Origin of the sequence: Halobellus sp. Atlit-38R (assembly GCF_003665925.1) — an archaeon.
GTDB lineage: Archaea > Halobacteriota > Halobacteria > Halobacteriales > Haloferacaceae > Haloquadratum > Haloquadratum inordinatus.
On record NZ_QXIJ01000001.1, the window covers coordinates 333,158 to 443,543 of the forward strand.

Here is a 110,386-nt window from a genome sequence, read left to right on the forward strand (position 1 = left end):
CGCCGAGCGGAAGCCGCTCGCTGCGGGCGCGTGCTCGTCGCCCCGAGATTCGGTGATCGGCAGCGCGTCGATGTCGACGCGGAGCGCGATCGTCGGTCCGTCACCGCGCTCGGCGACTGCCAGCGCACCCGTGTTGCCGCCGGCGAGCCGGTCGAGGATGTCGTCGCGAGCGCCCGCCTCGCGCGCACGCTCAAGCCACGCGTCGAGTTCGTCGCTGTCCGGGACGCCGACGCGGTCATCCGCGAGGACCTCCGGTCCGACGTAGATCGCGTCCAGACCGCGCGTCTCGAGCTCGTCGACGATCCGCGCGGTCGTGTAGAACTCCCGCCAGGCGGGTTCTGGATGGCGATGCAGGTCGCGCCGGAGTTCCACGAGATCGGCAGCAGTCATACCCGTCTCTGCGTCGTCGGGTGGTAAAGTCGCGTCGGAGACGAGCACCTGCTGTCTCTCTGGTACCGTCGGGATCGGTTCGTTTATCGGGGACGGCTGCAACCGGTCTGTCGATGAGTGATAGTAGCGACGCATCCAGAACGTTGAGTTTCTACGGCGGCCGGGCCGCAAGCGCGATCCCGATCGCGTTTTTCATCGTCTGGGCCGTCTTCCAGAGCGGACTGCTCGGAATCGGCGACACGACCGGCCTCATCATCGGAATCCTCGTGGGGCTCGTCGTCGGAATGTTCTTCGTCAAGGGTCCGTGGAAGACCTACGCCGACGTCCTCTTCGACGGAATGACGCAACGGGTCGCCGCCACAGCGATCGTCGCGTGGCTGTGGGCCGGAATGTTCGCCGAGACCATCCAGGTCGGCGGGTTCGTCGACGGCCTCGTCTGGGCGGCTGACGCCGTCCAGGTCGGTTCGGGCCTGTTCCCGGCGCTGACGTTCCTCCTCGCCGCGCTGTTGGCGACGGGGATCGGCACCGGCTACGGGACGGCGATCGCGTTCACGGCGCTGGTCTTCCCGGCGGGCGTCGCGGTCGGCGCCGACCCGGTGCTGCTGTTCGGCGCGATCCTCTCGGGCGCCGTCTTCGGCGACAATCTCGCGCCCGTGAGCGACACCACGATCGTCTCGGCCGTGACGCAGAACGCCGACATCGGCGGCGTCGTCGCCTCGCGGCTGAAGTACGCCATCGTCGCTGCGGTGTTCGCGTTCGCGGCGTACCTCGCGGCGGGCCAGACGATGCAGGGGACGCCCGTCGACGTCGCTGGCGCGGGTGGCGCCGGGACCGCGCTCGGCCTCGTCCACCTCGCGTCGATCGGCGTCGTGATCGTGACGGCGATCCGCGGCCGTCACATCGTCGAGGCCATCTCGTGGGGTATCGTCCTCTCGGTGTTTCTCAACCTCGCGTTCGGCCTCGCTGAGGTGTCTGCGATGCTCGCCTTCGAGGCCTCTCAAGAATCCGCGCTGGTGCAGTCGATCGACGCGCTCCCCCTCATCGGGGCGTTCGTCGTCCCTGTGGCTCCCGGCGACGCGGCCGTCGCGGGCAGCCTCTACACGGGCGCAGCGGGCTTTTTCCCGCTCATCGTGCTCGTCCTCTTGATCGTCGCGGCCGCGCAGGTGATGCAGCGCGGCGGCGGCTTCGAGGCGATCCAGGAGTTCCTCCTCGAACAGGTCGCGACGACGGTCCGCCGCGCGGAGACGACGATGGTGCTCGGCACGGCGCTTGTCAACGCGATGATCACGATCAACACCGCCGCCGAGATCGCGATCGCGCCGTACATCAAAACGCTCGGGCGTCGCTTCAACATCAACGGCTACCGCCGCGCGAACATCCTCGACGCCAACACCTCGGCGCTCGGCTACATCTTCCCGTGGGGTGGCGGTCTGCTCGCGGGCTACTCGGCGATGCAGCGACTCCCCGAGCAGTACGAGTGGTTCACGCAGGCGATGGTGGTCAACCCCGCCTCGGTCTGGCCGTTCGTCTTCCACGGCTGGTTCCTCGTCGCCGTCTTCCTGCTCGCGGCGTGGACCGGCTACGGTCGTGAGTACATTTCCGACCGCGCGAGCGAGGAGGTGAGCCGCGTATGAGCCGCTTCGAGAAAGTGCTCGCTGGCCTCACCTTCCGTACTGCCACGCCGTCCTTCGAGGTCGGCGACGAAGTCCCGGCGTTCGTCACCGGCCAAAGCGAGTCGGGACTGCTCGTCCGCGTCGGCGACACCGTCTTGGAACTGCCCGACGCGGACCCCGCGCTCTTGGACGCGAAAGTCACGATCAAAATCGAATCGTTCGACGAGGGGCAACACCGCGGGACCGCCCGCGTCGTCGACGTGCTCCAAGACGGCGAGTAACGTCGCGAGAGAGAGATTCAGTCCCGCAGGTGTCCGAGCGGCTTCTTCTGTTCGACTTCGATCTCGACGTGGAGGCTCTCGGGGAAGTCCATGTGGCCGACCTCGCGGGCGATGTGATCGTTCCCGTGGATCTCGAGCTTTCGGGAGTAGACGGTGTAGCTCCACGAGGAGAACTCGTCGCCCGGTTGGAGCGACCGATACTGCGGGACGGCGACGGTCTCCGGCGGATCCGCGTGTGGGCCTTTACACTCCGCGCCTTTGCGTTCGAGCATCGATTTGAGTTCTGAGACTTCCGATTCCAGTTCGTATCGGTTCCCCGACTGGAAGTGTAGTTTTGTGACGAAGGTCATAGCTGGGGTCTCGCTGGGATAGAAGATACGTCGTCACCGAGCCCTAAAAACACATCCATAGGACGGCAGTAACGCCAACGAGCCTTCGCCGCGACTCGAAAACCCCGACAGAGTCGACCCTCTGAGAGCGCGGACCCGTCCAAACGTCCGATAGCCTCTTAACTCCCTACCCGGTTTATCCATCTAATGACTGTGGAAGCGGTTAGCGCTGGAGCGATCCTCTTCCGCGACACCCGCGGCGAACGGGAGTATTTGCTCCTGAAGAGCCGTCCGGGGGACTGGGAGTTCCCCAAAGGCGGGGTCGAAGGTGAAGAGGAGCTCCAGCAGACAGCCATCAGAGAAGTGAAAGAAGAGGCCGGAATCGAAGATTTCCGTCTTATCGACGGATTCCGCGAGGAGTACGACTACGTCTTCGAGGCGAACGGGAAGACGATCCACAAGACCGTCCACCTGTTCATCGCCCGCTCGTTCGAGGCGAGCGCGGAGCTCTCGAACGAACACCGCGACCTGCAGTGGCGCGACTACGAGCAGGCGACCAACACGATCACACAGGACGGCCCCCGCGAGATCTTCGAGCAGGCACACGAGTACCTCGACCAACTCGCCGCCGAAAGCGGCGAGACCGGCGAAGGCAAGTACCTCGCGTAGGCGATCGGAGCCTGACGCGTGTACCCCGGCACCGCCGAGTTCGGCTTCGAGTTGCTCGTCTGCCGCTGGGCAGAGACCGCCTGGCCGCCCGAGGAGCGACGCGAGGACGCTGTCGTCGTCGCCCGACAGCTCGGCACGCGGGAGCGCCGCTGGGACACGGTCGTCTTAGAGTGCGATCCGGACGGGTTGGCCGCCCGCGCGCAGTTCGGCGAGCGCGAACTCGACTCGGATCTCCTGCACGTCGTCCGCAACGCCCCGGCCGAGTGGACGTGGTATCGCGACGCCCTGCCGGACCCGGGCTACCCCTGGCGCTACGTCCGCGCAGCGGTGCACCGCGCAGCCGACCGCGGCGTCGTCGAGACGCGCCGCCGGAGCAACCGCATCGAGATCCGACGGATCGCGCCGTACCCCGATTGGCTCCGCCGGATCGTCGCCGTCGAGAACAAACCCGATCTCGACGCCTCGGCGGCCCGCGCGCTCTCTGCACAACTCGAACACGACGTCGAAACCGCGCTCGCCGACGAAGTCTGGGTCGCGACCGAGGCGACAGACAGCCGCATCGAACCGGCGCTGCTCGAAGACCTGCCGGTCGACGTGGGGATTTTGGCGGTCTCGTTCGTCGGCGACGACAGCGAAGCCGCGAGACAGTCCGCAGGCGCCAGTCGGCGCACCGCTGCGAACGTCGAGTGGTATCCGAGCGAGGTGACTCCCGACGCCGCCGACGGCGACGACGAGCGACAGCGACGGCGGCTCGAACTCGCCGAGCGCGCGTACGGCCGCGGCTGGCGGTCGTATCACGAGACGATGCGCCCCGACTGCCGCCACTTCGAGCTCCGTCGTTTCGGCCGCGCGCTCGTGCCGCACTGCGCCGCGAAAGGGCGCTCACAGACCGCCGCGGAGTGTGCGGGGTCGTGCCCGGAGTTCGAGCCCGAACCGCCGACGTGGCGCACTCGCGGGTGGCCCATCGAGGGCGGTCCCGGAAAGGGGACCAAACGGCTCCTCGACGACCGGCGCGCGTGGATCCGCGCACGAGGACACGACCGCGAATGAGAAAACCGCCGGAGTGCGCCTCCGTCAGAAACGAGAACCCCGGCGGAGTGAGCGCGCCCGAGACTCGGACTACGAATCGGCCACTTCGACGTCGATGTCGTCGCGGGGCGCAGCCAGCCTGAACGTCGGCACCGTCCGATAGATCACTTCGACGACGCCCTTCCGACGGAGGCTCTGGAGCGCCCGGCGGACGTCCTCGACCGGCGGGTCGACGTCGAAGTCGTCGCGGACTTTGTTCAACACGCTCACGACGCTCTCGGAGCGCTCGTCGGGACCGGCGACGACCTGGAACACCTGCGACTCGAGCGCCGGGACGCGAATCACGGAGGGGACGCCGCCCTCGTCGTCGCCGTCGCCCTCGACGCCGGGTTCGACGTCGACTAACTCCGCGGCCTCGGCCGTCGCGCGAATGAGGCTGTTGTCGTCCCGGTAGTAGTAGTCCTTCAGTTCGCTTTCGAGGTACTGGTGGACCTCGCTGCCGGATTCCATCCCCCACTGGTCTTGGAGTTCTTTGTTTTTCGTCGGCTGCAGGCGGACGACGTCGGCGAGCCGTTCTTTCGCCTGCTCGGAGAGGGCTCGATTATCTGTCACACACGGCCTTTCGCACTGTGGTATTAAGACGTTTCAACATCCGACACGCGGGCGCATCGATCCCGGCCGCTTAAGTCTCCGAAGCGTCTGAGTCGGGGTAAGATGGAGTTCTGCGACGAATGCGGCTCGATGATGAAGACCGAGGACGACGTCTGGGTCTGCGGAAACTGCGGGTACGAGAAACCCCGCGATACGGCCGACGAAGAGCACATGACCTCGACGGCCGCCCGCGAGGAGAGCGAAGTGGTCGATATGTCCGACGTCGACGACGCGGAGATCGGCCCGACGACGACGGTCATCTGCCCGGAGTGTGGGAACGACCGTGCGCGCTATGAGATGAAGCAGATCCGTTCGGCCGACGAATCCGAGACCCGGTTCTTCACCTGTACCGAGTGCGGCCACAAGTGGCGCGAAGACGACCACTGATCCTGTCGGGCAGCAGTTCGTGAATTATAGTAGCGTTTGCAACTGAGTACACAGTCAATCGCACGACCGCGTGCGATTCGGTGCGTGAAGGCTTGCAAACGCTACTATATGTTGGCACCCACGGGGTGCCGATACGTTTCACATCGTTCTGTCCGACAGTATGAGCCGTCGCTATCGCACCGTTCGCAGACTACGGCGGGTTTTCCGGTGACGCGTGCACCACCGAGTGGATATGCCGTCTCCGCTGTGATCCCTTGACCCCGCCCGTCGCTGCGAATTAAGTCAGTGGCGCCCGAACGAGTGTCCGTGACTGACGAGATCGCGCCGCCGAGCATCGACGTCCCCGATGGCTGGCGGCTGGTCTCCGAAGAAGTGACCGCGCCGTTCGACGTGCGCGTGGTCCGGATCGAGGCCCACACGCAGATCTACGAGGACGTCGGGTTGCGAGAGCGGCTGAAAGCGGCGACAGGTGTCGAGCGTGGGACGACGTGGCGATTCGTCTTTGCCAGTCGGCTCCGCATCTCGCCCGCCACCCCGCCGTCGAAGCCGCTCACGCGCCTCATCAGAGACCGTGCGACGTCGAAGTTCGTCGAGGTGCTCGAAGAACGTGGCTTCTCCGACGTCGAGCGCGCCGACACGCACCGGATCGACGTGGATCATACGGAAGTAGCGGCGACGCGGTTCCGCTCGCAGGTCCGCGTCGACGGGCGCGACCGCCCCGTGGAGGCGTACTTCGCCGCGTGGCCGGCCGGCGAGGAGTACCTCCTCGGCGGTGGCGCGTACCCGCTTACGGTTCCGGAGCCGGAGACGTTCGCTCCCGAGTCCGCTCGCGAAGAACTGTTCGGGATGTTGCGTTCGATCGAGTGAGCGCGCCGCCCGTGTCGGCCCTTCTCAGCGCTCGTTCCGCGCGAACGTCAGATAGCCGGTGTGGCCGACGCCCGCCGTCGAGGGTCGCGAGCCGCGCTCGCCGAAGTCCATCTCGCGTTGGATCGTCTCGAAGGTGTCGACGTCGCGGAGCCCCACTTCGCGGGCCGCCTGGACGGTCTCGCGACTGTTCTCGACGAACGGCGAGTAGACGGCGACGTGACCGCCGTCCGCGAGAAGGTCGGGCGCACGCTCGACGACCGCGGGCGCGTCGCCGGTATCGAGCGTGATCACGTCGAAGGGGCCGTCCTCGGCGACGGCGTCGAGGTGTTCCGTGAGGTCGCCCGTGCGGACGTCGACGCGGTCGTCGACGCCGGCGAGTCGCATATTCTCGCGCGCGACGTCGGCGAACTCGGCGTCGACCTCGTAGGTCACGACGTCGGCGTGCAGCCGGCCCAGATACGCCGAGAGCACGCCCGTTCCCGTCCCGGCGTCCAGCACGCGGTCGCCGGCCGCGACGCCCGTGTGACCGACCACGAGGCCGATGTCGCGCGGGAGCATCGGCGCGCCCGTGCGCTCGAAGTGATTGAACAGGTCCGGCCCGCGCAGTCGACGGACCACGAACTCCTCGCCGAGATGCGTCTCCAGGACGTCGCCGGGTTCGACGTCTTCGGGGACGTCGAGCACGCCGAGGTCCGTCTGGAGTTCGTCGCCCGGGGCGCGGAGGTACTCGCGGTCGTCGTGGACGAGGAGGTAACTCACTCCAGCTGGGCGATGGCGGCCGCGAGGTCGCCGTCGGTCGCTTCGAGCGTCTCACGCGCCGTGTCGGCGTCGACGCCGGCGCGCTCTGCGACGAGTGCGACGTCCTCGTCGGGGATGCCGCCGGACTCGGCGTCGCCGCCTTCGAGTTCTGCGGTCTCGCTCTCGTCGGCCCCGCGCTCGCGAGATTCGGGCTCGCCGACGATCTGGTAGGTCTGCTGGCCCTGCGCGTCCATCCGGGTGACCTGCGCGTCCGAGAAGACGAGTTCCTCGTCGGCCGTCTTGATGACGACCTCCTCGGCATCGAGTTCGGTGACGTCGATGCCCATCTGTTCCATCATCTGCTGCATCTTCCGTGGGTTCATACCGCCTCCGCCGAACATAGTTGATCGAAGCGTAGGCGGCCGGTAGCAAAAGCGTGGCGAACCGCGCCGTTCAGGTGGGTCTCCGTCGCCCTGTCGATTCGATCGGACGGCGAACGCTCACTCGCTCGCCGCGTCGGGTTCGCGCTTGAGCCCGGTCACTTCCTCGATCGGCATCTCGAAGCCGACGATGGAGAGCTGTCGGCGTCCGACGCCGGTCAAATCCGGTGACCAGGCGTTTTCGTCCATCAGTTCGCCGACCTCGGCCCACTCGTCGGTCCCGAGTTCCCGCAGCGGGCCGAACGCGAGCACGCTCCGCCAGTCGGTCTGTGCGTTGAAATCGTACACTGCCAGGCACGCGCGCTCTGTCGTCTCGGTGAACGCGAGCTTGGTACTGTCGGGACGGAACTGCCAGTAGGCGAACACGGCGCGCCCGGACTCGTAGCCGAAGGAGATGGGGACCGCGTAGGCTCGGTTCCCGTCGGCCAAAGAGAGGACGCCTGTCCCCTGTGTTTCGAGGTAGGCGTCGATCTCCGCGTCGGTCATCTGCCCGCCACGTACCCGGCCGGGGGTCACGTCGTCGGCAACGTCGTCGCTCATAGCACGCCGTTTGTCGGCGTCCGTAATGGCCTTGTTCCCTTTGGAGCGACAACCCCCACGCTCGACCGTCGGACAGTTTCAAGACCGGTCGGCACCCCACACTGGAGTATGTTCGACCCCGACGACCTCGCGACGATCCGGGAGGCAAAACGCGAGTGGGAGGCCGAGACGCTCTCACCGACGCTGGAACGCTTCGGGGAGCGACGGGAGACGTTCACCACCGATACCGGCGGGCAGACGGTCGAACGGCTCTACACTCCCGACGACGTGACTGACCTCGACCACGACGCCGACCTCGGATTCCCGGGCGAGGAACCCTACACGCGCGGGGTCTACCCGACGATGCACCGCGGCCGGCTCTGGACGATGCGACAGTACGCCGGGATGGGAACCGCCGCGGAGACCAACGAGCGTTTCCGCTACCTCATCGACCAGGGTTCCTCCGGGCTGTCGATGGCGTTCGACCTGCCGACGCAGAAGGGCTACGACTCCGACGCCGGGATGGCGGCGGGCGAAGTCGGCAAGGCGGGCGTCGCGATCGACAGCCTCCGGGATATGGAAGTCGTCTTCGACGACATCCCGCTGGACGAAGTCTCGACGTCGATGACGATCAACGCCCCCGCGGCGGTGTTGCTCGCGATGTACGTCGCGATCGGCGATCGACAGGGCGTCCCCCGCGATAAACTCCGTGGCACGATACAGAACGACATTCTCAAAGAGTACATCGCGCGCAATCTCTACATCTACCCGCCGGAGCCGTCGATGCGGCTCATCACCGACCTTTTCGAGTTCTGCGCGAGCGAGGTGCCGAACTTCAACACCATCTCGATCTCGGGCTACCACATCCGGGAGGCGGGGTCGACGGCGGCACAAGAGATCGCGTTCACGCTCGGCGACGGCATCGAGTACGTCGAAGCGGCCATCGACGCCGGACTCGACGTCGACGAGTTCGCCCCACAGCTCTCGTTCTTCTTCAACGCCCACAACAACGTCCTCGAAGAGGTGGCGAAGTTCCGGGCTGCCCGGCGAATGTGGGCGAAGATAATGGACGAGCGATTCGACGCGGACGACCCCAAATCGAAGCAGTTGAAGTTCCACGCTCAGACCGGCGGGTCGACCCTCACCGCCCAGCAGGTCGAGAACAACGTGGTCCGCGTCGCCTATCAGGCGATGGCGGCCGTCCTCGGCGGCGCCCAGAGCCTCCATACGAACGGGAAAGACGAGGCGCTGTCGCTGCCGACCGAGCAGTCCGTGCGGACGGCGCTTCGGACGCAGCAGATCCTCGCGCACGAGTCGGGCGTCGCGGACACGATCGATCCGCTCGGCGGGAGCTACGCGATCGAGTCGCTCACCGACGAGATCGAAGCCGAGGCGTTCGAGATCCTCGAGGAGGTCGACAGCCGCGGCGGGATGCTCGAGGCGGTGAAGTCCGGGTGGGTACAGCGACAGATCCAAGACGTCGCCTTCGAACGCCAGCAGGAGATCGAATCGGGCGAGCGGATCGTCGTCGGGGTCAACGAGTACCAGGTCGACGAAGAACCGCAGGTCGACGTCGAAGACGTCGACGAGGCGGACGAAACGCGGCAACGAGAACGGTTGGAGGCAGTGAAAGACGAGCGGGACGAGGAAGCCGTCGAGGCGGCGCTCGCGACTGTTCGGGAGGCCGCCGCGGGCGACGCAAACCTCGTGCCGCCCATCGTCGACGCCGTGAAAGCCTACGCGACGGTCGGCGAGATATCGAACGCGCTCCGCGAGGAGTTCGGCGAGTACCGTCCCGCGCGATAGCGGCAGCGGATTTTATCTCCGCGTCGCGCGACCGTCCCCCTATGCCGATGGCTTTCGACCACCTGGGCGTGGCGACGACCGACGGAGAAGAACTGGCAGCGACCTTCGAGACGCTCTTCGAGGCCTCGCTCGTCCACGAGGAGACGTTCGACGGGATGGTCGCCCGGTTTCTCGAACTCGACGGCGGCTACTTCGAGTTGCTCGAACCGCTCGAAGACGGCACGATCGCGCGCTACCTCGACAGCCACGGGCCGGGCATTCACCACGTCGCACTCCGGACCGACGACATCGGCGCGGCACTCGCTCGCGCTCGCAACGCCGGCGTCGACCTCGTCGACGAGGAGCCGCGTCCGGGCGCGTGGGGCCACGAGGTAGCGTTCCTGCACCCGAAGTCGACCGGGGGCGTCCTCGTTGAGTACGTCGAACACGGCGACGGGGCGTAGCGGTCGGGGGCGCCGAAGGAGCCGACAGTATTAGGCGGCCCGTCACGTCCACACGCGTAGGATGCGCGATTGGCTCTCTCACCGGGTTCGGATCGAACCGGAGGGCGACGCTCTCGTGACTGCAGCGACGGGCGACGTCTACACGTTCGCGAACCTCGATGCGCTCGTCGACGACCTCGCCGGCCGACTCGCCGCAGCGGGCGTCGAACGCGGCGCACACGTCGGCGTCGTGCTGGATCCTCGACTCGAATACGTCTGTCTCGTCCACGCCGCGATGCGACTCGGCGTCACGCTCGTTCCGATGGGTGACGAACTGACCGCCCGTGAACTCGCCGGGGAAATCGAAACGGCCGACGTGTCGACGATCGTCTGCGGCGACGCGACCGAAACGGCGGTCGTCCACGCTCTCTCGCGCGTGGCCGGCGAAGCGGCCGACGCTGACGAGGGGAATGGCGAAGCCACCAGTTCTGGCGAGGAAAGTGACTCCGACGACGAGACCGGTAGCGAGGACGAGGCTGGAAGCAGCGGCGAGACCGACTTCGACGACGTCCCCGGCGAGGACGGTGCCGGCTGTGACCGCACCGCCTCGGTCGTCACCGTCGACGAACCGAACACGGACGCCGTGACCTCCCTCTCGTCGGTGACGCCCGAGTCTGTGACCCCTGCGGAATGGTCGCTCGACGACACCCAACTCATTCTGTTCACCTCGGGTACTACTGGCGATCCGAAGGCCGTCCGGCTGACGACCGGGAACCTCCTAGCCAGCGCGGTCGCATCGGCGTTCCGTCTGGGATTCGACCCGGACGACCGGTGGCTCGTGACGCTCTCGTTGCACCATATGGGTGGGATCGCGCCGGTTCTCAGAATGCCGCTGTACGGGATGACGGTCGTCTTCCGAGCGGGCTTCGATGCCGGGGCGGCAGCAGACGATCTGGACCGATACGATGCGACCGCCGTCTCGCTGGTCCCGACGATGCTCCGCCGGATGCTGGACCGCCGGGGGACGCTCACGGAGTCGCTCCGCGTCGTACTCCTCGGTGGCGCACCCGCGTCGCCGGAACTGATCGAGCGTTGCCGCGACTACTCCGTCCCCGTGTATCCGACGTACGGAATGACCGAAACCGCCTCCCAGATCGCGACGGCCCGCCCGAACGCAGCGTACGAGAACCCCGAGAGCGTCGGTCGCCCGCTCTTTATGACCGACGTCACCGTCGTCGACGAGGCGGGATCGCCGCTCCCACCCGGAGAGCCCGGCGAACTCGTCGTCGACGGGCCGACGGTGACACCTGGTTACTACGGCGACAGCGACGCCACCGAGGCAGCGTTCGGGGAGTTCGGGTTCCACACCGGCGACGTCGGCGTCGCCGACGAGTATGGGACGCTCACCGTTCTGAACCGCGTCGACGACCGGATCGTCACCGGCGGCGAGAACGTCGATCCCGGCGAAGTCGTCGACGTTCTCCTCGCACACCCGAGCGTGCGTGAGGCGGCCGTCGTCGGCGTGCCGGACGCCGAGTGGGGCGAACGCGTCTCGGCGCTGGTCGTCCCCGAAGGCGACTCGATCGACCGGGACGAGTTGCTCGGGTTCGCTCGCGACCGACTGGCCGGTTTCAAGCTCCCGAAAGTGATCGTGGTCGCCGAAGCGATTCCGCGGACCGTCTCGGGGACGGTGGACCGAGAAGCCGTCCGGGAGCGGCTCTCCGGAAACCCTAGAGGCAGCGCAGCGCGGCCGAGTACGGACGACGGCGAGACGGACGGGCAAGCTCCCGACACCGACAGCGAGCAGGGCCCCTAGCCCGCTCGGACGGAGTCGTCTGCGTACAGCCGGCACGGTGAATTTCCAAAAATAACCGAGTAATAGCCACCGTACTGCTGTTTCACGTACATATCTCTGCAAGCAATTTATATATTGATAGACAGACGTACGACTCGTGCCGAATCTTGAGGAATACGAGGACAAAAGTGCGTACTACGTCCGCGCACACACCTCAGACGCAGGCGAGGTAACGTACCGGCTTCTCGAAGCGGGACGTTCGGTCCTTTGGACGTACGGGATCCGCGACAGCGACGCGATCTCGTGGGCGATCGTACGAGCACTCGACGTACTCGGCGTCATCGACGCTGGGGGTCCCACGACGCTCGCTCCCGATGAACTCGCTCCGAACATCGATTCTGGAGCCGGGGCGCTCTCCGACGACGACGCGCTGGAGTTTATCAAGATCGTCCAGACACAACTTGAGCCTTCCAGAGACGACATTGCAGCACTGCGCGACATCTTAGGCTTGTCCGGGCGGAAGGCGGAACTCGAAGTGATTGGCGTGGCGATCGACGAGCACATCGAGAGCCGATCCGAGGCGAACGCGTTCCCGACGCCGCTCGATATCGAGTCTACGGAAGAGACGGAAACGACGAGCAACACGAACATCGAGTGGTCGACTGTCGACGGTCACGAACGCGCGAAGTTCCAGATCAACCTCGTCACCGAATCCCCAAATCACACCCTCTATACGACACACTGTCTCCACATCTCGGAGAACGACGGCCTAGAGAAGTGGCACGCAAGTATCGACGCGGCTCCGTCTTGGGGGCGCAAGATCTTCGTTATCAAACAGAAGGCGGCGATCATTCCCACCCTCGTCTCGAAACTGGAAGCGTCGACGCTCGAACTCGGAGACCCGTCCGAACAGCTGAATCCCACAGTCGAGAACTGGTTCGACTAGCCGGGTCACTTTAGCAGAAGCCGGATGTGCGGTGTAGCAATGGAGAACTCGTTTGAAGTTTTTCAAAGTTCCGAGAGTTATTTGCTCGTGGCATTCGAGTGGCCCCTATGGACCTTCTCGACGAGTCGGTCGTGCCCGAGCACGCCCGCGAAGTAAAACAGGAGGCGCGCGAGTTCGCCGACGAGTACATCCGCCCGAACGCCGAGGAGTACTTCCGATCTGCGGAGTACCCCTGGGAGATCCTCGAAGCGGCGATGGACGCCGGCCTCGTCGCCCAGGACATCGGCGAGGAGTACGGCGGCCGCGGGCTCGACCTCGAACAGATTCTCGCGATCAACGAGGAGTTCTACGCGGCCGACGCCGGTATCGCGCTGACGCTGATGCTCGCGTCGTTCGGCTGTGAGATCGTCGAGAAGTACGGGTCCGAAGAACAGAAAGACGAGTACCTCAGACCGGTCGCAGCGAACGAGCAGATATCGGGACTCGCCGTCTCGGAACCCCAGACCGGGTCGGATATGGCCGGGATGACGACGACTGCGGAGCGAACCGACGACGGCTGGGTCCTGAACGGCGAGAAGTACTGGGTCGGGAACGCCGTGGAGGCCGACTGGCTGACCGTCTACGCGAAGACGGACGACAGCGACGACCGCTACTCGGACTACTCGATGTTCATCGTCGAGACCGACACCCCCGGCTACGAGGCCGAGCACATCCCCGAGAAGATGGGGATGCGCGCCTCCAAGCAGGGCCACATCGTCTTCGACGACTGCGAGATCCCCGAGGAGAACCTCGTCGGCACCGAAGGCGGCGGCTTCTACGTCCTCGCGGACTTCTTCAATCACGGCCGCGTCGTCGTCGGCGGCCACGGCATCGGTCTCGCAGCACGCGCCATCGAGGAGACGTGGAAGTTCGTCCACGACAGAGAGGCGTTCGGACGAAACATCTCCGAGTTCCAGTCCACCCAGCACATCATCGCCGATATGCGGATGGAGTTCGAGGCGGCGCGGACGCTCAACTGGCGCGCAGCGCACAAGGTCGAAACCAACGAGGACGCCGGCTTCTGGGCGGCAGCGACGAAGACCAAATCGACGGAGGTGGCGATGCAGTGTGCCGAGCGCGGGATGCAACTCCACGGCGGCCGCTCGGTGCTCGAAGAGTACCCGATCTCGCGGGTGTACCGCGACGTCCGCATCCCGGTCATCTACGAGGGTGCAAACGAGATCCAGCGCAACCTCATCTACCGACAGGGCAGCATCTGACGCGCTCGCGCAGGCGGCGGGGCGTATCCGAACCTCCAACTGGGGTGCCGCCTCAATCACTGTGGGGTCCCGTCGACGCTTTTTCGCTCACAGATCCCACCGCAGTCCACCGATCCGCCCCGACCCTAAGGGTGTAGGGTCGGGAGTCAATGTGGATTCGGCCATCTACTCTGGTACCGAACGACGATGTCCAAGAGCCAATCTTCCCACACCGAACTGACCGAGTACTGCGACGAATGCGGCGCGCGGACTCCCCACGAGGTTTCGATCGAACTCAAGACCGAGAGCAAGAAGCAGACGAACCGGGCGTTCTCCAGAGAGCCCTACCGAGTGACGAAGTGCCGTGCCTGCGGCGACGAACGCGCCCAGCGGATGAACGACGCCTGATCCGATCCACAGCCCCCTCGGGCATACACTCTCCGTAGATTTCTGCGCGCGCGGGCAGTTCCCGACCGCCTGCAGTTTCCGACGCCGACCCTCCCGTCGCTCTCAGGCCCAGTACGTCCGACCGTATCAGTCGTCGCCAGCCGCGTCGCCGGTGTCGTCGGCTCGGTTCCTCCTCCGGCGGTCGGTCGACGTCTCCGCGAAGAACGATTCGATGAGCTTTCGCTCGCCGGACCGGAGGTGCTCGTGGAACGTCGGCGCGGCGATGCCGAGCGAGGCTGCGACCTCCTCGGCGGTGCTGCCGCGCGGCCAGTCGAAGTAGCCCGAGGCCAGCGCCGTCTCCATCACGTCGCGCTGTCTGTCGGTCAGTTTCTCTTCGAGCTGTCGACGGAACGAAGACGTCGACTGCACTGCGTCTTCGACCTCTCGTTTCGCGAGCACCGACACGTCCGGGTACGACGATTGCACGGCGTTCGTGAGCGCTCTGAGGTCGGATCGGGCGGGCACTCTGACGACCAGTTCGCCCTCGCCGCCGGTCGCGCTGAACGACTCCACCGACGCGCCCAGTTCGACGAGCGTCACGACCACCGAGGCGTCGGCTAGCCGGAACTCGAACAGCGCTTCGCCGTCTTCGTCGGAGATGACCCGCCCGTTCGCAAGCGCATCGAGCGGTGCGACGGCCGAGAGTACCGTCGACGGATCCACGTCCTCGATCGAGACGTAACAGGAGACGATGCCCTCGTCCGCGAGTGAGGCGCCTTCGAGCGTCACGGTCGTGTCGAACTCCAAGGAGAGGTCGACGAGCACGTCTCGGGTGTCCGTGTGCTCGAACTCCAGTTCGACCGCGCTGTCGCCGTGAAGCAACTGCTTTGACTCCGCGGCGTTGATGCCGTGTCCGACCGTCTCGCCGACGCCGCCGAGCATCGACCGCTCCTCCTCGGAGATCGATCCGCGCACGTAGACGACGAGCGCGCCGTAGACCGTCTCCCGGTACGTGACCGGGATGGCGACGAGAGTTAGTTCTCCAGCGACGGCGTCGGCGTCTCGCAGGGCTGCCGCGGCGTGGGCCGGCGAGACGGCGTCGGTCACGACGGATCGCGTGTCGATCGCCTCGCGGACGAGCGCCGCCGGATCCGCCGAACTACCCTCGGCGAACGGGGACGCGACCGACTCGGCCGCCGCCGCGCACTCGACGGTGTCGACTGCTTCGTTGTACCGCGCGATCCACGCCCCGTCGTACGGCGAGGACTCGAAGGAGGCACACACCGTCTCCGCGATGCCCTCGCGGGTGCTCGCGTCGACGAGCGCCTGGTCCACGTCGCGGAGGAAGCCGTTGATCCGGCGCACGCGGTCCAGTTGGCGTTCGCGCTCGCGGATCTCCGATTCGCGCTCCTCGCGGAGTGCACGGACTCTGGCAGTTAGGTCGTCGAGGGCGGTCGGATCGCCGAGGTCGCGGAGATCGCGCTCTTCGAGGACTGCTTCCGTCGACTCCAGCGCGAAGTACTCGCGGACACGCTCGTCGAACTCCGAGCGGACGAGCAGTTCTTCGACGGTTCCGGTGACGCTATCCTCGTCGACCGGCTTGACGAGGTACTCGTCGAACGGCATCTCGACGATGTCGGTGTCGGGTTCGACGGCCGTCATCATCGCGACGCGACAGTCGTACCCCCGTTCGTCGATCTCCGCGAGCACCTCGTCGCCCGAGAGGTCCGGCATCCGGCGGTCGAGGAGGACGACGTCGACCTCGTCGTCCATCTGTTCGAGCGCGTCCTCTCCGCCGTAGGCGACGCGAACGTCGAAGTCCTCGCGGAGCCAGTACTCGCAGGTGTCGGCGAGGTCTCTGTCGTCGTCGACGACGAGCACGACCGGCTCGTCGTCTGACGCATCGGTCTCGGCTTGCGGTTCGTCTGTCGGCGTCGCAGGGTCCTCCACCGTCCCGTCGGGGGGCGAACCTGTCGCAGCCGACGTGTCGGCTGACCCCGGCTGAGAGCCGTTCGACGAACCGTCCGATGTCATCCTAATACCCGGACGAAACGAGTCCACGGATAAATAGCTGCCCCTCAGACCCCCAATTTCCGCTCGGGACCTAAGGACGTAGGGGTCCGTGTTAGGGTACTACACCCCCTCTCCCCAAGTGGATATGTTCGACCGATCCGTCGCAGAGGTGGCGTGCAATGCCTGAGTGTCAGAACTGTGGCTCATTCGTCTCGCGGGACTACGTCCGGGTCTTCGCCCCGGAAGGGTTCACAGACGCCCGCGTCTGTCCCAACTGTGAGGACGCAATCCGGGAGGGAGCAGAAGTCCGAGACGCCCGCGCCCGGCGCGTCTCGTCGTCCCCCTGACGCAGTCGGTGCTCCCGACACGACGCTCCACCACCCCCCGACCCCGACGCCGACCCCCCGTTCCGACAGCGTCCACCACTCCCCCAACCACGCTGTCGGGCGTCCCCTCCGGACCGCCTCGTACGGCGGTCCCTTCGTTTCCCCCATTCCTCCTGCCGTCACCTCCGTGACGGCGCTCCCACGCCCCGACCAGTCGAACCGCAAACCTACAAGATGCTCCCGTTGGAGGTGAGGCTATGCGACTGGAGGACTACTGGGGGGTCGGTCCGAAGACGAGCGAGAAACTCCGCGAGGCGATGGGCACAGAGCGCGCCGTCGCGGCCATCGAGAACGCCGACATCCGCGCGCTGGCGGACGCCGGGATCCCGCGGGGGCGTGCGGTCAGGATCCTCCGCAGAGCCAACGGTGCGGCGGGCATCGAAACGCTCGGGACGCGGGACGCCCGCGACGTCTACGACGAACTGCTGACGCTGGCGAGCGAACATGCCCTGACCGCGCACGCCGCCGACCGGATTCGCGTGCTGACGCCGCTTTCGGACGTCGACGAACGGGAGTCGCGACTCGACCGCGTGCTCGCCGCACGCGACGCCTGGGTCGAACTGAACGACGAGGATCGCGCGGCCGTCCGTTCGGCGTTCGACGCCTACGACGAGACCGGCGGCACCGACCGGATCGCGGTCGAGACGGCGCTCGCGCTCCGCGAGGCGGGCCTGCGCGGCGGGACCTTCGCCGCGTTGGACGACCTCGACGACGACGCGCTCGAAGCGGCCGCGGCCGCGCTCGGCACCGTCGACGAAGATGGATCGGTCGCACCCGGTACCGACGACGAACTCGATCGCCTGCGCGAGAAGCGGGACGCCGCCGCGCAACTGGAGTCGAGCGCGCTCGACGTGCTGGAGTCCGTGCGGGAGCGCGGCGTCCGAAGTTTCGAGGAGTTCCGCGCGGCGTTCGTCGAGTACGTCGCGAGCCAAACCGACGTTCGCCGCGGGCGCGTCGAGGCCGCGGTCGCCGAAGACGCCCACGACGAGGCGGACTTCGCGGGGACGTCGCTCCGGGCGCTCGTCGCCGAACTCGACGCCGACGTCGAGGAACGCGAGCGCACAGTGGCAGCCGACCTGCGAGAGTCGATCGAGACCGCGCGCGAGGACGTCGAGACCGCCGTCGGCGCCGTCTCCGAGATCGCGTTCGACCTCTCGCTCGGCCGCTTCGCCGCCGCGTACGATCTGACCCGGCCGCGACTCGTCGAGGACGGACTCGCCGTCGTCGGCGCGCGGAACCTCTCGCTGTCCGGTGCGATTCAGCCCGTCACGTACGCCGTCGGCTCACACGGCATAGGCTCGGTCGACGTCGGCGACGACGACGTGCCGGAGCCGCCATCCGGCGACCGTGTCGCCGTCCTCACCGGGGCGAACTCAGGCGGGAAGACGACGCTCTTAGAGACGCTCGCACAGGTCGTCCTGCTCGCCTCGATGGGGCTGCCCGTGCCCGCAGCGCGAGCCGAGGTCGGCCAGTTCGATACGGTGGTCTTCCACCGCCGACACGCCAGTTTCAACGCCGGCGTCCTGGAGTCGACGCTGAAATCGATCGTCCCACCGCTGTCGACCGGCGACCGCACGCTGATGCTCGTCGACGAGTTCGAGGCGATCACCGAACCCGGCCGGGCCGCCGACCTGCTGAACGGCCTGGTCGATCTGACGGTCGATCAGGACGCGCTCGGCGTCTACGTGACCCACCTCGCCGACGACCTCAGTCCCCTCCCCCCGGAGGCGCGCATCGACGGCATCTTCGCGGAGGGGCTGACAGACGACCTCGCGCTCCGCGTCGACTACCAGCCACGGTTCGGCACGGTCGGCAAGTCGACGCCGGAGTTCATCGTCTCCCGACTCGTCGCGAACGCCCGCGACCGCGCAGAGCGGCGCGGTTTCGAGGCGCTCGCGGCCGCGGTCGGCGAGGAGGCGGTCCAGCGCACACTCTCGGACGCGGCGTGGTCGGGTGACTGACGCTTGGTCCGGCCGAACGCTTTTGCGCTGTCCCGTGGTACCAATTCGCGATGGTCGATTTCCCGTGGGGACGGAGCGGTGACGCGGACGAGGACTCCGACGACGACGTCGACGAGCATCCGAACGCGCTCGTCGTCTGCACGTTCCAGGACGGCACGCTGGTCGTCTACGAGGACCGCGTCGAAATCTATCGCGTGGACCGCTCACGGTTCGACAACAAGACGATCCCGGCCGACGAGATAATCGGCGTCGACCTCGCGAAGGGTATCACCATCGGCTACCTCCAGATCGAACAGGTCGACGTCCCCGTCGACTCGGGGGGGCTCCTCAGCGACCCGGTCAACGCGAACACGCTCCACTTCGGCCGGGGTGGACGGGAGTGCGCTTCGGAGGCCCGCACAGAGATTCTGGCGCACGCTCGCGGGTGATCCCGGGACTCGTTGTCGTCTGCTCTTTCGAGGTGTTCGTCGTCGTCACATCTCCGCGCCCTGTTCGTCGATCGCGTCGGCCGCGATCGACCGCCCGCGGGCGTTGAGTTCCACCTCGTGCCGGATCCGGACCTCGTCTAAGACGTCGTGGTCGATGAGCCGTACAAAGAGTTCTTCGACCTCGTCGACGTCGATCCCGAGAAACGCGGGGATGTCGAACGGGGAGACGCCGGAGTACAGCGCCATCAACACCTGTTTGTCCTGTCTCGAGAGATCGAGCGCCGTCTCGGTCTGTTCCTCGCCGATCCGCAGAAGCGACTTCAGGATGCCGACGGCCCGTTCGGGTCCCGAGATGTACGTCTGCACGCTCGTCCCGTTGTCGTCGGAATGTTCGACCTCGATGACCTCTCGTCGCTCCTCGCGGACGGTTCGGCGCCCCATTTCGATGTCACCGATGTCGTCGAGTTGGATCCCGACGAAGGTTCCGGCGACGGTCGCGATGTTGACGGCTTCCGTTTCGACTTGCATCTTGGCGCGCTCCCACTCGGTGTTCTGCACGACGCCGCCCTCGACGGCCGGGTGTCGGACGAGGAACTTCGTCGAGGACAGCAGCGCGTCGTAGAGGTCCATCTCGAACTCCTCGAACTCCGCGGGCGCGACGAGGATCACGTCCTCGCCGTCGTCGAACTGCAACGCGATGTAGTCGGCGACGGTCGCGACGCGCTGGTTCACGTCGAATCGGCCGCCCACCTGCTCGATCTTCGAGAGCGGGAAGGTGCGCTTGCCGCTCGTCCCCGCGAGCACGATCCGTTTGTTCGAGAGCAGGATGCGGCCGTTCGTCCAGCCGGCGTCGCTCCGTTCGCGACCGTTACGGAGCGCTTGCAGGAACCGTCCGCGCGTGTCCGCGAGTTTCGTTTCACCTGGTTTCACACGCACCTACCTCCGTGTTCGAGACGTCTCCTCACCCGCCGTGTCGCGGTAGATCCTGAGTCGCTTTTCGACCGGGTCGAACCGGTCGCGACAGGACGCCGGGACGGTTTCGGTCATCCCGATCGTCAGGTACCCTCCGGGTTCGACGGCGGACCCGAGCGTCTCGAAGATGGCTTCTTTTGCTTCTCTGTTGATGTAAATGAACAGATTTCGGCAGATGACGAGGTCGAACGTCTTCGGCGGATCCTCCTGTACGAGGTCGTGTCGGCGGAAGGAGACGAGTTCCTGCACCTCGTCGCTGACGCGGTAGGTGTCTCCCTCACGCTCTATGTACCGGTCGCTGTTCTCCAGCGGTTCCAGTTGCTCTTCGAGATCGTTCGTCTCCGAGGCGTGATACTCGCCACCGCGTGCGGCCCGAAGAATCTCGGGTTTGATGTCGGTACCGAGGATCTCGACGCGATCGGCGTCGATTCGGTCGTCGTCGAGCGCGAGCATCGCCGCCGAGTACGCTTCGCGGCCGTCCGAGCAAGCGGCGCTCCAGATCCGGGTCCGGCCGTCGTCGCTTAACTCCGCGATAATCTCGCGTAACGCCTCCCAGACGTCGGGGTTGCGGAAGAAACTGGTCACGTTGACGCTGAGTGCGTTCAGGAGCGCTTCCTGTTCGTCCTCGTCGTCTTCGAGCAGCGCTTGATACTCGTCGTAGTCGTCGACGTGCCGGCGTCGCATCCGGGCGGAGACCCGTCGGTCGAGGTACGAGCGGTTGTACGAACTCGTCGCAAACGACAGCGACGACTCGACGTACTCGAGTAAGTCGTCGAACGCCCGCTCGTCTGCGTCCTCGGCGTCGTCGGATCCGGTGTCGATGTCGAGGCCCATCAGTCGGCCGCCCCCTCGGCTTCCGCGCTGTCGTCTTCCGGTGGGACCCACTGACGGCGCGCCTGCTTGCCCTCGTCGGGAATCGACAGTGAGTTCACGTCGAGGATCGGCACGACCTTCCCGTCGCCGACGACGGCCGTTCCGGATAGTCCCTCCGTGCCTTTGAGCGGCCCCTGAAGCGGCGTCACGACGACTTCCTCCTGGCGCGCGACGTCGTCACAGCGGAGCGCGACCTGCCGGTCGGCGGGCCGGATGCGAACGATCATCCCGCTATCGCGCCGTTCGTCGCTGAGAGCGAGCGCGCCGCGGAGTCGAATCAGCGGGAAGATACGATCCTCGTGGACGATTACCTCGGCCCCGTCGACGCTCTGGACGCGCGTCTGCCGCGAAATCTCGTCGATGTACTTGATCGGGACGCCGAACTCCCGGTCGCCGACCTGCACGAAGAGCACCTTGATGATCGCGACCGACACCGGCAGTCGGATCGAGATGGTGGTCCCCTCGCCGAGCGTGCTGTCGACGTTGACCGATCCGTCGAGCGACTCGACGGTGGTCTTGACGACGTCCATTCCGACCCCGCGGCCGCTGACGTCGGTGATCTCCTCGTTCGTCGAGAAGCCCGGGTGGAAGATGAGGTCGTAGACCTCCTCGTCGGGCATTTCGACCAACTCCTCGCGCGGTCGGATGCCCTTCTCGGCTGCCTTATCGCGGAGGACGTCGGCGTCGATGCCCGCCCCGTCATCTTCGACCGTGATGACGACGGTGTCGTGTTCGCGCTCGGCTCGCAACTCGACTGCGCCGGTCGCAGACTTCCCGGCGGCTTCCCGCTCTTCCGGCGGTTCGATGCCGTGATCCACCGCGTTCCGGAGCACGTGCATCAGCGGATCTGAAATCTCGTCGAGAATCGTCCGGTCGAGTTCGATGCCCTCGCCCTCGATGTTGAAGCTCACTCGCTTGTCCTCCTCGCGCGCGAGGTCACGCACGAGTCGGGGGAACTTGTCGAACACCTTCTTCAGCGGGATGAGCCGCATATCCATCACGGTGTCCTGGAGATTCGAGGAGATCTTGTCCAGTTCGTCGAGGTTGTCGCGGCCGGTCGAGTCGTCTTCGCCGAGCGCCTGGCGGAGCTTGATCCGGCTCGTGACTAATTGCTCGACGAGGCTGTGCAGCTCGTCGAGCTGGTCGACGTCGACCCGAACGGACTTCACCGCCGAAATCGAGCGTGACTCCTCGTCGTCTCCGTCTTTGTCCTCCTCGTCGTCGCCCCGGCCGCTGTCTCCACGCTTCCGCGCCGTCCCGCCACTGTCGTCGCTGTCCGCGTCGTTCTCGCCGGACTCCTCGGCATCGTCGCCGGAGTCAGCAGCGCCATCGGCCTCCGCGGCGCCCAGCGAGTTGCTGCCGTCGTCCGCGGCTGGCTCGGGTTCGTCGGTGTCTGCGGGCGCTGTATCTTCGGCCGCTGCGTCCGCGGCGTCGTGTTCGTCTGCTGCGTCGTCGCTTGCAGCAGCGTCACCAGCCTCGTCCGCCGCGTCGCCGTCGGCCGCTCCGTCCGAGGTGTACGCGTCGACGACAGCGTCGACCGCAGCGGCCGCAGACTCGGCGTCGACGTCCTCGTTCGGAGTCGACGTCGGTGCGCTCCCGTCGTCGCCCGCGGACCCGTTCGCCGCCGGCGTTCCGGGGGTCGCGTCGGACCCGCCTTCTGCAGTTTCCGCGTCGGAACCGTCTGCGTCCGCGCTGGCCGTCGCCCCGTCCGAGGAGGAGGTCGCCGCCGCTCCGGTCTCTCCGTCGAGCACTGGACTCACGTCGGTGAGCGTGACTGACTCGACCTTCCAGAGGTCCCAGAGGGTCGCTTCGAGTTCGTCGCGGTCCTCGTCGGCGACGAAGACGACGAAGTCGTCCCCGAAGTCGCCTTCCTCGATGCGATCGAGACCCGGGTCCGCACCGACCACCGCGAGGTCGTCCGGGAGCCCGCCGACGAACAAGCCGCCGTCGACGCTTTTCATATCTCCGACGTCGAGCGAAATCTCGGCGTGATACAGGCTGTCGGCGTCGGCGACGTCGGGGGCGTCCAGATCGAGCGCGTCCGCGGCTTCCGCGAGGGCTTCTCCCGACTCCGCTGCGCTGTCAGCGTCCGAGGGTTCCGGCTCCACCGCGCCTTCCGTGCCGTCTGTGTCGCCTGATTCGGTGCCTCCGGATGCGGGTTCGGCGTCCGCGGCGGCTTCCTCCCCGGCGTCCGCGTCGGACTCGGGCTCTGCCGCGGCACGGATCTCCTCGACGAGATCGCTCGGATCGCGCTGGGACTCGCCGTGCTTTTCGATCTCGTGGAGGATGTCGAGGATCTCGTCCATCCCGTCGAAGACCAGGTCCATCCGCTCGTGGGTGACCTCGATGCGGCCGTTCCGAACTTCGTCGAGTAAGTCTTCGACGGCGTGCGCCACAGTCGCGGCGTTGTCGAAGCCCATCGCCCCGAAGTTCCCCTTCAAGGTATGGGCCTGTCGGAAGATGTCGTCGATCGCTTCCTCGTCGTCGGGGTTCGATTCGAGATCCAAAAGCGAGTTGTTCAACTGCGTGATGCTCTCTTCGGACTCGGTGATGAATTCCTGGTAGAGTTCGTCGTCCATCGGTCACTCCTCCGCGAAGTACTGCAGTACGTTCTCGGCGATCTGTTCGGCCGGCGCGACCACGTCGACGCTCCCCGTCTCGATGGCGCGCCGCGGCATCCCGAAAATCGCGGACGTCTCCTCGTCCTGTGCGATCGTGTGCCCGCCGCTTTGGTGGATCCGCTGCATCCCGTCGACGCCGTCGCGGCCCATCCCGGTGAGGAGGGTCGCACACAGCGGTCCCTCCACACTCTCGACGGCCGAGGCCATCGTGATGTCGATGGCGGGTCGGACGCCGTGAATCGGTTCTGTCTCCGTCAGTTCGAGCTTGAGACGCCCGTTCCGATCGCTGGTGACGAGCAGGTGGTGGCCGCCGGGTGCGACCCGCGCCTCGCCCGCCTGAATCCGCTCGCCCGACTCCGCCTCGGTGACATCGTACCCCGACCGGCCGTCGAGTCGCGTCGCGAACCGCGAGGTGAAGCCTTCGGGCATATGCTGTACCACGAGGACTCTGAGGTTCGCCTCGCGCGGTAACGCTCCGAGGACGCGCTCGACGACGTTCGGCCCCCCGGTCGAGGCGCCGACGACGAGCGTTCCGGTCTCCGGGTACGTCGTGGCCGGCGCCGCTGCCGGCGAACTCCCTGCTGTCGATGCCGTCGACGACCCCGTGTCGGTGGCGTCCGTCTGCCCCGCGGCGGACCCCGTTCGGGCCGTCCGTTGCTGTCGGGACGCGTCTGCCCCCGTCGCCGTCCCGGACGCGGCCGCTCCATCGGCCGCGCTCGTGTCTGTCGACGCGGTAGAGCCGGCCGTCCGCGACGAGGACCGGCTCGTCCCAGTCGAACTGCCGCGGTCCTCCGAGGACAGGCGGGCGTTCGCCGAGAGGTCGACTCGGGCCGCGGACTCGACTTTCTCGACCAGTTCGCGCTTCACCCGCGGCATCGACGAGGTGACCTCGCCGCCGGGCTTGGTCACGAAGTCGACCGCGCCGCGATCGAGCGCCTCGAAAGTCACGTCGGCGTCCTCCTCGGCGTGTGCGGACAGCATCAACACCGGAGTCGGGTGGTCCGCCATAATGGCGTCGACGGCCTCGAGACCGTTCATCGAGGGCATCTCGATGTCCATTGTCACGACATCCGGGTCGTGTTCGGTCACCGCACCGAGCGCTTTCGAGCCGTCTTCGGCCTCGCCGACGACCTCGATGCCGCCCTCTTCGAGCAGGCTTCGAATGAGCGTCCGCATAAACCGTGAGTCGTCGACGATGACTGCCCGCGTCGGCTCGTCGCTGCCGCCCGGCTCGGAGGCGGTGCTCATCGCTCGTCTCCCCCGTGTCCGTCGTCTATGTCCGCCTGCGCCGTCCTCGAACGACGACGGGTCTCGGTTCGCAGCCGCGAGACGCACTCGTGTCTCGGGCCGTGACGCCGCCTCCGTCCCGTAGGCGCGTCCGGCCGGTCCACGCCGTGCTCGTACCCGCTCATCTCTACTGGAAAACTTCCCAACTGGGGGACTTAAGCGCTCGCCGGTGAAAATCAGCCGTGATAATAGCGTGCGTACATTTATTGCCGACGTGTGCACCAAAATCAGGTAACAACCGGCGGCTCTACAGCCGTCGGCGACACGGCTATGTCGCAGGAACAACGTGCGGCGGCGGGCGCTTCAGACCCCACCGCCACAGACGACCCCGACGCCACCGCCCGCCAGATGCAGGTCCTCGAGTTCGAGTTGGGGGGCGAGACCTACTGTGTCGACATCGACTACGTCTCCGAGATCGTCGACCGTGGCTCGCTCACCGCGGTCCCGAACGCGCCCGACTTCGTCGAGGGCGTGATGGACCTCCGCGGACGGACCACCTCGATCGTCAACCCGAAGACGCTCCTGAACGTCGAGAACACCGGTGAGGCGAGTCGTATCGTCATCTTCGACGCGACCAGTTTCGAGGACGACGCCGCGGTCGGCTGGCTCGTCGACGAGGTCGACCAGGTCGTCCGCGTCTCGATGGATGACGTCGAGGACCCGCCGATGGACCGCGGCGACTTCATCGAGGGGATCGTCCGACAGGAGGGGGACCTCGTCGTCTGGATCTCCCCCACGAAGACGGTCGACAAGTAGCCGTCGCTTTCGCTGCCGCTCTCAGCCCTGGACGGGTTCGTGTGCCGTCGTCTCCGCTCCACCAGCGACGAGGATGCCGACGACGACACACCCCCCTGCGACGCCGAACGCCGGGAGATAGCCGACGGCGTCGGCGATTGCACCGCCCAGCACGCTGCCGATGCCGCCGCCGAGGCTCCCGATAGCCGTGTAGATTCCGAGCGCCTCCGCGCGGATCGCCTCCGATGCGAGTTCGGAGACGAGGCCGGTCGCGGTCACGGCGATGACCGCCCAGGAGGCCCCGAGTGCGAGAAACAGCGCGCCGACGACGAGCAGACCGGTCGGGGGCGCGATCGCCGCCCCGGTGACGGCGACGATCGGGAACGCCCCAGCGCGAAAGAGCAGTGCCCCGACCTGCAGCCGGAACGGGTCGAACGTCGTAGCTGCGGTTCCGGCCCGGGCGTACGCCGCGGCCGACGCCGCCGAACTCAGGATGAACAGGACGAACACCTCGTCGGTGGCGTAGCCCGCGTCGACCAGATACGCGGGTAACGGTCCGAAGAACGCCGAGAACCCGGCGAAAAACACGGTCGCCGCGAGGAGGTACCGGAGCAACCGCGCCGAGAACCGCCCGCGGAGGCGCGTGAGGGAGCCCCGGCCGAGTCTGATCTCGCGGAGCGCCCAGTAGATCCGGGCAGGGCCGAACGGCACGGCGCGGGTGGCCCGCTCGGCGCCCCCGTTCCCCGCGCGGAAGCGACGTGAGAGCCGTCGGAAGCGCTGTTCGGACATCGTCGCCGCTTCCGGATAGCGGAGGAAGACGACGAAGACACCAGCTAGCGTGGCGGTCGCGCCGCCGACGAAGAAGAGCCGCTTGGCTGCGAGCGCCGGCAGGCCGACGTGGGACCCGGCGACCGCAGACCAGACGCCGCCGGCGACGAGGCCGGCCAGCCAGCCGTAGCCCTGGTAGTGGTTCAGCAGGCCGAATCGCTGCGTCCACAGCGACGGCTCGTAGCCCTCCACGACGACGACGTTCAGTACGGGCGCGGCGGCCGCGACGACGAACCACAGCGCGGCGTTGGCGGCGAGGACTGTCCACGGCGAGGCCAGAAACGGTAAGACGAGGAAGACGCCGGCGCTCGCGCCCAGTGCGACGAGGATGAACGGTCGGCGGCGTCGCGTCCGCGCCACTAACCGCCCCCAGAGGATCGCGCCCGGTACGCCGGCGAAGGCAGCCGTGGCGGCGATGAGGCTGACAAGGAACGCGCCCGCGCCGAGGTCGATGGCGTAGAGGGGAACGAGCAGCGAAGCCGCGCCCACGGCAGCGTAGCCGAGCGCCCAGCCGTACAGCCACGTGTCTGTCGTCTGCGTCTGATCGGCGTCGCTCACGTCTGTCGCGACGGCGGACTATCGTATAGTTGTTACCGGCCTGCCACGTTGCCCGCACCGGCACGGAGGCAGGATCATTGGCCCCCGGCGGTGCGAGCATCGCGGCGAACACAAACAATCAAGATTGCAGGCGCAACATCGTAGGACAATCCGGTCTACTATGCGTCAGTATCTCGACCTCGTCACCGACGTCCTCGAATCCGGGGGCCACAAGCCGAATCGAACGGGCGTAGACACCATCTCGGCGTTCAGCCGCCACTACGAAGTCGACCTCGCAGAGGGCTTTCCGCTACTCACGACGAAGGACCTCTCGGGCGCGCGGTGGAACTCCCTGATTCACGAGTTCGTCTGGTATCTCTCCGGCGAGGAGCACATCCGCACGCTCCGCGAGGAGACTGGCATCTGGGACGCCTGGGCCGACGACGACGGCCGCCTCGACACCGCGTATGGGCGCTTCTGGCGTCGATTTCCGGTCCCCGACGAGGGACTTCCGGGCGAGTCCTGGCCCGACGGCGGCCACCGCTGGATGAACGACGAGGGCACGTTCGACCAGATCCAGTACGTCCTCGATCAACTCAAAGAGAATCCGAACTCACGCCGCCTCGTCGTCAACGCCTGGCACCCGGCGAACGCGGCCGTCTCGACGCTGCCGCCGTGTCACTACACTTTCGTCTGCAACGTGCAGGGCGACCGCCTCAACGTCCACCTGACGCAGCGTTCAGGCGACGTCGCACTCGGCATCCCGTTCAACATCGCCGCGTACTCGCTGCTCGCGACGGCACTTGCCCAGCGGACCGGCTTCGAGCCCGGGAAATTCGCCCATTCCGTCGTCGACGCCCACGTGTACTGTGGCACGGGCGACCGCGGCGCGTGGTACGCCGACCACCTCGGAGAGTTGCAGTCGCGTCTCGCGGACGTCGAGGACCGAACCGAGTATCGCGACGTGCGCGAGTGGCTCGAAGCGACCGCACCCCCGGAGGCCGAGGGTGCGGAGCGGTACGACCACGTCCCCGGACTCCTCGAACAGTGCGCCCGGGAACCGAGAGCGCGGCCGACGATCGACGTCGCCGACGTGCCGCTCGACGACCTCACGTTCGAGGACGTCGAGCTGTCGGAGTACGATCCCGCGCCGGGAATCCGCTTCGCGGTGGCCGAATGATGGACGTCGAAATCGTCCTCGTCGCCGCCGTCGCGGAGAACGGTACCATCGGTCGCGACGGCGGGATGCCGTGGCACTTCAGCGAGGACCTGGCGCACTTCAAACAGACGACGACGGGACATCCGGTGATCGTCGGTCGCAAGACCTACGAGACGGTCGTCGACGCGCTCGGCGAACCGTTCCCTGGCCGGACGAGCGTCGTGCTCACCTCGCAGTCGCTCGACCTGCCGGCGGGTGCCGTCGGCGCCAACTCTGTCGAGGAGGCGATCGACCTAGCCTGCGCCGATGCCGAAGAGCGAGGGGTCGAGACGGCGTACGTCGCCGGCGGCGGCCGCGTCTACGAGCAGTTCCTCCCGCACGCGTCTCGGATGGTGCTCACCGAGATTCACGACGCCTACGAGGGCGACACGGCCTTCCCGGCATGGGACGACGGCGAGTGGGTCGAAGTCGACCGCGACGACCGCGACCAGTTCGATTTCGTGACGTACGAGCGGCGACGGGAGTGACGCCGCCGCCACGTCGCCACCACGTCGCCGTCTTGGCCCGGCGACGGGCCGACGCAGAGCTGCACCGGGATTTTTGCCACGAGCGGTTCAACACGGCGGTCGTATGACTGCCACCTTCGAGGTGTACGAGGATCAGGCCGGACAGTACCGCTGGCGGCTCGTTCACTCCAACGGGAACATCATCGCCGACAGCGGGGAGGGATACGCGACGAAGCAGAAGGCAAAGCAGGGCATCGAGAGCGTCAAGCAGAACGCTCCCGACGCCGACGTCGTCGAAGCCGAGTAGCGGCGACGCGCCGCCGCGGTGCTGGTAGCACGGCCCTTCTCGGACCGTCGGTTCCGGTAATATCGTGTGCCGGTGGTGGCTTTATCCGTCCCCGGGTCGGAGTAGGGGTAGATGAACCGAAACGACCAGCAGGCGTACGATCGGGGGACGTCGCTCTTCTCCCCGGACGGACGCATCTATCAGGTCGAGTACGCGCGCGAAGCGGTCAAACGCGGTGCGCCGAGCCTCGGCATCCGCACCACGGACGGGGTCGTCCTCGCTGCGCAGCGTCGGACCAGTTCGTCGCTGATGGAGGGCGAGAGCATCGAGAAACTGCACAAACTCGACGACTATCTCGGCGCGGCCTCGGCCGGCCACGTCGCCGACGCCCGCCGATTGATCGACGACGCGCGGACGGCCGCCCAGCGCAACCGACTGCGGTACGGCGAACCGCTCGGCGTGGAGACGCTCACGAAGACGCTGTCGGACGAGATTCAGGAGACCACCCAGTACGGTGGTACGCGCCCGTTCGGTGCCGCGCTCTTGGTCGCCGGGATGGACGGAGAGGGTCCGGATGCCCGCCCGCGACTCTTCCAGACCGATCCGTCGGGTGCACCCCAGGAGTGGCGCGCCGTCGCGATCGGCTCCGGGCGCGACGACATCCAGGAGTTCCTCGAAGAGCACTGGTCGGAGGAGCTCTCTCTCGACGACGGCGTCTCGATCGCTGTTCGCGCACTCTTAGAATCCGACGGCGAACTCGCCGCCGAGAGCGTGAGCGTCGCGACGATTACGCCCGATGGATACGAAGCAGTCGCAGAGAGCGACGTCGCAGAGATCATCGCCGAACACGCCCCCGAGAGCGACGACGACGAAGCCGGCGAGAGACAGTAACTCGGCCGCTGTTCGTCTGCAGTCGCCGTATTTGGGTACGAGACACCACGGCACGGCGCGGGCAAAACGGAACCGTTTTACACATCCCGGAGATACGGAAAAGTGCAGCAGCGCTCCGTTGGTGTAGTCCGGCCAATCATCTTGCCCTCTCACGGCAAGGACCAGGGTTCGAATCCCTGACGGAGCACTTCTCCGAATTCTCGACGTCCGTACTGAGTGGACTGTGCTGTCTGTCACTGCAGATGGCTTATCTGCGACGGATCCATCAGTTGCCGTATGGCAGTAGACGACGACACGGGCGACGCCGAGGCTCCCATCTCGGGCGAGCGCGTGCAACACGGGACGGGCGTCACCTCGAACCGAGCGTTCCCGACGAACACGTATCCGCAGCATCTCGATCCGTTCGTGCTCTTCGAGCGGTTCTACATCGAGCCCGACAAGGGGTTTCCGATGCACCCACACGAGGGGTTCGAGATCGTCTCGTACCTCCTCGATGGAGGAATGGACCACGAGGACTCGCTGGGCGTCGCAAACACCGCCACCGAAGGTGACGTGATGCGCGTCACCACCGGCAGCGGGATCCGACACTCCGAGTTCCCGGCGGACGGAGCCGCCTGTACCGGCCTCCAGCTCTGGGTGAACCTCCCCCGCGCTCGGAAGGACATCGATCCGGGATACGCCGACGCAGATGCCGAGGAACTCCCCACCGAGTCCCGACCGGGAGCGACCATCACGACGGTCGTCGGCGAGGGCTCGCCGATCGAGTTGCAGACGCCGATGGAGTACCTCGACGTGCGCGTGACGGGCCGCTGGACGTGGTCGGTCGCGGACGGCTGGTCGGGCTTTCTCTACGGTGTCGACGGCACCGGGCGCGTCGACGGGTGGTCGTTCGGCGACGGCGATGTCGTCCCACTCGTCGACGCCCGGGACGTCGAGGTCGCGACTGACTCCGGACTACGGGTCGTCGCCGTTGCCGGCCACCCTCACGACGAACCGATCCGACAGCGTGGTCCGTTCGTCTTCTGACAGCGGAACTGACACGATGAGAGAAAGCGATTTGTGTCGCTCTCGTGAACGCGGTGTATGAGCGGATCGGACGGGCGCGTCGCTGCCGACGATACCTGCGAGCAGATTATGGAGGCTACGTTCCGAGCAGTGAGCAAACACGGGTACAAAGACCTGCGCGTCCGCGACATCGGCGAGGAGATGGAGCTGTCGCGGCAGGTGATCCACTACCACTTCGACGGCAAGTACGATCTGTTGTCCGCGTTTCTGCAGTACGTCATCGACCAGTACGAGGGCAGCGTCGACGTGGATGGGGATGCGGCGCCGCGTGCCGAACTGGACGCTCGGATCGATCAGTGTCTGCTCGGTCCGCAGTTCGAGGAGTTCACACACTGGGACCGAATGAAGGTGTATCACGAACTGTTCGCGTACGCACAGCACGACGACGAACACCGGGATGTCTTCAACGATCACTACGAACATATTCGACAGAGCATCGTCGAGGTCATCGAAGCGGGCATCGAGCAGAACGTCTTCCGGAAAGTGGACGCAGAGTTGATGGGACAGCTCATCACTGACGTAATCCACGCGGCTCGTGAACGCCGACTCGCGCTCGGTCACGAGGACGCGCCGGCAGAGGCACGACGCGCCATCGACGCGTTCGTTCTCGATTCGTTGGAGCCGACGCAGTAGCTGCGGTAATCAGTTCGGAGTTGGATCGCGTGAGAATCCGGAGAAGCGAGAAAGACCGCGACCACGTCGGTCGCGGTGTGGTGGGTACGAGCGTTACAGTTCGGGGACGTCCGACGGCATATCGAAGTCGTGGTAGTACTCGCCTTTCTCCTTCGAGAGGATGTCGAGGACGGCGGCCGCGCCGTCGCCAGCCGCGATGACAGCCTGCCACTTCTCCGCGCGGCCCATCGCGCCGGTAGCGTACACGTTTTCGACCGACGTCTCCATATCGAGGTTCACGTCGACGACGTCCTCCTCGGTGACCGCACAGCCGAGGTCCTCGGCGAGGTTTCGGGCCCCACCCGTGGCGAGGACGACGTAGTCGGCGGTGTACTCGTCGTCGGCCGTGGAGAGGACGAATCCGTCGTCAGTCCGTTCGACGTCCGTGACCTCGGCGTCGTGTAGGTCAGCGCCGCGGTCGCGGGCCTGGCCGCGCGAAATCTTGAGGAACTCGTCGCCGCTGATGCTTCGCACTGCGGGGTAGTTGAACAGATGCGCCTTGTGCATCCACGACTCGTCGGTATCGAAGACGACCGTTTCGAGATCATTCTTTGCAGCGTACAGGGCTGCGCTCAGTCCAGCGGGACCGCCGCCAACGATTGCTACGTCTACCATCGTCGAAGACAGGGGACGCTCGAAAGAAGTATTTTACCATCTGGTAAAATCCGGAAAACGGTGCAGAGACGACGAATTTCTCCGACGGTCTGACTCTTCAAGACGTGTCGAGCGGCTAGACGTGTCGGCTGTCTCATTCCGCGCTCCCGTGGAGGGCATCTGTCGTGTCGGAGATGGCGCTTGAGCTGTCGCCTCTCGACCAAGACTTTTCAGCCGTGAACGACAATGCTAGAGTATGCCACACAATCAAGATACTGAGGACGACACCGGCGGAGTCATCTCGGAGTACGAATGCCTCCAGTGCGGCACCATCGTCCACTCGGAGACGCATCCCGGCGTCTGTTCGGAGTGTGGCGGCGAGTTCCAGAACCGAGCGAAGTCGCTCGAATGAGACGCCCGCGTCGTTCGTCGCCTCTCGTCACCGTGCCCCCCCGCGAGTTCTGAGCTGGCGGCCGCGACATACCGTTCGCGAGTCAACACACATATCCACGTCCCCCCGCCATACCGCAGTGATGACGAGAGAGATGGGACGCGCCGAGATCGACGATCTGCTGCAGGCGCGCGGTGCGGGCGTGTTGTCGCTGACAGACGGGACCGAAACCTACGGGATCCCCGAGTCGTTCGGCTACGATGGCGAACTGCTCTACTTTCAGTTGGTCTACGACGGCGACAGCGAGAAGATGCAGCTAATGGAGTCGACCGAGACCGCCTCCTTTACCGTCTTTACCGAAGAGCCCGCTGAGAGCGTGCTCGTCCGCGGCGCCCTCGAACGCGTCCCGGAGACCACACAGACGCGGGCTGCGACCGCAATCGCCGAGAACGCCAACATTCCGACGCTGAACGTGTTTCCGAACACTGGCCCCGACGACCTCTCGATGGCGTTCTTCCAGTTGGTTCCAGAAGACCTCTCGGGCCGAAAATTCAACGACCGCGTGCCGAAGTAACCGACTGCTGACCGTTCTCTCGATCCTCTCGCTCGTCACTACGACAGTACCTCAGTGGGCCAGACGAAGGCTCACGAACGCACCGTCGCGATCCGTCTTGCAGGTCCCCGCCTCAGGCTGCGACTCCCGGCCCGAGCGTCACCAGCGCCACCCCGACGGCCACCATAACGGCCCCGGCGACGACGCCGCGGGTGACTCGTTCGAGATCCCGCAGGAGGAAGTACGCGAAGACGGTCGTGAAAAGCGGTGCCGTCGACGCCAGCGATTCGACGATCGCGACGCGACCTGCTGGCAGTGCGAGCGCCCCGAACAGCGATAGCAGGGCGACAGCAGTGAGCGCGCCGCTGGCGGCGAAGTAGCCGTACGATCGGCGATCGGCGGAGTGGAAGCCACGCGTCCCGCGGACCGCAGCGTAGGTGAGGAAGACGACCAGCGCGCCTGCCTCGTTAAGTGCGACGGCTTGGAGGACGTCCGCCCCGCCCGTCCCGAGCCCGAACCGTCGGAGGACGTTCCCGAACGCGAACAGTGCCCCAGACGCCAGCGGGTAGAACAGATCACGCGACTCCCAGCCGGCGAGGTCGCCGCCTTTCGCGAGGCTGAGGACGACCAAGCCCGCGACCAGAACGACGATTCCGACCGCCGTACTGAGCGAGATCGGTTCTCCAAGCAGGCCGAAAGCGAAGACAGTCGCGAACAGCGGGCGCGCGCTCACGACCGCACTGTTGATGCTCGCGCCGACGCGGTCGACACCGACGAAGATGGCCAGGCGGCCGAGGGCCGTCCCCGTCGCGCCGGCGAACAGGAACAGCCCCGCCGTCGCCGGGTCGAGGCCGGCGAGAACGTCGCTCCCACGGAGCGCGAGTAGGGCCACGAGAAACAGCGAGAGATCGACGACGACCACGACCAGCGCCGCCTGCAGGGCGGTGCCGTCGAGCGACATCCCCCGCTTGTCGAGCACTGGTGTGAATCCCCAGATGACTGCCGGGAGGAGCGCAAGGAGGTACACCATCACGTCGGAACCGAGGACCATAGCCGGTCTCCGAGCGGCCCGGATATGAACGTGTTCTTTCGCTGTCCCGATCGTCGCGGCGGCACGTCTTCACGGCCCCTGATCGTACAGCAGCGTCCGATAGGGGGAGCAATCAGTCCCAACCGTCACTACAGCGAGGTGCCTGCTCGGCCGCCCGTGCCCGTCCGCAGAGTGGCGCGGCCGCGGTTCCGAGACGTGGCTATTTGAGTAGCGAGAGCGTAATTCCTCGGAAACTACCTGTTAACTATGTCTCTTCTCCGGATATCACCCTGTGATGGCGGATAAACTCACGAGGGTGAACCGATGGGCGACGAGGTTGGGGGTTCGACCCGTCGCTGCACGTCTTTACTGGCTGATGCGGAGGCTCTACGAGACGGCGTGGGGTGTACGATACAAACAGCATCGGCTCCGTAGCGGTACCTATCGAGTGACGGCACAGGAGGCACAGGCGGCGTTCGCTATCCCGACAAGACGTGAGTATCTGGATTTCGTCAAACTGCCCGAGCGGCCGATACTGGAAGAGTTGCTCTCGGATCTCCAGCCCGACGACGTGTTTTACGACCTCGGCGCGAACCTCGGGGTGTACTCGTGCTTCGCCGCCAGCGTCGTCGCCCCGACGGTCGTGGCGTTCGAACCCCACCCGGCAAACGCCGACAAACTGGCGCAGAACGTCGCTCTGAACGATGCCGACGTATCCATTCAGCGGGTCGCCCTCGCGTCGTCGTCGGGAACGGCCCGGATGCAACTCGCTCCCGGATTCGACGCCGACGTGGCCGGCTCTGCTGGACATACACTACTCACGGATTATTACGACGAGGCGTCCGAGACGATTCAGGTGGAAAAACGGCGTGGTGACGAGTTCGTCGCCAACGAGGACGTACAGCCTCCGACGGTGCTAAAAATCGACACCGAGGGATCCGAAATAGAGGTTCTAGAAGGGTTCGACTCGACGTTGGCACGCCCCGAGTGTCGACTCGTGTACTGTGAACTTCACGAGGACCGTCTCAATTCTCGGGGGCACTCGGTCGCGGACGTGTACGACCTCCTCGAATCGCACGGCTTCTCTGTCGAGGACCGTACGATCGAGGGGTATCAGACGTTCGTTCGCGGTGAAAAGTAGGGGAGAGAATCCGCAACGTCGTCCGAGCACCAGTGGACGTCCTCGGAGAACACATCGCGAACGAAATCGACGACAGGAGATCGCTCGCGAGCAGAACCGACTCCCACGGAGGAACAGGACACGCGTCTCCCGGATGCGGAAACGGTCGGCAACTGTCAGTTACTCGTGTGTGATTATAAACGGGACGGGCTTGATTATTCGATATGATCTGCCCGTACTGCGGTTATCGAGATCCCTCCGTTGAGATCCCCGAGAAAGCCAGTCAAGTGGACGACCACCTTGCAGACTGTCCTGAGTGCGCCGAACCGGTGTATGCTACGCACGATTTTTCCAAGGTCGTACGAGGGTCCCAAGCCAGGGCGGTGGATCGCGGTGAGTTGAGCGAGGAGGAGGTCGCAGACCTGTACATCGAGAACGAGATGTCGAGTGGATACAGTCACGAGCAAACGACTCGTGATGTTGATCTCAAGATCGTAGATGAGTTCGGAGATATCGATCACTTCCTCGAGATAAAAACCCGAAATGCCACCCTCAATGCGTACGCCGAGACCGTGTTTCGGGACTTGAAAATCGAGGAGGCGCGAAGGCTCGCCGAAGAATACGATGCACCCTCCTACATTCTTATCAAGTTCGAAGACTGCCTGACGATACATCACCTCGATCCTGATCGGGAGTACGATATCGGGCCGTTCAAACGATGGGACAGGGATGGACCAAAACCGCACGTCTTCCTTCCGGTGGAAGAGCTGCGTCTCCTCGAGTGGTGACACGTCCTCCAGCGAGTCATCGAAGTATCGGCATCCCTGAGCGGGATTTTTCAGTACAGGTCGGCGCGTGACCGACGCGGCACTGGATACTCACAAGACACTTACTGTGATGGTTGGACATCCCCGTGTGAACTCCCGCCGTGCTGCCGGACTTGCGTTCGGCTGTGGGCTTTTGTTGCTCGCCCTGCTCGCGGGGTGAATGCGCTCCGGATCGTGGTACAGATCCTTCTCGGATCGTCTCCAGACGCGGTCTCTGTGTTCTTCGTAATGGTGAATCTCGGGACAGCACTCCTCGTCGGGACCGGTGGGTACGTTGTCCTCCAGCGCGTCCGTCGTACCGGCGCTGGTTACGGCGTTGATCTCGGCTGGGGCCGCGTACTGGGACGGTAAGTTGATCCCGATATTCCTCGATCTGCGCGCGCTCCGAGAGTTGATCGAGCGCCCGGTGGAATCTGTTCGGACCAAGAGTTCGATGGCACCCGCAAGCAGCCATCGCGGCCACTGGGCGGATGCGGCGACGGCAGGCATCGGACTGTGTGGCGCTGTTCACGGTGTCTCACGGCACCGTGCGATGACAGCAGACCGATTGCGTCGCGGGTGTGTCCGACTCATCTACAGGCGGACGCCACGGGCCGCCGTGCCCGTGGCGTGCCTCTCGACCGGTTCAGGCGACCCCGGGTGGTCGGGCGCTGAAGTGTGTTCAGCTACCGGAGTGACGTGACGACGAGGTAGTCGTCTTTCGCCTCGATGTTGCCAGCAGGGACAACTATCTGGCCATCGTCGACTCGATCAAACCTTCCGGGCGTCTGATCGGTCGGGGCAAGACGGAGCTGGTCGAGTGTACCTGTCTTGGTGTTCATCGTGATACTCTCGACAGTTCCGATCTTGGTACCGTCAGTCGTCATCACGTCACAGCCGCGGAGGGAGGATGCGAGGACCGAACTCATAGAGGACAATCTCTCAGAGAACTTCTTAACGTTCGAGAAAGCTCAAAACACCGCTTCAGTTACGTCCCTGTCAGCGTAGTTATGAAACTGAACATTCGACACCTCGTCTCTTCAGAACGGCGCAACGAGAGTTGCCATCTCGTCGTGCGTTTCGAGGGTACCGATGCGAGGCCGCCAACGAAGGAACTGCTCCGAGATGTCGCTCGCGGTACGGAAGATACCGACCGGACAGACCTCACTCTACCGCACGGGATTGTCGAATCGTTCGACGTCGACCCCGGCGAAGCGTTACTCGTGAAGCCGGACGGTGACGAACTGCGGATTCGGAAAGCCGAGTCGGTCTGGAACGACTGATCGCGAACTGAGGAACCAGAATCACAGAAAGATCTGTATAGCTTCGCCGATCAGATCCGGCTGAGAAACGATGAGCCGGAGTATCGAGATAACTGGCAAATCGCTGGTCTACGCCTTTTATCTCGTTTCGCTGGCGGGGCTCGTTTCGATCTTGGCTTTCATCGTGTTCCCACTGGAGGACCCCGGTAGCGTCTGGTTGGCCGTTCTGCTCGTGTTTTTGACGCTCGCTGGCGTCGTTGGCTTCTGGCGACGGGTGACTGATCGGGACCCGGAGCACCTCGGGACGGTCGAAGATCTTGCATACGACCCGATCGCGTACCCCGGCCAAGCGGCAAAGCACAATTGGATCAAAGCGGTTCGCCGCCTCACTGGCTGGGAAGAGAGCAAAGACGAGAACGAAGAGTGACTGCTCGGCTGCTGGGTCTTATCTGACCTCACACAAGGCCCGGACCAACAGCTCTGCTGAGACCCTCAAGAGTTGATACAATCGGTTCGTTGAACAGTGGATGTTAAGGACAGCCTGAGACGCTGTATCGACGGGTTTCGTGACCTTGAGCTTCTGGACGCGGTAGCTTGTTCGCTGGCAGTAGTGGCGGCTTGCCGCCGAGCGTTCGTAGAATGTAGCGTCAATCGCACCGTGTTTCGAGGGGTCGTGCAACTGCGCCGACTGGCGCAGCAGCACTCGGCAGACACTCATACTGATCCGGTCGAACGCTTTACACAACGTGGATGGAGGAGGCAGATCGGCGTCGCTGTACACAAGGAAAACAACGATACGAGCAGCGAGTATGAACCCGTGGCGGAGAACAACAAATTAATTCGGAACTCGATCTCCAACTTCGAGACCGAACTCGAAGACGGAGGTACGAGTACAAAGGTGTCACCGTTCAAGCCCTGACTGTCAGCTTCCACGGGACAGCATTCTTTTTCGAACCTCGTCTCCCGGGATGCCTCGCAGAAAGAAGAATCGCCGATCGATCACGGGGGGTCAGAAGCCTCCGCTACTCGCCCCAGAAGGCACGCTGTCGGGCTTCGACCTCCGAGAGAACCGTCGAGAGCACGTCTCGCTAATCAGCTGGATGTGACGCGTCGTCACCGGGCGTCGGTGCATCAGGCCCCGGGTGAACGTGGTCACGGGAGTTGTGACTGGAATGGGTGCCTGTCCCATCTGTGATCGAACTCGCCACTCTAGTGTTCCTCGTGATAGTGAATCGAGAAGTCTCCGTTTTCGTACCAGACGACCTCCAAGCGAGCAGCACGAATTCGTTCCGGGTAGCACCGCTGGTCGTACACGCCGACCAGTCGTTCCGGCGCAAACGCTGGCTGGTCGTCGGTTCGCTCGAAGCGGTCACCAGCCGAGAAACGCTCTCGGATCGCGTCGAGTCGATCGAAATCGATCGGTGCACCGCTACGTGAATCTGACGCGTTCTCGTCGTCGCCGCTCATACCGCTGACTGCATATCGGCACCGTCACCGGACCGAGTCGTAAGTGCTCGTTCTAGCAGCGCCACCCGACGGCGGGCTGTCTGCCACGCAGAGAGGCGTTCCCAAACGTTCTCGATGGATTGGCCCGTCTCGCTCGCATAGCCTGTAATCGAGATCTCGTCCGGCGACTCGACGTCGAATTCGCTCTGCAACGTCTCTGCGCGCTCTGATTCCGTCTTCAGAAGGTCGAGAAGCTCGTCAGTCGCGTACTCCCGGCGGAGCTTCTGGACCCGTCGCCAGTTCAGGTACTCCTGGTTCCGTTCGTAGGTGGCTGGTGAGTCTGTGACCTGTGTCACGATCCCCATCCGCTCGAACCAGTCCAAGTACTCGCGTGCGGCATCGACACCGTGGCCCGCGAGCTCGGCGACTTCCTTCGCCGTCGCCGGACTGTCGAGAGCGAGGACAGCGTCGAAGAAGTCGTCCCGCGTTCGGTCGCCACGCACCAACTCCTCCGGAGAAGTCAGAGCCTCGAAGTCGGGTGCTTCGGCACGCTCGTCGGCGTCGGCCTTCAGCTCCTCGCGCGGTTCTTCCATACGCGGTGTACGAAGTGGGGCGGAATAAATCTTGTTGGCACGGAATAGTCCGCTATTTATCCCAGAGCTACTCGGTCGGTCAGTCAGCACCTCCGAGGTCGAGATCGGACACGAGGCAGCCCCGACAGCGGTAGGCGTTCCGGTACCCATCCTCGCCGACCACAATCGCCACGGATTGGTCCTCGCAGCCGTCGGCGTTACACGTCGCCATCAGCGATCGCCCCCGTCGAACAGTTCCGTGACGAACTCAATCTTCTCCGGCACATCGTCAAGCAGCCCGTCAACCCCGTCGCCGCCGATTCCGACTGACCCCTCGATGTCGCCGCATTCGACTGTTGCCAGCTGCTCAATCCCAAGCAAGTGACACTGTTGACTGGCTGTGAAATAGTCCCATTATACATCGATATAAATCGAGAAAATTGCGCTGAGAGAACCCGTGCCTGTGGCGAACGCTCTGTCTATCCCCTGTGTTGAGCGATCCTGTGTAGGTGTGCGAAGACTTCTATGACACCCTCCTCACTCAGTTACGAAGGCAACCACGCTCTCACCAGTTAATACTAGTAACGTGCCACTCGTATATTCAAAACCAACAATTGGGCCCCCAATCAATTCACTTGCCAACTTGGTGCCAGATTCCTTCTCGAAGCCATAAACACGTCCATCGCGGCTTCCAGCCCACACAGCCGTATCGGTAACGGCTGGCCCAACCCGGATTTCACCACCAGTCTCACCTGTCCAAATTGTAGTCTCGTCCTGCAAATCTACCGCATAGACCTCCGTATCTCGCGCTGTCGCATACACTCTCCCGTCCGCGATTACTGGCTCTGAAATGAAAGAGGGACCCTGGGGTGCAGTGCCTTCCACACTCCAAAGTGAATCCCCAGAAGCACGGTCCAGTATCTGGAGGAACGAGCCACCAGCCATCACGATAACGTCGTCAGCTACCGATATCGGCCCCGAAGCAGGGAAATTGTCCTGACTCCAGTTGATCGTTCCATCCTGGATATCGACGGACATCGTGGCTCGATTGAAGGCAACGTAAACCGTCCCGTCTACGATCGGCGAGAGTCCCTCGGGGCCGAGATAGCTGTATTCAGAGTGTTCTTCGACCGTTTCGTGTTCAATCTCCCAGTCAACACGCTGTTCTGGCTTATTTACAGCATAAGTGTATGTGTATCCCTCTTCTGAATTGATATCGAGCAGTGAGACAACGACTCTCTCAGGTCCGACCGAGATGTTTCCGGGCCACAGAGGCTCATCATCACCAGACTTACTGCTATAGGGAACCTCTAGCGCCCAATCCTGCGTTCCTGCAGCAGCGTCTAACACCCTGAGAGCCCCATTTGCATCCAACATATACAGTTGGCCATCGACATATTCCAGCTGGAAAATCACCTCAGCAGGCTTGTCATATTCCCACTCGGTCGTTCCATCCTGCACATCAACCGCGACAACGGAGCCATTGTTCTCGTACTCTGTGGAGTAGGTAGTGAAGTACAACAAACCCTCGCCAGTGGCTGTCGCAGCAACGTCGTTCCATAACCGTATGTTACTCTCGATGGTCCAGCTTTCAGTGAGGCCCATCTCGTCGTCGTCGCTGTCAGTTCCGGTCTCAGAACCCGCCTGAGACGGTGGTTGATCGGTTGGGTCTGTCGATGTTCCTTCCGATGGCTCAGTTAGCCGGAGACAGCCAGCACTGAGTGACGCCAGCGCGGAACTTGACAATATGAGATCCCGTCGCTTCATCGGTTTATCGCTCGACACTCAAGGAAGTGAATAGTGACGGCACAAGAATTGTGTAAACTAAAATACCTACCGGGATCCAATATCATATTGAGATGTGCCTACAGGGAGAGAAATAAAAGTACCCTGATGGATAGGGACCAGTGCTTTTCGTGACACTATAACATTATTTTCTACCCACTACTTATTATGATGTGGTACACGACACCAGTAGTAGATAGCACCCAACTCGCATACCCACGGTTCTGTTACTCACCACCTCCGAAGAGGTCTGCGACGAACTCGACCTTCTCCGGCACATCGTCGAGCAATTCCTCGAGCTCCTCGCCAGAGATGCCGGCCGGTCCCTCGACGACGATATCGAAACGTCGCCACGGTCGACCGTCGCCAGTACGCGATCGCCGACCACGTCGACGTCGATGACGGCCGGCGGCTTCGAGGTCGTCGCCGTGTCCTCACGTGTCGCCATCGTAGCCCTCCAGATATCGCCGGCAGTACGCACAGTCCTGTTCAGCGTACGGCAGTCGCCCGTTGACCGCCTCGCAGTAGTGCGAGACACTGTCGCGTTTCGAAGCGAAATCCAGCGGCGTCATTCCTGACACCTACCGTATGAGAGATCCGGGCACCGCTGGTTGACCTCAGTGATATACAGGCCACAGAATTCGCAGATTTTTGGTTCTGTGTTTACCTGAGGTTCAGAAAGTTTTATTTTTTTGGAATGGGGCCGGAGGGATTTGAACCCCCGATCGACTGATATCTCCGGTACGCGCCTCGGTACTCCAGAGGGTCGTCGTCGCGAACCGATGATCAGTCGGCCGCTCGGTATATCAGTCTGGAGTGTCGTCACCGGGCGCCAAGCCTCTGGAGTCAGTCGCCATGCCGGGCTTGGCCACGGCCCCTCTGCGTGCATCCGCTCGTATGCTGATTCTACATAAAGGGATTACGATCGGTCGGCGCTACGCCACCGCGATCCGTCGGCGATCAGCGATCCGTGTCCGACCACGAACAGTCCTGACACTTGTAGGCCGTCACGAACTCGGTCACACTCGGCATATAGCCTACGGAGATGACGTTGCCGCCGCATTCGGGGCAGTCCATCTCGGCGTCTTCGATCGGTTCGGCATCCATCGGGGCTTCGCCCTCGACGAGTTCTGCGAGTCGCTTTGGCGTGACCATTCGCCCTTCGACGACGCGGTTGCTCATACGTCGGCCACGAGGTGGAAGGTGGTAAATCCGTCGCGCGAGGATCGAACGCACAGCGACGGATCAAAAGCGGACCGCGACCTCAGAGCCACGGGGCCCGGGAGCCGTCGGTGTCGGGGTATCCGTACCCGACGTCACCGCCGCTGCTGCCGCGGTCGCGTTCCGATCGCGAGTCTTCGTCGCGCTCGGCGTCGTCCCAGTCGCCACCGTCGGCGACGGTCGATCCCGAGTGCGACGACGGAACGCTCGTGTCGTCGTCGACCTCGACCTCGATTTCGGGCTCGGATTCGTCGTCCGCGTCCGCGGTCTCGACGTCCTCCGCGTCCGATGCGGGATCGTAGGAGAACAACGCGGTGACGCCCAGCACGCCCAGCGCGACGGGCGCCTGCGTCGGCAGGAGCCCCAGGACGTCGATCGCGAGCATTCCGAGCGCGACCGAACTCCCGAAGCGGAAGAGGTCGATGTCGACCGCGCCGCGGAGCCGCGGGGCGAAGAGCGCCACCGCGAGCGCGAAGCCGACACCCGTGCCGGCTGCGGCGACGGCCCGCCCGACCGTCACGAGGTTCGGGTCGACCACCAGCGTCGCGTTGCTGAGGTCGAGGCTCGCGATCAGTCCGAGGCCGATGATGACGCTCGGGGACGGCAGGTACTCGCCGATCTTCGCGGATGCCGTCTTCGCGGCGACCGCGAGGATCACGAGGCCGGCGAAGCGGTGGAAGACCTCGAAGTTCAGGACCGTCTTCAGGGTCTCCGCGAAGAGCGCTTCGATCCCCGCGACCGGCAGCAAGAGCGCGCCGAGCACGAGCACGGAGGTGACCTGTTCGCGTCGGGTCCCGTCCATCTCCGCGAGGATGACTGCGACCGTCGCCGAACCGCCGAAGATCAGCAGCCCCGTCTCGATGATGCCGAGCGGAGTGCTGAGCGTCCCGGCGATGATGAGTGCCGGGAAGATTCCGTCGACGAGCGGGAGGGCCATCACCGTCGCGAGAAGCCTGGTCGCACCACCGACCTGCTGCTCGAGCCGGAGTGCAACAGGGTGCTGAGAGACGCTCATTCGGGACTAACGGCCGTCACCATCGGCCAAACGGCGATACGGGCGCAAGCCCGACGGCGAAGCGCCGTGGGCCTGGCCGAGCACTCCGAGAGAGTCGAGCGCGGGGAGCGTCTGATTCCCGCGTTTGAAGGACTGCATCGCTGTAAATGTAAAGTTCGCATCGAATTCGGTGGTCGGCTGACCTGCGATGCGCGATGCAGTGGGACACTCGGAGTCCATATCTGAAATATACGGGAATGGGATATTAAACGTTGTGTGGGACGTGTGCTCACGGTTCCGGGGCTCTTTCATCATCCAACCACGCTAATTTCCGATGTTCCACAATCCGATCAAATAACGCTACGAACTGTCGGAATCGAGGGTTGGATGCGGCCATAGTTGCGTTGCGTCCGGCAGCACAGCGCCCAGATATTGCGGCAATAAATAACGAATTAGAAAGCGATGCACGACTGTGCTAACGCGGCCTGGGACAGATGGCCTACTGTCAAATGTATACACAGATGTGTGTATCGCGAGCCGATACGTGCCAACGATCTTCACAGGCGTGGTGTCTCGCAACGCTTTTGTCGATTCACTGTGGACCGTTTATATGGCGAACGACGTTTCTGACAACGGCCCATTCTCCGAGAAACTTCGAGTACCGGAAGCGCTGACGTTCGACGACGTGCTCCTTCGACCGATGGAGAGCCGCGTCGAACCCGACGCGGCGGACGTCTCGACACACGTCTCGAAGAACGTCGAACTGAACATTCCCATCCTCTCGGCCGCGATGGACACGGTCACCGAAGCCGGGATGGCGATCGGGATGGCTCGTGAAGGCGGTCTCGGCGTCCTCCACCAGAATATGGACACAGAACGGATGGTCGCAGAGATCGAACACGTCAAGCGCGCTGACGAACTCGTGATCCGCCGGGAGGACGTGGTCACGGCGAGCCCGAGCCAGACGGTTCGCGAGGTCGACGCGATGATGGAGCGAGAAGGCGTCTCGGGCGCGCCGGTCGTCGACGACGACGACGTCGTGCTCGGGATCATCTCCGGCACCGACATCCGCCCGTACCTCGAAGTCGGCGACACCGACGAGGTTCGGGAGGCGATGACCGACGAGGTCGTCACGGCCCCGCGCGACGTCGAGGCCCGCGACGCGCTCGAACTGATGTACGACCACAAGATCGAGCGCGTTCCGATCGTCGACGACGACGACCGCCTCGTCGGTCTCGTCACGATGCAGGGCATCCTCCAGCGTCGCGAACACGAGAACGCCGCCCGCGACGAAGACGGACGCCTCCGCGTCGGCGTCGCTGTCGGTCCCTTCGACGCCGACCGCGCCCAGGCGGCCGACGAGGCCGACGCCGACGTGATTTTCATCGACTGCGCGCACGCACACAATCTCAACGTCCTCGACAGCGCACGCGAGATCAAGAGCGCCGTCGACGCCGACGTCGTCGTCGGCAACGTCGGCACTCAGGAAGCGGCCGAGGCCGCCGTCGACTTCGCCGACGGACTGAAGGTCGGCATCGGCCCCGGTTCGATCTGTACGACCCGGGTCGTCTCCGGTGCCGGGATGCCACAGATCACCGCGGTCGCGGAGGTCGCAGACGTCGCCGCACCCGAGGGCGTCCCCGTCATCGCGGACGGCGGCATCCGCTACTCCGGCGACGCGATCAAGGCGATCGCCGCGGGCGCAGACGCCGTGATGCTCGGCTCGTACTTCGCCGGCACCGAGGAAGCGCCCGGTCGCGTCATCACGATGAACGGGAAAAAGTACAAGCAATATCGCGGAATGGGCTCGGTCGGCGCGATGAAATCCGGCGGCAGCGAGCGCTACCTCAAAGATACCGAAGAAGACGAGGAGTTCGTCCCGGAAGGCGTCGAGGCCGCGACGCCGTACAAGGGCACGCTCGCCTCCGAACTGCACCAACTCGTCGGCGGGATGCGCTCGGGGATGGGCTACGTCGGCGCCGAGACGATCCCGGCGTTCAAAGAGCGCGCGGAGTTCGTCCGCGTCTCCAGTGCCGGCCAGACCGAGGGCCACCCCCACGACGTGATGATCACCGACGAAGCGCCGAACTACAGTCCCGACGGTAGCTAGAGCCGCGAACCGCGGATCCTCCTGACCACCTTCGTAAGCCGACTGTTCCCGTTGCGACGTCGGCGTCACGCCTGACGTCGGGTTTCACAAGGGGTATCTTGATATGCCCCCGGAAAACAATCCTTCATATCGGTGTCATCGGAACACCGCGAACTTACCAATGAGCGCTGACCTGCCGCTAGTGCTCGTCGTCGAAGACGAGCCAGATCTCGCTGACCTGTACGCAACGTGGCTGAGAGACGACTATCGCGTCCGCGTCGCCTACGGGGGACGTGAGGCCCTCGACGAACTCGACGACCAAGTCGACGTCGTCCTCCTCGACCGCCGGATGCCGGATCTCTCAGGTGACGAAGCACTAGAGGCGATCCGCGACCGAGGGGTCGAATGCCGGGTCGCGATGGTCACCGCCGTCGAACCCGACTTCGACATCGTCAAGATGGGATTCGACGACTACCTCGTCAAGCCCGTCTCGCGGGAGTCGCTCAAAGAGACGGTTGAGAACCTCCTGCTCCGCAACACCTACGACGACGGCATCCAGGAACTGTTCTCGCTGTCCTCGAAGAAAGCCATCCTGGAGTCCGAGAAAGACGCCGCGACGCTCGAAGAGCACGAGGAGTACCAGAAGCTCTCGGACCGCGTCGACGAACTCCGCTCACAGCTCGATCAGGCGCTCGTCGAATTCGACGACGAGCACGATATGACGGCGATGTACCGCGATCTCGGCGACGACTTCGACGTCGATTCCGCCGACGCCGACGTCGAACAGTCCGAGTAACGACAGGTCAGCCGCGTTCCGCTTCTTTTTCTACTTTTCTCTCGTTCGAGCGGTGCGACGTGTCCGAGAGGTTCTCTCGTCGCCGTCTGCCTTTTTGTATACCAAAATTCAACTAAAATAAGATAATATCATATCAGAAAGTGTCAGAAAATTTTATTTTAAACCGCGCTGATGGACTAATCGTCATGTCCGACAATGACACCAACGCTGTCGCACAGTACCTAGCTGACCACCCCCGCGCGATGGGCGTCCTGTTCACCGCCGTGCTCCTGCTCTCGCAGGCTGGCGCGGTCGCCGCAGGCGCAAACCACGGGGCAATTTCCGGTCCGTAATTAGAACGAATCAGTCGACAAGTTCTCGCTCCACCGCAACGACCCGTCGATTAGTGTCGGAATATTCTCGAGCGAAAGAAAGTCATCGAGTTCCATCTCTGTTAGCTCGAACGTATCCGCGGTTCCTGACGATAGATAGTAGGTCTCGTTATCAGGGATGTACGGAACCACCATACTGCCGAGTTCGTATTCCGCGGACGGGTACGTTCGATAATCGACGATAAAGCCCGAGTCTGAACGCGTTATCTTGCACATATTCGGGAGTGCTCCCTGAACTTGAGTTACAGAGAAACTCCCGTCTCCGACCACGATGTAGTCGCTACCGATGTAACTGTCCTTGCGGGCGATCTCCAAGGAGATCCGGATCGGGAAGCCGTAGTTCAACAGTCGCGCCAGGCTCCGACCGATGTCGACGGCGCCGCTGTTGACCACGTCGTTCAGCGTGACGATCCCGGCGATCGCCCCGCGTTCGATGAGTTCCATTCCCTGTTCGTACGATTGACACGCGTTGAGCAGGAACGAGTCGACGCCGAGCGAGTCGATCGTCGTGACGTCGAGCGCGCCGTCCGGACACTGGAATCCGTCTTCGTCGATGTGGCCGATGTAGTGTAAGAACTCGGCCTCTTCGGCGAGTACGGATCTGAGTTCGTCCACCGTGAGCTCGTAGTGCGTCCGCACCTCGAAGGGGAGCTCGTCGCGCGACCCGTAAACCGATTCGACCGCGTCTCGCTCTTCGGCCATCTTCGGGTCGTTGCAGACGACAGTGATTCCGATGTCGCCCTCGATTGGGTCGCGGGACAACCGATTGCGATACGCCTGCAGCGACGCTTTACTCGCGCCGATCGGAATCCCCGGCCCGAGCCACGCCTGTTCGAGCGAGTCCGTCTCCGGAGGTTGTACGTACGTTTGTTTGCTCTCGTCGGGGCCGACTTGCTGACTCCGCGTGCCCGCACTTCGCGTGAATTCGCCGGCTGCTGGTGCTGTGCTCGGCGACGGCGGCGTCGGGGTTCTGCGGAGGAAGTCGTCGACGGCGTTCGCCTGGACGGACGATCCGCTGGTCGGCTGGGTCGCCGGCGTCGTGACTACCGCCAGGTCGTTCGCGACGAACGGCAGGAGTTCGACGTTCGAAGCGTTCGGCGTGACGTGGGCGGTGAGTTTCCACTCCGGGAGGTGCGGCTCGATCGTCTCGTAGGGGACACGCAGGTACGCTTCGAGCTGCTCGCCGATCGAACGGTCGTACAGATCGGCGAAGTCCAGATCCAGGGTCGATTCGAGCGTCCGCCGCTCGTGGAGATCGACCTGGTAGTAACCCTCGGTACGCGTGAGACAGTCGAGGAAGAAGGTCTGTTTGAGGACCCGCTCGACGGACTTCTCGAACCCGTCGAGACCGTCGAGGTCGTACGCGAATCCGCCCTCGGTCACGATTCGCGGCGACGTCCCCGGCACTACCTCCGCGCCGAGGTAGTACGCCAGCGGCGCGGCGACGTAGACGTGACGGTGTGTCTCGGGGAGCTCCAGCCGAACGCCCGTCTCGGGCGGTTCGAGACCGTCCGGAGCCTCGAACTGGGAGCCGCGTTCGATGAGGGGCGGATGTCCGCGGAGCGTGGGATAGGATCGCTCCACGGTCGTCGTCTTCAGCGCCGACCCGAGAAGCGAGACCGCACGCATCGCGTCTCGGGGATGATCCGTCGTCCGAATCGTCGCTGCGGGACGCTTGTGATGTGACCGCGCGCCGACTAGCACGTCGGTCTCCGACTCGAATTCGAGCCGTGTCCGAGTTGCATCGGAGACGACCCGAAGCGGTGCATCGACTCGTAAATACAGCTTAATTGGCGCGAACAACTCGACGCTGTAGGTTCCCGCCGGGAACGTCTGTTCCGCGAAGTGTTCGATCTGTGCCAACATCTCGCCGGATCCGTCCCGGACACAGACCGAGACGACGGTCTCTAACTCGAGTCCGTCAGTCCGAACGGTTACTGCTTCGTCGGCGGGGAACTGAAACGCGTCGGGGTCGGCCGTCCGTAGTTGAACATCCCCCGGCGTCGAGAGCACGAACCGACTCCGTTCGATCGGGTCCGAGACGACGACGCCCGTCTGATCGGTCGGTGAATCGAACTCGATCTGGAGGTGGTCGTCCCCAACCGGAGCGACAGCGTCAGACTCCGGCCCCCTACGGCGGCCAAACCCTTCCATTGTGACAATACATCACGGACGAAGCAAAAAGCGTACTGGTGATCGACGGCCCGTGTGGATTCGATGTCCCGCCGGGTGGAGACGCCTACGACTGCGGACCGATCGGCAGCCACTCCGAGGAGACGTTGGCGTCTCGGAAGTGCCAGCGCTGCTGTGGGGTCGCGCCGTCGAGCCGCAACTCGACGACGGCGTCGAACAGAGGCGCAAGGAGTCGGGTCGTCTCGGATTCGAGAGGTTCCGGCAGCCGAACGTGTGCCATCCCGTCGACCGTCCGGACGTCGTTCGTGAGGACGTGCAGGAAACGGAACACCGTCTGTTCGCCGTACTCGGACAGCAGGGGAGCCACGCAGTCGAACGCGACGCGCAACTCGGCGGGGTCGAGACCGCCGGCGACCGAATCGAGCTGTTCGATCGCCTCGCCGATCGCGACTCCGAGTTCGGCGATCGATCCTTCGGTCCTCACGGAGGCGTCCGCGTACCCACGTTCGCCGACGTAGATACCGGGCGTCGAGTCGACGTCCGGCAGGTGGCCCATCGGCGCTGGTCCGTCGCGGGAATTCGAGGACGGACCGGCCCGCGCACCCGGATGCGTGGCTCTCTGTCCGTTGGCTGTCGTCGAGCGCCGCGCGGCGACGTCCCATCGGAGGATTCGCGTCCACTCCGGCGTCCAGCGCTCGACGTCTTCGAATCGGGCGTCCGGGCTCGTCCCCCGTTCGACGACGACGCGACGCCGGTCCGCCGCGTCCTCGTCGCCGAGCATACACCCGGACAGACGAGCGTAGACCTCATCGGGCACGGATCCGACGACCAAAAGCGCGCTACCGTTTGCCTTCAGATCGTCGAGTGCGGTTGCGACGCCCACAGTGGCACCGACGTCTGTCCCGTCGGTACCGCCTCCTGTGTGCATTCGTCTGCACACAAAACCGCCACTAAAGTAATACTTTGTGATATGAAACGTCTGTCAGGTTATAGGGATTATCGTACGTCTCCATAGCTGTCTCGCCGGACGATACGGCGAGACTCTCCGAACCGTTACGATAGCCCCTATTAGTTCGACTCGACGAACGACTCGATCCGGTTCAGCGCTTCCTTCAGTTCGCTCATCCCTGACGCATACGAGACGCGGAGATGCCCGTTCCCGCCCTCGCCGAAGACGCGTCCCGGAACGAGCGCGACGCGCTTCTCTCGGATGAGCGCCTCTGCGAACGCTTCGTCGTCCTCCCAGCCCGGCGGACACTTCGGGAAGACGTAGAACGCGCCTTTCGCCTCGAAGCAGTCCATCCCGAGTTCGTTGAAGCGGGAGATGACGAACTTGCGCCGACGGTCGAACTCCTGGCGCATCTCCTCGACGGCGTCGTCGCAGGACTCGAGCGCCTCGATCGCGGCGAACTGCGCCGTCGTCGGCGCTGACAACATCGTGTACTGGTGGATGCGGTTCATCGCGCCGATGATCTCCGCCGGCCCGAGGGCGTACCCCAGACGCATCCCGGTCATCGCGTAGGCCTTCGAGAAGCCGTTGAACACGACCGTCCGCTCGCGCATCCCGGGGAGCGTCGCGATCGAGACGTGCTCGTCCTCGTAACGGAGCGCCGCGTAGATCTCATCGGACAGCACGACCAGATCGTGCTCGCGGGCGAACTCGGCGACTTCTGTGAGTTCCTCACGCGTCATCACCGCGCCCGTCGGATTGTTCGGGTAACAGAGGACGAGCGTGTCCGCGTCTGCGGCCCCGGCGCGTTCGAGGTCCTCGTAAGTGAGGACGAAGTCGTTCTCCGCGCGTGTCTGCACGGGGATCGCCTCGCCGCCGGCGAACGTCACCGTCGGGCCGTAGGAGATGTACGACGGCTGTGGGACAGCCACCGTGTCGCCGGGATCGACGAGCGCACGCATCGCGAGATCGACGGCCTCGCTCGCGCCCGCCGTGACGAGGATCTCCTCGTCGGGCTCGTAGGAGAGGCCGTAGCGCGTCACGTGCTCTGCGATTCGCTCGCGGAGGTCCTTACGGCCCCGGTTGGCCGTGTAAGAGGTGCGACCGCGCTCCAGTGAATCGATCGCGGCGGAGCGGGCAGCCCACGGCGCTGAGAAGTCGGGTTCGCCGACGCCGAGGGAGACGATGTCGTCCATCTCCTCGGCGAGTTCGAAGAACCGGCGGATTCCCGACGGCGGCGTCTCTCGGGCCCGCTTCGAGAGCGGGCTGTGTGTCCCCTCGGTCATGGCGAGATCGAGAGTCGATCGTCGTCGTCGCCGTCGCCGAAGTAGACGCCGCGTTCTTTGTACGTCGTCATCACGAAGTGCGTCACCGTCTGGGTGACTTCGGGGATCGGCGCGATCTGTTCGGAGACGAAGTTCGAGACGTCGTGCATCGACTCGCCCTCGACGTCGACTGCGAAGTCGTAACTACCGGAGATGAGCCGCAGCGACGACACTTCCGGGAACTTCGCGATGCGCCGGGCGATCTCCTCGTAACCGGTTTCGCGGTCGAGTTCGACGTTCAACTCGACCTCCGCGCGGACGTGTTCTTCGCCCACGCTGTCCCAGTCGACGACCGCCTGGTAGCCGCGAATCGCCCCCTCGGACTCCAGCTCGTCGACCAGTGCTTCGACCGTTGCTGCGTCCACACCGAGTTGTCGCGCGATGTCGTCCGTGCTCTGTCGAGCGTCACTCAGCAACAGGTCGAGCAGTTCCCGCTTCGCTTCCATAGACGGTTCGATGCGGTCCCCGTTGAAAGGGTTTGCTCTCCGTATATGGTACCAAATGCCGCGTGTCAAAGTCCCACTCACATCTCGGGGGCCGTGACACGGGTCGAGCACGTCGGGTGGGAAAGGCCCAATACCCCGGCGGACCGCCTCTGTGACGATGGCCCTCTCGGACGTCTTTCTCTCCCCGCTCGGACTCGCCGCCCTCCTCGCGGCCGTCCCCGTGATCCTCCTGTATCTGGTACGCCCGGACCCGCGCCGAGTGACGCTGCCGACGGTCCGGTTCCTGACCGACTCGGCGGGGACGTCGTCGTCGACGCCCCTCTTCGAACGGCTGAAGCGGAGTGCGCTCTTGCTGTTGCAACTCTTGGCGATACTCCTGTTTGCGACGGCGCTCGCGACGCCGTACGTCTCGACGTCGCAGTCGGAGACGGTCGAGGAGACGGTTCTCGTCGTCGACGCAAGCGGGAGTATGAACGTCAAGTCGGATGGCGTGACACGATTCGACCGAGCGGTCGACAGCGCCCGCGCGGCGACCACCTCGACCACCTCGATCGTCGTCGCCGACGGCGACGCCTCGATCGCGTTGCGTAGCGGCAGCGCCGCCGACGCCGAGGGAGTCCTCTCCTCACTCCGTCCGACGGGCGCGCCAGGCGACCTCCGAACCGCGATCTCGCGGGCGACGAGCGTCGCCGGGGAGAACGCTCGCGTCGTCGTCGTCAGCGACTTCGCCGGCGACACTGACTGGGAGACGGCCGTGCAGGCGGCGCGCGCTCGCGGCCTGACGGTCGACTTGCGGCAGTTCGCAGCGGGCGGGACGAACAACGTCGGCATCGTCGACCGGCGCTTCTCGGGCGAACAGGTGACCGTCTCCGTGCAGAACTTCGGGACGGCGAACGCGACTCGACAGGTCTCGCTCGGCGGGGAGACGACACAGGTCTCGCTGGCCCCCGGCGACGTCCGCAGCGTCACCTTCCCGGTCCCGGCGGGCGGCGGTGAGGTCCGGCTTTCGCCCGGCGATTCGTTCCCGACCGACGACGTCGCGTATCTCGCCGCGCCCTCTGACGCCACCGTCGACGTGCTGCTCGTGACGAACGACCGGAACCGCTATCTCACGACCGCGCTCTCGCTCGTCGACCCCGTCGAACTGACGGTCGTCGAGCCGCCGGCATCGGTCCCGTCGCCGCCCACCGACGCCTACGACGTGGTGCTCTACAGCAACGTCGCCGCCGGGCAGCTCCGCGATGCGCACGTCGCCGCGGGCCGCGACGCGCTCGCCGCAGGCGGTGGCGTCGGGATCCAGGCCCAGGAGTCGATGCCGGTCGACGCCTACGGCGATCTGCTGCTCGTCTCCCCCAGCGGCGTGGGATCGAATCCAACGCTGAGGACGCCTGCGGACGACGAACTCACCCGTGACATCACGTTCCCACCGCCGGAGCGGTACGTCCGCGGCGACCTCCGCACGGGCCGTGCGCTGGTCACGACCACGGACGGAACCCCGATCATCGCCCGCAACAGCCAGAGCGGCGGGCGCGTGCTCTACTACGGTTACGTCGAGTCGGCCTCGACGTTCAAATACGACTTCGAGTATCCGATCTTCTGGAAACGGAGCGTCTACGCGCTCGCCGGCCGGGAGTCGCTCTCGGATCTCAACCGGGAGACGGGCGAGCGGATCAGGTTCGGCAACGAGACGACGATCCAGACGCCGCGCGGCGAGGTGACCGCGTCGAGCATCGAGGCGACCAACGCGGGGTTCTACACCGCCGACGGAGTCCGGTACAGCGCCTCACTGCTCGATCCCGCCGAGTCCGACGTGTCGGCGGCGACTGTCAACGCAACAGCGGGCGGCGGGCCGACCACGCGCGAGGAGGAACGGACGGCTCCCGACCCACTGACGGAACTCGTCGCACTCGGCATCGTCGCCGTCGCGATCGGCGAGGTGGCGTTCCTCCGCCGGCGGGGTGATCTCTGATGGTCGCGCTCGCTGCGGCCGTTCCCACCGCCGCACTGCTCGACTCTGCCACGGCAACACCACTCGATCCCGCCACGGCAACACTGCTCGAGCTGTCTGTCGAACTGATCGAGGGGCTCTCCGTCGGTCTCGCGCGCCCCGCGTACCTCCTCGCGTTCCCGATTGCGGCGCTCGCGCTCTGGGCGCTCGTCTTCCGCGACGCGTCTGGGACCGCTTCGGAGGACTCGCGGCGGTGGTTCCTCGCCGCACGGCTCGCCGTCGTCGCGCTCGTCGTGCTCTCGGCGGCCGGTCCCTACACGACTCAATCGAAACTGACGACCGGCGAGCCGCGGGTGACGATGCTCGTCGATCAGTCGGACAGTATGGCCGTCACGCCGAACGTCGAAAACCGGCTCGCGGAGTCGATCGAATCCGCGGGCGTCTCGGTCAGACAGGTCCCGGTCGGCGCGGCCGACTCCTCACCCGTCGGCGACGCCGTCGCGGCAAACATCCGTGAGAACGGGAGTCTCGTCCTCCTCAGCGACGGGCGGGTGACGAGCGGGCAGTCGCTCCAGCAGGCGGCCGAACTCGCGCGCTCGGCCAACGCGACGGTCTCGACCGTCTCGATGGAACCCCGAACGCGAGAGCGGTACGTGACGGTCGAGGGGCCAGAAAAAGCCAGCCTCGGCGTCCAGAACCGATTCGTCGCCCGGGTCGACGGCGTCGGCGGGAACACCACCGCGACCCTCACGGTCTCGGTCGACGGCGAACAGGTGCTCGAACGGACAGTGAACGACGTGCCCGCGCCCGTGATGTTCAACCACACCTTCGAGTCCACCGGGAGCCACACCGTGACCGCCGAGATCGACGTCACCGATCGGTTCGTCGAGAACGACGTCAGCCGGCAAACGGTTCGCGTGGTCGAGCGCCCGGAGATCCTCTACGTCTCGCCCGGCGAGTACCCCTTCCGCGACTACCTCGACCGCCTGTACGACGTCGAGACGGCCGAGCGCGTGCCGGAGGATCTCTCGCCGTACTACGCGGTCGTCGTGCAGGACGCCCCCGCCGATTCGATCGGAAACGTCGACCGCCTCCAGGAGTTCGTCATCGACGGCGGCGGCCTCCTCGTCGTCGGCGGTACCAACTCCTTCGAGAGCGGCGGCTACCAGGGGTCGAATCTCGCGTCGATGCTTCCCGTCTCGGTCGGCGAGGGCGAACCCCGATCGACCAACATCGTCCTCTCGGTCGACGTCTCGGGGAGCGCCCAGGAGGGAATGCGGATCCAGAAGGCGACCGCGCTCTCGGTGCTCGACCAACTCGGCGACGAGAACGAAGTCGGGCTCGTCGGCTTCAACTACCAGGCGTACCGCGTCTCCGAGGTCGAACCGCTGTCGCAGAATCGCCAGGAGCTTCAGGACAAGATCCGACGGCTTCGCGCCGGGGGGGCGACCGACATCGCCGCCGGGGTCGACGGCGGCGGCGAACTCCTCGGCGACCGCGTCGGGACGGTCATCCTCATCAGCGACGGCCACGACAACCCCGAAGAGGCCGCGAGCGTCGCCCGACAACTCTCCGAACGCGGGATCCAGGTCGTCACCGTCGGCGCGGGCGAAACCATCAACGAACGCACGCTGCGGACCATCGCCGGCGCCGGTGGAGGAAGCTACTTCCGGGCGACCGAGACGACCCGGCTCGGCATCCTCTTCGGCGGTACGGGCGCGCCCGGCGGCTCCGGACTCATCGTCATCGACCGTGGAACGTTCATCACCTCCGGCGTCACGCTGACAGCCGATCCCGACGCGTTCAACGACGTGTCCGTCCGCCGCGGCGCGGACTTCCTCGTCGCCGGCGACACCGGCCAGCCGGCGCTCGCGACGTGGCGCTACGGGCTGGGCCGCGTGGCCACGATCACCGCGCACGACGACGACGGCACGCTCGGCGGTCTGCTCCGCGAGCCCGACTCCCTGCTCGTGACCCGGACGACGAACTACGCTATCGGCGATCCCGAACGGAAGGCGACCGGCGTCACGGGCATTCCCGACACGCGCGTCGGCGAGCCGACGACCGTGACCTATCGCGGCGCCGACCGCCCGGACGTCGACGGTATCGCGTTCCGGCGCGTCGGCGACGAGACGTTCCAGGCGACAGTGACGCCCGACAGCACGGGGTACTTCCAGATACTCGATGCGACCTACGCCGCCGACTACGCCCGTGAGTACGCTGCCTTCGGCCCCGACCCGGCCCTGGAATCGCTCGCCGAGGACACCGGCGGCCGGGAGTTCACCGCGGGGCAGGGCGAACAGATCGCTCGCTTCGCCACCGAGCGCGCCCGTGGCATCCGGCCCGTTCGGACCGACTGGACGTGGCTCCCGTTACTCCTCGGGCTGCTCGTCTTCACGGCCGAAGTGAGCTACCGGCGGCTTCAAGTTCGTCGCCGCGATACCACGTCGGACGGAGGCCTCCCGTGAGCTTCGTCGGCCGTCGCCTGAACCTCGTGCTCGTCGCCGCCCTCCTCGTCCTCGCCGCCGGGACCGTCGGAGTGACGGCGCTCTATCAGTCCGGCGTCTCCGAGGTGGCGGCGCAGAACGACCAACTCCGCGCGCAGAACGAACAGCTCCGCGAGGATCTGCGCTCGGCCCGCGACCGGATTCAGTCGTTGCAGTCGCGGGTGTCGGAGTTGGAGAATCGCGTCGAGGAGCTACAGAGCCAACTGTCGACGGCTCGCGACGAGCGCGACGGGTATCGGGAGGATCTACGCGCAGTCTGCCAGCAGTGGCAGCAGGCGAACGAGACAGTCCCACAGGAGTGTGAAAATGTCTAGCGGCGACGACGACCCCGTCGAGGAGTGGCTCGGTTCGGCCGAGGAACGAAACGGCGAGTGGCCCGGCGACGGCGACGATGCGCGGGGCGACGGCGACGCCGACGACCTGACGTTCGACGCCGATCCGGGTTTCGGCGCCCGAACAGCGGACGCAGACGGGCGTGACGGGGACGCGGAACCTGCCGCCGAAACCGGGCGCGCCGCCGCGACTGATCGCGTACGGGAAGCACTCGACGAAGTCAGACGAGAGGTGCAGAAGGCGGCACTCCTCCAGGCCGCCGTCGACGCCGCACTCCTCGCAGTTCTCGCGAATCTCGTCTTCGCACTCTTCGAGCCGTCGTGGCTCGCGACCGCGTTCGGGCTCCCGGCCGTCGTCGTCGAAGCGCTCCGCGCCCTCCCGTTGCTCGGCGACGTCGCACCGCGATCGATTCACGCTACCTCGATTCTCGCTGTCGTGGTCGGCGTCGTCGCCTTCGCCGTGGAGTCGACGCTCCGACTCCGTCGCCCGCTCGTCGAGCAGTTCGAGACGGCCAACCCCCAGGTTCGGGAGGCACTGCGGACCGCCCGCGACTCTGTCGGCGACGAGGCAGACACCGCGATGGCGCGTCGCCTCTACGACGACGTGATCGAGACGCTCGGCGAGACGTCGAGCTTCGAACTGGTCGCGACCCGCCGTGTCGCCGTCACCGCGCTCTTGATCGTCCTCGTGAGCCTCGCGAGCGTCCAGGTCGCCATCGTGGACCCCGACCTCGGCGGCCTTCTCGGCCCGGGTGGCGACGGTAACGGACAGCTCACGCCGCCCGACGACGACGACCTGCAGGACGGCGATCAGATCCTCGGCGACCCCGAGGACGTTCAGGCCGGCGACGAACTGGAGAACATCACCGTTCCCGGAACCGGCGACGGCACCGGCGACGGTCCGACGGGGCCGTCAGGCGGCTACATCGGCGGGGGCGGGAGCGGCGAGTTCGACAGCCAGCAGGCCGGCTTCACCGGCGCCGAGCAGATCGAGGATGCCGAACTCGTCCGGGAGTACAATCTGCGGATCAGGGAGTTCGACGAGGAGGACGAGGGCGCAGCCGCCCAGACCTAATCTGAACCTACTACGATGAACGGAACAAACGAGGAGATCGAACAGATTCAGCGCAGACTCGCCGCCCTCCGCGAGGAGGTCGCAAAGCGAATCGTCGGGCAGTCCGACGTCGTCGAGCAACTGCTCGTCTGTCTGCTCTGCGACGGGAACAGCCTGATCGAGAGCAACCCCGGCCTCGGGAAGACGACGCTCGTTCGGACGATCGCCGAGGCGACCGACCTGTCGTTCTCGCGCATCCAGAACACGCCGGATCTGATGCCGGCCGACATCACCGGGACCGAAATCATCCGGGAGGTCAACGGCGAGCGGGAGTTCGTCTTCGAGCGCGGGCCGGTGTTCGCGAACATCGTCCTCGCCGACGAGATCAACCGCGCGACACCGAAGACGCAGGCGGCGCTCTTAGAGGCGATGCAGGAGAAGCAGGTGACGACCGCCGGCGAGACGCGCGAGTTGCCGCGTCCGTTCTTCGTGCTCGCCACCCAGAACCCCATCGACCAGGAGGGGACCTACCCGCTTCCGGAGGCGCAGACCGACCGCTTCCTGCTCAAGATCCTCGTCGACTACCCGAGCCGCGACGAGGAACGCGAGATCGTCGATCGGTACACGACGGGCGCACCCGATCCCACCGTAGACCGCGTCCTCTCGCGCGACCAGCTCCAGCGGGCCCAGCAGTTGACCCGCCAGGTCCCGATCGCCGACGACATCCGCGACGACGTGATCGACCTCGTGCGCTCGACGCGGGCCGCTGAAGACGTCGAGTTCGGCGCGAGCCCCCGGGCCAGTATGGGTCTCGTCCTCGCCGCGAAGGCGCGCGCGTTCCTCGACGGCCGCTCCCACGTCTCCTGGGAGGACGTCGAGGCGATGGCGCACCCGGTGCTCCGACACCGCCTCATCGTCGACTTCCGGGCCGAGCGCGAGGGCGTGGGCGCCGACGATGTCGTCGCAGAACTCCTGTAACGATGCCGATCGAGCCCGCGTTCCTCGACGAACTGGCCCGTCTGGAGGGGGCGCTGCGGCGCGAGACCGACGCCCGACAGCAGGGCACACAACGCTCGTCGAACGTCGGCGAGGGGCTGACGTTCAGCGACTATCGCCGGTACACGCCCGGCGACGACGTTCGGCTCGTGGACTGGCGCGTCTACGCCCGAACGGACGAGTACTTCATCAAGCAGTACGAGGCCGAGCGCAACCTCACGGTCCACGTTCTCCTCGACACCTCGGCCTCGATGGATTTCGGCGAAGGCGCGGCCAACAAATTCGAGTTCGCGGCCCGATTTGGCCTCGCCTTCGCGTACTTCGCGGCCACACAGCACGATTCGTTCCGGTTCTCGGCGCTCGGCACGGGCGTCGACCGCCTCGACCGCGGCCGGTCTACGCGTGGCGAACTCCTCCGCCTGCTCGACGCCGTGAACGCGATCGATCCCGACGGCCGGACCGACTTCACCGACGCGCTGGAGGCGTACGCGCGGACGATTCACTCGCGCTCGCTCGTCGTCGTCGTGAGCGACTTTCTCGACGACCCCGAGGCGGTCGAAGACGGGATCGCCGCGCTCGGACACAACGACGTCTTGCTCGTCCACGTGGTCGCGCCCGAGGAACGTGACCCCGACGTCGCCGGCGACACCGTCTTCGAAGATCCCGAGACGGGTACGACCCAGCGCGCGTACTTCGCCGGCTCGACCGCCGAGGCGTACCGCGACCGGCTCGCAGAACACGTCGACGACGTCGCCGCGCGAGCCCGAACGCTCCGCGCCGATCACGTCGTCGTCGACACTGGCGCGGACTTCTTCGAGTCCTTCGCCGAGGTTTGGCGGCAGCAGGACCGCCGCGAGCGGCAGCGCAGACGGCGGTGAGTGTGGCGGCGCACGAAGCGGCGACGACAGCGGTAACGCGCCGGTGTACGAACCGACCGCGACGGGCCGCTTCCGGCGGCTATATTTCGCTCGGGTGGTGACCTCCCGGTGTGACCGACGCACAGGACCGCCGGGTCGTCGCTCTCGTCACTGGCTCGCATTTCGTGAACCACTCCTATCTGGTGATGCTCGCGCCGCTCGTCGGCGTGCTCGCCGCCCGCTTCGACGTGAGCATCGCCGCCATCGGGCTCGCGATCGGGGTGCAGAACGCGGTCGTGCTCGTCCTCCAACTCCCGATGGGGTACGTCTCCGACGCCTACAGCCGGACGCTCGTGCTCGGAATCTCGCTCGTCGTGGGCACCCTCGGCGCGGCCCTCACCGCGCTCGCGACGTCCTACGCGTGGCTGCTCGTCGCCCAGCTCGTGCTCGGAGTCGGGGTCGCCGGCCACCACCCCGCTCACTATCCGCTGCTCGCGGCCGTCTCGACCGACGAGAACCGCGGACGAGCCTACAGCGCCCACGCCTTCGGCGGGTCGGTCGGGCTCGCCGCCCCATACGCCGTCGTCGCCGGGACGACGGCGCTGGATCTGTCCTGGCGCGTCGCGATCGGCGTCGTCGCCGTCGTCGGCGCGGTCTTCGCCGCCTACTGCCTGCTCCGCTTCCGCAGCGTCGACGACGAGATCACCCGGCCGGGGCTGGCGGAGCGCCCCGACGAACGCCCCACGCTGCGCTCCGTTCCGGGTCGGATTCGCGCGCTGTTCCGGACGCTCGCCTCCTCGGGCGGGATCTTGGGACTCACAGTGCTCGCGTTTCTCACCTCTGCGGCCGCGTGGGCGATCCGGACCTACACACCGAGTCTGCTCGTGCGCGGCTACGGCCTCCCGGACGGGACCGCGAGCGCGCTCACGTCGGCGATGCTCGTCGTCGGCGCGGGGCTGATTCTCGCCGGCGGCGGCCTCACCGACCGCGTCGGTGCCGGGCCGATCGTCGTCGGCGGCTATGCTGCGCTCGTCGTCGTCGCAGCGCTGCTGGCGACGCTCTCGCTCCCGCTGGCAGCGGTCGGCATCGTGCTACTCTTGAGCGGGAGCATCAGCTTCTCCCGCCCGGCGCGCTCGACGCTCGCCGACCGGCTCTCGCGGCGCGCGGACCTGGGGAAGAACTTCGCGCTCGTCACGATCGGTATCTCGCTGGGTGGGGTCGTCGCCCCGCCCGTCTTCGGCTACCTCGTCGACACGGCCGGTCTCACAGTCTCATTCGGACTCGTCTCCGCCCTCGGCGTCCTCTCGCTCGCTCTCGGGCTCCGTATCGTCCGCGACGCGTCGTTCGCGGTTCCCGGTGCGGCCGCCGGCGCCGACGGCGATTGAGCCCGTTCCGGCCCATAGACCTGCGATCGAAACGGTGAATCCGCCGCTGTACCCACGCCGAAGTATGAACTACCTCCCGTGGGCTATTCTGGCTCTCGTCGCGTACTCGCTCGTCGCTCCGCTCATGAGCGTCGCGACGACCGGTTCGGTGAAGATCCCCAGCAACGTCGCGGCGCTCTTGGGCAACGCGATTCTCGTCGCTGGCACGGTCCTCGTCGTCGTCTACAACGGTTCTGATGCACTCTCGTACGTTTCCCACCCCAAATCGAAGTACGTCTTCGTCGCCGGCATCTGCCTGATGGTCGGGATTCTCGCGTACTACCGGGCGCTGTCGCTCGGTCCCGTGAGCGTCGTCTCGCCGATCTTCGGGATGTTCCTCGTTCTCAGCTCGGCGCTCGGCATCGTGTTCCTGAACGAATCGCTGACGGGGCGGAAACTGCTCGGGATCGGCCTCGCGCTCGTGGCGGTGTATCTGGTCAGCGTCGAGTGAACTGGCCGGCCGCGAGGCTGCACACCGACCTGCCGCAACGGACAACGTCTTTTATCGACAGCCCTCTACCTCGGCTATATGGTTCTAGTCGAATCCGATTCGGAACTGTCGCACGGCGAGGAGGCACCGGCGTTCGAACTCCCCGGTGCCGACGGGGAAACGTACACGCTCTCGGATTTCGACGATTACGAGGCGCTGCTCGTCGTCTTCACCTGCAATCACTGCCCGTACGCCGAGGCGAAGGTCGACGAACTGAATCACCTCGCGAGCGCGTACGACGATCTCGCCGTCGTCGGCATCAACCCGAACGACGCCGCGGAGTATCCCGACGACTCCTTCGAACGGATGCAAGAACGTGTCGACGTGGGCGACATCGAATACACCGCGTACCTCCGCGACGAGTCACAGGAGGTCGCGCACGCGTACGGAGCCGTCTGCACGCCCGATCCATTCCTCTTCGAGCGCGACGGCGATACGTTCCGACTCGCTTTCCACTCACGCATCGACGACGCGATGAGCCCCGACGAAGAGCCGAGTCGTCACGAGATGCGCGAGGCCGTCGAAGCGCTCCTCGCCGGTGACGACGTTCCGATCGCAGAGACGCCCTCGCAGGGCTGCTCGATCAAGTGGACGGATAACTGAGTCGGCGGCGACGGCAGACGGTGCGTTCTCCCGCGGGAGCATTTATATACGAAGACGGGACCACGCAGCCTATGCGTTGACTCCTGTCGCAGGGCGCACCGCAGTTGTGTAGCACATCGCCCTGTGGTCGGCCAGTGCTACCTGCTCGCTACTCCAATCGCGTAGCGTCCGACCGCGTCCGTCGGCGACGCGCTACGTGCAAGTGCCACGACTGCCGTGCTACGAGAGGTCGTCGGCCTCAGAGAGCGCTTCCCGGGCGTTCTCGACGGCCGCTTCCTTCGTGGCGGGGTACGCTTCCACCTTCGCCCGCAGCGTGATCCCGTTGCCGCGTCGGACGTCGCCGCGGAACGCCGCCTGTTTGTCCAATCGTAAGAATAGCTCGGTGTTCTCGGTGACGCGGTCGTCGAGCTCCTCGAGTAACGCGTCGAAATCCGGCAGTTCGGACAACTTCGCGAGGACGTGGCGGACGTCGTCGGCGTTCTCCACGCGGGCCGAGAAGACGATGATCCGGTCGCCGTGGTGACCGGTGCTCTCGGTGCGGGTCACCTCGAACTCCTCGGGGAGAAAGGTTCGGAGCGCGCTCTCGACTCGCTTGTCGTCTTCGGTCTCGTAGCAGAAAGTCCGCAGATCGACGTAGTGAAACGGAATTCGGGGCATTAGCGACGCTTCGCGCTGCGGCGGGGAAAAACTCCCGTTACTCTTCGTCTTCGTCCGCGGCTTCGAGCTGATCAGCGGAGATGCCGACTTCCTGGCCGTCCTCGAAGCTGACGGTGTAGGTCGCGTCGCCGAACATCGTCTCGACGACCTGCGTGATCGTGCCGACCTCGCCGTCGAATTCGCTGTGCTTGTCGCGCAGTACCACGCTGTCGTCCTCTTCGAACTCCATACCGGAGAGCCGCGCGCGCGAGTGAAAAATCGACTGGTTCCGACCGCGGGGTCACCGAGCCGCGCTCACCGGAACCGCGCCTTCCGCAAACGGTACTATATATATGTCGGCGAGCCGTGCGATCCGGTATGCGAACGACACGGCGGTCCTATCTCGCTGCGGTCGGTGGAGTGACGACGCTCGGCGCGACAGCCGGCTGTCTCGGCGGCTCCGGTGGGAGTGCGCTTCCGGAAGGGTGTGACGTCGGCAACCTCGACACAGTCTCGTCGCTGCCGCGCCCCGCACTCGGCCCCGAAGACGCCCCCGTCACCGTCGACATCTTCGAGGACTTCACCTGCCCGCACTGTCAGGAGTTTACGCTGTCTGTCGCTCCGAAGATCAAGTCGAACTACGTCGACGCCGGCGACGTTCGGTATCGCTTCTTCGACTACCCGATCCCGGTGAGCAACTGGTCGTGGCTCGCGGCCTCTGCTGCGCGCGCGGTGCAGGACCGGAGTGACGCCGAGACGTTCTTCACCTTCACCGAGCGCGTCTACGAGAATCAGGGTCGCCTCAGCGACGACGGCTATCAGGTCGTTCACGACATCGCGTCCGACCTCGGTGTCGACGGCTGTACGGTCGCCGCGGCCGCAGAGCAAGAGTCCTACCGCCCGGTCGTCGAAGCCGACCGAGAGACCGGATCCGAGCGGAGTGTTCCCGGGACGCCAGCCGTCTACGTGAACGGACAGCTCCTCGACAACTACGGCTGGGAACGCGTCAGCGGCGCCATCGACAGCCAGCTCGGCTGATCGAGCCGCCGCTCTCGAAACTGGCTTCAGTCGAGACCAGGTGTCGTGCCGCTGGGCGTCGGAAGCGCGCGAAGCGACCGCGGTGGCACCAGGAAGTTGCCGCGGCGCTTCACGAACACGTATTCGAGAATCCCGTTGTTCACGCGCTGTCTGATCGTCGGGATCTCGGTGAGGTCCGTCCCGTTCATCGCCGTGCGAACCGCCTCGAAGGTCGATATCTCTCGTTGCAGACTGGGGAAGTGTAGCCCCGCCTCGTCGCTGTCGGTCGATTCGAAGTGTCGTCTGAGCGTTCGCGGCGTCCCGTCCGCTTCGCGGTTCGCACGCGCGGCTTTCTGGGCGTGGCCGACGCGGGCGAACTGTCGGGCGTGGTCTTCGATGTCGTCGATCATCTCCGCCGTGACGCCGCTGTCGTCGCCGAGGTTCGCGCCGACGCCCTCGACTAGGTCGCGCTCGGCGTGCACCGGCGAGAACATCTCCGCCACGCGCTGTTCGAAGGACTGCTCCTCGTACCAGTCGTCGAGCCGCATCCGGAGGTTCGAGACGTGTTTCGTGGTCCCACCCGCGAAGGAACCCTGCGAAAGCGTGACGTAGTCTTCGGTCGCCTGGTTCCGCTTGAACCCCGCGATGAAGCCCATAAACAGCGGTGACTCCTTCGGAACCGGATTCGACGACGGGATGCCCGCCAGCCCGTCCTGTCGGTCCGCGGGCATCCCTGCACCGACGAATCCGGACCGGCGGTCTGAAACCTCGAAGACGTCCGTGAGGGTCGCCTCGACAGGGACGTCGTTCGCGGTGTCTTCGTTGCCCGTCAGCGCTTCCTCCGCGGCGAGGACGACGTCCGCACGGTCTGAGGCGAGGTGAAGCAACGCGTCCTGCCGATCCAGCGTCGGCGTCTCGAACGACGAGAGCGCTCGGGGCTCGGGGAGGTCGATCGAGTCGGGGAGGTCGTCTTCGAACCGATCGAAGTACCGCGGTGAGTACGCGATCGAGTACAGCAGTCCCTCGCTGCTCCGTTCGTACGCTCGATCGAGCGTCTGTAGGGCTGTCTCGACGGTCGCTCTGTCGGCCTCGTCCGGCGGCCCCTCTCCCGGAAGCGTCAGATACAGCAACAGTTGGTGTTTGGGAAGCAGGGTGTTCCCGTGTTCGTCCGTCCGGACACGGTCGTTCCACGCGTGCTGTCGCTCCGGCAGCGACGAAAACTGGTCGGTGCCGGCTGGCACCGGTTCCGGTGTGCGATCGAGACACGCCGACAGTGCTGCCGCGCCGCCGACGGCAACGGCCGCTTTCAGCACGTCGCGACGCGTCCGGTCGCCCCGCCCGTCTACCATACGAGTCAGTAGATCCCTGACGGCAAAGTGGGTTCTGATGGCGCACCGTGTGTGCGACCAGCGGTAGCGTCGGCCGCCGGCTGTGGTTCCGAAAACGACGCGGATATTTATCGGGACAGCAAAAAGGGTCCCGTGACTCGTCGCGAGACACGAATTCGGCTCGCCATCGGAGTCTGGGGGGTGCTCGTCTCGCAGGTGTTTCTGTACCCCGGCGTCGAGGACATCGTCACCGCACTCGGGGGCGGAGGAGAAATCCGCGCCGGGATGTGGTTCCTCGTCGCGGAGTTCGCCGCGTTCGTCACCTTCGCCAGCGTCTGGGGGGCCGCGAGCGACGCCCTCGGGCGACGGATGCCGCTGGCCGCGGCCGGCGCACTCGGCGGCGCGGCCGGCTACCTGCTTCTCGCGGCCGCACCGACGCTGGGAATCCCGTTCGCGGGTGTCCTCCTCGTTCGTCTCGTCGGCGGCGCGGCGACGATCGGCGCGTTCTCGCTCGCGATCACCGCTCTGGCGGACCTCTCCGGCGGCAACGGTCGGAATATGGGCGCGGCCGGCATCGCGATCGGTCTCGGCGCGGCGCTCGGCTCCGTCTTCGGTGGCCGTCTCGCCGACGCCGACCCGCTGTACCCGCTGTACGCCGCGGCGGCGACGCTCGTTGCAGTCGCGATCCTGTTCGTGACGATCTCCGAGGAACTGCCGGGAGCGGGCCGGATCCGCGTTGGCGACGCGCTCAAACGGCTCAAGGACCGCCCGGTGCTGGCCGTTCCCTACACTTTCGGATTCATCGATCGGATGACGGCCGGCTTCTTCGCGCTCGTGGGCGTCTATTACTTTCGGGAATCGTTCGGTCTCGATGCCGCCGGCGCCGGCCTCGCGCTCGCGGCCTTCTTCGTCCCGTTCGCGCTCCTGCAGTACCCCGCGGGCATCCTCTCGGACCGCGTCGGGCGGGCGATTCCAGTGACCGTCGGATCGATCTGTTATGGGCTCGGGATCGTCGCCGTCGGTATCGCGCCCGGCGTCGAACTGGCCGTCCTCGCGATGGTCGCCGTCGGCGCCCTCGGCGCGCTGGTCGCGCCGGCGACGATGGCGCTCGTGACGGACGTCGCTTCGCCGGAGACGCGGGGCGCGGCGCTCGGCGGGTTCAACGTGTTCGGCAGCCTGGGATTCCTCGCCGGGTTCCTCCTCGGCGGACTGACGACGTCGACGGCGGGATTCCTGGCGTCGTTCCTCCTCGTCGGATCCTCGGAGGTCGCGATCGCGCTCGTCGCCGGGCGGGCCGTGTGGCGAATCGCCGGGTCGGACGACGCCGGCGGGGGACGGACGATCGTGAGCGATGCGTCCGAGTGAGCGACGCTCCCGAGCGAGCTACTCGTGGCCGGAGACGCGGACGGGCTCGTAAGGTTCTTCGAGGTACTCGATGTCCGAATCCGAGAGATCGATCGACAGCGCCTCGACGGCGTCTTCGAGGTGTTCGACGCTCGTCGTCCCGACGATCGGCGCGTCGACCCGATCGTCGGCGAACAGCCACGCGAGCCCGATCTGGGCCATCTTCACGCCCTTCTCGTCGGCGAGTTCCTGTACGCGCTCGTTGACTTTGTGGCCGCCGCTGTCGAGATACGGATGCTGGTGCGCGTAGTCGTCGGTCTCCCCGCGGGTCGTCGCGCGCGAGTCCTCGTGTGGCCGCGCCAGTCGGCCGCGCGCGAGCGGCGACCACGGGATGACGCCGACGCCCTGTTTCTCACAGAGCGGTAGCATCTCACGCTCTTCCTCCCGGTACAGGAGATTGTAGTGGTTCTGCATCGTCGAGAACGGCGTCAAACCGAGTCGGTCGGCGGTGTGCTGTGCTTCGGCGAACTGGTGCGCCCACATCGACGACGCGCCCAGGTATCTGGTCTTGCCCCGCCGGACGGCGTCGTCGAGCGTCCGCATCGTCTGTTCGATCGGCGTGTCGTAGTCCCAGCGGTGGATCTGCAGGAGATCGAGCGTGTCCATCCCCAGTCGCGCGAGGGAGTTGTCGAGTTCCTGTTCGATCGCCTTTCGCGAGAGGCCGCCGGAGTTCGGATCGTCGTCGTCCATCTGGAAGTACACCTTCGAGGCGACGACGAACTCGTCGCGGTCGTACTCCGAGAGCGCCTCGCCGAGGACGCGCTCGGACTCACCGCGAGAGTACATATTCGCGGTGTCGAAGAAGTTCACGCCCAGTTCGATGGCCCGGTCGACGAGTTCCGTCCCGTCCTCCTCGTCGAGCACCCACTCGCGCCAGCCGCTGTCGCCGAAACTCATACAGCCGAGACAGATCTTCGAGACGGTCGTTCCCGTATTACCGAGCGTCGTGTACTCCATAGCGGAGCGCACACACCGGACCGGCAAAAAGCCACGCGGCGAGGTGGGACCGGCGACTCCCGAATACTCTCACTCGAATATAATTAAGGCCGATGCCATCGTATCGTTTCGATGAGAGGTCCCCCTCTCGTGAGCAGAATGTCACAGTCTCCACGTGTACCACTCGTACTCCTCCTCACGGCCATCGTCGTCTTCGGCGGACTGCCGATGGTCGCGAGCGCACAGCAGGTCGGTCCGAGCGGGCCGGGCTCAGACGGATCGGTCGGCGGCGTCGTCCGCGTCGACGCCGGCGAAACGTACGACGGCGATCTCGAAGCGGTCGGTGGATCGATCGTCATCGCTGGCACGGTCGACGGCGACGTCGAAGCCGCGGCCGGATCGGTGCTCGTCACCGAGTCGGGTCGCGTGACGGGGTCGCTCGACGCCGCCGCCGGGAGCGTCGTGATCGAAGGCACGGTCGACGGCGACGTCACCGTCGGTTCGGCGGCGCTCGCGCTCCGAGAAGGTTCGCAGATCGGCGGATCGCTCGAAGCCGGCGCGGCCGACGTCCGCCTCGACGGGGCGATCGACGGCGACGCGCGGGTCGGCGCGGACACGCTCGCCGTCGGGTCGACCGCGGCGATCGGCGGGTCGCTCACCTACGACGCCGCCAACTTCACGCTCGCCGATGGTGCGAGCGTCTCCGGTGAGGTCACCCGCGACGAGTCGCTCTCTGTCACCGGTCCCGACGTGTTCGGCTCCGGCGGGGGTGCTGGCCTCCCGGCGATCCCCGCCTGGGTCGGGTCGGTCTACTCCACACTGGTCAACCTCGTGCTCGGCGCGGTACTCCTCGTAGTCGCACCGAACTTCGCCCGACGGCTCGTCGATGCAGGCCGAACCCAGACGCTCCGCAGCGGCGGCATCGGACTCCTGACGCTGATCGGCGTCCCGATCGTGCTGTTGCTCTTGCTCATCACGATCGTCGGCATTCCGCTCTCGTTGGCCGGGGCCGTCGTCTTCGGGCTGCTCCTGTGGGTGACGTCGGTCTACGGGGCTATCGTGGTCGGCACGTGGCTGCTGTCGCTCGTCGACTCCGAGAACCGCTGGGTCGCACTCCTCGTGGGCGTCGTCGCCGTGGCTCTGTTGGGTGCCGTCCCGATCCTCGGCGGGCTCGTCCAGTTCGCCGTGCTGCTCGTCGGCCTGGGAGCGTTCGTCGTCGTGCTCCGTGGATCCGAGGAGGGTCCCGACGAAGACGCCGGCGCGGCCATCGGCAGTCCGTCGGCAGACCAGTGAGGAGCGACTCGGAGCGCACCGCTACGGCGAGCGAGTAACACTGTCGGACGCAACCGTCCCGCCGCTGCCCGTCGTCGTGCCGTACCTTTCTTGATGCCTCGCCGCGTCCGGCCGGTATGTACGTCGCAGACCAGACGTGGCCCGACCTCGGGGACTACGTCGCCGAGGAGTCGGTGGCGATCGTGCCGCTCGGATCGACCGAACAGCACGGTCCCCATCTCCCGCTCGCGACCGACCATCTCATCGCGGAGGGACTGGCTCGCGAGGCCGCCGACCGGACGGGCTTTCTCTGCACGCCGACAGTAAACGTCGGCGTCAGTCCGCACCATCGGCAGTTCCACGGTACGATGTGGGTCGACGCCCCGCAGTTCCGCGACTACGTCGAGTCGCTGACGCGAAACCTCGCGTACCACGGGATCGACCGCGTCGTGTACGTCAACGCCCACGGCGGCAACGTCGAGCACCTGCGGGAAGTCGGGCGTCGCCTCCGCGACGACGGCACGCTCTACGCCGTCGAGTGGATGTGGAACGAGTCGATCCCGGAACTCGTAGACGAAGTGTTCGAGCAGAACGGCCCCCACGGCGGCCCGAAGGAGACGGCGATGATTCAGCATCTCGCGCCCGAACTCGTCCGCGACGACCAACTCGAAGCCGCCCGCGACGGCGGCGTTCGCGACATCGAAAGTGCAGAACATCTCCGACAGAACGGCGCGCGAACGTTCTACGACGCCGTCGAGAACTCCGAGAACGGCGTGTTCGGCGACCAGACCGACGCGACGCCCGAAATCGGCGCACGGCTGTTCGAGGCGGCGACCGAACAGTTGGTCGAGCTCTTAGAGTGGCTCGACGAGCGGCGCTACGAAGATCTGATGACGCCGGCGCACGTCGATCCCCAGCCGGGGAGCCGCAGAGCGGACTGATTCGAAAAGAGCGGCGCAGAGCGGCCTACAATTCAGAAGGACGGCGACGAGTCCGGGCCGTCGACGTCCCCGTTCCCGAACGTGGCGGAGTCGTCGACGTCGATGTCCGGGAACGACGCGAAGGCGTCCCGAAAGTCGTCCTCGCTCAGATCTGAGAGCGTGTCGTCGAGTTCGGCTCTGATCTCTTCCATCCGCTGTGTCAGTTCCTTGTATTCGTCGACCTCGCCGACAGACACGTCGGGGGCGGACTCCAGTGCGGCTTTCTTCGAGGCGAGCCGGAAGAACTCCTGTGAGCGGTCGTCGTAGTCGGCGCGGCGGAGCAGTACCTCGACGAGCCCGTGCAGATCCTCCTGCGTGACAGGCTTGACGAGATAGTCGTCGAACGGCATCTCGAGGATGTCCGTGTCGGGTTCGACGGCCGTGATCATCGCGACCTGCGAGTTGATGCCGCGGGTTCGAATCTCGTCGAGAACCTCGTCGCCGGTCATATCCGGCATCCGGCGATCGAGGAGGACGACGTCGATCCCGTCGTCTACGAGTTCGAGCGCGGTCTCTCCGTTGGTGGCCGTCTGAACCTCGTACACGTCCGAGAGGTAGATGGCATAGAGTTCCGCCAAGTCTGGCTCGTCTTCGACGACGAGGATTTGGGGTGTAGCGCCGTCCATAGCGATCCACCTCGCACGTCGTCGCCCGTCGTCTAAATTCTTGCCCTCCCCCCTCAGGACCCTGAGATAGACCGAGAGCGGCTAAGGAAGGGCGAGGTCCCGTTTCCCGCTGTTCTTCAGAGCCTGTGCCAGCACCGACGCCCGCGTCGCAATTTTCGAACTTTGTAATCGGACGGAACGGCCGTGTCGACTTTGTCGCCGGGCATCGAATTTCCGTTCGATGACGGTTTGGCTCCTCGGCGATCAATTACACCCCGACGCCGCCCCGCTCGGGTCCGCGGATCACGTCCTGCTCATCGAAGCGCACGCGTTCGCCGAGCGGCGTCCGTACCACCCCCAGAAGCTCACGCTCGTCTTCAGTGCGATGCGGCACTTCCGCGACGACCTTCGGGACCGCGGCTACGACGTCACGTACCTCCAAGCGGAGACGTTCGGGGACGCACTCGATCGCTACTTCGAGGTGAATCCCGGCGACGACCTCCTCGGACTCCGGTCGCCGAGCCACGGGGCCGACGACCGTCGACGGGAGTTAGTCTCTGAACGCGGTGGCACGCTCACGCTCGTCGAGAACGACCTGTTTCTGACCTCCCGCGAACAGTTCGACGACTGGGCGGGCGAGCGCGACGAGAACGAGACGTTCCGACAGGAAGGCTGGTACCGCCACGTCCGCCGGGAGACGGGCATCCTGATGGACGGCGACGAGCCGGTCGGGGGCGCGTGGAACTACGACGAGGACAACAGGGAAACGCCGCCGCCCGAGTGGACGCCGCCGGACGTGCCGCGATTCGAACCGGACGCGACGACGCGCGAGGTACAGCAGTTCGTCGCCGACCGCTACGGCGGTCACTGGGGCGCGATGGACGAGTTCGTCTGGCCCGTCACGCGCGAGGCGGCAACGCAGGCGCTCGAACACTTCGTCTCGGTCCGGCTCCCCGAGTTCGGCACGTACCAAGACGCGATGCGCGACGGCGAGTGGGCGCTGTGTCACTCGTTGCTCTCGGCCGCGCTCAATCTCGGCCTGCTCCGGCCGCGCGAGGTGGTCGAGCCGGTCGTCGCGGCCTACGAATCGGGCGACGCCCCGCTCAACAGCGTCGAAGGGTTCGTCCGGCAGGTGATCGGCTGGCGGGAGTTTATGCGCCACGTCTACCGGCGCGCGATGCCGAACCTCGGGTCGGCGAACCAACTCGGTCAGACGGCGTCGTTGCCGCCGCTGTACTGGGACGGCGAGACGGAGATGCAGTGTCTCTCGGAGGCCGTCACCCACGTCCACGACCGCGGGTACGCCCACCACATCGAACGCCTGATGCTGCTCTCGAACTTCGCGCTGCTGTACGGCGTCGATCCCGCGGAACTCAACGAGTGGTTCCACCTCGGCTTCGTCGACGCCTACCACTGGGTGACGACGCCGAACGTCGTCGGAATGGGGTCGTTCGGCACCGACGTGCTCTCCTCGAAGCCCTACGCCGCGTCGGCGAACTACGTCGACAAGATGAGCGACCACTGCTCGGCGTGCCCGTACGCGAAGACCAAAACCACGGGCGAGAACGCCTGTCCGTTCAACGCGCTCTACTGGGACTTCCTGAAGCGCAACGAGGAGACGCTCCGGGGCACGGGACGAATGGGGCTGATGTACTCTCACGTCGACCGCAAAGACGACGCCGAGTTGGAGGCGATCCGCGAGCGAGCCGACGAGGTGCGTGAGCGAGCCGCTGACGGGTCGCTGTAAGCCCACAGTCTGCCGGCGCTGCCGCTCGCCGGGTGAGAAATGCAGAATCGTGGTGAGAATCGACGGGATCGCCGACCGCAGTACCGCTATCGTGGTGCGTCCTTACAGGCGCTGGAGGTTCGTCGCGCGCGGGCCCTTGTCGGCCTGCTCGATGTCGAACTCCACTTCCTGTCCTTCTTCGAGGTCCGGACCGCCGACGTCCTCCATGTGGAAGAAGACGTCCTCGTCAGAATCCTCGCTCTCGATGAAACCGTAACCGCCTGTGTCGTTAAAGAACGCAACCGTTCCTTTCGCCATTGCAATCCCAAAAACGCGAAGGCGATAAATAAGCCTTGTGTCGCAATCCTGAGACGGAAGCCGAGATCGGCTCGCGAAGCATCCGTGCGAGACGGCGACCCCTCAGACCGCGAGAGCGAGGTAGGCGGCCGCTCCCGTCGCGAAAAATTCCGACCGCAAACAGCCCGTAATTTGCGATCGTGTTGTCCGCACGCCAGAGTCCGAGCGTGTACGTGCGATCGGAGAACGGCCAGAGGAAGTTGACGCCCGCCGGCGTGAGCGCGTCGCCGACGAGATGGGCGACGACGGTGAGCACCCCAGTCGCGAATCCGACCGCCGCGAGCGAGGCTCCACTGGCGACGGTCGCGAACGACGGCGTACTACCGGTCGTGACCGTCGTCAGCGCGATTCCTATGCCACCGAAGACGGCGCCGACGAGCGCGGCGAAGACGAGCGAGTGCGTCGGGCCGCGGTGAGAGATCCCCGGAAGGCGGTGATCGACGTCGGGCAACATCGTCAGCCACAGCATTATGCCCCCGGTGACGACCGCGAGACCCGCGCGGCCGAGCGTGACGAGAACGAACGCCAGCGGCGCGAAGACGAGCAGCGAGACCCCGTAGTGCCCCTTCCGGTACATACCCACGGCTGGGCGTGCGGACACAAAAGTACCCGGACCCGTCCCGGGATTGGCTCGAACGAATCCACTGGAGAGGCGGCGGCCAGCCGTCCCGTCCGATCGGAAAGAGGCAAGTCGGCCCATCGCCTAGCCGGGGCTATGATTCAGAATCTCGCGAGCGGCGTCCGAGCGTTCACCTCGAACGCCTTTCTCGTCACCGGCGAGACGACGGCGCTCGTCGACGCGGGCGCGAACTTCGACGTCGTCGCGCGCATCGAAGCGCAGGTGGACGAACTCGACCGCGTCTACCTCACGCACACGCACCCTGACCACGTCAAGAACCTCCCGGCGATCCGCGAGGCGTTCGACGTCGAGACGTGGGGGTACGATCCCGAGAACGAGTACGTCGACAACGCCATCGCCGACGGCGAGACGGTCCAGATCGGCGACGACGACTACGTGGCGCTGCACACGCCCGGACACAAGCCGGACCATCTCTGCTTGTACGCTCGTGAGGCCGGCATCTGCTTCGCCGGCGACCTCGTCTTCGAGAACGGCGGGTTCGGCCGAACCGACCTCGAGGGTGGCGATCGCGAGACGTTGATCCGGAGCATCGACGCGCTCCTCGATACGCTCGACGACGACCTCGCGGCGCTCCACGTCGGCCACGGCCCCAGCATCACGGAGCGTCCGATCGACGACGTCGAACTCGCCGCGCGGGCCGCACGGATGTGAGAAAGCGGTGGAGTCCCTTCGCTCGACGCCCAGCGCCCGCTACACGTCGGCGTCGTCGGGGATCTCTTCTACAGGTCGGTCCTCGCTGTCGACGCCGAAGTAGCCGGGTTCGTCGCCGACGGGATCGTTGATCACCAACTCGTCGGCGTGCGTCATCAGCCACGGGATCGTCCACGCGACGACGCGGTCTTCGGTGTCGGCGTCGAGTTCGACGTCTGGATCGAGGCCCTGCAGCAGTCGCGCGATCTCCGGGACCGTGTACATCAACTCGGAGTCGAGAACCTCGGTCGGTTCGTAGAGGCGGTACGGATACAGCGTGTCGAAATCGTCCTTCGGCTTGGGCATACGACCCCGTTCTCGCTGCCGCGTCAAAAGTCCCGCCGAGAAGCCGCTGCCAGACAGTATATGTGTCTCCCGTCCCTCCTCAGAGTATGCGAACTGTGGACGCCGCCGGTCTGCCGATCGGGGACGAGCACCCGCCGCGGATTATGGGAGTCCTGAACGTCTCGAAGGAGTCGCCCTACGACCCGAGCGTCTTCGACGACCCGGGTGAAGCCGCCGCCTACGTCGACGACGAACTCATCGATCAGGGCGCAGACATCGTCGACGTCGGCCTCGAATCCGCGAACAAGCGCTTCGAGGTGCTCTCCGCCGAGCAGGAACTCGAACGGCTCGACACCGCCGTCGAGACGCTCGAAAGCGTCTCCGGCGACGCCGTCTTTTCGATCGAGACGCGCTATCACGAGGTCGCCGACGCAGCGCTCTCGCGCGGCTTCGATATGGTCAACGACATTTGCGGCTTCGCCGACCCGGAGATGCCGCGCGTCTGTGCGGACTACGACGTCGCGGTCGCGAAGATGGCGTCGCCGCCGGACCTAGAGCGTCCGGGCGCGATCGAGGAGGTCGACGACATCTACGACGCGCTCTCGCTGAACGGCTTCACCGACAAGACGCTCGTCGACCCGGCCTTCGGCGGCTGGTCCGAGGAGAAGACGCTCGCAGACGACCGCGAGACGTTCCGCCGGCTCCGGGAGTTCCGCGGGCTCGGCTACCCGATCCTCGTCTCGATCAACCGCAAGAACTTCCTCCGCTCGATCGCGGGCCGCTCGACCGAGGAAGCGCTCCCTGTCTCGCTGGCGGCGACGTCGATGGCCGTCGAGCGCGGCGCGCACGTGATCCGAACGCACGACGTCGCGGAGACGCGCGACGCCGCGCTGATCGGGCACGAGTTCGCCCGCGACCGGGTCCGCGAACGGGGCGCCGGCGACGTTTCGATCGAGGAACTCGACGTGACGACGCCCCGCGAGGCCGAACGCCACCTCGACCGGATGGGCGTCGCCGACGCCGACGCAGTGTCGACTGATTCCGTCGTGCGGGTGTTCGAACTCGATAGCCTCTCCGACGCCGACGTGGGCGCGCTCTCGACGGCGGCCGCCGAGCGGGGCGCGACTGTGGTTTCGGGCGCGGCAGTCGGCGACGGGCAGTCCGTGCTCGCCGACGGGAACGGTACCCCCGGCGCCACTGACCGCGGCGGGGAGACGGGACGGACTGTCCTTCTCTTCGGCACGGTCGGCGCGCTTGCGGGACTCGCCAGCGCGCTCACGGGCGGCACTGACGGACTCACCGGGGCGCTCGAAACGATCGCCGAACACCTAGCGTAAATGAGACAACGTCCCGCGTGGGCTGACCGGCCCGGCGGCAGACGCGCGTCAGACGCCGTGTGTCCCCCCGTCAGACGCGTCAGAACACGGGAAAGCTTATGACGGACCGATTGAAACCGGTCCACTGGAAGCCGGAAGGGCACGCGGGTAGGGGTACTTGGTGCCATTCCGGCTCGCACCGTAACGCTCGGGAGCGATAGCTATGCGCTTCGAAACCTGGGAACCGATCTACGAATCGATCCTGACCGACTTCGAGTATCCACGCGACGGCGACGAGCGCGCCCGCGACGTGCTCGCCGGGTACGCGACGCCGTTCGACTTCGACCGGTTGGACTACGCCGGCGAGGTCGTCGCCGTCGTCGGTGCCGCGCCGTCACTTCCTGAGGAAGTCGACCACGTCGCCGACGCCGACAGAGTCGTCGCCGCCTCGACAGCCGCGGACGTCGTCTGCGACGCCGGCTACGACGTCGATCTCCTCGTCACGGACCTCGACAAGAACCCCGAGACGGCTCGGGAGCTAACTGCGGCAGGCACGCCCGTCGCGGCCCACGCCCACGGCGACAACGTCCCGCTCGTAGAGGAGTGGGCGCCGCAGTTGGCACACGAGCACGTCGTCGCGACGACGCAGGCGGCTCCGACCGACGCCGTCTACAACTTCGGCGGCTTCACCGACGGCGACCGCGCGGCGTTCCTGGCGGACGAATTCGGCGCGGCGGAACTCCGCTTCCTCGGGTGGGACTTCGACGACCCGAGCGTCTCACCGTCGAAGGCGAAGAAACTCCGCTGGGCCGAGCGGTTGCTGCACCTGCTCGAACGCCGACGGGACGAGCAGTTCGCGGTTCTCGACGGCCGTCGCGACGACATCGACCCGCTCGCGCTCTCGTAGGCGTCCGCGCTTCGCCAGCCGACCGGGCAGGACTGCCGATACGTTGACGGCGGGGGCGTTCGACGTGTCGGTATGCAGCTTCATTGGCACCGACGGGACCTCCGCGCGGTGGACAACCGTGCGCTCACGGCGGCCGCCGAGGCCGTGGGGGACGCCGCCCGCGACGACCCCGATTCGGGCGTCGTTCCCGTGTTCGTCTTCGACGACGCGGTCCTCGATCACGCCGGCGACGCCCGCGTTCGCTATCTGCTCGACGCACTATCCGCGTTGCGGGCGTGGTACCGCGAGCGCGGTTCGGATCTCGTCGTCGCACAGGGCGACCCCGCGACGGTGCTCACAGACCTCGCCGCCGAGTACGACGCCGACCGCGTCGTCTGGAACAAAGACTACTCCGGACTCGCCCGCGAGCGCGACGCCCGCGTCCGGCGCGCGCTGAACGAGCACGACGTCGCCCGGGAGTCGTTTCACGACGCGATCTTCCACAAACCCGGGTCGATCACGACCAACGACGGCGACCCCTACTCCGTCTACACCTACTTCTGGAAGAAGTGGCGCGACCGCGAGAAGCCCGAGCAGATCGCTGCGCCCGGGGCCGACGCACTCGCGGACGTCACCGGCGAGGCGCTCCCGACGATCGAAGAACTCGGCTTCGAGGAACCGGGCGCGGACGTCCAGCCCGCCGGAACCGCGGCCGCCCGCGAGCGCCTCTCTGAGTTCTGTGAGGACGGCATCTACCGCTACGAGGAGGACCGAGACTACCCGACCCGCGGCGCGGTCTCGCACCTCTCGGCGGACCTGAAGTTCGGAACGATCGGCATCCGCGAAGTGTACGAGGCGACGGCCGAGGCGCGGGCGCGCGCCAGCGACGACCAGGTCGAGTCGGTCGAGGAGTTCCAGTCTCAACTCGCCTGGCGGGAGTTCTACGCGCACGTCCTCTTTTTCAATCCGGAGGTCGTGACCGAGAATTTCCGCGCGTACGAACACGACATCGAGTGGCGAAACGACCCCGACGAGTTGCAGGCGTGGAAGGACGGCGAGACTGGCTATCCGATCGTCGACGCCGGAATGCGACAGCTCAAAGCGGAGGCGTATATGCACAACCGCGTCCGTATGATCGTCGCGTCGTTCCTCACGAAAGACCTGCAGATCGACTGGCGAGAGGGCTACGAGCACTTTCGGGAGTATCTCGCCGATCACGACACCGCAAACGACAACGGCGGCTGGCAGTGGGCGGCGTCGACAGGGACCGACGCCCAGCCGTACTTCCGGATCTTCAATCCGATGACGCAGGGCGAACGCTACGACCCCGACGCCGAGTACATCAAAGAGTACGTGCCCGAATTCCGCGAGGTCGACGCCGAGTTGATCCACGAGTGGCACGAACTCTCACCGACGCAGCGAGCCGGCATCGACGTCGAGTACCCCGACCCGATCGTCGACCACAGCGAGCGTCGCGAGGCCGCACTGGCGATGTTCGAGGCTGCGCGCGGCGAGGACTGAGGCGAGACAGGGGAAAGCGAATAGCCACCAGCAAAGTGAACGACTACTAGAAAAGCGAACGGCTACCAGGACGGCGAGCGCGCTACCGCTCGTCGAGCCACCCGAGCGCGAGGCCTTCGTCCTCTGACACCGTAGGCACGTACGGTTTGATGTCGAGGACGGGCGTTCCGTCGACGAGGTCCAGTCCGCGGACGTGGAGACGGTTCCCGTCCCGCTCCAGCAGTTCGACGACGGTCTGTGCGATCGGGTTCGGCCGGTGCGGGCTCCGCGTCGCAAACACGCCGACTTCGACGGCCTCGACGTGCGGCGGCCGGGCACGGAGGTGATAGTCGTCGATCTGATCTAAGTGTGCGAGGATCACGATGTGCGAGAAGCCTTCGAGGCCGTCGAGGCCGGCGGCGTACTTCTCGTCGACGACGATCGTCCCCTCCGTTTCGTCGACGAGGTCGTGATCGACGTCGCCGGGGCGCTCGAACGGCGAGTCGATTCGGCCGATCGGCGCGAACGCCGTCATCGCACACCCGCCCCCGTGACAGCGAACGGGCGAGCGCCCGCGTAGGACGAGACGAGTCGCAGATCCGATTTCGATACAGTTCTCGCGTCGGCGAAGTCACAATGGGTCGTTCTTCGGTGCATTATATTGTCTCCACCATTCAATTATTATTTTGCGTGTTTGAGTTATTATTGCTTTGATTCCGGAGTGCTGCGCTCGTGGCCCCTTCGTCTGAAACGATGCGTGGTATCTCTCCTGTAGTAATGCATATCTCACTCAACCGTATCGCAGAACGGGAAATGCACCCGAAGCGGTCGCGAAACAGACCGGTCAGGCGAGTAGGAAATTCGTGTTAACATACCTCTCTTAACGTTTAACAGGAATCCGTCCGTGGTAAGGAACGGAGGTCCAATTATGAGCTACGAACTCGATCCCCTTCCGTACGATTACGACGCGCTCGAGCCGCACATCTCCGAACAGGTCCTGACGTGGCATCACGACACCCACCACCAGGGCTACGTAAACGGCTGGAACGCGGCCGAGGAGACGCTCGAAGAGAACCGTGAGGCGGGCGACTTCTCCTCGTCTGCCGGTGCGATCCGCAACGTGACCCACAACGGCAGCGGTCACATCCTCCACGACCTGTTCTGGCAGAGTATGTCGCCGGAGGGCGGCGACGAGCCGTCCGGAGCGCTCGCGGACCGAATCGAGGAGGACTTCGGCTCTTATGAAGCCTGGAAGGGCGAGTTCGAGGCAGCGGCGTCCGCCGCGAGCGGGTGGGCGCTTCTCGTCTACGACTCGTTCTCGAACCAGCTGCGCAACGTGGTCGTCGACAAGCACGACCAGGGCGCGCTCTGGGGCAGCCATCCGGTGCTCGCGCTGGACGTCTGGGAGCACTCGTACTACCACGACTACGGTCCGGCCCGCGGCGACTTCGTCGAGAACTTCTTCGAGGTCGTCGACTGGGAGGAACCCAGCGCCCGCTACGAGCAGGCTGTCGAACTCTTCGAGTAAGCGACGACTCGTACACCCCGACATTTCTTTAGCGCCGACCGATCCCGTCAGTCGCTACTGTCCCGTTCGGCTCGTGACCGTCGTGGTACCGCGACCCTCACAAGTGTTATCCGTGGGTGGGGTGTACGTTTGTTTGCAATGGCAAACGGTAAGGTTGACTTCTTCAACGACACTGGCGGCTACGGTTTCATCTCGACTGACGACTCTGACGACGACGTGTTCTTCCACATGGAGGATGTCGGCGGCCCGGACCTCGAAGAGGGTCAGGACGTCGACTTCGAGATCGAGTCCTCGCCGAAGGGCCCGCGCGCGACGAACCTCGTTCGTAACTAATACCGGCTTGTAGTCGCCTCGGCGACTACCACGACGGCACATCATTCTGCCCGAGTTCGCTCGGGCGAATTGCTACGCTCGTGAGCGTGACGCTCACTTTTCGAACTGGAAGACGACGATCCAGCGCCCCGAGCGGTCCGATCCGAAACGCTCAGTCGTTCGGCTTCCGTTCGTGTTCCTGTGACCTCCGAGAGCGACACAGCCGAGGACAGCGCTTCCGACGGCGAACAGACCGACCCCGGTCGAACCGGCGTCTTCGTCGCGACGTCCGCTGCCGAACGGCAGGACGCCTTCGCAGTCCGCCGAGCGGTGTTCGTCGACGAACAGGGCGTCGACGAGGAAATCGAGTGGGACGAACACGACGAACCCGACGCGGCGGCGACGCACTTCGTCGCCTACGACGACGGCGAACCCATCGGCGCAGCCCGCTTTCGCGTCCCGTCCGTGGACACAGACTCCGCAGGGGCCAACGCGGCCGAGGCCGCCGCGCCGACCGGCAAGGTCGAGCGGGTCGCCGTCGCGGCCGACCGGCGCGGCGAGGGATGGGGGGTCCGGCTAATGGACGCCGTCGAAGAACGGGCCCGCGAGGAGGGTTTCGGACGGCTCACGCTCCACGCACAGACCCGCGTCCGCGACTTTTACGATCGGCTCGGCTACGTCGCACACGGTGACGTGTTCTACGAGGCCGGGATCCCGCACGTGTCGATGACGAAGCCACTCGACGGCCACACCACGCGGGAGTGAGTGTCGGCTCATTTGTCGGCTCCAGAGGATAGCGGCCTGCCGTAGACGGACGAGTCGCCACGATCCGTCGCGACCGGACGTTTATGTACGATGCCGGGACCAGCCACGCCGTGCGCTGATGCTCACCCACGTCGGGTCGCGGTCGCTCGGCACGTCGGCGTGGAAGCGGACGGCGGCGCGCCGGGGACGTCGTCGACGCGGGTGCCGACTGTTCGCCACACGGCGCGTCAGCCGGAGGGCCGATCAGGACAGCCGCTTCGAGACGTACGGTCCGTCCTGGTGATAGCCGAGCTTCTGCCGGTAGTACTCGCGGGCGCCGATGCCCGAGATGATCGCGAGTTTGCCGTAGCCGGCGTCGGCGGCGAGTTCCTCCGCCCGACGGACGAGCCGTCGACCGTAGCCTTTGTGCTGCCACTCGCCCTCGCCGCTACCGATGCCCGCTTCGCTCCCGTAGACGTGGAGTTCGCGGACGATCGCCGCGTTCTCCAGTTCGCGACGAACCGGATCGTTCGGGAAACGGAGTCGACAGAACCCGACGAGGAGGTCTTCGACCGGATCCTCGAAGGCGAGGAAGTGTTCGGTGCCGCCGGCGACCTCGTAGGTCGTCGCGTTCAGTTCGACGCGCTCTGGGTCCGGGTCGGCCTCGTTCATCCCGGCTTCGCGCGCCCGGATGTCGCGCTGCTCGATCCCTTTCTCCTCGGCGCGCTGGGCGGCCAGCTGCCGGAGGTTCGACTTCCAGACGCCGGCGTCGATGAAGTCCGCGGGAATGTCTCGTTGGACGCGCTGGAGGCGCGTGTACTCGGGGATCATCCCCATCACTTCGCTGACGATCTCTGCGGCCTCCTCGTTTCCGAGCGGTTCGAACTCCTCGCGCCGCCACTGATCGTACACGCGGGTGCCGCGGACGACGAGCGTCGGGTAGATCTTGAGGTAGTCCGGGCGGTACTCCTCGCGCTCGAACAGTTGCCGGAAGTCCTCTAGGATCATCTCCTTCGTCATCCCGGGCTGGCCCGGCATCATATGGAAGCCGACCTTGAACCCGGCGTCGCGCAGTCGGCGGTTGGCGTCGATCGACGCCTGGACGCCGTGGCCGCGGTGCATCTCTCTGTTGATCCGCTCGTAGGTCGTCTGGACGCCTACCTCGACTTTCGTCGCGCCCAGATCGAGCATCCGATCGATCTGTTCGGGGTCACACCAGTCGGGCTTCGTCTCGAACGTCGTTCCGATGTTTCGGATGTCTGCGGTCTCGTTCTCGGCGATGACGTCCTCGACGTAGCTGAACTCGGTTTCCTCGGGGTCCGGCTTGAACGACTGGTCTTCGGCCGGCTGGGGTTCGGAATCGAGGTCGTAGTCGTTCAACGCCTCCAGGGCGCGCTTGACGAACCACTCCTGGTAGTCGTGGCTGCGGGCGGTCATCGTCCCGCCCATCAGGATCAGTTCGACCTTGTCGACCGGGTGGCCGATGTGCCGGAGCTGTTCGAGTCGGAGCGTCACCTGTCCGTACGGGTCGTAGTCGTTCTGCTCGCCGCGTGCGGCCGCGGGTTCGTGACCCGTATACGACTGCGAGGAGTCGAACTCCGAGGCCGGGCCGCCAGGACAGTAGAGACACTTGCCGTGCGGGCACATATGCGGCGAAGTCATAATCGCGACCGGCGAGACGCCCGAGGCGGTCCGAACGGGCTTGCGTCGGACGACTTCTTTCACCTCCTCGCGGCGACTCTCCGGCGCGTATTGTAGGATCTCCGCGTTCTTGGGCACCTTCGGCGAGGAGTGCGTCGAACAGGCGTCGAGTTTCGCCGACTCGAGGTCGTCGCGGCCGACCTCGCCGTCGAGGATGCGCTCGACGAGATCCTCGCAAGTGCGGCGGAACGCGTCCGTCTCTGTCGGCTCGGGGTCGGCGTCCGTGCTCACTACCGAGTCACCTCCGAGAGTCGTCGCGAGCGGTGTTTCATTGGGCGTTTCTCGTCGCGTTTCGGGGTTAAGCGTGTCGCCTCGAGGAGTCGAGGCGAGAGGGAACGGGAAAAAGTGCGCGGAGTCGTGTGCGGAGCCAGCTTACGGCTTAGAGCTGATCGGCGACGGCGTCGACGACGGCGTCGACGACGTCCTCACGCGCGCCCGAGAGGAACTCGATGCGATTCTGTCGGATGCCGACCGCCGTGATTCCGCCTTCGGGGACGGCTTCGCTGGCGGCGTCGGCGGCAGCGCGGACGTCGACGCCGGCCGCGCGAACGAACAGTTCGTCCGTGGAGTAGACGACGGTCGCTACTCGCTCCTCGTCGGCGCCCCGGTGGAGCGCGTCGGCGAGCAGTGCCGTCGGCGGGAAGTCGAAGCGGTGACTGTAGGAGTCAGCGTCGAGGACGGCGACGGAGACGCCGTCGACGTCGCGCGTCTCGAGGTTGGCTTCGGCGGTCTCGACCTCGTCGTCCAGTTTGATGCGGAACTGCTCTGAGACGTGGTCGGCGAGGCCGCCGTCGTCGTCGAACAGGAGGTCGGTGATGAGTTCGCGCTTGTCCTGGTAGGACTGATAGTAGGCTTCGAGCGCGACGGCCTCGCGGAGCTTCCGCGTCCGGTCGGCGTCGTAGCCAGCGTCTGCGGCGAGGTCGGCGTAGACCGACGGTGCGTCCTCCCAGTAGCTCACTGCGGGGAGATGGGACAGATCGTCGGTCATATCGGCGTTGACAGCGGCGGCGAGGTTGGCCCCGAGCGCGCCGGTCGAGAGGTCCTCGGCGGCGACGTCGGTGAGGCTCGGCGAGACGAGAACGCTCGCTTCGTCGACGATTTCGGTGTCGACCGTCTCGGCGTCGACGACGACGCGAGAGGCGCCGTAGACGCCGAGCAGGCCGAGGCCGTCGAGGGAGTCGGTAGTCCCACCGACGCCGACGAGGACGACGAGCGGCAGTTTCTCGTCGTGACGCTCGTTGTCCTGGAGCATCCGCGTCACGTCGTTCGTCGCGGCGTCCATTCCGTAGACGGGGTCGTCGAGCGGACGGCGCGTGAAGAAGTGGTACTCGGCGTCCGCGCGGGCGTGCTCCTCACGGATCAGCGGGAGCACGGCGCGCTCGATGGCCGCGCCGGCGACGTAGCCGTCGGCCGTCGCAGCGTGGCGGACGACGATGGGGCGCGACTCCAGCACCGCGCCGCGGATCGCTTCGGCGGCGTCGGCGAGCTGGTCGGTGACGGCGTCGACGGCGTCGTGTGCCGCCAGCGGCTCGACCGATTCGGGGCGGGCTTTCTCCGAGAGCGCGTCCGCGAGTCGCTGTTCGACGGCGTTGGCGTCCTCCCCGGAGAGCGCAGTCAGTTCCTCGGTCTCGATCTGCAGCTCGCCGCGGCGCAGTTCGACCTCCCCGTCGAGGCGAATCACGTCGCCCTCGCCGACGTCGGGGTAGGCGCGAACGCCCGCCTCGACGAACGCCGCGCAGTCGACGACGGCCGTCTCGTCGCGGACCTCGAAGATCGTCGGGCCGCCGGTCTGTCGCGCGCCGACGACTTCGCCCTCGATGCGGACCACGTCGCCGACGCGGTCGCCGAGCGATTCGACGGTGACGCGCTCGGGTTCGGCCTCCTCTTCGGATGCTTCGGCCGCTGCACCTTCGGTCGCGGTTGCGTCAGCGTCCTCGGTCTCCGTTTCCTCAGCGTCTTCGCTCGTCGCTCCGGCCGAATCGGTCTCCGTCGTCTCCTCGGTCGCTGTACTCTCGTTTTCGTCGGCCGCCCCGTCGGCCGTCTCGGCCGAGGTCTGCCCGTTCGTGGCCCGCGACTTCGTGGAGACGCCCTTCGGCGTCTTCTTCACTGGCGCCGACCCCGAATCGTCGTCCGCAGCTTCGATCGGCTCGTTGTCGTGCTCGCCATCGGGGTCGTGAATACGCGCTCCACGGAACTCCGATTCGGACTGTCGGATCGACCAGCCGAGGTCGATGTTACCGTTGCTTCGAACGTTCTTCACCTGAACGAAGACGGTGTCACCGGCGTCCCACTCGAGACTCTCCAGCCGGCGGTCCAGTTCGCTGCGGTGCAGAAGCCCGGTCACCCCGGGCGCGAGATCGACGAAGACGCCGAAGTCCGCGAATCCATCGACGGTGCCCTTGTAATACCGTCCCGGCGTGAGCTGCTCTGGGGAATCTCCCCTGAAATCGAACCAAACGTCCTCGTCGTGCGTAATCCAATCCATTGAGCGAATCAAATGGTCCGCGCCTAAAACGATTGTCGAATCCCACTCGTGACGTCTCGGCTGGCGAATCGCGTCTGTCGAGAATCACAGGCGGCCAGAACGCGCCTCCTCAAGGGGAGTAACGTGCGTCTGCACCGATTCTCGCCGGACGGTGCGGAGAGAATCTCTGAACGGGGACGACACTCCCTCTCAGATGATCCCCGCGAGCCGGAGGACGGCCATCGCGGCGTCGACGCCGCCGAACGCGGACCCGAAAAGAAGCGTCGCCGGAACGGCGGCCGCGATCACGGCACGTCCCGTGGTCGTCCCGTGTACCTCTCGGAGCCCTACGACGAGCAACGCGGCCGCATAGAGCGTGCAGACCAGCCGGAGCGGGGCAGACGGGATCCCGACAAAAATGCAGGGCGCTGCGGCGTAGGCGATCACCTGTACCGTCTCGCTGACTCCGCCACGATCACGCACGGCGATCATCAGGATGGCCGTCTGGAGCGCCGCCGTCAGGTGGAGGGTCGCGGGCGCGATCACGAGCGCGACGGCCGTCAGCGCGATGAGCGCCGAGACCGCCGGTCCGCCGGCGAGCGCCGGGATTCGTTCGGGCGCGAACGAGAAGAGGCCGATCGTATACGCCACGGCGACTGCGACGCCGAAGACGAGTCCGGGCGCCTGATCGCCGGGGGCGACGCCGTTTCGGAAGAACTGCTGCGGTCGAACGAGTACCTCGATCCACGCCCGCGCGATCCCGCGCGGCCCGCGCTCGCGCCCACCACTCGGATTCTCTACCCAGGTCGTCACGGTCGTCTCTACGTTCTATTAGTCGCGGCGGAGGGTATGACAGTTCCGGCACCGCGCCTCGTAGGACTCCTCGGCCCCGACGACGATCGTCGGGTCGTCTACGTGCGCCGGTTCGCCGCCGACGAGCCGCTGATTTCGGGTCGCTGGCTCGCCGCACTGCGAACAGATCGCCTGCAGCTTGTCGACGTACTCGGCGACGGCCATCAACTGCGGGAGCGGTTCGAAAGGCTCGCCGCGGTACGTCTGGTCGATGCCGGAGGCGAGCACGCGCCGGCCGTCGTCGGCGAGACGCTGACAGACCGCGACCAGTTCCGGGCCGAAGAAGTTGGCCTCGTCGACTGCGACGACGTCTTCCCCGTTCAGTTGGTCGCGGATCTCCCAGATCCCGTCGCCCTCGCTGGGCACGACCGAGGCGTCCCACTGCCGACCGACGTGGGAGCCGACGGTCGTCTCGCCGTAGCGGTCGTCGACGGCGGGCTTGAACACCGCGATCTCCTGGCCCGCGATCTCCGCGCGGCGGAGTCGACGGAGGACCTCCTCGGTCTTCCCCGAGAACATCGAGCCCGTGACGACCTCGATCCACCCGCTGTTCGTGATGGCGTGCATACCACGTTCGAGCGCGGTCGAGCGGCAAAACGGTTGTTCATTCGGGGCGCCCCGGGGGGTCGCGATGGCGTCGGCAGACACCAATCTTCTAAACGGTGTCCGGTGTACGCACCTGTATGCAGGTCGTATTCCACGTCTCCAGCGGCGACGTCGACGACTGGAAACACGCGGTTCAGAACGTCCGCAACCTCCTCGAAGACGAGACTGCAGACGTCGACGACGCGGTCTTGCTCGCGAACGGCGGAGCGATCTGGCTGTTCGAGGCCGGTGCGCCGCTCTCGGAGAAGATTCGCGGACTGGGAAGCACGGGCGTCCGGTGTGTCGGCTGTCGGAACTCCGTCCGTGGCCACGACATCGCCAAGTCCGATCTCCTCTCGAACGTCGAGCTCGTGCCGTCGGGGGTCGGTGAACTCACGCGCCTCCAGAGCGACGGCTACGCGTATCTGAAAGTCCCCTGACTGCCGTCTCGGACAGTGCGACGTCCGGTTCGACCCTCGCTGTCGACGCCACCGAGAGCGGTCGACACCCACAGCATTCACAAGCGAATGGTAACTACGCGAGCAATTATGAGTCGGCCTCACGTACTCTGAGGCGGGCGATTCCTATGAACTTCGACGAATTCACCGGCGAGGTGCAGCACCGACTCGAACTCCCCGGGACGGGCGAAGCAGTGCGGGCGATCCGGGCGACGTTGACGACGCTCGGACAGCGGATCCCCGAAGGGAACGCCGAGGACCTCGCCGCTTCGCTCCCGATGGAGATCAAGTGGTACTTGACGGGCGCAGTCCACGAGCACGGCCAGCGGTTCGACTGGACGGAGTTCGTCGGCCGGGTCAGCGAGATCGAGGGGATCGAGCGCTCCGACGCCGCGTACCACGCCCAGGTCATCATCGACCTCGTGAGCACGCTCGTGCCGGACTCGGACGTACAACAACTCCGGAATCAACTGCCCGAGGCCGAGGACGACGAGAACTGGCGAAAACTCTTCGCGGTCCTCGACGCCGGGGGCTGGCAGGAGCAGGAGGCTTGATCCCGAGCGGTGGCGTCCGCTGTGATCGACCCTCGTAGGTACACCGGCGCGCAACGCGTTCGTTCTCTGGCGTTCGAGCGGTGATTCGGTACGCCGAGCGTTCTTACGGCCTGGGAAAACTCCCATCATTCATCGTCGTGTCACCCGTCTATACAGCTATGTCCGAGATCGAAACCGAATCCGAGAAGACACGCGCTGAAGTCGCGGCGTACCTCCGAGACCTGGCAGATCAACTCGAAGGGGGCGGCGAGTTCGCGCTCGAACTGGGAGGTCGACAGATGCAGGTGGATCCGACTGATTCGGTGACGTTCAAACTGGAGGGCGAATCCGACCCCGTAGAAAGCGGCACAGAATCGAAAGAGAGCATCGAATTCGAGTTGGTCTGGTGGCGCGAAGCCCACTCCGACGACGTAGAGGCCCAACAGCAGCAGGAAACCGGTGACTCTGCAGGAAGCGAGTGAATCCGAAAAGGGAGCGACTACTCCATAGAGGGTATATTGTCGATATCGAGTAACCGATTCATTTTATATATCTGATACTTACGAACACGAATATCTCGTCTCTCGCAGGGCGATGGTGGCCGAAAGACGAGGAGAGAGACAGATTCTCAGCGACACCACGTCGTTAGTATCTCATCAAGAAACCGTCTATCAATAATGGTAGTTAAAAGTCACATAAAAATTTTATGATATTTGTGCTGTATCCGTTTCGATAGCCCTACCACATCTACGATAAAGATAATAAAAATGGTATTAAAATTTCCCCCACGAAATATGTGAGTTTGGCCGCAAAAGCGCATTTTTCAGCCGGTTACGTCACTCCTGGATAGCCGTATATTCCAGAGATAGTAGGTCAATTTTTGAATCTATCCTAGCGTCAGCAATATAGACGAAAATAGCCCTCGGTTCGCCTAATGATACGATATCAGAACGTATAATTTGGACAGAATAAATTAGTCAGCCAATTGGTCAGGACAACGTAGATGCTGGACTTGCTCGTCCCGAAGCCGGTTCGAAAGAGTATCCTCAGAAAGTTTTTTCTTCTTACAGTTGTGCTCGCGTTGCTCGTCAGTGGCGTGGGATTCTACGCCGAACACCGAGTCGCGGGACTCGTCGAAGAGTCCGTCGAATCTCAGTTGACGATGCAAGCCGAGCAACAGGCTTACGAGACGGAGCAGTGGCTCGCGACGTACGAGCAATCGGCGCAGATGCTCTCCCAGCGTGGCCTCATCGACGAGGGGGGAACAGCCCAGGGCGTCATCACGAGCGACCTCCACTCGCTTCCGGAAGACGCTCGTGCCATCCACGTCGTCGACTTGCCCAGCAGTCGGTACGTCGCGAGCACCAACGTTTCGAGCAGGAACAGGGCGTTCGAACAGGACCGATACACCTGGGTCGAGGGGTCGAGAGACACTGAAAAGCTGGCATTCAACGACTGGACGGAAGTCGCGGTATCCGAAGTGTACGAGCGGAACGGCGAGACGCTGATCGCCTTCGCCACGCCGACACAGCAGATGACTACCGTCGTCGTCGTCACCGTCGACGTTGAGAAGCGCTCGGCGATGTTCGAGACCGCCTCGAACTCGTCGTACGTGCAGATTGTGGATCAGGACGGGACGGTCAAACTCTCCCAGCGGACGGACGCGATTGGGTCGACGTACGCCTACGGGGCCAGCGTGTCTCACCTCCAGCGGGGGTTGAACGGAACGACCGGTCTTACTGCGACCGACGACGGAACGATCGTCGCGTACGCTCCCGTCAGCGGGACTGAGATGGCTGCGCTCGTCCAACAGCCCAAATCGGAGGCGTACGCGGTCACGCGGGCCGTTCATCGAAGTCTCGCCCTGATAACGGGAGTCTCGCTAGTTGGGTTCGCTCTCTTCGGACTCACCTTCGGTCGGTCGACGATCGGGTCGATGCGTCGCCTCCGTGACCGCGCGACGGAACTGGCAAACGGCAACTTGGACGCGACGCTAGAGACGGACCGGACCGACGAGGTGGCGGCTGTCTACGACGCGTTCGATGAGATGCGCTCGGAACTTCGCGAGCGGATCGAACGCTCGGAATCGCTCTCTGCATCCCTAGAGGCGAAAGCCGGCGAGTACGGGGACGTGATGGACCGCGCCGCCGACGGCGACCTCACCGTCCGAATGGACACAAACGCCGAAACCGAGGCGATGGCCGCGATCGGAGCGCAGTTCAACGAAATGATGGACGAAATGGAGGCGGCGATGCGTGAGATCCGGCGCTTCTCCGAGGCAGTCGACGACACGAGTCAGACGGTTACGAGCGGGGCGCAAGACATCGCTGCGTCGAGTCAGAACGTCAGCGAGGCCACGGGCGAGATCGCCGACGGCACCGCAGAACAACACGACCTCCTCGAAGATATCTCCGCGGAGATGGAAGACCTCTCTGCGAGCGTCGAGGAGGTCGCCGCACAGACCGACGAACTCGCGAGTCGGTCTGAATCCGCGGCCGCGGTCGGCGACGAGTCTCGCGACGCCGCCCTCGAAGCCCTCGATACGCTCGACGAGATGACCCACGTCGCCGACGAGACGAGAGAGACGGTGAAGGCCCTCGAATCCGAGGTCAAAGGGATCAACGAGGTTGTCTCGACGATCGACGAGATCGCCAATCAGACGAACATTCTCGCGCTCAATGCGTCGATCGAAGCGGCTCGCGCAGGGGGCGCCGGCGAGGGGTTTGCGGTCGTCGCCGACGAGATCAAATCGCTCGCTGCGGAGACCTCAGATCGTACGGAAGAGATCGAAGAGTCAATCGAGAGCGTCACCGTCGCGACGGCCGAAGCGGTCGACAACGTCGAGACGATGCAGACGCGCGTCGTCGGCGGCGCCGACACTATCGAGGACGCGATGGAGGACATCGAAGCGGTTGTCGACGACCTCGACGAAGTAAATGCTGGGGTTCAGACGATCGACGACACGACTGGACAGCAAGCGGCCTCGACGCAGGAAGTGGCGGGTCTCTCTGACAGGGTGTCAAAGATCAGTCAGAAAACGAGCGAGCAAGCGAATGCGGCTGCAACGTCAGCAGCCGAGCAAACCACTTCAATTGAGGGGATTCGCGAGGATATCGAGGGACTCTCGACACGCGCCGAGGAACTGACGGCACTGCTGGAATCCTTCGAGCTTTCGGGTGAGACTGGGAATCCTGCGGCCACAAATTCGCCTGAACCAGGAGAGCAGACAGATGCTGCGATGGCCTCTGGTTCGTGACTGCGAACGAATCGATCGACAGCGCCGAGTACCTATAGTAGCATTTGTAACTGATAGCGCACCCGATCACACGCTGTCGGGCGATCAGGGGCGTGAAGACGTGCAACTGCTACGATAGTCTACAGCCGAACGAAATGGTCATCTGGAAATCATATTTTCGAATGGATCCGTCCCGTCTTGGAAGCGAAAGCCGCCGGCAGGAACCGGAACGGACAGATCACTCGACAGGGTCGCCGTGGGACTCCCGAAGTTCGACCTTGCGGACCTTTCCAGTGGAGGTCTCGGGGAGGCCGTCGACGAACTCGACGACGGTCGGGCACTTGAAGTGTGCGAGGTTGTCGCGGGCGAACTCGATGACCCCCTCCTCGGTGAGGTCGGCGCCGTCGGCGAGCACGACGATTGCTTTGGGCGTCTCGCCCCACTTCTCGTGGGGGACGCCGATCACGGCGACGCGTTCGATGTCGGGATGGTCGTAGAGGGCGTCCTCGACCTCGACGCTGGAGATGTTCTCGCCGCCGCTGATGATGACGTCCTTCTTGCGGTCCTTGATCGAGATCATCTCGCGTTCGTCGACAGTGGCGAAGTCGCCGGTGTGGAACCACCCGTCGACACGGCCAGAGAAGGCCTCGCGGGTCCGCTCGGGCTTGTTCCAGTAGCGATCCATAACCTGGTTGCCGCGGACGACAATCTCGCCCATCGTCTCGTCGTCGGTCGGAACGTCCTCGCCGGCCTCGTCGACGACGCGCAGCTCGGTCCCGAGCATAGCGTGGCCCTGGCGGGTCTTGATCGCGAAGCGACCCTCGCTCTCGATCCGGCGCGGCGAGTTGCTCGTCGTGATCAGCGGGCCGGTTTCGGTCAGCCCGTAGACGTGCAAAATGTTCCAGCCGAGTTCGTCCTCGACGGTCCGGATGGTGGCCTCCGGCGGCGGGCTGGCCGCGGTCGCGATCCTGACTGGCTTGTCACCGGTCGCCGCGATGTCGTGGGTCTGATAATGGTCGACCATCTGGTCGAGGACCGTCGGCGCGCCACAGAGGTAGGTCACGTCGTGGTCGTGGATGCGTTCGAAGGCGTCCTCGCTGTCGAAGTGGCGCTGGCAGACGTGTGTCCCGCCGACACCGGTGATGATGTAGGGATAGCCCCAGCCGTTGACGTGGAACATCGGGAGTGTCCAGAGGTAAGCGTCGTCGTCGCTGACCTCGGTGTGGTGGGTGGTGATCAGCGCGTGCCAGTGTTCGGTACGGTGCGTCCGGACGACGCCCTTTGGGTCGCCGGTCGTCCCGCTCGTGTAGTTGATCGTCGCGGGGTCGTCCTCGGAGATGTCGGGGCGCTCGACCGTGCCGGGGTCGGCGCTCTCCAGAAGTGACTCGTAGTCGCGCCAGTCGCCGTCGACGCGGTCGGCCGGATTGGCGACGAACGCCGTGGCAGGGACCTGGCCGCGGACCGCTTCGACCTTCTCGGCGTACTCGTGATCAGCGATGATCGCCCGGGCGCCGCAGTCGTTGAGGATGTACTCGTAGTCCTCGGCGATGAGCCGGTAGTTGAGCGGGACCGAGATAGCCCCGAGGACGTTGATTGCGAACAGCGTCTCCAGAAACCAGTGCGTGTTAGGCGAGAGCAACGCCACGCGGTCGCCCTTCTCGATGCCGAGATCTGCGAGCGCCGCCGCTGCGCGGTCGACGCGTTCGCCGAACTCGGCGTAGGTGTACTCGGTGCCGTCGTGGGCGATCACGCCAACGACGTCGCCATAGATGTCGACCCCCCTGTCGAGGAAGTCGAGCGTCGTCATCGGTCGATTCACAGTATGCCAACGAGTGACAGTGGGACGTAAAGTTCTTTCTCCGAGCGACACCGAACCGGCGGCGATCCGGTTGTGACGGCCTGAAACAACGCCGAACGGCTTCGCAGCCAAACTATTAATATCAATAGTGGAGGAACTATAGGAGATGTCTACAGCTCATCTCATCGCGGTCGGTTCGTCCCCGCTGGGCAAGACAGATCTGCCCGGCCGCGACCTGTTCTCGAAAGCACTGGCCGAGGCGTTCGAAGGATTGCCCGACCCGGCCGATGTCGTCGACGGGCTGTACGTCGGCGCTCAGTCCGAACGGTACGAGAACCAGATTATGCAGGGAACACTGATGGCCGAATGGGCGGGCCTGCGGAACGTCCCCGCAGAGCGCGTCGAAGCGTGTGCGGCCGCAGGTGCGCTCGCGCTCAAGAACGCAGTCCGGGACGTTCGGGCGGGCGTCCACGACGCGGTGTTGGCCTGTGGCGTCGAGAAAATGACCGCCGGCGGGACCGAAGGGGCCACGAACGCGCTCGGGGCCGCCTTCGAGCGTGCCTTAGAACAGCGGTCCGGGATCACCGCGCCCGCCACGTACGCCCTGCTCGCGCGGCGATACCTCCACGAAACCGACGCGACGGAACGAGACCTGGCACAGATCGCCGTGAAGAACCACCAGAACGCGGCGGCCAACCCACGGGCGATGTTCCAGCAGGTAGTCGATATCGAGACTGCGATGGACGCTCCCGACGTCGCTCCCCCGCTGAAACTGTACGACTGTGCGCCCGTTACCGACGGTGCCGCAGCCGTCGTCGTCGCGAACGACGAGGTGGCGGCCGACTTGCAGAGCCGTTCTGACGCGGTTCGCGTAGCCGGCGTTGGCTCGGCGGCCAACAACCTCGCCGTCGCCGAGCGCGACCTGACGTTCGTCGAAGGGGCGAACGTCGCTGCCTCGACCGCCTACGAGGACGCCGGCGTGGGCGCCGCGGATATCGACGTCGCGGAGGTTCACGACGCATTCACCGTCTGCGAGGCACTGCTGGCCGAGGCCGCCGAGTTCGCCCCCAAGGGTCGCGGAATCGAGACCGTCGAGGATCCCGAGGACCGATCGGCGGGCTGGACCGACGTCCAGATCAACACCAGCGGCGGACTGAAGGCCCGAGGGCACCCGATTGGGGCGACCGGGCTGTTGCAGGCGGTCGAAGCCTACGAACAGCTCACCGGACGGGCCGGAGAGCGGCAAGTGGCCGACGCCGACACCGCGCTGCTCATCAACGAAGGTGGCGTCGCAGACGCCCATACTGTGGCCCACGTTCTGACTGCACAATGACCGAAGAGAGTACTTCACCGATGACAGACACCAACTCCACGACGACAGGACCGCTCGTACCGGAAGACATCACCGCCGACTCGCCGTTCACGCTCCCCGGCTTCTTCGCCGCGTTGGCTGAGGACCGGTTGGTGGCCGCCCGCTGTACGGAGTGTGAGACACACCTGCTGCCGCCTCGTCCCGCCTGTTACGACTGTGGCAGCCGGGCAGTCACGTTGTCGGAACAGCCCCGGACCGGCGAGGTGATCTCGTACACGTCGGTCAACCGACCCCCGTCCGCGTTTGATCACTTGGCACCGATCACCGTCGCGGTGGTCGAACTCGACTCGTCGGCTCGGCTGACAGGTCGTGTCGACGCTTCGCTCGAGGACGTCACCATCGGAGACCGCGTCGAACTCCAAATCCGTGATCCCGAGACGGTCGATATCGATCCGGACTTCGATCTGTCCTACGAGGAGGAGTGGCCGATCCACGTCTTCGAGCTGATCTGAATGGACAGAACCCTCGTGTCACGTTTGGCATTTCCACCGGACGGCGAAGGCCTGGAGCCGCGGTTCTGCTGTCGGTGGCTTCTCTAACCAGACGTTCGGTGGCGTTCCAACTTCCATAGTGAACCTCCTGGAACCGGAGTCAAACTCGTTGGCGTGCCGCTTTGAGGTGGTGTGCTCCATCGACGAGGAACGTAGCCTGCGCGATCTGCTGTTTGTCGCGTCGATTCGAATCCCTGCTTCGTCCAGCGAGGGTTCCGACTGACCTCTCGATGGCGGTCGCGACAGTGCCTGCTCGACCGTCGCCAGCACACGGTCGCCCCTGCGTCTCCGCGTCGGGTAGACAGACCACACGGAACGTCACCACGAGAAGAACTGGGGCAGCGCGACACGATTCGAGAACGGGTTGCGGGACTAATCGTGGGTCGTCCACACTCAGGTGGAGTACCGCTTGAGGACGATGACGAGCCCCAGTTGCCAGAGGGCGAACGCCCCGGCGACCTGTGGCTCGGTGAAGAGCCCAAGTGGCAAGGCGTCCAGGATGCCCACGAGACCCAGTGCCGTCCCGAGGAGCAGCGCGAGTAGTACGTGGCGTTCGGAGGGCCACTCCGTCCTGTCTGTCTCGTCGATGAGTCGGTAGAAGACTGGCGTCCGCTCGTTCGGTTCGATGCTTTTCGACTCGTCGTCGAATTCGACTACATCGTGGTCGTCGAGCTTCGGGACGTGGTTTTGCCGCAGGGTTACGTAGACGCTGTGACGGACTTTCCGGGGGGCGGGTTCGGTGCCAGACTCTTGCGCCGCGAGTCGCTCGGAGAGTTCGCTGACGGTCAGTTCCTCGTCCTCGTTTTCGACGATCTCTCTGATGAGCCTGCGTCGCCGCTCGTTGGACAGTATCTGATGGAGTTCAGACTGCCCGACCTCCTCTGCAGGGTCAGCTAGCTGCTTTTTGTGGCGGCCGTCGTGCCGCCCGCGTAAGATACGTTCTCCCCCCACGATGCTCCGTAACCGTTCAGGCATATGTGACCCAGAAAACATAAATGTCTCGTCAGACGCTACTCCTCGTCGGTGAACGTGAACTCGATGGCCTCACTGAGGGAGCGCTGCCAGTCGCGGAAGGACTCGACGTCCGACTCCAACGAGCTGATGGCGGACTCGTGAGACGCCGACAGATCCTCGACGGTGTCCTCGAGTTCGTCGAGTTCGGTTTCGAGCCCGGTGACGGCGTCCTCGTGGTCGACCTCCAGTTCTTCGACCGAGCCCCGGACCGATTCGACGGCGTCGGACGTCGCGTCCATATCGGACTGCAGCGCGGCCACCTTCTCGTGAGTCTCCCCCAGTTCGTCCTCGATGGCTGCCACGTCGCCGCGCAGCTCGTCGATCTCGGTACGGAGCTCGTCGATGACCTGGGCGGCGCCGCCGTTGTGCTCGATGAACTCCGCGAGCGCGTCCTCGTACGCAGAAAGATCCTCTACGGTCCGCTGCGTGCGACGGAGTCGGGCGTCGAGGGTGTTGACTTTGCCGACGCCGAGGGACTCGACCAGCACCGACCGCTCGCGGGAGGTCAGGGTTCGGTCCTCGAGTTCGTCCACCAGACAGGAGAGCAGGTCGTCGCGGGTCAACGCGTCGGCCGGCACGTCATTCGACCCGCTCTCCTCTTCGGTCGCCGCAGCATCCCCCTGATCAACCGGTTCTTTCTCTGCCTGTTCGCTGTCGACCTCCTCCGTGGCACCGGTCGCGTCGGACGTCCCGTTGGTGCTGCCGGCCTCCTCCAGATCGACCTCGTCGTCGGCCGGGCGCACCTCTTCGGCCGCCTCCGACGCAGCAGCTCCGGTCTCGTCACTCTCGCCGTTCTTGGCCTCGTCGGCCGCCTCGGCTTCTTCACCAACGCCGGCGGGGCGGGCGTGGGATGTGTCGTCCTCGACGACGTCCGTGCCGCCGTCCGCGGACGTGCTTAGGGCCGCGGAGCCCTCGCCGGTCACGTCGTCCAGTTCTGAGAAGTGATCCGCGAGCTCGTCGTGGTTGATGCTGCCGCTGGTGTCTTCGGTCGATCCGTCGTCGTCGAGTGGGTCTTCGAGGGGGATGCTCGTATCCACCTGCGGGTCCGTGAGGAACGGTCTCGCCTTCTCGGCGGACTCGACGTCGACCCCGTACAGGGTGACGAGTCCCTCGCCGCCGTCGATAATCGCCTCGAAAATGAGCCGCTCCTTGGTGACTGTCCACCTGTCGGGGTTGTATTCCGGATGGAGACCGACCTTCTCAACTGAGAAATCCTCCGGGAGTGGCTCGTCGAGATCGACTGCCACCTCGTCGTCGCGCCCGTTCATCAGCGTGAACACGACCACCGTGATGCCGCTCTCGGTCTCTCTGAGTTCTTTCCGAACGGTCACGCCGTTGACTGTCTTCTCGACTCGTTGCTCTTCGGTCTGCAGATCGGTCATTTTGATACTCATTGGGGATTCTCCGTTATGGTTTCGCGAATCGTTTCGTGAACGGCGTCGAGGTCGAAGCCCTCCGTGTCTGTGGCCCACCTCGACTGTACCGTCCCGGTCTGGTCCACGAGGCAGACCCACGTCGTCTCTCGCTCGCCTCTGTCTGCGATGCCACACGCTGCGGCGAGGTCCTGCTCGGCGTCTGTCAGATGCGGGACTACGCCGGCCAACTGATCGGGACCGGTATGGATCGATGCCTTCCCGTGATCGACGACGACGTACACGTTCACACTCGCGGTGAACTGGAACCACGTCAGGTTCCAGAGCGGGTGCGTCGGGTCAAGCTCGTTGACGCCGACCGAAGTGGGTGGAAACGCCAGTAGGGACGACGACTCGTCGTCGCAGAGACGGTACACGCTCACCGTACTTCCCCCCATACCCGGGAGCGTCACGTCTGTCATCGGCTTCTCGGATTCGCTCATCGCTGTGACCTCCCGCGTTGGCGAGCGTCGGCCGGTTGAATGGGTGTTGAACGCAGCACGTCCGCGCGCTCAGCGAGTGTCGAACGCAGCACGTCCGCTCGCCGAGTGGGTGTCGAAATCATGGTTGTCCTCCCCCGGGGCCGCCCGCACCCGTGTTGGCCTTGCCGCCGACGCCGGCGCCGGCCTTTTTGTTCTCGACCGTGACGGCGAACGTATTCGTGCTCGTCGTCGTTACGTCGTCACCGTTCGGTCCTGCATCTTCGACAACTGCAGTCACGCGGATCTGCACGTCGGTCGACCCCGAGCTGCCGTCGGTCGCCCTGAAATCGCTCGGCTTCATCGAGGTGTCTTGCAGCAGTCTCGTCTCGCTGAAGTCGTAGCTGACTTCGCCACTGAGTCCGGTCGCGCTGTGGCTCTTCGAGCTGATCTCCTTCCAGTCGGATGCCGAACCCCCCTTGACCTCGACGGTTACCGTGACCCCCGAGGGTTCCTGTTCGAGCCCGGAGTAGCTCACGGTCCCATTCGGTGCCACCGTCAGCTCATTCAGCTTCCCGTTGGCCGTCGTAGCCGACACATCGTTCGCGGTGAACGAGGTGCTCGCGCTCGCTGGGGCCGACATAAATGCCATCCCCAGACTGCCGAACACCACCGTGACGGCCACGAACGCAACCAACGTCAGGTGACCGCGCTCCGAGCCACTGTTCGAGTCCGGGACGGACCGCCACTCGAACTCACCGGATGTGGTGATCTCGTTTCTGTTTGTCTTTTCTGGCATACACCAGGGTCAAGAAACGATAAGTATTAGATAATTAACCGGCTTAGGACGGAAGTTACAGACCAGGACGACCGCTTCCACCGCCACGAGAAATCTCCCGAATTTCACACGGGTGATTGTAGAAAAACGCCCGACTGCGTCGAGATAAAAGAACAGTTAATCAGCTATTCACCCGCCATTACCGTGTGTATAACTCCCATATACACCGTCTGGAGATGACGCGAATACCCGCTCGGTACCGTGCCGTCACGGCGGGGTGCGCGCGGCAACGGCGCGACGGGTACGGGACGTTTAATCCTCCCTCATCGGGAGAGACACGAGCGGAAAATGGTAGGGAAGGCCGCCTATCAGGGTTCGTCAAGTACCACGGGATGCGGGACGAGGAGCCCCCGCCTCCCGTACCACGACAGCGTCAGCGTCTATACGGCTCTGACTCACACGAAGACGACGGGGTGTGTTCTCGTAGTGTTGAGTACTCCGAGTGACGTACTCGCCTCTCTTGATTTCGAAGAGCGTTGCGAGAAGATGGGCGCTGCAGGATTTGAACCCGCGACAACTTGGTCCGAAGCCAAGCACTCTGTCCAAACTGAGCTAAGCGCCCTCATTGCTGGATACCGAGGTCGGACGGTTTAAACCCACGGATTCGATTCGGCCCTGCTCTCCACTGTTCGCTCGAACACCGTGGTCGGGTGGCTGTGTACGCCCGCCTACCGGCGGATCGTACTCTCGGATGCAGCGAGGAGAACTTCGAGAGACGCCGTCAGCGACTTTCGCGCTGTTCGACCTTGTTCAGTTCGATCAACAGGCGGAACACGGCTTTTACGAGATTCGAGTCCACGTCGAAGTGGTCGGCGTTTCGACCGGCGCGCTCCATCACGCGGTCTTCTTGGCCTTCATCGGTCGTCGGCAGATCGCGTTCGTCTTTCACCTGTGCGACCGAGTCGGCGACGTAGGTCCGCCGCGCGATCAACTCGACGATCTCGCGGTCGATGTCTTCGATTTCTGCACGCAGTTCGTCTAAGGAAGCGTCTTCGGGGGCTGTAGGTTCGTTCTGTGTCATAGGGTTCGTCCTCCATCAGTTCGCGTCGTCGTGCGCCACGTGTGACCGCCGCGTTCGTCCCACAGGTCCTGTACGCGGTCGAGTCCGTCGTCCTGACCGACGGCAACGACGCTCGGACCAGTACCGGAGAGCGAGACGCCGTCGACGTGGGGCATCGCTTCGACAGCGGGGTCCGCAGAGAAGCCGAGCGCCGCCGAGAAGGCCAGTCCGTTCACCGTCATCGCCTCGGCGTAGCGGCCGTCGAGCGCGAGGTCGGCCACCAACTCGGCCATCGGTGCGACGTTCGCACAGCGCTCGACGTCCGCGTCGGCGCTGTAGGCGCGCTCTGCCGGCGTCCAGACCAAGACGTCCCACTCGACTTCGTCGCGGGCGAGCAGTTCGTCGTCGTCGTTGTCGGTGACGGTGACGCCGCCGAGCATCGACGCCGAAGCGTCGTCGAACGCACCGGTGACGGTGACGCCGGCGTCGCGGGCGGCCTGGACGCCGAGTTTGCAGGCTTCCAGGCGATCCGGTGCTGCGTCGAGTGCGGCGGCAGTGGCGAGGACGGTCGCGTTGGCTGCGGCGCTCGAACTTTTCAGTCCGGCGGCCATCGGGACGTCGCTCTCGGTCCGGACGGTACCACCGTAGTCCTCGCCGTCGCCGTACGTCTCGATCGCGAGTTCGACGCACCGTTCGATCAGCCGGGTGTCGGCGTCGTCGTCTTCGGCGATCGTTCCCGTCACCGTCGCGGAGTCATCGAGTTCGACAGTCGCAGTCGTTTCGGCGTCGATCGCGAACGCCGACCCGACGCCCGTCGAGAGGGCGTTCAGCACCGTCCCCGCGCCCAGTGCGACTGCTCGGCCGTACATACAGGATAGCTATCGACCGCCGTAAAAGGTGTAGCGGTTGCTTGTCGGATCAGGTCTCGCCGGGCGACACAGCGCCACCCCGCCGGATCATCCCCAGCACGCGCCAGGTGACGACCGGGTCGCCCGCCGAGGTCCGCCCGGTCACGTCGACGTCGACGTATCCCCGTCGGGAGTCCGACTCGGAGACTCGCTTGTCGACGACTTCCACGTCGACGGACAGGGTATCGCCGGGGCGGACGGGCCGGTGCCACCGCAGGTCGTCGACGCCACGGCCGCCGAGAAACGCGACGCGCCCGAAGAAGGCCTCCGTCGCGAGGCGGTTGCAGGCGCAGAAACTGTGGAGGCCGCTGGCGACGAGGCCCTCGAACGGCGACGCTGCGTCGGTGTCGTCGCCGATGTGGAACGGCTGAGGGTCGTACCTCCCGGCGAAGTCGACGATCGAATCGCGCGTGAACGTGACCGTCCGATCGGCCACGAAACGGTCCCCGACGGCGACCTCCTCGTAGGTCAGCCGGTCCGCTGCCGTCTCATTGTCGGGTGCGCCGTCGGAATCGAGCGGCGTGACGTGCTCGCCCGCTGCAGTCGGGGCAGAAACGTCCGGATCGTGGTCAGTCATACGAGAGCACTCGACGCCGGCCGTCAAAGCCGCTGCGCTCTCGGTGCGGAGACGTCGTGAGCACTCCCGGTCGTGCCAAAGACACGTACACGCCGACGCGGGCCGTGTGGTATGGTCTCCGACGCGGCCGGCGATGTACCTGCTGACCCCTCCGTCCGCGAGCGGGCCGAGCGCGCGATATCACGGCGGCGACTCCTCGTCGCTGGCGGTCCCGGCAGCGGCGCTGGCGCGCTCACGCAGCTTCGAACCGACTCGCCGTCGTCGCCCTCGACTGACTCACCTGGGCGCTACACTTCACCACTACTCGGGCGCGTCCGACACCTCACCGCGGGCCTGGAGATGCCATCGCGTCCCTTTTGAGCGGCCCACGCGAACACCGTGGTATGAGCGCGCGCAACGACGTCCCGCCGAGCACTGTCGGCGTCGAACTCCTCGATCACGGCGTCGAGGTCGAGTACACCGACGGCCGGACGACGCTGTACCGGGGCGTCCCCGAGCCCGTCACCGACACGCTCACCACGCCGCCGAAGAAGGAGACGCACGTCCTCGTGACGGATCCGACCGAGACCGAGGGCGTGATGATGTACGTCAACGACCTGAAGACGCACGACGACGTCCTCGAATCGACGGGCGTCGGACGGGTCATCCTCGATGACGGCGAGGAGGAAGAAGTCTTCCCCGGCGTTACGGTGCGTCGTCCCGGCGGGATGCGGACCGAAGTCGAGGCCGACCCCGAGGTGGCTCGCGGGCGCGTGTTCGTCTTCGTCGAAGACGACTGGAGCGAACAGTCCTACGAGTTCGTGACCGAGAGCGCCGGCGGCGAGGCCGACGGAAGCGGCGACGCCTGATCCCGATGGCACTCAGAAAACGGTGGCAGCCGTTGACGCGAGAGACTGTCGGGAGCGCTCCCGACGCGTACGGACTCGTCGAATTCGGTGACGAAGACGGCGACGTCGTCGAGGCCGTCGCGGGCTTTCTGCCGGACGAGCTTCGGGAAGAGCTGGCCTACGGCGACGCTGCGCAAGTGCGGTGGCAGCGCGCGCAGTCGCTCGACCACGCCGAGAAACTGCTCGCGGAACAGTAAACAGGAGCACGATCGCACGCGACGGACCTGCGCCGGGGATCCGGTTCAGTGCCCGTCGTCGTGTTCCGCGTCCGCCCCGTGATCTTCGGGGTGCGTCGGCGTTCCCGAGAGGTTCCCGTCCTCGTCGAAGCGCTTCGCACGGAGGAAGCGCGCTCGATAGCGGTTCGCGCCCTCGTAGACGTCGGCCTCGCGGATCTCCTCGGTGCGGCCGTCGGCGACGGCGTCGACGATCGCCTCGACCTGTTCCTTCTCGGAGGGCGTCAGCTCGAACTCGTAGGTGTGCGTCTCCTCTGCTTCGAGTTTGGTCCACTTTCGCGCGGCCGCGACGACGAGCGAACAGGGTTCTCGGCAGGGAAACGCCCCCGTACCGCCGTCGGCGTCGAGTTCGTGTCCCTCGTCGTACTCCCACTCGCGGCGCTTGAGACACTGTGAATCGACGCAGCAGGCTTCGGCCATCCAATCGACGGCCTCGGCCGGCAGGTCCTCGACGACACCGTAGATCCCGGTCTGGCGCTCGGCGGTCTCGTGCCAGTGCGTCACGTCGAGGTCGCCCTCGCGTTCGAGGTTCCAGTTGGCGACTGACGCGGGATAGAGGACGTCGAGCGTCTCGACCGCGTCGCGACCGTCGAGGTCCGGGAAGACCCACCCCGAGACGAGCGAGGGGGCGGTCTTCAGCGGCCGGTACCGACCGCGGTCGTCGTAGGTGGCGATGTCGCGAGCGTCGAGCGGGTCGTGGTAGGTATCGAGGTCGTCGGCCTCGGCGTCGCGGTCATCGGCGTGACGGATCTCGTAGCGCCGCTGCCCGTCTTCGCCGAGCGTCGCCGTGACGAGCACCTCGCCCCACTCGATGTGCATCCCCGAGCGGAGCGCCGCGTAGCGGTCGGGAACTGAATGCTCGGACGCGGCCTCCGCGTGCCGGAGGAAGGCGCGTCGGTGGCGTCCGCGGTCCCCGACGACCACCTCCCAGTAGTACCAGTTCGTGACGTAGGGGGCGACGTGGTCGTCGCCGGCAACCGATCGGAACGCCGATTCCGAGAGGTTCTCGTGGCGTTCGTCGGAAGACGCGACGTCGAGCGTGTAGCTGCCGCCGTCGTCGCTCGCGTCGACGTTCGTGTCCATGTCCGCGAAGAGTCCGTCGAATTCCACCGGGTCCGGATCTGATTCGAGGCGGGCCAGTAAGGCGTCGAGTTGCTCGTCGTGCACGTCAGTCACCCGCCGCCGGCGTCTCGCGGGTCTCCTCGCGCACGGTCTCGATGGCGGCTTCGATCTCCGCGCCGGCGTCGGCGGCGCGTTCGAGGATCACGTCGGCCATCAGACCTTCCGTTCCGACGGCGCCGGCGTACCAGATCCGGTGGCCGTCGACGTCGGCGGGGACCTCGTAACCCGTCCGATAGTCGTCGGTCAGGCCCATATCCTCCGGGATGTCCTCCTGCGTGTGGAAGCCGTCCGCGATGAAAAGCGGGACGACGACGACGTCTTCGGCCTCGAAGTAGTCGGTGACGTCGTCGACTTCGGGCTCTTCGTCCATATAGAGCGCCTGCACCTCGTCGAAGCGATTCATCTCGCGAACGCGGTCGGCGTGGTACTCGATGGCCTTCGCGGAGTTCTCGTTGCGCTCGGTCCCGTGGCCGACGACGGCGAAGCCGAAGCCCTCGCCGACGTTCGGGTCGCCGGTGACGGTCTCCGCGCGGCGGACCAACACGTCGGTCATCGCCTCGTGGGTGCCGACCGGCCCGCAGTAGTGGACCGTCTGGCCCGTGTCCTCGGCGACCAGCGTCGCAGTGTCGGCGCTCAGGCCGTCTGAGTCCCACTCTGAGACGTCCCAGCCGGACAGGCGGAGTTCCCGCGGAATCACCTGCTCGGTGAAGTACCCCTCGCTGATGAACAGCGGGACCACGTACACCTCGTCGGATTCGACAGTGCGGAGGACCTCTCTGAGCGAGGGTTCCTCCTTCCAAAAGCCCGTCTTCACTTCGTCGAACGCGCCCGTCGCGCGGATCGTGTCCGCGTGGCGGTGCGTCGGCGTCGACGAATCGGGGTTGAGGTGCGACCCGTGCGCCACGATTACCAGCGCTTGCATACCCGGCTCTGAGGACGGAGCGCCCTTAGGGACTTCGGGTTCCGCGAACGATTTTTCAGATTTCGGAAGCCGAAATTGGATGGTTGTCGGATCGGTGGAAGACGGTGCACATCTGCGCCCCGTCTCTATCGCCCCGACCACGGAGATCCGCGGACTTTTCTCCCCGTCGTCCGAGGGGTCCGGTATGTCACTGGCCGCCGAGACGCGGGCCGCCGTTCGGGCCCGTCCCTGGCTCTTGCAGGCGCTCCGGGCGGGCGTAGTGAACTACGCGGCCGCCGCGGAGTCGCTGGACGTCGACGGCGACACCGACTCGATCGCGACGGCGCTGCGGCGCTTCGCAGACGACCTCGAACCCGCCGAAACGGCGGAGCGCGACGTCGTCGTTCGAATGCGCAGCGGGGTTGGACTCGCGGGTGTCGACGTGGGGACCGACGATTCGGGATCGCTGGATCTCGACGCGGACGCCGAAGCACTGCTGTCGGTCGGTGAGGAAGCCGTCGTCACCGCCGACGGGAGCCTCACCGCCATCGTCGTCGACGGCGAGGTCGACGCGAGCGCACTCACGGCCGTCGTGGGTCGACTTCGGGCCGAGAACGTCCTCGTCGACGCCGCCGGCGTCGCGGGCGACGAACTCGTCGTGGTCGTCCCGCGGAGCGACGGCGCGAGCGCGCTCCGAACCGTCGAAGATGCGCTGGCGTCGGTTTCGGAGCTCTGAGCCGCGCTCGCTTCCGACGATTTAACAACCAGGACGCGAGTATCCACCGTCGATGACGCTGTCCGTGACCAACACCCTGACGGGCGAACGCGAGGAGTTCGAGCCGCGGAACGACGACGAAGTCCTGCTGTACGTCTGTGGGCTGACGGTCTCGGACGACGCACACCTCGGGCACGCGCGCCTGTGGGCGCACGCCGACGTAATGCATCGCTGGCTGGCACACGAAGGCTACGACGTCCGCCACGTCGAGAACTTCACCGACGTCAACGAGAAGATCGTCGCCCGCATCGGCGAGGACGACTTCGGCGGCGACGAATCTGAGGTGGCCGAACACTTCACCTCTCACGTGATCCGAGATATGCGCGGGCTGAACCTCAAGCGCGCCGAAGTCTACCCCCGGGTGTCGGAACACGTCCCCGACATCATCGACCTCGTCGAGACGCTCGTCGAACGCGGCTACGCCTACGAGTCAAACGGCTCGGTCTACTTCGACGTCACTGCCTTCGAGGACTACGGCAAACTCTCGAATCAGCGCCTCGACGAGATCGAGACCCAGGGGCCCGAAGACGAGCGCTCCGAGAAGCGCCACCCCGCGGACTTCGCGCTCTGGAAGGCCGGCGCAGTCGCGCCCGAGGACGTCGCCGAACACCGCCACGCGGATCTCCCGGCCGTCGAAGACCCCTGCGGGCAGACCTGGGCGTCGCCGTGGGGCGAGGGCCGACCCGGCTGGCACGTCGAGTGCTCTGCGATGTCGATGACGCACCTCGATGACACGCTCGACATCCACGTCGGTGGCCGCGACCTCGTCTTCCCGCACCACGAAAACGAGATCGCCCAGAGCGAGGCCGCGACGGGCCAGCAGTTCGCTCGCTACTGGCTCCACGTCGGCCTCCTCCAGACCGCCGGCGACAAGATGTCCTCCAGTCTCGGGAACTTCCTCACCGTCGACGACGCCCTCGACCAGTACGGCGTCGACGTCGTCCGGACGTTCTATCTCTCGACCGCGTACCGCAGCGAGCAGACGTTCGGGGAGAAAGAGATGCGCGAGGCCGAGGAACGCTGGGAGCGACTCGACCGCGCCTACGAGACCGCCGTCGGCGCCTGCGACAGCACCGACGCGTACGCGAAAGTCGAAGACGAACCCTTCCGCGGGGCGCTCGCGGAGACCCGAACCCAGTTCCGGGAGGCGATGAACGACGACTTCAACGTCCGAGAGGCGATGGCGGCGCTGCTCGAACTGGCGACGGCGGTGAACCGCCACGTCGACGACCACGACGCGTACGACTACTGGGCGCTGCGTGAGAGCGTCGAGGCCTTCGAGGAACTCGGCGGCGACGTCTTCGGTCTCTCGTTCGGCGCGGCGACGGACGGCGACGGGACGGTGACGCTCGCCGAGGAACTCGTCGAACTCGTCCTCGACGTTCGGGAAGCCGAGCGCGACGCGGGCAACTACGAGCGTGCGGACGACCTCCGCGACGATCTCGAAGCCCTCGGGATCGAAATCCAGGACAGCGACGACGGCCCGACGTATCGATTCGGGTAGCGCTCCGCGATCCCCGCCGAGTGCGTCTCCCGCAGACGCGGCTCGTCACTCCATCGTGAACAGGTGCGTCTCCTCGGGAATCTCGAAGAGCCCTATCCGGACGCCGGCGTCGAGCCACCCGTAGCCGTACGAGAAGGCAGCGAGTGCGTTCACAGGATCGTCGTTCTCGCGGAAGTGCCGCCCGTCTTCGAGGTACGACAGCGACATCTCCCGTACCTCGGCGGCCGCCTCGCCCAGCGGCGTCGATGCCGGCACGACGATGTCGGCCTCCGCGAGCGCATCGGCGAACATCCGCTCGTATCGGTCCGTTTTCTCGATCAGATCCGCGGCCATACCCGAGAGTCGCCGCGCTGGGCGTATATATCCGGTCAAATTCGATCTTGTGACGGTAACACAATACAGTCTGACGGGACGTGCGCACGACAGCGGAATCTAAAAGGACGTGTCTACCGAAGCAGTGTGTATGACAGATATCGCTGACGAGGTCGTCGAACATCGCCCGCTCATCGTCGCTGGCTCCGGTATCGCGGGGCTCTCTGCAGCAATTTATGCCGGCCGTTCGAACAACGAGCCCCTCGTATTCGAGGGCGACGAACCCGGCGGACAGCTCACGTTGACGACGGAGGTCGACAACTATCCGGGCTTCCCCGAAGGCATCTCCGGGCCCGAACTCGTCCAGAATATGAAAGAGCAGGCCGAGCGCTTCGGCGCGGAGATCAAAAACGGCATCATCGAGTCCGTCGAGGCCGACGAACGTCCCTTCACGGTCCGCCTGAAGAACGGCGACGTCTACACGGCCGACGCGATCATCTCCGCATCGGGGGCATCCGCGCGGACGCTCGGCATCCCGGGCGAGGACGAACTGATGGGTTACGGCCTCTCGACGTGTGCAACCTGTGACGGCGCGTTCTTCCGCGACGAGAAGATCCTCGTCGTCGGGGGCGGCGACGCCGCGATGGAAGAAGCGAACTTCCTCACCAAGTTCGCTTCGACGGTCTATCTCGTCCACCGCCGCGAGGAGTTCCGCGCGGAGGACTACTGGATCGACCGCGTGATGGAGAAGGTCGACGAGGGCGAAATCGAGATTATGCGGAACACCGAAGTCACGGAACTCCACGGCAGCCAAGAGGAGGGCGTCGACCACGTCACGCTCGTCAGCCACCCCGAGGGCCACCCCACCGACAAACTCGACGACCCCGACACCGAGGAGTTCGACTTCGACGTCGGCGCGGTCTTCTACGCTATCGGCCACACGCCGAACGCGGGCTACCTCGAAGGCACGGGCGTCGAACTCGACGACGACGGCTACCTCAAGACCCAGGGCGGCACGGGAGGCAACCAGACCGCCACGGACGTCCCCGGCATCTTCGGCGCAGGCGACGTCGTCGACTACCACTACCAGCAGGCCGCCACGGCCGGCGGGATGGGCGTGAAGGCCGCCCTCGACGCCGACGACTACCTCGAAGATCTCGAACGCGAGCAGAAGGCCGAAGCGGGTAGCGAGGTCGCGGCCGTCGAGAGCGACGACTAGGCACCCACCTTTTTACCGGGACTTCGCGCTCCCGTCGTCGGCGCTCGACCCCGGCCAAAAATCTGGACGAGAAACGCTCGCTCTGCTCGCGGTGGCAGCCACACGGAGCGCGGCGATGCTACGGTTGCGACGTGCCTTCGATCCACTTCCGGCAGCCTCGGCCACCGAACGGAATCCCTTAGCCGCGGGCACTGCTTCTGTTAGCCGTGTCACGACTCAGGCGAACCGGCACGGCGCTCGCCCGGATACTGGCGGATGCGGGCGTCATCGAGGAGACGCGCCTCCGCGCGACAGTCGACCTCGCGTGGCCTCGGATCGTCACCGGGTTCGCCATTATGTCGAAGCGAACGGTGGATCTCGCGCTCGTCGGCCTCGTCATCGGGCCGACCGCCGTCGCGGGGCTGACGCTCGCGAACGCCTTTTGGATGGTCGCGAAGTTCCTCGCGATCGGCCTCGCTGGCGGGACAGTGGCGCTCGTCTCGCAGAACTACGGCGGCGGCGACACGGAACGCGCGGCGTCGGTCGTCCGGTTGAGCGTCCTTCTGGCGGTCGCACTCGGCATCCCGACAGTGGGGTTCTTCGGTCTCGCCGCGAGGCCCCTCGTCGACTTGCTCGGACAGGACCCCGAAAGCGTCGGATACGGCGCGACGTACCTCGCGATCGTCGCCCCCGGCCTGCTCTTCGAGTTTTTGAATCTCATCGCCAGCCGAACCTACGCGGGCGTCAGCGACACCCTCACGCCGATGGCGGTTCGGGCAGGCGGCGCGGTCGCCAACATTGCGCTGTCGGCGGCGTTCGTCCTCGGTCTGGATATGGGTGTCGCGGGCGCGGCGCTCGGCACCACGCTGGCGACGGCGCTCGTGACCGTCGTGTTCGCGTGGGGGATGACGGGCCGGAACTACGTTCGGGGTCGGGGGGCGAGTCCAGTTCCGCTCACGTTCTCGGGGCCACTACTCGACCGCGAACTGCTCCGGCAGATCGGGCAGGTCTCGGCCCCGCTCGTCGCCCGTCGGGCGGCTCAAGGGCTCGTGGTGTTTCCGCTGCTCGCCATCGCGGCGACGTTCGGTCCCGTCGCCGTCGCGGCAGTCGGCGTCGGCCGACAGGTTCGCGCGCTACTCGGGAGTTTCTCGTGGGGCTTTTCGATCGCCGCTTCGACGCTCGTCGGCCAGAAACTCGGCGCGAGCGAGGAAAGCGAAGCCGAGGCGTACGGCTGGGGAATCGTCCGACTCTCGGTACTCGTCTATCTCGTCGCTGCCGCCGTCGTCGTCGTCTTCGCGAACCCCATCGCGGGCATCTTCGTGAACGAACCCGCGAACCGTGCGCTCTCGGCACAGTTCGTCCGCGTCGCCGCGATCAGCGTCGTCGCCCTCGGCGTCGACGGCTCGATCACGGGCGCGCTGCGGGGCGCGGGCGACACCCGGATCCCGTTCGTCTCGGCGCTGGCGGGGCTGTATCTCGCGGCGGTCCCGCTGGCGTGGCTCGGCACTATCGTCCCGGCGCTCGGGACCGGCGGCCTGCTCCTCGCGCTGCTCGCCGAGACTGCCGTGCCGATGGTGGTGAACCTCCGGCGGTTCCGCTCGAACCGCTGGAAAGCCGTGAGCCGGGGCTACCGTCCGGACCCGAGTGATTGAACGGACCGAGTACCTCATATCAGGTTCCTATCATTTAGGCTGCGTTTTGTCACCACAGTGGAGTGATGCCATAACTCACTTCAACGGGTGTCATATGCCGTCTTATGTTTGACAATCCATCACGTGGAGACCAGTATGTATGCGTACGATACGCACAAGTTTGCGACAATTCGTCGACGAACTCGACACCGTTGTCTTCGGTGTCGGGTTCTCCGTTTCGTTGCTGGCGATTCTGGTCTTCTTCCTGAATCCAGACGTCTCAGCGGAGCGGATGGGACAGATCAACGAGTACCTCTGGACCGAGTTTATGTGGGTCTACATCGGGACGATGTTCCTGATGGTCGTCTTCAGCCTCTGGCTGATGTTCGGCCGCTGGGGCGACATCAAACTCGGCAAGCCCGAGGACGACCCCGAGTTCAGTCTCCTGTCGTTCTTCTCGATGATGTTCTCGGCGGGGATCGCGGCCGGTATCGTCTTCTGGGGACCGGCGGAGGCGCTGAACCACTACGCGAACGTTCCGCCGCTCGTCGGCGCTGAAGCCGGCACGTCCGCGGCGGCCGTCGGCGCGATCCAGTACACGCTGTTTCACTGGGGCATCTCCTACTGGGTTCCGTACCTGATCGTCGCGATTCCGATCGCGTACTACGCCTTCCGGAAGGACGCGCCGATGCGCGTCTCGACGCTCATCGCGCCGTTCGTCGGCGTCGAGAACCTCGACGGCTTCTGGGCGAAAACCATCGACGTGCTGGCGGTGTTCGCGACGATCGGCGGCATCGCGACGACGCTCGGCTTCGTCGGGCGACAGTTCCTCACCGGTCTGGAGTACACAGCGGGTATTTCACTCGGCGACGGTGGAACGGTCCTGGTGATCACGGGCCTGACAGTCGCGTTCACCGTTTCTGTCACGCTCGGCGTCAAGAAGGGAATCGCCCGCGTGTCGCTGTTCAATATGGGCGTCTTCGCCGCGCTGGCGGTCGTGACGTTCTTGCTGGGGCCGACCAACTACATTATGAACACCGGCTTGCAGGCGGTCGGCGGCTATTTCAGCGAGTTCGTCTCGATGAGTCTCTACACGAACGCCACCGGCACCGGCGAGTGGGTCGGAAACTGGACGGTCTTCTACTGGGCGTGGGTGTTCTCGTGGGCCCCCTTCGGCGGCCTGTTCGTCGCACGCATCTCGAAGGGCCGGACGATCCGACAGGTGGTCGCGACCGCGCTCATCGGTGCGACGGCCTCGACGATCCCGTGGTTCCTCACGATGGGCGGCAGCGCCATCTTCTTCGAGCGCAACAACATCGCACCGATGCTCGATATGGTCGACCAGTACGGCGTCTCCGTCTCGGGCTTCCCGCTTTTCGCCAGTCTCCCCTTCGGCGACGTGCTGGCGGGCGTGTTTATGCTACTGGTGGTGACGTTCTTCGTCACCTCGGCTGACTCCTCGACGCTCGCGCTCGGGATGCTCACGACCGGCGGCAAGCAACACCCCTCGACGGTCAATCGGATCATCTGGAGCGGTCTGATGGGCGGTCTCGCCTCGCTGCTCATCGTCGGCGGCGGCATCGACGCCCTCCGGTCGTCGGCGATCATCACGGGCTTCCCGTTCGCGCTTATGTCCGTCGTCGCAATCGTCGGAATGGTCTGGGAGTACCAGTCGGTCCACCCGCTGCTGTCGGGTGAGGACGACTCCGTGGTCACGACAGGGGCGAACTCCCCGGCGGTGTCGATGAGTTCCGACGACGACTGATACTGTCTGACAGAACTCTGTGCAGCGTATCGGCACTCCGTGGGTGCCAACGCACTTCACAAACTGCTGTCCGATAGTATGAGCGAGCGACGCCGCGTCGTCGTTCGAGCGGCCGATTCCCACAGACCCTTATGTCGAGGCGCCGGAGAGGACGTATGGTCGACACCGAGACCTACACGATCGAAGCGCCGAACGGCGACGTCGAGGAGATCGAACTCCCCGAGGGCCTTGCCGACGTGTTCACCGAACAGGGCGAGTCGACGACGGCCGTCGTCGGCGACCTCCTGATCCAGTCGTTCGCCCAGCAGGCGCACGCCGTCGTCCACCACGGACAGGGCGAGACGCCCGCCGACCTGGAAGAACTGAACGAGAAGATGGAGGAACTCTTCGAGGAGCGCTTCGGCGTCTCGCTCGACGA

Annotated in this window: 116 protein-coding genes, 3 tRNA genes and 3 pseudogenes (2 of these 122 cut by a window edge); 67 read left to right on the forward strand and 55 right to left on the reverse strand. The window is 65.3% G+C overall.

Annotated features, from left to right (window positions below; all coding sequences use genetic code 11):
• On the reverse strand, positions 1-390 hold the beginning of the coding sequence (locus D3D02_RS01705) for an amidohydrolase (RefSeq protein WP_121568427.1). It extends 879 nt beyond the left edge of the window; 390 of the gene's 1,269 nt are visible here — the first part of the coding sequence; it begins with the start codon at positions 388-390; its stop codon lies beyond the left edge, outside the window.
• A 113-nt stretch (positions 391-503) separates the two neighbouring features.
• Between D3D02_RS01705 and D3D02_RS01710 the strand changes: the two genes are divergently transcribed.
• Both D3D02_RS01710 and D3D02_RS01715 read left to right on the forward strand, forming a co-directional pair.
• Positions 504-2,024, forward strand: coding sequence for a Na+/H+ antiporter NhaC family protein (locus D3D02_RS01710; protein WP_121568260.1), 1,521 nt, complete (start codon positions 504-506; stop codon positions 2,022-2,024).
• Positions 2,021-2,284, forward strand: a complete 264-nt coding sequence (locus D3D02_RS01715; protein ID WP_121568261.1) for a hypothetical protein — start codon at positions 2,021-2,023, stop codon at positions 2,282-2,284. The genes D3D02_RS01710 and D3D02_RS01715 overlap by 4 nt, the downstream gene beginning before the upstream one ends.
• Positions 2,285-2,301: 17 nt before the next feature.
• Here D3D02_RS01715 and D3D02_RS01720 read toward each other — a convergent pair whose 3' ends face one another.
• Positions 2,302-2,634, reverse strand: a complete 333-nt coding sequence (locus tag D3D02_RS01720) for an uS10/mL48 family ribosomal protein (protein ID WP_121568262.1) — start codon at positions 2,632-2,634, stop codon at positions 2,302-2,304.
• Positions 2,635-2,820: 186 nt separating this feature from the next.
• On the opposite strand from D3D02_RS01720, the gene D3D02_RS01725 reads away from it, so the two are divergent.
• Both D3D02_RS01725 and D3D02_RS01730 read left to right on the forward strand, forming a co-directional pair.
• Positions 2,821-3,282, forward strand: a complete 462-nt coding sequence (locus D3D02_RS01725; protein ID WP_121568263.1) for a bis(5'-nucleosyl)-tetraphosphatase — start codon at positions 2,821-2,823, stop codon at positions 3,280-3,282.
• Positions 3,283-3,300: 18 nt separating this feature from the next.
• Complete coding sequence (locus tag D3D02_RS01730; RefSeq protein WP_121568264.1) at positions 3,301-4,332, forward strand: DUF5787 family protein; 1,032 nt, start codon at positions 3,301-3,303, stop codon at positions 4,330-4,332.
• A gap of 69 nt (positions 4,333-4,401) precedes the next feature.
• Here D3D02_RS01730 and D3D02_RS01735 read toward each other — a convergent pair whose 3' ends face one another.
• Positions 4,402-4,923 carry a DUF5797 family protein gene (locus tag D3D02_RS01735; RefSeq protein ID WP_121568265.1) on the reverse strand — a complete coding sequence of 174 codons (522 nt, stop codon included), beginning with the start codon at positions 4,921-4,923 and terminating at the stop codon, positions 4,402-4,404.
• A gap of 102 nt (positions 4,924-5,025) precedes the next feature.
• On the opposite strand from D3D02_RS01735, the gene D3D02_RS01740 reads away from it, so the two are divergent.
• A complete protein-coding gene (locus D3D02_RS01740; protein ID WP_121568266.1) occupies positions 5,026-5,349 on the forward strand; it encodes a transcription factor S in 324 nt (107 codons plus the stop codon).
• Between the two features lie 306 nt (positions 5,350-5,655).
• Positions 5,656-6,216 (forward strand): hypothetical protein, encoded by a 561-nt coding sequence (locus D3D02_RS01745; RefSeq protein WP_121568428.1) that lies wholly within the window; start codon positions 5,656-5,658, stop codon positions 6,214-6,216.
• Between the two features lie 24 nt (positions 6,217-6,240).
• Here D3D02_RS01745 and D3D02_RS01750 read toward each other — a convergent pair whose 3' ends face one another.
• The 3 genes from D3D02_RS01750 to D3D02_RS01760 all read right to left on the reverse strand — a co-directional run bounded on the left by D3D02_RS01750 (position 6,241) and on the right by D3D02_RS01760 (position 7,934).
• Positions 6,241-6,975: a tRNA (adenine-N1)-methyltransferase gene (locus tag D3D02_RS01750; RefSeq protein WP_121568267.1), complete on the reverse strand. Its 735-nt coding sequence runs from the start codon at positions 6,973-6,975 to the stop codon at positions 6,241-6,243.
• Positions 6,972-7,355, reverse strand: a complete 384-nt coding sequence (locus tag D3D02_RS01755) for a nascent polypeptide-associated complex protein (protein WP_121568268.1) — start codon at positions 7,353-7,355, stop codon at positions 6,972-6,974. Before D3D02_RS01755 ends, D3D02_RS01750 begins: the two co-directional genes overlap by 4 nt.
• Positions 7,356-7,454: 99 nt before the next feature.
• Positions 7,455-7,934: a pyridoxamine 5'-phosphate oxidase family protein gene (locus D3D02_RS01760; RefSeq protein WP_121568269.1), complete on the reverse strand. Its 480-nt coding sequence runs from the start codon at positions 7,932-7,934 to the stop codon at positions 7,455-7,457.
• Positions 7,935-8,042: 108 nt separating this feature from the next.
• Between D3D02_RS01760 and D3D02_RS01765 the strand changes: the two genes are divergently transcribed.
• The 6 genes from D3D02_RS01765 (at position 8,043) to D3D02_RS01790 (ending at position 14,528) form a co-directional block, all read left to right on the forward strand.
• Entirely contained in the window at positions 8,043-9,719 is a 1,677-nt protein-coding gene (locus D3D02_RS01765; protein WP_121568270.1) for a methylmalonyl-CoA mutase, read from the forward strand.
• A 47-nt stretch (positions 9,720-9,766) separates the two neighbouring features.
• Positions 9,767-10,162 (forward strand): methylmalonyl-CoA epimerase, encoded by a 396-nt coding sequence (gene mce, locus D3D02_RS01770; protein WP_121568271.1) that lies wholly within the window; start codon positions 9,767-9,769, stop codon positions 10,160-10,162.
• 61 nt (positions 10,163-10,223) lie between these two features.
• Positions 10,224-11,957, forward strand: a complete 1,734-nt coding sequence (menE, locus tag D3D02_RS01775) for an o-succinylbenzoate--CoA ligase (protein WP_121568272.1) — start codon at positions 10,224-10,226, stop codon at positions 11,955-11,957.
• A 136-nt stretch (positions 11,958-12,093) separates the two neighbouring features.
• Positions 12,094-12,882 carry a hypothetical protein gene (locus tag D3D02_RS01780; protein ID WP_121568273.1) on the forward strand — a complete coding sequence of 263 codons (789 nt, stop codon included), beginning with the start codon at positions 12,094-12,096 and terminating at the stop codon, positions 12,880-12,882.
• 107 nt (positions 12,883-12,989) lie between these two features.
• Positions 12,990-14,141 (forward strand): acyl-CoA dehydrogenase family protein, encoded by a 1,152-nt coding sequence (locus D3D02_RS01785; protein ID WP_121568274.1) that lies wholly within the window; start codon positions 12,990-12,992, stop codon positions 14,139-14,141.
• A 186-nt stretch (positions 14,142-14,327) separates the two neighbouring features.
• Positions 14,328-14,528, forward strand: coding sequence for a hypothetical protein (locus tag D3D02_RS01790; protein ID WP_121568275.1), 201 nt, complete (start codon positions 14,328-14,330; stop codon positions 14,526-14,528).
• A 126-nt stretch (positions 14,529-14,654) separates the two neighbouring features.
• On the opposite strand, the gene D3D02_RS01795 is transcribed toward D3D02_RS01790, so the two are convergent.
• Both D3D02_RS01795 and D3D02_RS20795 read right to left on the reverse strand, forming a co-directional pair.
• A complete protein-coding gene (locus tag D3D02_RS01795; RefSeq protein WP_121568276.1) occupies positions 14,655-16,541 on the reverse strand; it encodes a bacterio-opsin activator domain-containing protein in 1,887 nt (628 codons plus the stop codon).
• A gap of 182 nt (positions 16,542-16,723) precedes the next feature.
• On the reverse strand, positions 16,724-17,071 hold the full coding sequence (locus tag D3D02_RS20795; RefSeq protein ID WP_199722984.1) for a hypothetical protein: 348 nt from the start codon (positions 17,069-17,071) through the stop codon (positions 16,724-16,726).
• Between the two features lie 32 nt (positions 17,072-17,103).
• On the opposite strand from D3D02_RS20795, the gene D3D02_RS01800 reads away from it, so the two are divergent.
• Both D3D02_RS01800 and D3D02_RS01805 read left to right on the forward strand, forming a co-directional pair.
• Entirely contained in the window at positions 17,104-18,867 is a 1,764-nt protein-coding gene (locus D3D02_RS01800; RefSeq protein ID WP_121568277.1) for a DNA mismatch repair protein, read from the forward strand.
• Between the two features lie 50 nt (positions 18,868-18,917).
• The gene (locus tag D3D02_RS01805; RefSeq protein ID WP_121568278.1) at positions 18,918-19,295 is read left to right on the forward strand and encodes a hypothetical protein; all 378 of its coding nucleotides are present in this window, start codon (positions 18,918-18,920) and stop codon (positions 19,293-19,295) included.
• A 45-nt stretch (positions 19,296-19,340) separates the two neighbouring features.
• Here D3D02_RS01805 and D3D02_RS01810 read toward each other — a convergent pair whose 3' ends face one another.
• From D3D02_RS01810 to cheB, 4 genes are read right to left on the reverse strand one after another with little or no spacing between them, the layout of a single operon-like run.
• Positions 19,341-20,225: a CheF family chemotaxis protein gene (locus D3D02_RS01810; protein WP_121568429.1), complete on the reverse strand. Its 885-nt coding sequence runs from the start codon at positions 20,223-20,225 to the stop codon at positions 19,341-19,343.
• 6 nt (positions 20,226-20,231) lie between these two features.
• Entirely contained in the window at positions 20,232-21,101 is an 870-nt protein-coding gene (locus D3D02_RS01815; protein WP_121568279.1) for a protein-glutamate O-methyltransferase CheR, read from the reverse strand.
• Positions 21,101-23,719, reverse strand: coding sequence for a chemotaxis protein CheA (locus D3D02_RS01820; protein WP_121568280.1), 2,619 nt, complete (start codon positions 23,717-23,719; stop codon positions 21,101-21,103). The genes D3D02_RS01815 and D3D02_RS01820 overlap by 1 nt, the downstream gene beginning before the upstream one ends.
• A gap of 3 nt (positions 23,720-23,722) precedes the next feature.
• Positions 23,723-25,009 (reverse strand): chemotaxis-specific protein-glutamate methyltransferase CheB, encoded by a 1,287-nt coding sequence (cheB, locus tag D3D02_RS01825; RefSeq protein ID WP_121568281.1) that lies wholly within the window; start codon positions 25,007-25,009, stop codon positions 23,723-23,725.
• A 309-nt stretch (positions 25,010-25,318) separates the two neighbouring features.
• Between cheB and D3D02_RS01830 the strand changes: the two genes are divergently transcribed.
• The gene (locus D3D02_RS01830) at positions 25,319-25,804 is read left to right on the forward strand and encodes a chemotaxis protein CheW (RefSeq protein ID WP_121568282.1); all 486 of its coding nucleotides are present in this window, start codon (positions 25,319-25,321) and stop codon (positions 25,802-25,804) included.
• 21 nt (positions 25,805-25,825) lie between these two features.
• Here the strand turns inward: D3D02_RS01830 and D3D02_RS01835 are convergent, their stop codons facing one another.
• Positions 25,826-27,169, reverse strand: coding sequence for an MFS transporter (locus tag D3D02_RS01835; RefSeq protein ID WP_121568283.1), 1,344 nt, complete (start codon positions 27,167-27,169; stop codon positions 25,826-25,828).
• A gap of 160 nt (positions 27,170-27,329) precedes the next feature.
• Between D3D02_RS01835 and thyA the strand changes: the two genes are divergently transcribed.
• The 7 genes from thyA (at position 27,330) to D3D02_RS01870 (ending at position 31,688) form a co-directional block, all read left to right on the forward strand.
• Positions 27,330-28,328, forward strand: a complete 999-nt coding sequence (thyA, locus tag D3D02_RS01840) for a thymidylate synthase (protein WP_121568284.1) — start codon at positions 27,330-27,332, stop codon at positions 28,326-28,328.
• Positions 28,328-28,834, forward strand: a complete 507-nt coding sequence (locus D3D02_RS01845) for a dihydrofolate reductase (protein ID WP_233560555.1) — start codon at positions 28,328-28,330, stop codon at positions 28,832-28,834. The genes thyA and D3D02_RS01845 overlap by 1 nt, the downstream gene beginning before the upstream one ends.
• Before the next feature lie 103 nt (positions 28,835-28,937).
• Positions 28,938-29,120 (forward strand): HVO_2922 family protein, encoded by a 183-nt coding sequence (locus tag D3D02_RS01850; protein WP_121568286.1) that lies wholly within the window; start codon positions 28,938-28,940, stop codon positions 29,118-29,120.
• A 111-nt stretch (positions 29,121-29,231) separates the two neighbouring features.
• Complete coding sequence (gene psmA, locus D3D02_RS01855; RefSeq protein ID WP_121568287.1) at positions 29,232-29,990, forward strand: archaeal proteasome endopeptidase complex subunit alpha; 759 nt, start codon at positions 29,232-29,234, stop codon at positions 29,988-29,990.
• A 112-nt stretch (positions 29,991-30,102) separates the two neighbouring features.
• Positions 30,103-30,177, forward strand: a tRNA-Glu gene (locus D3D02_RS01860).
• Between the two features lie 89 nt (positions 30,178-30,266).
• Complete coding sequence (locus D3D02_RS01865; protein ID WP_121568288.1) at positions 30,267-31,016, forward strand: pirin family protein; 750 nt, start codon at positions 30,267-30,269, stop codon at positions 31,014-31,016.
• 57 nt (positions 31,017-31,073) lie between these two features.
• On the forward strand, positions 31,074-31,688 hold the full coding sequence (locus D3D02_RS01870) for a TetR/AcrR family transcriptional regulator (protein WP_121568289.1): 615 nt from the start codon (positions 31,074-31,076) through the stop codon (positions 31,686-31,688).
• 93 nt (positions 31,689-31,781) lie between these two features.
• Here the strand turns inward: D3D02_RS01870 and D3D02_RS01875 are convergent, their stop codons facing one another.
• On the reverse strand, positions 31,782-32,342 hold the full coding sequence (locus D3D02_RS01875; protein ID WP_121568290.1) for an NAD(P)/FAD-dependent oxidoreductase: 561 nt from the start codon (positions 32,340-32,342) through the stop codon (positions 31,782-31,784).
• Positions 32,343-32,577: 235 nt separating this feature from the next.
• Here D3D02_RS01875 and D3D02_RS01880 point away from each other — a divergent pair, with 235 nt between their 5' ends.
• Both D3D02_RS01880 and D3D02_RS01885 read left to right on the forward strand, forming a co-directional pair.
• Positions 32,578-32,733, forward strand: a complete 156-nt coding sequence (locus D3D02_RS01880) for a rubrerythrin-like domain-containing protein (protein ID WP_121568291.1) — start codon at positions 32,578-32,580, stop codon at positions 32,731-32,733.
• A 121-nt stretch (positions 32,734-32,854) separates the two neighbouring features.
• Positions 32,855-33,286, forward strand: coding sequence for a pyridoxamine 5'-phosphate oxidase family protein (locus tag D3D02_RS01885; RefSeq protein WP_121568292.1), 432 nt, complete (start codon positions 32,855-32,857; stop codon positions 33,284-33,286).
• A gap of 112 nt (positions 33,287-33,398) precedes the next feature.
• On the opposite strand, the gene D3D02_RS01890 is transcribed toward D3D02_RS01885, so the two are convergent.
• On the reverse strand, positions 33,399-34,316 hold the full coding sequence (locus tag D3D02_RS01890; protein WP_199722986.1) for a DMT family transporter: 918 nt from the start codon (positions 34,314-34,316) through the stop codon (positions 33,399-33,401).
• A gap of 355 nt (positions 34,317-34,671) precedes the next feature.
• Here D3D02_RS01890 and D3D02_RS01895 point away from each other — a divergent pair, with 355 nt between their 5' ends.
• Both D3D02_RS01895 and D3D02_RS01900 read left to right on the forward strand, forming a co-directional pair.
• Positions 34,672-35,436: an FkbM family methyltransferase gene (locus tag D3D02_RS01895; RefSeq protein ID WP_158599311.1), complete on the forward strand. Its 765-nt coding sequence runs from the start codon at positions 34,672-34,674 to the stop codon at positions 35,434-35,436.
• A 203-nt stretch (positions 35,437-35,639) separates the two neighbouring features.
• Entirely contained in the window at positions 35,640-36,203 is a 564-nt protein-coding gene (locus tag D3D02_RS01900) for a hypothetical protein (protein ID WP_147435564.1), read from the forward strand.
• 704 nt (positions 36,204-36,907) lie between these two features.
• On the opposite strand, the gene D3D02_RS01910 is transcribed toward D3D02_RS01900, so the two are convergent.
• On the reverse strand, positions 36,908-37,150 hold the full coding sequence (locus tag D3D02_RS01910) for a PRC-barrel domain-containing protein (RefSeq protein ID WP_121568296.1): 243 nt from the start codon (positions 37,148-37,150) through the stop codon (positions 36,908-36,910).
• An 81-nt stretch (positions 37,151-37,231) separates the two neighbouring features.
• On the opposite strand from D3D02_RS01910, the gene D3D02_RS01915 reads away from it, so the two are divergent.
• On the forward strand, positions 37,232-37,504 hold the full coding sequence (locus D3D02_RS01915) for a hypothetical protein (RefSeq protein WP_121568297.1): 273 nt from the start codon (positions 37,232-37,234) through the stop codon (positions 37,502-37,504).
• Positions 37,505-37,574: 70 nt separating this feature from the next.
• A complete protein-coding gene (locus D3D02_RS01920) occupies positions 37,575-37,910 on the forward strand; it encodes a hypothetical protein (RefSeq protein ID WP_121568298.1) in 336 nt (111 codons plus the stop codon).
• Between the two features lie 81 nt (positions 37,911-37,991).
• Here the strand turns inward: D3D02_RS01920 and D3D02_RS01925 are convergent.
• The 10 genes and pseudogenes from D3D02_RS01925 to D3D02_RS01950 form a co-directional block, all read right to left on the reverse strand.
• Positions 37,992-38,252: pseudogene (locus tag D3D02_RS01925) on the reverse strand (IS5/IS1182 family transposase); the annotation flags it as partial.
• A gap of 253 nt (positions 38,253-38,505) precedes the next feature.
• Positions 38,506-38,950: pseudogene (locus D3D02_RS21615) on the reverse strand (hypothetical protein).
• Positions 38,947-39,522, reverse strand: a complete 576-nt coding sequence (locus D3D02_RS01935) for a hypothetical protein (protein ID WP_121568299.1) — start codon at positions 39,520-39,522, stop codon at positions 38,947-38,949. Before D3D02_RS01935 ends, D3D02_RS21615 begins: the two are co-directional and overlap by 4 nt.
• 79 nt (positions 39,523-39,601) lie before the next feature.
• A complete protein-coding gene (locus tag D3D02_RS21455; protein WP_255410141.1) occupies positions 39,602-39,733 on the reverse strand; it encodes a hypothetical protein in 132 nt (43 codons plus the stop codon).
• Positions 39,733-39,882, reverse strand: coding sequence for a hypothetical protein (locus tag D3D02_RS20565; RefSeq protein ID WP_158599312.1), 150 nt, complete (start codon positions 39,880-39,882; stop codon positions 39,733-39,735). Before D3D02_RS20565 ends, D3D02_RS21455 begins: the two co-directional genes overlap by 1 nt.
• A 156-nt stretch (positions 39,883-40,038) precedes the next feature.
• Positions 40,039-41,106, reverse strand: a complete 1,068-nt coding sequence (locus D3D02_RS01940) for a PQQ-binding-like beta-propeller repeat protein (RefSeq protein WP_158599313.1) — start codon at positions 41,104-41,106, stop codon at positions 40,039-40,041.
• A 614-nt stretch (positions 41,107-41,720) separates the two neighbouring features.
• Positions 41,721-41,858: a hypothetical protein gene (locus D3D02_RS20570; RefSeq protein WP_158599314.1), complete on the reverse strand. Its 138-nt coding sequence runs from the start codon at positions 41,856-41,858 to the stop codon at positions 41,721-41,723.
• Between the two features lie 126 nt (positions 41,859-41,984).
• A tRNA-Trp gene (locus tag D3D02_RS20575) sits at positions 41,985-42,164 on the reverse strand.
• Positions 42,165-42,246: 82 nt separating this feature from the next.
• Positions 42,247-42,468: a DUF5795 family protein gene (locus tag D3D02_RS01945; protein ID WP_121568301.1), complete on the reverse strand. Its 222-nt coding sequence runs from the start codon at positions 42,466-42,468 to the stop codon at positions 42,247-42,249.
• Between the two features lie 82 nt (positions 42,469-42,550).
• Positions 42,551-43,522: a DUF5794 domain-containing protein gene (locus D3D02_RS01950; RefSeq protein ID WP_121568302.1), complete on the reverse strand. Its 972-nt coding sequence runs from the start codon at positions 43,520-43,522 to the stop codon at positions 42,551-42,553.
• Between the two features lie 589 nt (positions 43,523-44,111).
• Here D3D02_RS01950 and guaB point away from each other — a divergent pair.
• The 3 genes from guaB (at position 44,112) to D3D02_RS20800 (ending at position 46,718) form a co-directional block, all read left to right on the forward strand.
• Positions 44,112-45,611 carry an IMP dehydrogenase gene (guaB, locus tag D3D02_RS01960; protein ID WP_121568303.1) on the forward strand — a complete coding sequence of 500 codons (1,500 nt, stop codon included), beginning with the start codon at positions 44,112-44,114 and terminating at the stop codon, positions 45,609-45,611.
• A gap of 160 nt (positions 45,612-45,771) precedes the next feature.
• Positions 45,772-46,386, forward strand: coding sequence for a response regulator transcription factor (locus D3D02_RS01965; protein WP_121568304.1), 615 nt, complete (start codon positions 45,772-45,774; stop codon positions 46,384-46,386).
• Positions 46,387-46,571: 185 nt separating this feature from the next.
• Complete coding sequence (locus D3D02_RS20800) at positions 46,572-46,718, forward strand: hypothetical protein (protein WP_199722987.1); 147 nt, start codon at positions 46,572-46,574, stop codon at positions 46,716-46,718.
• Here the strand turns inward: D3D02_RS20800 and D3D02_RS01970 are convergent, their stop codons facing one another.
• The 4 genes from D3D02_RS01970 to D3D02_RS01985 all read right to left on the reverse strand — a co-directional run bounded on the left by D3D02_RS01970 (position 46,719) and on the right by D3D02_RS01985 (position 51,610).
• Positions 46,719-48,911, reverse strand: coding sequence for a hypothetical protein (locus tag D3D02_RS01970; RefSeq protein WP_121568305.1), 2,193 nt, complete (start codon positions 48,909-48,911; stop codon positions 46,719-46,721).
• Positions 48,912-48,996: 85 nt separating this feature from the next.
• Positions 48,997-49,818, reverse strand: coding sequence for a hypothetical protein (locus D3D02_RS01975; protein WP_121568306.1), 822 nt, complete (start codon positions 49,816-49,818; stop codon positions 48,997-48,999).
• A 140-nt stretch (positions 49,819-49,958) separates the two neighbouring features.
• Entirely contained in the window at positions 49,959-51,125 is a 1,167-nt protein-coding gene (locus D3D02_RS01980; protein ID WP_121568307.1) for a pyridoxal phosphate-dependent aminotransferase, read from the reverse strand.
• Positions 51,122-51,610, reverse strand: a complete 489-nt coding sequence (locus tag D3D02_RS01985) for an Lrp/AsnC family transcriptional regulator (RefSeq protein ID WP_121568308.1) — start codon at positions 51,608-51,610, stop codon at positions 51,122-51,124. Before D3D02_RS01985 ends, D3D02_RS01980 begins: the two co-directional genes overlap by 4 nt.
• 157 nt (positions 51,611-51,767) lie before the next feature.
• Between D3D02_RS01985 and D3D02_RS01990 the strand changes: the two genes are divergently transcribed.
• The 9 genes from D3D02_RS01990 (at position 51,768) to D3D02_RS02030 (ending at position 61,821) form a co-directional block, all read left to right on the forward strand.
• Positions 51,768-53,579 (forward strand): BatA and WFA domain-containing protein, encoded by a 1,812-nt coding sequence (locus D3D02_RS01990; RefSeq protein WP_121568309.1) that lies wholly within the window; start codon positions 51,768-51,770, stop codon positions 53,577-53,579.
• A complete protein-coding gene (locus D3D02_RS01995) occupies positions 53,579-56,026 on the forward strand; it encodes a VWA domain-containing protein (RefSeq protein ID WP_121568310.1) in 2,448 nt (815 codons plus the stop codon). The genes D3D02_RS01990 and D3D02_RS01995 overlap by 1 nt, the downstream gene beginning before the upstream one ends.
• Positions 56,023-56,379: a hypothetical protein gene (locus D3D02_RS02000; RefSeq protein ID WP_121568311.1), complete on the forward strand. Its 357-nt coding sequence runs from the start codon at positions 56,023-56,025 to the stop codon at positions 56,377-56,379. Before D3D02_RS01995 ends, D3D02_RS02000 begins: the two co-directional genes overlap by 4 nt.
• Positions 56,372-57,472 (forward strand): hypothetical protein, encoded by a 1,101-nt coding sequence (locus tag D3D02_RS02005; RefSeq protein ID WP_233560557.1) that lies wholly within the window; start codon positions 56,372-56,374, stop codon positions 57,470-57,472. The genes D3D02_RS02000 and D3D02_RS02005 overlap by 8 nt, the downstream gene beginning before the upstream one ends.
• Positions 57,473-57,487: 15 nt before the next feature.
• Positions 57,488-58,429, forward strand: coding sequence for a MoxR family ATPase (locus tag D3D02_RS02010; RefSeq protein WP_121568312.1), 942 nt, complete (start codon positions 57,488-57,490; stop codon positions 58,427-58,429).
• 2 nt (positions 58,430-58,431) lie between these two features.
• On the forward strand, positions 58,432-59,325 hold the full coding sequence (locus tag D3D02_RS02015; RefSeq protein WP_121568313.1) for a DUF58 domain-containing protein: 894 nt from the start codon (positions 58,432-58,434) through the stop codon (positions 59,323-59,325).
• A gap of 110 nt (positions 59,326-59,435) precedes the next feature.
• Positions 59,436-60,689, forward strand: coding sequence for an MFS transporter (locus D3D02_RS02020; RefSeq protein WP_121568314.1), 1,254 nt, complete (start codon positions 59,436-59,438; stop codon positions 60,687-60,689).
• Positions 60,690-60,753: 64 nt separating this feature from the next.
• Positions 60,754-61,179, forward strand: a complete 426-nt coding sequence (locus D3D02_RS02025) for an EamA family transporter (protein WP_121568315.1) — start codon at positions 60,754-60,756, stop codon at positions 61,177-61,179.
• Between the two features lie 78 nt (positions 61,180-61,257).
• Positions 61,258-61,821 carry a thioredoxin family protein gene (locus tag D3D02_RS02030; protein ID WP_121568316.1) on the forward strand — a complete coding sequence of 188 codons (564 nt, stop codon included), beginning with the start codon at positions 61,258-61,260 and terminating at the stop codon, positions 61,819-61,821.
• A 219-nt stretch (positions 61,822-62,040) separates the two neighbouring features.
• Here the strand turns inward: D3D02_RS02030 and D3D02_RS02035 are convergent, their stop codons facing one another.
• Both D3D02_RS02035 and D3D02_RS02040 read right to left on the reverse strand, forming a co-directional pair.
• Positions 62,041-62,478, reverse strand: coding sequence for an RNA-binding protein (locus tag D3D02_RS02035; RefSeq protein WP_121568317.1), 438 nt, complete (start codon positions 62,476-62,478; stop codon positions 62,041-62,043).
• 37 nt (positions 62,479-62,515) lie between these two features.
• Complete coding sequence (locus tag D3D02_RS02040; protein WP_121568318.1) at positions 62,516-62,707, reverse strand: DUF1918 domain-containing protein; 192 nt, start codon at positions 62,705-62,707, stop codon at positions 62,516-62,518.
• 128 nt (positions 62,708-62,835) lie between these two features.
• Between D3D02_RS02040 and D3D02_RS02045 the strand changes: the two genes are divergently transcribed.
• Positions 62,836-63,495, forward strand: coding sequence for a DsbA family protein (locus D3D02_RS02045; protein WP_121568319.1), 660 nt, complete (start codon positions 62,836-62,838; stop codon positions 63,493-63,495).
• Between the two features lie 26 nt (positions 63,496-63,521).
• Here the strand turns inward: D3D02_RS02045 and D3D02_RS02050 are convergent, their stop codons facing one another.
• Positions 63,522-64,823: a twin-arginine translocation signal domain-containing protein gene (locus D3D02_RS02050; RefSeq protein ID WP_121568320.1), complete on the reverse strand. Its 1,302-nt coding sequence runs from the start codon at positions 64,821-64,823 to the stop codon at positions 63,522-63,524.
• 132 nt (positions 64,824-64,955) lie between these two features.
• On the opposite strand from D3D02_RS02050, the gene D3D02_RS02055 reads away from it, so the two are divergent.
• Positions 64,956-66,167: an MFS transporter gene (locus tag D3D02_RS02055; protein ID WP_121568321.1), complete on the forward strand. Its 1,212-nt coding sequence runs from the start codon at positions 64,956-64,958 to the stop codon at positions 66,165-66,167.
• Positions 66,168-66,185: 18 nt separating this feature from the next.
• Here D3D02_RS02055 and D3D02_RS02060 read toward each other — a convergent pair whose 3' ends face one another.
• A complete protein-coding gene (locus D3D02_RS02060) occupies positions 66,186-67,163 on the reverse strand; it encodes an aldo/keto reductase (protein WP_121568322.1) in 978 nt (325 codons plus the stop codon).
• A gap of 138 nt (positions 67,164-67,301) precedes the next feature.
• On the opposite strand from D3D02_RS02060, the gene D3D02_RS02065 reads away from it, so the two are divergent.
• Together D3D02_RS02065 and D3D02_RS02070 are read left to right on the forward strand one after the other, a co-directional pair.
• Entirely contained in the window at positions 67,302-68,435 is a 1,134-nt protein-coding gene (locus D3D02_RS02065; RefSeq protein ID WP_121568323.1) for a polymer-forming cytoskeletal protein, read from the forward strand.
• A 116-nt stretch (positions 68,436-68,551) separates the two neighbouring features.
• Complete coding sequence (locus tag D3D02_RS02070; RefSeq protein ID WP_121568324.1) at positions 68,552-69,355, forward strand: creatininase family protein; 804 nt, start codon at positions 68,552-68,554, stop codon at positions 69,353-69,355.
• Between the two features lie 32 nt (positions 69,356-69,387).
• Here the strand turns inward: D3D02_RS02070 and D3D02_RS02075 are convergent, their stop codons facing one another.
• Complete coding sequence (locus D3D02_RS02075) at positions 69,388-70,020, reverse strand: response regulator transcription factor (protein ID WP_121568325.1); 633 nt, start codon at positions 70,018-70,020, stop codon at positions 69,388-69,390.
• Between the two features lie 220 nt (positions 70,021-70,240).
• Between D3D02_RS02075 and D3D02_RS02080 the strand changes: the two genes are divergently transcribed.
• Complete coding sequence (locus tag D3D02_RS02080) at positions 70,241-71,746, forward strand: cryptochrome/photolyase family protein (RefSeq protein ID WP_121568326.1); 1,506 nt, start codon at positions 70,241-70,243, stop codon at positions 71,744-71,746.
• Positions 71,747-71,848: 102 nt separating this feature from the next.
• Here D3D02_RS02080 and D3D02_RS02085 read toward each other — a convergent pair whose 3' ends face one another.
• A complete protein-coding gene (locus D3D02_RS02085; protein ID WP_121558331.1) occupies positions 71,849-72,043 on the reverse strand; it encodes a cold-shock protein in 195 nt (64 codons plus the stop codon).
• Between the two features lie 102 nt (positions 72,044-72,145).
• A pseudogene (locus D3D02_RS02090) lies at positions 72,146-72,659 on the reverse strand (metal-dependent hydrolase).
• A 138-nt stretch (positions 72,660-72,797) separates the two neighbouring features.
• On the opposite strand from D3D02_RS02090, the gene D3D02_RS02095 reads away from it, so the two are divergent.
• Complete coding sequence (locus tag D3D02_RS02095; RefSeq protein ID WP_121568327.1) at positions 72,798-73,373, forward strand: MBL fold metallo-hydrolase; 576 nt, start codon at positions 72,798-72,800, stop codon at positions 73,371-73,373.
• Positions 73,374-73,412: 39 nt separating this feature from the next.
• On the opposite strand, the gene D3D02_RS02100 is transcribed toward D3D02_RS02095, so the two are convergent.
• Positions 73,413-73,718, reverse strand: a complete 306-nt coding sequence (locus D3D02_RS02100; RefSeq protein ID WP_121568328.1) for a DUF5827 family protein — start codon at positions 73,716-73,718, stop codon at positions 73,413-73,415.
• Positions 73,719-73,804: 86 nt separating this feature from the next.
• Between D3D02_RS02100 and folP the strand changes: the two genes are divergently transcribed.
• From folP to D3D02_RS02115, 3 genes are all read left to right on the forward strand, one after another.
• Entirely contained in the window at positions 73,805-75,034 is a 1,230-nt protein-coding gene (folP, locus tag D3D02_RS02105) for a dihydropteroate synthase (protein WP_121568329.1), read from the forward strand.
• Positions 75,035-75,236: 202 nt separating this feature from the next.
• Complete coding sequence (locus tag D3D02_RS02110) at positions 75,237-75,920, forward strand: 6-hydroxymethylpterin diphosphokinase MptE-like protein (protein ID WP_121568330.1); 684 nt, start codon at positions 75,237-75,239, stop codon at positions 75,918-75,920.
• A 72-nt stretch (positions 75,921-75,992) separates the two neighbouring features.
• The gene (locus D3D02_RS02115) at positions 75,993-77,420 is read left to right on the forward strand and encodes a deoxyribodipyrimidine photo-lyase (RefSeq protein WP_121568331.1); all 1,428 of its coding nucleotides are present in this window, start codon (positions 75,993-75,995) and stop codon (positions 77,418-77,420) included.
• Positions 77,421-77,502: 82 nt separating this feature from the next.
• Here the strand turns inward: D3D02_RS02115 and tsaA are convergent, their stop codons facing one another.
• Positions 77,503-77,934 carry a tRNA (N6-threonylcarbamoyladenosine(37)-N6)-methyltransferase TrmO gene (gene tsaA / locus D3D02_RS02120; RefSeq protein WP_121568332.1) on the reverse strand — a complete coding sequence of 144 codons (432 nt, stop codon included), beginning with the start codon at positions 77,932-77,934 and terminating at the stop codon, positions 77,503-77,505.
• Between the two features lie 393 nt (positions 77,935-78,327).
• Between tsaA and sod the strand changes: the two genes are divergently transcribed.
• The 3 genes from sod (at position 78,328) to D3D02_RS02135 (ending at position 80,004) form a co-directional block, all read left to right on the forward strand.
• Positions 78,328-78,927: a superoxide dismutase gene (sod, locus tag D3D02_RS02125; protein ID WP_121568333.1), complete on the forward strand. Its 600-nt coding sequence runs from the start codon at positions 78,328-78,330 to the stop codon at positions 78,925-78,927.
• 138 nt (positions 78,928-79,065) lie between these two features.
• Positions 79,066-79,260 carry a cold-shock protein gene (locus D3D02_RS02130; protein WP_049984818.1) on the forward strand — a complete coding sequence of 65 codons (195 nt, stop codon included), beginning with the start codon at positions 79,066-79,068 and terminating at the stop codon, positions 79,258-79,260.
• A 180-nt stretch (positions 79,261-79,440) separates the two neighbouring features.
• The gene (locus D3D02_RS02135) at positions 79,441-80,004 is read left to right on the forward strand and encodes a GNAT family N-acetyltransferase (protein ID WP_121568334.1); all 564 of its coding nucleotides are present in this window, start codon (positions 79,441-79,443) and stop codon (positions 80,002-80,004) included.
• Between the two features lie 243 nt (positions 80,005-80,247).
• Here the strand turns inward: D3D02_RS02135 and D3D02_RS02140 are convergent, their stop codons facing one another.
• The 4 genes from D3D02_RS02140 to D3D02_RS02155 all read right to left on the reverse strand — a co-directional run bounded on the left by D3D02_RS02140 (position 80,248) and on the right by D3D02_RS02155 (position 85,567).
• Complete coding sequence (locus D3D02_RS02140) at positions 80,248-81,915, reverse strand: tRNA uridine(34) 5-carboxymethylaminomethyl modification radical SAM/GNAT enzyme Elp3 (RefSeq protein WP_121568335.1); 1,668 nt, start codon at positions 81,913-81,915, stop codon at positions 80,248-80,250.
• Positions 81,916-82,063: 148 nt separating this feature from the next.
• The gene (locus D3D02_RS02145) at positions 82,064-84,169 is read right to left on the reverse strand and encodes a DHH family phosphoesterase (protein WP_121568336.1); all 2,106 of its coding nucleotides are present in this window, start codon (positions 84,167-84,169) and stop codon (positions 82,064-82,066) included.
• A 189-nt stretch (positions 84,170-84,358) separates the two neighbouring features.
• A complete protein-coding gene (locus tag D3D02_RS02150; protein WP_121568337.1) occupies positions 84,359-84,961 on the reverse strand; it encodes a YIP1 family protein in 603 nt (200 codons plus the stop codon).
• A gap of 18 nt (positions 84,962-84,979) precedes the next feature.
• Positions 84,980-85,567, reverse strand: coding sequence for a thymidine kinase (locus D3D02_RS02155; protein WP_121568338.1), 588 nt, complete (start codon positions 85,565-85,567; stop codon positions 84,980-84,982).
• A 116-nt stretch (positions 85,568-85,683) separates the two neighbouring features.
• On the opposite strand from D3D02_RS02155, the gene D3D02_RS02160 reads away from it, so the two are divergent.
• The 4 genes from D3D02_RS02160 to D3D02_RS02175 all read left to right on the forward strand — a co-directional run bounded on the left by D3D02_RS02160 (position 85,684) and on the right by D3D02_RS02175 (position 89,832).
• The gene (locus D3D02_RS02160) at positions 85,684-86,025 is read left to right on the forward strand and encodes a DsrE family protein (protein WP_121568339.1); all 342 of its coding nucleotides are present in this window, start codon (positions 85,684-85,686) and stop codon (positions 86,023-86,025) included.
• A 146-nt stretch (positions 86,026-86,171) separates the two neighbouring features.
• Positions 86,172-86,597, forward strand: a complete 426-nt coding sequence (locus D3D02_RS02165; protein WP_121568340.1) for a DUF2267 domain-containing protein — start codon at positions 86,172-86,174, stop codon at positions 86,595-86,597.
• A gap of 158 nt (positions 86,598-86,755) precedes the next feature.
• A complete protein-coding gene (locus D3D02_RS02170) occupies positions 86,756-87,058 on the forward strand; it encodes an amphi-Trp domain-containing protein (RefSeq protein WP_121568341.1) in 303 nt (100 codons plus the stop codon).
• 590 nt (positions 87,059-87,648) lie between these two features.
• Positions 87,649-89,832, forward strand: coding sequence for a methyl-accepting chemotaxis protein (locus D3D02_RS02175; protein ID WP_233560559.1), 2,184 nt, complete (start codon positions 87,649-87,651; stop codon positions 89,830-89,832).
• Between the two features lie 217 nt (positions 89,833-90,049).
• Here the strand turns inward: D3D02_RS02175 and D3D02_RS02180 are convergent, their stop codons facing one another.
• The gene (locus D3D02_RS02180) at positions 90,050-91,618 is read right to left on the reverse strand and encodes a long-chain-fatty-acid--CoA ligase (RefSeq protein WP_233560560.1); all 1,569 of its coding nucleotides are present in this window, start codon (positions 91,616-91,618) and stop codon (positions 90,050-90,052) included.
• A 157-nt stretch (positions 91,619-91,775) separates the two neighbouring features.
• On the opposite strand from D3D02_RS02180, the gene D3D02_RS02185 reads away from it, so the two are divergent.
• Both D3D02_RS02185 and D3D02_RS02190 read left to right on the forward strand, forming a co-directional pair.
• Entirely contained in the window at positions 91,776-92,942 is a 1,167-nt protein-coding gene (locus tag D3D02_RS02185; RefSeq protein ID WP_121568344.1) for a 3-ketoacyl-CoA thiolase, read from the forward strand.
• A gap of 20 nt (positions 92,943-92,962) precedes the next feature.
• The gene (locus D3D02_RS02190) at positions 92,963-93,433 is read left to right on the forward strand and encodes a Zn-ribbon domain-containing OB-fold protein (RefSeq protein WP_121568345.1); all 471 of its coding nucleotides are present in this window, start codon (positions 92,963-92,965) and stop codon (positions 93,431-93,433) included.
• A 432-nt stretch (positions 93,434-93,865) separates the two neighbouring features.
• Here D3D02_RS02190 and D3D02_RS02195 read toward each other — a convergent pair whose 3' ends face one another.
• From D3D02_RS02195 to D3D02_RS02230, 8 genes are all read right to left on the reverse strand, one after another.
• Complete coding sequence (locus D3D02_RS02195) at positions 93,866-94,447, reverse strand: hypothetical protein (protein WP_147435565.1); 582 nt, start codon at positions 94,445-94,447, stop codon at positions 93,866-93,868.
• 35 nt (positions 94,448-94,482) lie between these two features.
• Positions 94,483-95,880, reverse strand: a complete 1,398-nt coding sequence (locus D3D02_RS02200; RefSeq protein ID WP_121568347.1) for a hypothetical protein — start codon at positions 95,878-95,880, stop codon at positions 94,483-94,485.
• Positions 95,877-96,341 carry a hypothetical protein gene (locus D3D02_RS02205; protein WP_121568348.1) on the reverse strand — a complete coding sequence of 155 codons (465 nt, stop codon included), beginning with the start codon at positions 96,339-96,341 and terminating at the stop codon, positions 95,877-95,879. Before D3D02_RS02205 ends, D3D02_RS02200 begins: the two co-directional genes overlap by 4 nt.
• 118 nt (positions 96,342-96,459) lie before the next feature.
• Complete coding sequence (locus tag D3D02_RS02210) at positions 96,460-97,116, reverse strand: hypothetical protein (RefSeq protein ID WP_121568349.1); 657 nt, start codon at positions 97,114-97,116, stop codon at positions 96,460-96,462.
• A gap of 526 nt (positions 97,117-97,642) precedes the next feature.
• A tRNA-Arg gene (locus D3D02_RS02215) sits at positions 97,643-97,717 on the reverse strand.
• 159 nt (positions 97,718-97,876) lie between these two features.
• The gene (locus tag D3D02_RS02220; RefSeq protein WP_121568350.1) at positions 97,877-98,176 is read right to left on the reverse strand and encodes a chorismate mutase; all 300 of its coding nucleotides are present in this window, start codon (positions 98,174-98,176) and stop codon (positions 97,877-97,879) included.
• Positions 98,173-99,024 (reverse strand): shikimate kinase, encoded by an 852-nt coding sequence (locus D3D02_RS02225; protein ID WP_121568351.1) that lies wholly within the window; start codon positions 99,022-99,024, stop codon positions 98,173-98,175. Before D3D02_RS02225 ends, D3D02_RS02220 begins: the two co-directional genes overlap by 4 nt.
• A gap of 49 nt (positions 99,025-99,073) precedes the next feature.
• Entirely contained in the window at positions 99,074-99,640 is a 567-nt protein-coding gene (locus D3D02_RS02230) for a MaoC/PaaZ C-terminal domain-containing protein (RefSeq protein WP_121568352.1), read from the reverse strand.
• Positions 99,641-99,751: 111 nt separating this feature from the next.
• On the opposite strand from D3D02_RS02230, the gene D3D02_RS20250 reads away from it, so the two are divergent.
• The 3 genes from D3D02_RS20250 to D3D02_RS02240 are packed head-to-tail and all read left to right on the forward strand — an operon-like array spanning position 99,752 to position 100,724.
• A complete protein-coding gene (locus D3D02_RS20250; protein ID WP_147435566.1) occupies positions 99,752-100,000 on the forward strand; it encodes a hypothetical protein in 249 nt (82 codons plus the stop codon).
• Between the two features lie 23 nt (positions 100,001-100,023).
• Entirely contained in the window at positions 100,024-100,488 is a 465-nt protein-coding gene (locus D3D02_RS02235) for a DUF5796 family protein (RefSeq protein ID WP_121568353.1), read from the forward strand.
• Positions 100,489-100,493: 5 nt separating this feature from the next.
• Entirely contained in the window at positions 100,494-100,724 is a 231-nt protein-coding gene (locus D3D02_RS02240) for a hypothetical protein (protein WP_121568354.1), read from the forward strand.
• Positions 100,725-100,769: 45 nt separating this feature from the next.
• On the opposite strand, the gene D3D02_RS02245 is transcribed toward D3D02_RS02240, so the two are convergent.
• Positions 100,770-101,936, reverse strand: coding sequence for a DR2241 family protein (locus D3D02_RS02245; protein ID WP_121568355.1), 1,167 nt, complete (start codon positions 101,934-101,936; stop codon positions 100,770-100,772).
• Positions 101,929-102,804, reverse strand: coding sequence for a CbiX/SirB N-terminal domain-containing protein (locus D3D02_RS02250; RefSeq protein ID WP_121568356.1), 876 nt, complete (start codon positions 102,802-102,804; stop codon positions 101,929-101,931). Before D3D02_RS02250 ends, D3D02_RS02245 begins: the two co-directional genes overlap by 8 nt.
• A gap of 184 nt (positions 102,805-102,988) precedes the next feature.
• Between D3D02_RS02250 and D3D02_RS02255 the strand changes: the two genes are divergently transcribed.
• Positions 102,989-103,519, forward strand: coding sequence for a hypothetical protein (locus D3D02_RS02255; RefSeq protein WP_121568433.1), 531 nt, complete (start codon positions 102,989-102,991; stop codon positions 103,517-103,519).
• A gap of 52 nt (positions 103,520-103,571) precedes the next feature.
• Positions 103,572-105,062, forward strand: a complete 1,491-nt coding sequence (cysS, locus tag D3D02_RS02260) for a cysteine--tRNA ligase (RefSeq protein WP_121568357.1) — start codon at positions 103,572-103,574, stop codon at positions 105,060-105,062.
• A 45-nt stretch (positions 105,063-105,107) separates the two neighbouring features.
• Here the strand turns inward: cysS and D3D02_RS02265 are convergent, their stop codons facing one another.
• Complete coding sequence (locus D3D02_RS02265; protein ID WP_121568358.1) at positions 105,108-105,395, reverse strand: DUF357 domain-containing protein; 288 nt, start codon at positions 105,393-105,395, stop codon at positions 105,108-105,110.
• A gap of 130 nt (positions 105,396-105,525) precedes the next feature.
• On the opposite strand from D3D02_RS02265, the gene D3D02_RS02270 reads away from it, so the two are divergent.
• From D3D02_RS02270 to D3D02_RS02285, 4 genes are all read left to right on the forward strand, one after another.
• A complete protein-coding gene (locus D3D02_RS02270) occupies positions 105,526-106,593 on the forward strand; it encodes an NAD(P)/FAD-dependent oxidoreductase (RefSeq protein WP_121568359.1) in 1,068 nt (355 codons plus the stop codon).
• Positions 106,594-106,799: 206 nt separating this feature from the next.
• Positions 106,800-108,224, forward strand: coding sequence for an MATE family efflux transporter (locus tag D3D02_RS02275; protein ID WP_121568360.1), 1,425 nt, complete (start codon positions 106,800-106,802; stop codon positions 108,222-108,224).
• Between the two features lie 139 nt (positions 108,225-108,363).
• Positions 108,364-109,968, forward strand: a complete 1,605-nt coding sequence (locus tag D3D02_RS02280) for a BCCT family transporter (RefSeq protein ID WP_121568361.1) — start codon at positions 108,364-108,366, stop codon at positions 109,966-109,968.
• Between the two features lie 155 nt (positions 109,969-110,123).
• A protein-coding gene (locus tag D3D02_RS02285; protein ID WP_121568362.1) for a hypothetical protein crosses the window boundary here: on the forward strand, positions 110,124-110,386 show its 5' portion. Its footprint extends 22 nt past the window's final position; 263 of the gene's 285 nt are visible here — the first part of the coding sequence; it begins with the start codon at positions 110,124-110,126; the stop codon falls past the right edge of the window.

Coding starts and splice junctions, on each gene's coding strand:
- D3D02_RS01895 (WP_158599311.1), top strand. CDS start 34,672: ATGCGGAGGCTCTACGAGACGGCGTGGGGTGTACGATACAAACAGCAT.
- D3D02_RS01875 (WP_121568290.1), bottom strand. CDS start 32,342: ATGGTAGACGTAGCAATCGTTGGCGGCGGTCCCGCTGGACTGAGCGCA.
- D3D02_RS02145 (WP_121568336.1), bottom strand. CDS start 84,169: ATGGATTGGATTACGCACGACGAGGACGTTTGGTTCGATTTCAGGGGA.
- D3D02_RS02070 (WP_121568324.1), top strand. CDS start 68,552: ATGTACGTCGCAGACCAGACGTGGCCCGACCTCGGGGACTACGTCGCC.
- D3D02_RS02205 (WP_121568348.1), bottom strand. CDS start 96,341: ATGAGCGAATCCGAGAAGCCGATGACAGACGTGACGCTCCCGGGTATG.
- sod (WP_121568333.1), top strand. CDS start 78,328: ATGAGCTACGAACTCGATCCCCTTCCGTACGATTACGACGCGCTCGAG.
- D3D02_RS01935 (WP_121568299.1), bottom strand. CDS start 39,522: ATGGAAGAACCGCGCGAGGAGCTGAAGGCCGACGCCGACGAGCGTGCC.
- D3D02_RS02030 (WP_121568316.1), top strand. CDS start 61,258: ATGGTTCTAGTCGAATCCGATTCGGAACTGTCGCACGGCGAGGAGGCA.
- D3D02_RS02160 (WP_121568339.1), top strand. CDS start 85,684: ATGCAGGTCGTATTCCACGTCTCCAGCGGCGACGTCGACGACTGGAAA.
- D3D02_RS01760 (WP_121568269.1), bottom strand. CDS start 7,934: ATGAGCGACGACGTTGCCGACGACGTGACCCCCGGCCGGGTACGTGGC.
- D3D02_RS01845 (WP_233560555.1), top strand. CDS start 28,328: ATGGACGTCGAAATCGTCCTCGTCGCCGCCGTCGCGGAGAACGGTACC.
- D3D02_RS01715 (WP_121568261.1), top strand. CDS start 2,021: ATGAGCCGCTTCGAGAAAGTGCTCGCTGGCCTCACCTTCCGTACTGCC.
- D3D02_RS01990 (WP_121568309.1), top strand. CDS start 51,768: ATGGCCCTCTCGGACGTCTTTCTCTCCCCGCTCGGACTCGCCGCCCTC.
- D3D02_RS20570 (WP_158599314.1), bottom strand. CDS start 41,858: ATGACGCCGCTGGATTTCGCTTCGAAACGCGACAGTGTCTCGCACTAC.
- D3D02_RS01720 (WP_121568262.1), bottom strand. CDS start 2,634: ATGACCTTCGTCACAAAACTACACTTCCAGTCGGGGAACCGATACGAA.
- D3D02_RS02015 (WP_121568313.1), top strand. CDS start 58,432: ATGCCGATCGAGCCCGCGTTCCTCGACGAACTGGCCCGTCTGGAGGGG.
- D3D02_RS01710 (WP_121568260.1), top strand. CDS start 504: ATGAGTGATAGTAGCGACGCATCCAGAACGTTGAGTTTCTACGGCGGC.
- D3D02_RS02190 (WP_121568345.1), top strand. CDS start 92,963: ATGACAGACACCAACTCCACGACGACAGGACCGCTCGTACCGGAAGAC.
- D3D02_RS01975 (WP_121568306.1), bottom strand. CDS start 49,818: ATGCACACAGGAGGCGGTACCGACGGGACAGACGTCGGTGCCACTGTG.
- D3D02_RS01910 (WP_121568296.1), bottom strand. CDS start 37,150: ATGAGTTCGGTCCTCGCATCCTCCCTCCGCGGCTGTGACGTGATGACG.
- D3D02_RS01900 (WP_147435564.1), top strand. CDS start 35,640: ATGATCTGCCCGTACTGCGGTTATCGAGATCCCTCCGTTGAGATCCCC.
- D3D02_RS02180 (WP_233560560.1), bottom strand. CDS start 91,618: ATGACGACGCTCGACTTCCTCGACAGGGGGGTCGACATCTATGGCGAC.
- D3D02_RS02250 (WP_121568356.1), bottom strand. CDS start 102,804: ATGCAAGCGCTGGTAATCGTGGCGCACGGGTCGCACCTCAACCCCGAT.
- D3D02_RS02035 (WP_121568317.1), bottom strand. CDS start 62,478: ATGCCCCGAATTCCGTTTCACTACGTCGATCTGCGGACTTTCTGCTAC.
- D3D02_RS01865 (WP_121568288.1), top strand. CDS start 30,267: ATGGCAGTAGACGACGACACGGGCGACGCCGAGGCTCCCATCTCGGGC.
- guaB (WP_121568303.1), top strand. CDS start 44,112: ATGGCGAACGACGTTTCTGACAACGGCCCATTCTCCGAGAAACTTCGA.
- cheB (WP_121568281.1), bottom strand. CDS start 25,009: ATGAGCACCGCCTCCGAGCCGGGCGGCAGCGACGAGCCGACGCGGGCA.
- D3D02_RS02280 (WP_121568361.1), top strand. CDS start 108,364: ATGCGTACGATACGCACAAGTTTGCGACAATTCGTCGACGAACTCGAC.
- D3D02_RS02100 (WP_121568328.1), bottom strand. CDS start 73,718: ATGCCCAAGCCGAAGGACGATTTCGACACGCTGTATCCGTACCGCCTC.
- D3D02_RS02235 (WP_121568353.1), top strand. CDS start 100,024: ATGAGCGCGCGCAACGACGTCCCGCCGAGCACTGTCGGCGTCGAACTC.
- D3D02_RS20800 (WP_199722987.1), top strand. CDS start 46,572: ATGTCCGACAATGACACCAACGCTGTCGCACAGTACCTAGCTGACCAC.
- D3D02_RS02075 (WP_121568325.1), bottom strand. CDS start 70,020: ATGGACGGCGCTACACCCCAAATCCTCGTCGTCGAAGACGAGCCAGAC.
- cysS (WP_121568357.1), top strand. CDS start 103,572: ATGACGCTGTCCGTGACCAACACCCTGACGGGCGAACGCGAGGAGTTC.
- D3D02_RS02130 (WP_049984818.1), top strand. CDS start 79,066: ATGGCAAACGGTAAGGTTGACTTCTTCAACGACACTGGCGGCTACGGT.
- D3D02_RS01740 (WP_121568266.1), top strand. CDS start 5,026: ATGGAGTTCTGCGACGAATGCGGCTCGATGATGAAGACCGAGGACGAC.
- D3D02_RS01885 (WP_121568292.1), top strand. CDS start 32,855: ATGACGAGAGAGATGGGACGCGCCGAGATCGACGATCTGCTGCAGGCG.
- D3D02_RS01800 (WP_121568277.1), top strand. CDS start 17,104: ATGCGACTGGAGGACTACTGGGGGGTCGGTCCGAAGACGAGCGAGAAA.
- D3D02_RS01995 (WP_121568310.1), top strand. CDS start 53,579: ATGGTCGCGCTCGCTGCGGCCGTTCCCACCGCCGCACTGCTCGACTCT.
- D3D02_RS02010 (WP_121568312.1), top strand. CDS start 57,488: ATGAACGGAACAAACGAGGAGATCGAACAGATTCAGCGCAGACTCGCC.
- thyA (WP_121568284.1), top strand. CDS start 27,330: ATGCGTCAGTATCTCGACCTCGTCACCGACGTCCTCGAATCCGGGGGC.
- D3D02_RS01940 (WP_158599313.1), bottom strand. CDS start 41,106: ATGGGCCTCACTGAAAGCTGGACCATCGAGAGTAACATACGGTTATGG.
- tsaA (WP_121568332.1), bottom strand. CDS start 77,934: ATGACGGCGTTCGCGCCGATCGGCCGAATCGACTCGCCGTTCGAGCGC.
- D3D02_RS01755 (WP_121568268.1), bottom strand. CDS start 7,355: ATGTTCGGCGGAGGCGGTATGAACCCACGGAAGATGCAGCAGATGATG.
- D3D02_RS02080 (WP_121568326.1), top strand. CDS start 70,241: ATGACGGTTTGGCTCCTCGGCGATCAATTACACCCCGACGCCGCCCCG.
- D3D02_RS02005 (WP_233560557.1), top strand. CDS start 56,372: ATGTCTAGCGGCGACGACGACCCCGTCGAGGAGTGGCTCGGTTCGGCC.
- D3D02_RS01890 (WP_199722986.1), bottom strand. CDS start 34,316: ATGGTCCTCGGTTCCGACGTGATGGTGTACCTCCTTGCGCTCCTCCCG.
- D3D02_RS02155 (WP_121568338.1), bottom strand. CDS start 85,567: ATGCACGCCATCACGAACAGCGGGTGGATCGAGGTCGTCACGGGCTCG.
- D3D02_RS02200 (WP_121568347.1), bottom strand. CDS start 95,880: ATGAGTATCAAAATGACCGATCTGCAGACCGAAGAGCAACGAGTCGAG.
- D3D02_RS02165 (WP_121568340.1), top strand. CDS start 86,172: ATGAACTTCGACGAATTCACCGGCGAGGTGCAGCACCGACTCGAACTC.
- D3D02_RS01920 (WP_121568298.1), top strand. CDS start 37,575: ATGAGCCGGAGTATCGAGATAACTGGCAAATCGCTGGTCTACGCCTTT.
- D3D02_RS02060 (WP_121568322.1), bottom strand. CDS start 67,163: ATGGAGTACACGACGCTCGGTAATACGGGAACGACCGTCTCGAAGATC.
- D3D02_RS21455 (WP_255410141.1), bottom strand. CDS start 39,733: ATGGCGACGTGTAACGCCGACGGCTGCGAGGACCAATCCGTGGCGATT.
- D3D02_RS01725 (WP_121568263.1), top strand. CDS start 2,821: ATGACTGTGGAAGCGGTTAGCGCTGGAGCGATCCTCTTCCGCGACACC.
- D3D02_RS01785 (WP_121568274.1), top strand. CDS start 12,990: ATGGACCTTCTCGACGAGTCGGTCGTGCCCGAGCACGCCCGCGAAGTA.
- D3D02_RS01765 (WP_121568270.1), top strand. CDS start 8,043: ATGTTCGACCCCGACGACCTCGCGACGATCCGGGAGGCAAAACGCGAG.
- D3D02_RS01830 (WP_121568282.1), top strand. CDS start 25,319: ATGTCGCAGGAACAACGTGCGGCGGCGGGCGCTTCAGACCCCACCGCC.
- D3D02_RS01945 (WP_121568301.1), bottom strand. CDS start 42,468: ATGAGCAACCGCGTCGTCGAAGGGCGAATGGTCACGCCAAAGCGACTC.
- folP (WP_121568329.1), top strand. CDS start 73,805: ATGCGAACTGTGGACGCCGCCGGTCTGCCGATCGGGGACGAGCACCCG.
- D3D02_RS01915 (WP_121568297.1), top strand. CDS start 37,232: ATGAAACTGAACATTCGACACCTCGTCTCTTCAGAACGGCGCAACGAG.
- D3D02_RS01880 (WP_121568291.1), top strand. CDS start 32,578: ATGCCACACAATCAAGATACTGAGGACGACACCGGCGGAGTCATCTCG.
- D3D02_RS02230 (WP_121568352.1), bottom strand. CDS start 99,640: ATGACTGACCACGATCCGGACGTTTCTGCCCCGACTGCAGCGGGCGAG.
- D3D02_RS02050 (WP_121568320.1), bottom strand. CDS start 64,823: ATGGTAGACGGGCGGGGCGACCGGACGCGTCGCGACGTGCTGAAAGCG.
- D3D02_RS01815 (WP_121568279.1), bottom strand. CDS start 21,101: ATGGGCCTCGACATCGACACCGGATCCGACGACGCCGAGGACGCAGAC.
- D3D02_RS02110 (WP_121568330.1), top strand. CDS start 75,237: ATGCGCTTCGAAACCTGGGAACCGATCTACGAATCGATCCTGACCGAC.
- D3D02_RS02225 (WP_121568351.1), bottom strand. CDS start 99,024: ATGTACGGCCGAGCAGTCGCACTGGGCGCGGGGACGGTGCTGAACGCC.
- D3D02_RS02185 (WP_121568344.1), top strand. CDS start 91,776: ATGTCTACAGCTCATCTCATCGCGGTCGGTTCGTCCCCGCTGGGCAAG.
- menE (WP_121568272.1), top strand. CDS start 10,224: ATGCGCGATTGGCTCTCTCACCGGGTTCGGATCGAACCGGAGGGCGAC.
- D3D02_RS01850 (WP_121568286.1), top strand. CDS start 28,938: ATGACTGCCACCTTCGAGGTGTACGAGGATCAGGCCGGACAGTACCGC.
- D3D02_RS01985 (WP_121568308.1), bottom strand. CDS start 51,610: ATGGAAGCGAAGCGGGAACTGCTCGACCTGTTGCTGAGTGACGCTCGA.
- D3D02_RS02065 (WP_121568323.1), top strand. CDS start 67,302: ATGTCACAGTCTCCACGTGTACCACTCGTACTCCTCCTCACGGCCATC.
- D3D02_RS02265 (WP_121568358.1), bottom strand. CDS start 105,395: ATGGCCGCGGATCTGATCGAGAAAACGGACCGATACGAGCGGATGTTC.
- D3D02_RS01790 (WP_121568275.1), top strand. CDS start 14,328: ATGTCCAAGAGCCAATCTTCCCACACCGAACTGACCGAGTACTGCGAC.
- D3D02_RS02115 (WP_121568331.1), top strand. CDS start 75,993: ATGCAGCTTCATTGGCACCGACGGGACCTCCGCGCGGTGGACAACCGT.
- D3D02_RS01965 (WP_121568304.1), top strand. CDS start 45,772: ATGAGCGCTGACCTGCCGCTAGTGCTCGTCGTCGAAGACGAGCCAGAT.
- D3D02_RS02270 (WP_121568359.1), top strand. CDS start 105,526: ATGACAGATATCGCTGACGAGGTCGTCGAACATCGCCCGCTCATCGTC.
- D3D02_RS02240 (WP_121568354.1), top strand. CDS start 100,494: ATGGCACTCAGAAAACGGTGGCAGCCGTTGACGCGAGAGACTGTCGGG.
- D3D02_RS02195 (WP_147435565.1), bottom strand. CDS start 94,447: ATGCCTGAACGGTTACGGAGCATCGTGGGGGGAGAACGTATCTTACGC.
- D3D02_RS02210 (WP_121568349.1), bottom strand. CDS start 97,116: ATGCCAGAAAAGACAAACAGAAACGAGATCACCACATCCGGTGAGTTC.
- D3D02_RS02095 (WP_121568327.1), top strand. CDS start 72,798: ATGATTCAGAATCTCGCGAGCGGCGTCCGAGCGTTCACCTCGAACGCC.
- psmA (WP_121568287.1), top strand. CDS start 29,232: ATGAACCGAAACGACCAGCAGGCGTACGATCGGGGGACGTCGCTCTTC.
- D3D02_RS02170 (WP_121568341.1), top strand. CDS start 86,756: ATGTCCGAGATCGAAACCGAATCCGAGAAGACACGCGCTGAAGTCGCG.
- D3D02_RS01870 (WP_121568289.1), top strand. CDS start 31,074: ATGAGCGGATCGGACGGGCGCGTCGCTGCCGACGATACCTGCGAGCAG.
- D3D02_RS01795 (WP_121568276.1), bottom strand. CDS start 16,541: ATGACATCGGACGGTTCGTCGAACGGCTCTCAGCCGGGGTCAGCCGAC.
- D3D02_RS01820 (WP_121568280.1), bottom strand. CDS start 23,719: ATGGACGACGAACTCTACCAGGAATTCATCACCGAGTCCGAAGAGAGC.
- D3D02_RS01970 (WP_121568305.1), bottom strand. CDS start 48,911: ATGGAAGGGTTTGGCCGCCGTAGGGGGCCGGAGTCTGACGCTGTCGCT.
- D3D02_RS02045 (WP_121568319.1), top strand. CDS start 62,836: ATGCGAACGACACGGCGGTCCTATCTCGCTGCGGTCGGTGGAGTGACG.
- D3D02_RS02255 (WP_121568433.1), top strand. CDS start 102,989: ATGTCACTGGCCGCCGAGACGCGGGCCGCCGTTCGGGCCCGTCCCTGG.
- D3D02_RS01950 (WP_121568302.1), bottom strand. CDS start 43,522: ATGAGCGTCTCTCAGCACCCTGTTGCACTCCGGCTCGAGCAGCAGGTC.
- D3D02_RS01805 (WP_121568278.1), top strand. CDS start 18,918: ATGGTCGATTTCCCGTGGGGACGGAGCGGTGACGCGGACGAGGACTCC.
- mce (WP_121568271.1), top strand. CDS start 9,767: ATGGCTTTCGACCACCTGGGCGTGGCGACGACCGACGGAGAAGAACTG.
- D3D02_RS01980 (WP_121568307.1), bottom strand. CDS start 51,125: ATGACCGAGGGGACACACAGCCCGCTCTCGAAGCGGGCCCGAGAGACG.
- D3D02_RS02085 (WP_121558331.1), bottom strand. CDS start 72,043: ATGGCGAAAGGAACGGTTGCGTTCTTTAACGACACAGGCGGTTACGGT.
- D3D02_RS02040 (WP_121568318.1), bottom strand. CDS start 62,707: ATGGAGTTCGAAGAGGACGACAGCGTGGTACTGCGCGACAAGCACAGC.
- D3D02_RS02220 (WP_121568350.1), bottom strand. CDS start 98,176: ATGACACAGAACGAACCTACAGCCCCCGAAGACGCTTCCTTAGACGAA.
- D3D02_RS20250 (WP_147435566.1), top strand. CDS start 99,752: ATGGTCTCCGACGCGGCCGGCGATGTACCTGCTGACCCCTCCGTCCGC.
- D3D02_RS02025 (WP_121568315.1), top strand. CDS start 60,754: ATGAACTACCTCCCGTGGGCTATTCTGGCTCTCGTCGCGTACTCGCTC.